The sequence below is a fragment of the Janthinobacterium sp. C22 genome (assembly GCF_057919405.1).
Window position 1 is genome coordinate 3608415 of sequence record NZ_CP193659.1, and the last position, 113560, is coordinate 3721974.

The 113560-nt window shown below is 63.1% G+C and carries 104 protein-coding genes and 6 pseudogenes (2 of these 110 only partly in view); 47 read left to right on the forward strand and 63 right to left on the reverse strand.

Annotation, left to right across the window (positions count from 1 at the left end):
• The 5 genes from ACRHIG_RS16870 to ACRHIG_RS16890 all read left to right on the forward strand — a co-directional run.
• Positions 1–653 carry the 3' portion of an AraC family transcriptional regulator gene (locus ACRHIG_RS16870; RefSeq protein WP_489627183.1) on the forward strand. It extends 373 nt beyond the left edge of the window, so only the last 653 of its 1026 coding nucleotides appear in the window; the start codon falls outside the window, past its left edge; its stop codon occupies positions 651–653.
• Between the two features lie 242 nt (positions 654–895).
• Positions 896–2290 carry a class I SAM-dependent methyltransferase gene (locus tag ACRHIG_RS16875; protein WP_475415033.1) on the forward strand — a complete coding sequence of 465 codons (1395 nt, stop codon included), beginning with the start codon at positions 896–898 and terminating at the stop codon, positions 2288–2290.
• A 2-nt stretch (positions 2291–2292) separates the two neighbouring features.
• Complete coding sequence (locus ACRHIG_RS16880; RefSeq protein ID WP_475415068.1) at positions 2293–3636, forward strand: sensor histidine kinase; 1344 nt, start codon at positions 2293–2295, stop codon at positions 3634–3636.
• A gap of 1 nt (position 3637) precedes the next feature.
• Positions 3638–4735, forward strand: coding sequence for a hybrid sensor histidine kinase/response regulator (locus ACRHIG_RS16885; protein ID WP_489627184.1), 1098 nt, complete (start codon positions 3638–3640; stop codon positions 4733–4735).
• Positions 4728–5741 carry a response regulator gene (locus ACRHIG_RS16890; RefSeq protein ID WP_475415035.1) on the forward strand — a complete coding sequence of 338 codons (1014 nt, stop codon included), beginning with the start codon at positions 4728–4730 and terminating at the stop codon, positions 5739–5741. Before ACRHIG_RS16885 ends, ACRHIG_RS16890 begins: the two co-directional genes overlap by 8 nt.
• Positions 5742–5813: 72 nt before the next feature.
• Here the strand turns inward: ACRHIG_RS16890 and ACRHIG_RS16895 are convergent, their stop codons facing one another.
• On the reverse strand, positions 5814–6377 hold the full coding sequence (locus ACRHIG_RS16895; RefSeq protein ID WP_489630821.1) for an SRPBCC family protein: 564 nt from the start codon (positions 6375–6377) through the stop codon (positions 5814–5816).
• Positions 6378–6567: 190 nt separating this feature from the next.
• Here ACRHIG_RS16895 and ACRHIG_RS16900 point away from each other — a divergent pair, with 190 nt between their 5' ends.
• Entirely contained in the window at positions 6568–7353 is a 786-nt protein-coding gene (locus ACRHIG_RS16900; RefSeq protein WP_475415037.1) for a DNA/RNA non-specific endonuclease, read from the forward strand.
• 24 nt (positions 7354–7377) lie between these two features.
• On the forward strand, positions 7378–7632 hold the full coding sequence (locus ACRHIG_RS16905; protein ID WP_475415038.1) for a hypothetical protein: 255 nt from the start codon (positions 7378–7380) through the stop codon (positions 7630–7632).
• Between the two features lie 15 nt (positions 7633–7647).
• On the opposite strand, the gene ACRHIG_RS16910 is transcribed toward ACRHIG_RS16905, so the two are convergent.
• From ACRHIG_RS16910 to ACRHIG_RS16935, 6 genes are all read right to left on the reverse strand, one after another.
• On the reverse strand, positions 7648–8637 hold the full coding sequence (locus tag ACRHIG_RS16910; protein ID WP_489627185.1) for a M28 family metallopeptidase: 990 nt from the start codon (positions 8635–8637) through the stop codon (positions 7648–7650).
• A complete protein-coding gene (locus ACRHIG_RS16915) occupies positions 8631–9641 on the reverse strand; it encodes a hypothetical protein (protein WP_489627186.1) in 1011 nt (336 codons plus the stop codon). The genes ACRHIG_RS16910 and ACRHIG_RS16915 overlap by 7 nt, the downstream gene beginning before the upstream one ends.
• Positions 9638–10003 (reverse strand): hypothetical protein, encoded by a 366-nt coding sequence (locus ACRHIG_RS16920; RefSeq protein WP_489627187.1) that lies wholly within the window; start codon positions 10001–10003, stop codon positions 9638–9640. Before ACRHIG_RS16920 ends, ACRHIG_RS16915 begins: the two co-directional genes overlap by 4 nt.
• Positions 10004–10172: 169 nt before the next feature.
• Positions 10173–13049: a M16 family metallopeptidase gene (locus ACRHIG_RS16925; RefSeq protein ID WP_489627188.1), complete on the reverse strand. Its 2877-nt coding sequence runs from the start codon at positions 13047–13049 to the stop codon at positions 10173–10175.
• Positions 13050–13190: 141 nt separating this feature from the next.
• On the reverse strand, positions 13191–14177 hold the full coding sequence (locus ACRHIG_RS16930) for a sensor domain-containing diguanylate cyclase (RefSeq protein WP_489627189.1): 987 nt from the start codon (positions 14175–14177) through the stop codon (positions 13191–13193).
• Positions 14178–14268: 91 nt separating this feature from the next.
• Positions 14269–15168, reverse strand: coding sequence for a sensor histidine kinase (locus tag ACRHIG_RS16935; RefSeq protein ID WP_489627190.1), 900 nt, complete (start codon positions 15166–15168; stop codon positions 14269–14271).
• Positions 15169–15459: 291 nt separating this feature from the next.
• Between ACRHIG_RS16935 and queE the strand changes: the two genes are divergently transcribed.
• From queE to ACRHIG_RS16975, 8 genes are all read left to right on the forward strand, one after another.
• Positions 15460–16095, forward strand: a complete 636-nt coding sequence (gene queE / locus ACRHIG_RS16940) for a 7-carboxy-7-deazaguanine synthase (protein ID WP_289897788.1) — start codon at positions 15460–15462, stop codon at positions 16093–16095.
• A gap of 9 nt (positions 16096–16104) precedes the next feature.
• Positions 16105–16551: a 6-carboxytetrahydropterin synthase QueD gene (gene queD, locus ACRHIG_RS16945; RefSeq protein ID WP_475415043.1), complete on the forward strand. Its 447-nt coding sequence runs from the start codon at positions 16105–16107 to the stop codon at positions 16549–16551.
• Positions 16544–17053 carry a tRNA adenosine(34) deaminase TadA gene (gene tadA, locus ACRHIG_RS16950; protein WP_475415044.1) on the forward strand — a complete coding sequence of 170 codons (510 nt, stop codon included), beginning with the start codon at positions 16544–16546 and terminating at the stop codon, positions 17051–17053. The genes queD and tadA overlap by 8 nt, the downstream gene beginning before the upstream one ends.
• Positions 17054–17295: 242 nt before the next feature.
• Positions 17296–19653: a TonB-dependent hemoglobin/transferrin/lactoferrin family receptor gene (locus ACRHIG_RS16955; RefSeq protein ID WP_489627191.1), complete on the forward strand. Its 2358-nt coding sequence runs from the start codon at positions 17296–17298 to the stop codon at positions 19651–19653.
• A gap of 61 nt (positions 19654–19714) precedes the next feature.
• Positions 19715–20872 carry a hemin-degrading factor gene (locus ACRHIG_RS16960; protein WP_475415046.1) on the forward strand — a complete coding sequence of 386 codons (1158 nt, stop codon included), beginning with the start codon at positions 19715–19717 and terminating at the stop codon, positions 20870–20872.
• 152 nt (positions 20873–21024) lie between these two features.
• The gene (locus ACRHIG_RS16965; protein WP_489627192.1) at positions 21025–21942 is read left to right on the forward strand and encodes an alpha/beta fold hydrolase; all 918 of its coding nucleotides are present in this window, start codon (positions 21025–21027) and stop codon (positions 21940–21942) included.
• 32 nt (positions 21943–21974) lie between these two features.
• Positions 21975–22892, forward strand: a complete 918-nt coding sequence (ldcA, locus tag ACRHIG_RS16970; protein ID WP_489627193.1) for a muramoyltetrapeptide carboxypeptidase — start codon at positions 21975–21977, stop codon at positions 22890–22892.
• A gap of 5 nt (positions 22893–22897) precedes the next feature.
• Positions 22898–24076: a DUF418 domain-containing protein gene (locus tag ACRHIG_RS16975; protein WP_489627194.1), complete on the forward strand. Its 1179-nt coding sequence runs from the start codon at positions 22898–22900 to the stop codon at positions 24074–24076.
• On the opposite strand, the gene ACRHIG_RS16980 is transcribed toward ACRHIG_RS16975, so the two are convergent.
• Entirely contained in the window at positions 24073–24528 is a 456-nt protein-coding gene (locus tag ACRHIG_RS16980) for an SOS response-associated peptidase family protein (RefSeq protein ID WP_489627195.1), read from the reverse strand. The two genes, ACRHIG_RS16975 and ACRHIG_RS16980, sit on opposite strands and share 4 nt — an antisense overlap.
• A gap of 116 nt (positions 24529–24644) precedes the next feature.
• Positions 24645–24812, reverse strand: a pseudogene (locus ACRHIG_RS16985) (hypothetical protein); the annotation flags it as partial.
• A 121-nt stretch (positions 24813–24933) separates the two neighbouring features.
• Between ACRHIG_RS16985 and ACRHIG_RS16990 the strand changes: the two are divergent.
• Positions 24934–25155 carry a hypothetical protein gene (locus ACRHIG_RS16990; RefSeq protein ID WP_475415051.1) on the forward strand — a complete coding sequence of 74 codons (222 nt, stop codon included), beginning with the start codon at positions 24934–24936 and terminating at the stop codon, positions 25153–25155.
• Between the two features lie 7 nt (positions 25156–25162).
• On the opposite strand, the gene ACRHIG_RS16995 is transcribed toward ACRHIG_RS16990, so the two are convergent.
• From ACRHIG_RS16995 to ACRHIG_RS17020, 6 genes are all read right to left on the reverse strand, one after another.
• Positions 25163–25399 carry a hypothetical protein gene (locus ACRHIG_RS16995; RefSeq protein ID WP_489627196.1) on the reverse strand — a complete coding sequence of 79 codons (237 nt, stop codon included), beginning with the start codon at positions 25397–25399 and terminating at the stop codon, positions 25163–25165.
• 82 nt (positions 25400–25481) lie between these two features.
• The gene (locus ACRHIG_RS17000; protein ID WP_475415053.1) at positions 25482–25787 is read right to left on the reverse strand and encodes a hypothetical protein; all 306 of its coding nucleotides are present in this window, start codon (positions 25785–25787) and stop codon (positions 25482–25484) included.
• A gap of 232 nt (positions 25788–26019) precedes the next feature.
• Complete coding sequence (locus ACRHIG_RS17005; protein WP_289904861.1) at positions 26020–26226, reverse strand: hypothetical protein; 207 nt, start codon at positions 26224–26226, stop codon at positions 26020–26022.
• Between the two features lie 106 nt (positions 26227–26332).
• Positions 26333–26902 carry a manganese efflux pump MntP gene (mntP, locus tag ACRHIG_RS17010; RefSeq protein WP_099411820.1) on the reverse strand — a complete coding sequence of 190 codons (570 nt, stop codon included), beginning with the start codon at positions 26900–26902 and terminating at the stop codon, positions 26333–26335.
• 58 nt (positions 26903–26960) lie between these two features.
• The gene (locus tag ACRHIG_RS17015; protein ID WP_489627197.1) at positions 26961–27815 is read right to left on the reverse strand and encodes an undecaprenyl-diphosphate phosphatase; all 855 of its coding nucleotides are present in this window, start codon (positions 27813–27815) and stop codon (positions 26961–26963) included.
• Positions 27816–27892: 77 nt separating this feature from the next.
• Positions 27893–28513, reverse strand: coding sequence for a LysE family translocator (locus tag ACRHIG_RS17020; protein WP_489627198.1), 621 nt, complete (start codon positions 28511–28513; stop codon positions 27893–27895).
• Between the two features lie 169 nt (positions 28514–28682).
• Between ACRHIG_RS17020 and ACRHIG_RS17025 the strand changes: the two genes are divergently transcribed.
• Entirely contained in the window at positions 28683–29576 is an 894-nt protein-coding gene (locus ACRHIG_RS17025; RefSeq protein ID WP_489627199.1) for a LysR substrate-binding domain-containing protein, read from the forward strand.
• A 9-nt stretch (positions 29577–29585) separates the two neighbouring features.
• On the opposite strand, the gene ACRHIG_RS17030 is transcribed toward ACRHIG_RS17025, so the two are convergent.
• The 5 genes from ACRHIG_RS17030 to ACRHIG_RS17050 all read right to left on the reverse strand — a co-directional run bounded on the left by ACRHIG_RS17030 (position 29586) and on the right by ACRHIG_RS17050 (position 34092).
• Positions 29586–30455 carry an alpha/beta hydrolase gene (locus ACRHIG_RS17030; RefSeq protein WP_489627200.1) on the reverse strand — a complete coding sequence of 290 codons (870 nt, stop codon included), beginning with the start codon at positions 30453–30455 and terminating at the stop codon, positions 29586–29588.
• 87 nt (positions 30456–30542) lie between these two features.
• The gene (locus ACRHIG_RS17035) at positions 30543–31184 is read right to left on the reverse strand and encodes a hypothetical protein (RefSeq protein ID WP_489627201.1); all 642 of its coding nucleotides are present in this window, start codon (positions 31182–31184) and stop codon (positions 30543–30545) included.
• An 84-nt stretch (positions 31185–31268) separates the two neighbouring features.
• The gene (locus ACRHIG_RS17040) at positions 31269–31595 is read right to left on the reverse strand and encodes a hypothetical protein (protein WP_475415060.1); all 327 of its coding nucleotides are present in this window, start codon (positions 31593–31595) and stop codon (positions 31269–31271) included.
• A 25-nt stretch (positions 31596–31620) separates the two neighbouring features.
• On the reverse strand, positions 31621–32310 hold the full coding sequence (locus ACRHIG_RS17045; protein WP_475415061.1) for a hypothetical protein: 690 nt from the start codon (positions 32308–32310) through the stop codon (positions 31621–31623).
• Positions 32311–32421: 111 nt separating this feature from the next.
• A complete protein-coding gene (locus tag ACRHIG_RS17050) occupies positions 32422–34092 on the reverse strand; it encodes a DUF6138 family protein (RefSeq protein ID WP_489627202.1) in 1671 nt (556 codons plus the stop codon).
• Between the two features lie 390 nt (positions 34093–34482).
• Between ACRHIG_RS17050 and ACRHIG_RS17055 the strand changes: the two genes are divergently transcribed.
• Both ACRHIG_RS17055 and ACRHIG_RS17060 read left to right on the forward strand, forming a co-directional pair.
• Complete coding sequence (locus ACRHIG_RS17055) at positions 34483–34740, forward strand: DUF1488 family protein (RefSeq protein WP_489627203.1); 258 nt, start codon at positions 34483–34485, stop codon at positions 34738–34740.
• Positions 34741–35044: 304 nt separating this feature from the next.
• The gene (locus ACRHIG_RS17060) at positions 35045–35737 is read left to right on the forward strand and encodes a DUF3334 family protein (protein ID WP_092708686.1); all 693 of its coding nucleotides are present in this window, start codon (positions 35045–35047) and stop codon (positions 35735–35737) included.
• A gap of 43 nt (positions 35738–35780) precedes the next feature.
• Here the strand turns inward: ACRHIG_RS17060 and ACRHIG_RS17065 are convergent, their stop codons facing one another.
• The 3 genes from ACRHIG_RS17065 to ACRHIG_RS17075 all read right to left on the reverse strand — a co-directional run bounded on the left by ACRHIG_RS17065 (position 35781) and on the right by ACRHIG_RS17075 (position 37549).
• Positions 35781–36233 (reverse strand): GNAT family N-acetyltransferase, encoded by a 453-nt coding sequence (locus tag ACRHIG_RS17065; protein ID WP_436497190.1) that lies wholly within the window; start codon positions 36231–36233, stop codon positions 35781–35783.
• A gap of 48 nt (positions 36234–36281) precedes the next feature.
• Positions 36282–36953, reverse strand: a complete 672-nt coding sequence (locus ACRHIG_RS17070) for a hypothetical protein (RefSeq protein ID WP_489627204.1) — start codon at positions 36951–36953, stop codon at positions 36282–36284.
• A gap of 74 nt (positions 36954–37027) precedes the next feature.
• Positions 37028–37549: a DUF2939 domain-containing protein gene (locus ACRHIG_RS17075; RefSeq protein ID WP_489627205.1), complete on the reverse strand. Its 522-nt coding sequence runs from the start codon at positions 37547–37549 to the stop codon at positions 37028–37030.
• 233 nt (positions 37550–37782) lie between these two features.
• Here ACRHIG_RS17075 and ACRHIG_RS17080 point away from each other — a divergent pair, with 233 nt between their 5' ends.
• From ACRHIG_RS17080 to ACRHIG_RS17100, 5 genes are all read left to right on the forward strand, one after another.
• Positions 37783–39381 carry an ABC-F family ATPase gene (locus ACRHIG_RS17080; protein WP_034756044.1) on the forward strand — a complete coding sequence of 533 codons (1599 nt, stop codon included), beginning with the start codon at positions 37783–37785 and terminating at the stop codon, positions 39379–39381.
• Between the two features lie 235 nt (positions 39382–39616).
• Positions 39617–40750 (forward strand): quinolinate synthase NadA, encoded by a 1134-nt coding sequence (gene nadA, locus ACRHIG_RS17085; RefSeq protein ID WP_034756048.1) that lies wholly within the window; start codon positions 39617–39619, stop codon positions 40748–40750.
• Positions 40747–41613, forward strand: coding sequence for a carboxylating nicotinate-nucleotide diphosphorylase (gene nadC, locus ACRHIG_RS17090; protein ID WP_475414332.1), 867 nt, complete (start codon positions 40747–40749; stop codon positions 41611–41613). The genes nadA and nadC overlap by 4 nt, the downstream gene beginning before the upstream one ends.
• 56 nt (positions 41614–41669) lie before the next feature.
• The gene (locus ACRHIG_RS17095) at positions 41670–42377 is read left to right on the forward strand and encodes a substrate-binding periplasmic protein (RefSeq protein ID WP_475414333.1); all 708 of its coding nucleotides are present in this window, start codon (positions 41670–41672) and stop codon (positions 42375–42377) included.
• A gap of 106 nt (positions 42378–42483) precedes the next feature.
• A complete protein-coding gene (locus ACRHIG_RS17100) occupies positions 42484–43563 on the forward strand; it encodes a TIGR03118 family protein (RefSeq protein ID WP_489627206.1) in 1080 nt (359 codons plus the stop codon).
• Between the two features lie 48 nt (positions 43564–43611).
• Here the strand turns inward: ACRHIG_RS17100 and ypfJ are convergent, their stop codons facing one another.
• Positions 43612–44508 (reverse strand): KPN_02809 family neutral zinc metallopeptidase, encoded by an 897-nt coding sequence (gene ypfJ / locus ACRHIG_RS17105; protein WP_475414335.1) that lies wholly within the window; start codon positions 44506–44508, stop codon positions 43612–43614.
• Positions 44509–44675: 167 nt separating this feature from the next.
• On the opposite strand from ypfJ, the gene ACRHIG_RS17110 reads away from it, so the two are divergent.
• The gene (locus ACRHIG_RS17110; protein ID WP_489627207.1) at positions 44676–45569 is read left to right on the forward strand and encodes a GNAT family N-acetyltransferase; all 894 of its coding nucleotides are present in this window, start codon (positions 44676–44678) and stop codon (positions 45567–45569) included.
• 6 nt (positions 45570–45575) lie between these two features.
• On the opposite strand, the gene ACRHIG_RS17115 is transcribed toward ACRHIG_RS17110, so the two are convergent.
• On the reverse strand, positions 45576–46280 hold the full coding sequence (locus ACRHIG_RS17115) for a DAPG hydrolase family protein (protein ID WP_489627208.1): 705 nt from the start codon (positions 46278–46280) through the stop codon (positions 45576–45578).
• 107 nt (positions 46281–46387) lie between these two features.
• Between ACRHIG_RS17115 and ACRHIG_RS17120 the strand changes: the two genes are divergently transcribed.
• Entirely contained in the window at positions 46388–47074 is a 687-nt protein-coding gene (locus ACRHIG_RS17120) for a TetR/AcrR family transcriptional regulator (protein WP_489627209.1), read from the forward strand.
• Here ACRHIG_RS17120 and ACRHIG_RS17125 read toward each other — a convergent pair.
• The 7 genes from ACRHIG_RS17125 to ACRHIG_RS17155 form a co-directional block, all read right to left on the reverse strand.
• Positions 47037–47717 carry a DNA alkylation repair protein gene (locus ACRHIG_RS17125; protein ID WP_489627210.1) on the reverse strand — a complete coding sequence of 227 codons (681 nt, stop codon included), beginning with the start codon at positions 47715–47717 and terminating at the stop codon, positions 47037–47039. The genes ACRHIG_RS17120 and ACRHIG_RS17125 overlap by 38 nt on opposite strands.
• A gap of 176 nt (positions 47718–47893) precedes the next feature.
• Positions 47894–48670: a peptidylprolyl isomerase gene (locus ACRHIG_RS17130; RefSeq protein WP_034756072.1), complete on the reverse strand. Its 777-nt coding sequence runs from the start codon at positions 48668–48670 to the stop codon at positions 47894–47896.
• 111 nt (positions 48671–48781) lie between these two features.
• Positions 48782–49561, reverse strand: a complete 780-nt coding sequence (locus ACRHIG_RS17135) for a peptidylprolyl isomerase (RefSeq protein ID WP_475414340.1) — start codon at positions 49559–49561, stop codon at positions 48782–48784.
• Between the two features lie 84 nt (positions 49562–49645).
• Positions 49646–49948, reverse strand: a complete 303-nt coding sequence (locus ACRHIG_RS17140; protein WP_475414341.1) for a BolA family protein — start codon at positions 49946–49948, stop codon at positions 49646–49648.
• Positions 49945–50574, reverse strand: a complete 630-nt coding sequence (locus ACRHIG_RS17145; RefSeq protein ID WP_489627211.1) for a septation protein A — start codon at positions 50572–50574, stop codon at positions 49945–49947. Before ACRHIG_RS17145 ends, ACRHIG_RS17140 begins: the two co-directional genes overlap by 4 nt.
• 83 nt (positions 50575–50657) lie before the next feature.
• The gene (msrB, locus tag ACRHIG_RS17150; RefSeq protein ID WP_034784618.1) at positions 50658–51059 is read right to left on the reverse strand and encodes a peptide-methionine (R)-S-oxide reductase MsrB; all 402 of its coding nucleotides are present in this window, start codon (positions 51057–51059) and stop codon (positions 50658–50660) included.
• 9 nt (positions 51060–51068) lie between these two features.
• On the reverse strand, positions 51069–52625 hold the full coding sequence (locus ACRHIG_RS17155; protein ID WP_489630822.1) for a protein adenylyltransferase SelO: 1557 nt from the start codon (positions 52623–52625) through the stop codon (positions 51069–51071).
• 136 nt (positions 52626–52761) lie between these two features.
• Between ACRHIG_RS17155 and ACRHIG_RS17160 the strand changes: the two genes are divergently transcribed.
• A complete protein-coding gene (locus tag ACRHIG_RS17160) occupies positions 52762–54414 on the forward strand; it encodes a 3-(methylthio)propionyl-CoA ligase (RefSeq protein WP_489627212.1) in 1653 nt (550 codons plus the stop codon).
• A 6-nt stretch (positions 54415–54420) separates the two neighbouring features.
• Here the strand turns inward: ACRHIG_RS17160 and ACRHIG_RS17165 are convergent, their stop codons facing one another.
• The 5 genes from ACRHIG_RS17165 to ACRHIG_RS17185 all read right to left on the reverse strand — a co-directional run bounded on the left by ACRHIG_RS17165 (position 54421) and on the right by ACRHIG_RS17185 (position 59826).
• Positions 54421–55956 carry a chemotaxis protein CheW gene (locus ACRHIG_RS17165; RefSeq protein WP_489627213.1) on the reverse strand — a complete coding sequence of 512 codons (1536 nt, stop codon included), beginning with the start codon at positions 55954–55956 and terminating at the stop codon, positions 54421–54423.
• Positions 55943–56473 carry a chemotaxis protein CheD gene (locus tag ACRHIG_RS17170; RefSeq protein ID WP_489627214.1) on the reverse strand — a complete coding sequence of 177 codons (531 nt, stop codon included), beginning with the start codon at positions 56471–56473 and terminating at the stop codon, positions 55943–55945. Before ACRHIG_RS17170 ends, ACRHIG_RS17165 begins: the two co-directional genes overlap by 14 nt.
• Complete coding sequence (locus ACRHIG_RS17175) at positions 56470–57294, reverse strand: CheR family methyltransferase (RefSeq protein WP_489627215.1); 825 nt, start codon at positions 57292–57294, stop codon at positions 56470–56472. The genes ACRHIG_RS17170 and ACRHIG_RS17175 overlap by 4 nt, the downstream gene beginning before the upstream one ends.
• Positions 57295–57297: 3 nt before the next feature.
• The gene (locus tag ACRHIG_RS17180; RefSeq protein WP_489627216.1) at positions 57298–59298 is read right to left on the reverse strand and encodes a methyl-accepting chemotaxis protein; all 2001 of its coding nucleotides are present in this window, start codon (positions 59296–59298) and stop codon (positions 57298–57300) included.
• Between the two features lie 147 nt (positions 59299–59445).
• Positions 59446–59826 carry a hypothetical protein gene (locus ACRHIG_RS17185; protein WP_489627217.1) on the reverse strand — a complete coding sequence of 127 codons (381 nt, stop codon included), beginning with the start codon at positions 59824–59826 and terminating at the stop codon, positions 59446–59448.
• Positions 59827–59915: 89 nt separating this feature from the next.
• Here ACRHIG_RS17185 and ACRHIG_RS17190 point away from each other — a divergent pair, with 89 nt between their 5' ends.
• Positions 59916–62003 (forward strand): 3-hydroxyacyl-CoA dehydrogenase NAD-binding domain-containing protein, encoded by a 2088-nt coding sequence (locus ACRHIG_RS17190; protein WP_489627218.1) that lies wholly within the window; start codon positions 59916–59918, stop codon positions 62001–62003.
• Between the two features lie 145 nt (positions 62004–62148).
• Here ACRHIG_RS17190 and ACRHIG_RS17195 read toward each other — a convergent pair whose 3' ends face one another.
• The 3 genes and pseudogenes from ACRHIG_RS17195 to ACRHIG_RS17205 all read right to left on the reverse strand — a co-directional run bounded on the left by ACRHIG_RS17195 (position 62149) and on the right by ACRHIG_RS17205 (position 63844).
• Positions 62149–62997 (reverse strand): alpha/beta fold hydrolase, encoded by an 849-nt coding sequence (locus tag ACRHIG_RS17195; protein WP_489627219.1) that lies wholly within the window; start codon positions 62995–62997, stop codon positions 62149–62151.
• Positions 62998–63105: 108 nt separating this feature from the next.
• Positions 63106–63503, reverse strand: a pseudogene (locus ACRHIG_RS17200) (VOC family protein).
• A 101-nt stretch (positions 63504–63604) separates the two neighbouring features.
• Entirely contained in the window at positions 63605–63844 is a 240-nt protein-coding gene (locus ACRHIG_RS17205) for a DUF2798 domain-containing protein (RefSeq protein ID WP_475414351.1), read from the reverse strand.
• A gap of 111 nt (positions 63845–63955) precedes the next feature.
• Between ACRHIG_RS17205 and ACRHIG_RS17210 the strand changes: the two genes are divergently transcribed.
• The gene (locus ACRHIG_RS17210) at positions 63956–64909 is read left to right on the forward strand and encodes a LysR family transcriptional regulator (RefSeq protein WP_489627220.1); all 954 of its coding nucleotides are present in this window, start codon (positions 63956–63958) and stop codon (positions 64907–64909) included.
• Positions 64910–65024: 115 nt separating this feature from the next.
• Positions 65025–65228 (forward strand): hypothetical protein, encoded by a 204-nt coding sequence (locus ACRHIG_RS17215; RefSeq protein WP_475414353.1) that lies wholly within the window; start codon positions 65025–65027, stop codon positions 65226–65228.
• A gap of 108 nt (positions 65229–65336) precedes the next feature.
• Here the strand turns inward: ACRHIG_RS17215 and ACRHIG_RS17220 are convergent, their stop codons facing one another.
• The gene (locus ACRHIG_RS17220) at positions 65337–67037 is read right to left on the reverse strand and encodes an MFS transporter (protein ID WP_489627221.1); all 1701 of its coding nucleotides are present in this window, start codon (positions 67035–67037) and stop codon (positions 65337–65339) included.
• Positions 67038–67269: 232 nt separating this feature from the next.
• On the opposite strand from ACRHIG_RS17220, the gene ACRHIG_RS17225 reads away from it, so the two are divergent.
• The 4 genes from ACRHIG_RS17225 to ACRHIG_RS17240 all read left to right on the forward strand — a co-directional run bounded on the left by ACRHIG_RS17225 (position 67270) and on the right by ACRHIG_RS17240 (position 70524).
• Entirely contained in the window at positions 67270–68448 is a 1179-nt protein-coding gene (locus ACRHIG_RS17225) for an acetyl-CoA C-acyltransferase (RefSeq protein WP_475414355.1), read from the forward strand.
• Between the two features lie 126 nt (positions 68449–68574).
• Positions 68575–68877, forward strand: a complete 303-nt coding sequence (locus ACRHIG_RS17230; RefSeq protein WP_475414356.1) for a Dabb family protein — start codon at positions 68575–68577, stop codon at positions 68875–68877.
• Between the two features lie 165 nt (positions 68878–69042).
• A complete protein-coding gene (locus tag ACRHIG_RS17235) occupies positions 69043–70038 on the forward strand; it encodes an NADP-dependent oxidoreductase (RefSeq protein WP_489627222.1) in 996 nt (331 codons plus the stop codon).
• A gap of 60 nt (positions 70039–70098) precedes the next feature.
• Entirely contained in the window at positions 70099–70524 is a 426-nt protein-coding gene (locus tag ACRHIG_RS17240) for a GNAT family N-acetyltransferase (RefSeq protein WP_475414358.1), read from the forward strand.
• A gap of 119 nt (positions 70525–70643) precedes the next feature.
• Here ACRHIG_RS17240 and ACRHIG_RS17245 read toward each other — a convergent pair whose 3' ends face one another.
• From ACRHIG_RS17245 to ygfZ, 9 genes and pseudogenes are all read right to left on the reverse strand, one after another.
• Positions 70644–71654 (reverse strand): ABC transporter permease subunit, encoded by a 1011-nt coding sequence (locus tag ACRHIG_RS17245; RefSeq protein WP_489627223.1) that lies wholly within the window; start codon positions 71652–71654, stop codon positions 70644–70646.
• A gap of 173 nt (positions 71655–71827) precedes the next feature.
• Positions 71828–73325 (reverse strand): annotated as a pseudogene (locus ACRHIG_RS17250) (sugar ABC transporter ATP-binding protein).
• A 77-nt stretch (positions 73326–73402) separates the two neighbouring features.
• Positions 73403–74338 carry an ABC transporter substrate-binding protein gene (locus ACRHIG_RS17255; protein WP_121669532.1) on the reverse strand — a complete coding sequence of 312 codons (936 nt, stop codon included), beginning with the start codon at positions 74336–74338 and terminating at the stop codon, positions 73403–73405.
• Positions 74339–74403: 65 nt separating this feature from the next.
• Complete coding sequence (gene tal, locus ACRHIG_RS17260) at positions 74404–75354, reverse strand: transaldolase (protein WP_489627224.1); 951 nt, start codon at positions 75352–75354, stop codon at positions 74404–74406.
• 2 nt (positions 75355–75356) lie between these two features.
• Positions 75357–76840: pseudogene (gene xylB, locus ACRHIG_RS17265) on the reverse strand (xylulokinase).
• Positions 76841–76871: 31 nt separating this feature from the next.
• Complete coding sequence (locus ACRHIG_RS17270) at positions 76872–77873, reverse strand: LacI family DNA-binding transcriptional regulator (RefSeq protein WP_489627225.1); 1002 nt, start codon at positions 77871–77873, stop codon at positions 76872–76874.
• Between the two features lie 272 nt (positions 77874–78145).
• A pseudogene (locus ACRHIG_RS17275) lies at positions 78146–78882 on the reverse strand (NRDE family protein).
• On the reverse strand, positions 78873–79163 hold the full coding sequence (locus tag ACRHIG_RS17280) for a DUF4936 family protein (protein ID WP_475414364.1): 291 nt from the start codon (positions 79161–79163) through the stop codon (positions 78873–78875). The pseudogene ACRHIG_RS17275 and the gene ACRHIG_RS17280 overlap by 10 nt, the downstream one beginning before the upstream one ends.
• Before the next feature lie 7 nt (positions 79164–79170).
• Positions 79171–80289, reverse strand: a complete 1119-nt coding sequence (gene ygfZ, locus ACRHIG_RS17285) for a CAF17-like 4Fe-4S cluster assembly/insertion protein YgfZ (protein ID WP_489627226.1) — start codon at positions 80287–80289, stop codon at positions 79171–79173.
• A gap of 176 nt (positions 80290–80465) precedes the next feature.
• Between ygfZ and mltG the strand changes: the two genes are divergently transcribed.
• The 10 genes from mltG to ACRHIG_RS17335 all read left to right on the forward strand — a co-directional run bounded on the left by mltG (position 80466) and on the right by ACRHIG_RS17335 (position 87893).
• Positions 80466–81452: an endolytic transglycosylase MltG gene (mltG, locus tag ACRHIG_RS17290; protein WP_475414366.1), complete on the forward strand. Its 987-nt coding sequence runs from the start codon at positions 80466–80468 to the stop codon at positions 81450–81452.
• Between the two features lie 24 nt (positions 81453–81476).
• A complete protein-coding gene (tmk, locus tag ACRHIG_RS17295; protein ID WP_489627227.1) occupies positions 81477–82118 on the forward strand; it encodes a dTMP kinase in 642 nt (213 codons plus the stop codon).
• Positions 82119–82133: 15 nt separating this feature from the next.
• Positions 82134–83162: a DNA polymerase III subunit delta' gene (locus ACRHIG_RS17300; RefSeq protein ID WP_489627228.1), complete on the forward strand. Its 1029-nt coding sequence runs from the start codon at positions 82134–82136 to the stop codon at positions 83160–83162.
• Between the two features lie 106 nt (positions 83163–83268).
• Positions 83269–83655 carry a VOC family protein gene (locus ACRHIG_RS17305; RefSeq protein WP_489627229.1) on the forward strand — a complete coding sequence of 129 codons (387 nt, stop codon included), beginning with the start codon at positions 83269–83271 and terminating at the stop codon, positions 83653–83655.
• Between the two features lie 70 nt (positions 83656–83725).
• Positions 83726–84358 (forward strand): carbonic anhydrase, encoded by a 633-nt coding sequence (locus ACRHIG_RS17310; RefSeq protein ID WP_489627230.1) that lies wholly within the window; start codon positions 83726–83728, stop codon positions 84356–84358.
• Positions 84359–84450: 92 nt separating this feature from the next.
• Entirely contained in the window at positions 84451–85230 is a 780-nt protein-coding gene (locus ACRHIG_RS17315) for a TatD family hydrolase (protein ID WP_489627231.1), read from the forward strand.
• A 16-nt stretch (positions 85231–85246) separates the two neighbouring features.
• Complete coding sequence (locus ACRHIG_RS17320) at positions 85247–85897, forward strand: ankyrin repeat domain-containing protein (RefSeq protein ID WP_489627232.1); 651 nt, start codon at positions 85247–85249, stop codon at positions 85895–85897.
• A 254-nt stretch (positions 85898–86151) separates the two neighbouring features.
• On the forward strand, positions 86152–87075 hold the full coding sequence (locus ACRHIG_RS17325) for a class I SAM-dependent methyltransferase (protein WP_489627233.1): 924 nt from the start codon (positions 86152–86154) through the stop codon (positions 87073–87075).
• A gap of 216 nt (positions 87076–87291) precedes the next feature.
• Positions 87292–87540: a hypothetical protein gene (locus ACRHIG_RS17330; protein ID WP_070218342.1), complete on the forward strand. Its 249-nt coding sequence runs from the start codon at positions 87292–87294 to the stop codon at positions 87538–87540.
• Positions 87541–87692: 152 nt separating this feature from the next.
• Positions 87693–87893: a hypothetical protein gene (locus ACRHIG_RS17335; protein WP_489627234.1), complete on the forward strand. Its 201-nt coding sequence runs from the start codon at positions 87693–87695 to the stop codon at positions 87891–87893.
• A 67-nt stretch (positions 87894–87960) separates the two neighbouring features.
• On the opposite strand, the gene ACRHIG_RS17340 is transcribed toward ACRHIG_RS17335, so the two are convergent.
• A complete protein-coding gene (locus ACRHIG_RS17340; protein ID WP_475414374.1) occupies positions 87961–89079 on the reverse strand; it encodes a phospholipase A in 1119 nt (372 codons plus the stop codon).
• Between the two features lie 285 nt (positions 89080–89364).
• On the opposite strand from ACRHIG_RS17340, the gene fusA reads away from it, so the two are divergent.
• A complete protein-coding gene (fusA, locus tag ACRHIG_RS17345) occupies positions 89365–91473 on the forward strand; it encodes an elongation factor G (RefSeq protein ID WP_489627235.1) in 2109 nt (702 codons plus the stop codon).
• Positions 91474–91573: 100 nt separating this feature from the next.
• Here the strand turns inward: fusA and ACRHIG_RS17350 are convergent, their stop codons facing one another.
• The 4 genes and pseudogenes from ACRHIG_RS17350 to ACRHIG_RS17365 form a co-directional block, all read right to left on the reverse strand.
• On the reverse strand, positions 91574–92737 hold the full coding sequence (locus ACRHIG_RS17350) for an EmrA/EmrK family multidrug efflux transporter periplasmic adaptor subunit (protein WP_489627236.1): 1164 nt from the start codon (positions 92735–92737) through the stop codon (positions 91574–91576).
• 21 nt (positions 92738–92758) lie between these two features.
• Complete coding sequence (locus tag ACRHIG_RS17355) at positions 92759–94192, reverse strand: efflux transporter outer membrane subunit (RefSeq protein WP_489627237.1); 1434 nt, start codon at positions 94190–94192, stop codon at positions 92759–92761.
• Between the two features lie 149 nt (positions 94193–94341).
• Positions 94342–95714, reverse strand: a pseudogene (locus ACRHIG_RS17360) (DHA2 family efflux MFS transporter permease subunit); the annotation flags it as partial.
• A gap of 41 nt (positions 95715–95755) precedes the next feature.
• Positions 95756–96190 (reverse strand): MarR family winged helix-turn-helix transcriptional regulator, encoded by a 435-nt coding sequence (locus ACRHIG_RS17365; RefSeq protein WP_489627238.1) that lies wholly within the window; start codon positions 96188–96190, stop codon positions 95756–95758.
• A gap of 130 nt (positions 96191–96320) precedes the next feature.
• Between ACRHIG_RS17365 and ACRHIG_RS17370 the strand changes: the two genes are divergently transcribed.
• Positions 96321–96851, forward strand: a complete 531-nt coding sequence (locus ACRHIG_RS17370; protein ID WP_475414380.1) for an SRPBCC family protein — start codon at positions 96321–96323, stop codon at positions 96849–96851.
• Positions 96852–96987: 136 nt separating this feature from the next.
• Here the strand turns inward: ACRHIG_RS17370 and ACRHIG_RS17375 are convergent, their stop codons facing one another.
• The 3 genes from ACRHIG_RS17375 to ACRHIG_RS17385 are packed head-to-tail and all read right to left on the reverse strand — an operon-like array spanning position 96988 to position 102218.
• Positions 96988–101025: an NACHT domain-containing protein gene (locus tag ACRHIG_RS17375; RefSeq protein WP_489627239.1), complete on the reverse strand. Its 4038-nt coding sequence runs from the start codon at positions 101023–101025 to the stop codon at positions 96988–96990.
• Positions 101025–101291: a hypothetical protein gene (locus tag ACRHIG_RS17380; RefSeq protein WP_489627240.1), complete on the reverse strand. Its 267-nt coding sequence runs from the start codon at positions 101289–101291 to the stop codon at positions 101025–101027. Before ACRHIG_RS17380 ends, ACRHIG_RS17375 begins: the two co-directional genes overlap by 1 nt.
• Positions 101292–101303: 12 nt before the next feature.
• Positions 101304–102218: an alpha/beta hydrolase gene (locus tag ACRHIG_RS17385; protein WP_489627241.1), complete on the reverse strand. Its 915-nt coding sequence runs from the start codon at positions 102216–102218 to the stop codon at positions 101304–101306.
• A 100-nt stretch (positions 102219–102318) separates the two neighbouring features.
• Here ACRHIG_RS17385 and ACRHIG_RS17390 point away from each other — a divergent pair, with 100 nt between their 5' ends.
• Positions 102319–105558 (forward strand): PAS domain-containing protein, encoded by a 3240-nt coding sequence (locus ACRHIG_RS17390; RefSeq protein ID WP_489627242.1) that lies wholly within the window; start codon positions 102319–102321, stop codon positions 105556–105558.
• On the opposite strand, the gene ACRHIG_RS17395 is transcribed toward ACRHIG_RS17390, so the two are convergent.
• The 5 genes in view from ACRHIG_RS17395 to ACRHIG_RS17415 are tightly spaced (at most 60 nt apart) and all read right to left on the reverse strand, a layout consistent with a single transcriptional unit that may run on beyond the window.
• The gene (locus tag ACRHIG_RS17395; RefSeq protein WP_489627243.1) at positions 105552–107684 is read right to left on the reverse strand and encodes a response regulator; all 2133 of its coding nucleotides are present in this window, start codon (positions 107682–107684) and stop codon (positions 105552–105554) included. The genes ACRHIG_RS17390 and ACRHIG_RS17395 overlap by 7 nt on opposite strands.
• A gap of 19 nt (positions 107685–107703) precedes the next feature.
• The gene (locus ACRHIG_RS17400; protein ID WP_489627244.1) at positions 107704–108381 is read right to left on the reverse strand and encodes a GAF domain-containing protein; all 678 of its coding nucleotides are present in this window, start codon (positions 108379–108381) and stop codon (positions 107704–107706) included.
• 60 nt (positions 108382–108441) lie between these two features.
• Positions 108442–109632: a hybrid sensor histidine kinase/response regulator gene (locus ACRHIG_RS17405; protein WP_489627245.1), complete on the reverse strand. Its 1191-nt coding sequence runs from the start codon at positions 109630–109632 to the stop codon at positions 108442–108444.
• Positions 109622–110503 carry a CheR family methyltransferase gene (locus ACRHIG_RS17410; RefSeq protein WP_489627246.1) on the reverse strand — a complete coding sequence of 294 codons (882 nt, stop codon included), beginning with the start codon at positions 110501–110503 and terminating at the stop codon, positions 109622–109624. Before ACRHIG_RS17410 ends, ACRHIG_RS17405 begins: the two co-directional genes overlap by 11 nt.
• Before the next feature lie 28 nt (positions 110504–110531).
• Positions 110532–113560, reverse strand: partial view of a response regulator gene (locus ACRHIG_RS17415; protein ID WP_489627247.1) — the 3' portion only. Its footprint extends 454 nt past the window's final position; 3029 of the gene's 3483 nt are visible here — the last part of the coding sequence; its start codon lies beyond the right edge, outside the window; the stop codon is at positions 110532–110534.

Sequence of the window (113560 nt, forward strand, 5' to 3'; positions counted from 1 at the left end):
GCGACATGCACGTGCTGTACTGGGTCGATGCGTTCGGCGCGCCCAGCCAGCTTCCGTTTCTGGTGGAAATGCACATGACGGCGCTGGCGGCCATGTGCCGCTGGCTGGCGGGAGCGTCCTTGCCGTGGCGCTTCTGTTTCAACCGCGCCCGGCCCCGTCACGTGGAGCAGCATGAAGTGCACCTGGGCCAGGCCCTGCGTTTCGATTGCCAGGTGGACGCCATGCTCATCGATTCCAGCTGGCTCGACAAGCCCTGGCCGCGCGGCAATGCCACGGCGGCCGCGCTGGCCTTGCGCGCGGCGGCCCTGGCGCCCGTGCCGGCAGCCAGCCTGCTCGGTGCGCTGTATGACTACCTGCTGGCGAACATCCGCTGCGCGCCGACCCTGGAACGCACGGCACAGGAATTCGGCGTCAGTCCCGCCACCCTGAAACGCCATCTGGCGCGCCATGGCACGCATTTCCAGGCCGAGCTGGACCAGGTGCGCGCGCACAAGGCGATCTACCTGTTCCAGGCGCATGGCTACGACAACGATGCCGTGGCCGCCTACCTCGGCTTTCATGATGCCACCAACTTCCGCCGCTCGTTCAAACGCTGGACGGGGCAAACGCCGCAACTATTGCGTCACGCGCTGGCCCTGTTCGTGGCGGGATGAACGCCGGCGTTGCGCGCCTGCGCCACGGACAGTCGTTCCTGCGGGAACAATTGCCCGTTCTGCTACATCCATAGTACACTCGATCAGAGAGCGAACAGACGCGCTTTGAGGCGCTCCGGCACGGCGCCATCGCGATGGCGGGCCGGCGGCAGACGACCGGTGTGCCGTGCCTTAACCCAGCCTGGAAGCTGGCGTCACCAGTGTGGTGCGCCGGAAACCGGGCAACTTGATAATGCTCAATCGTGTATTCACAATCGCAGATCGATCCAGTCGTCAGTTTCCGCAACACCCAGGGTGAGGCGGTGCGCGGCACGATTTTCAACTTGCAGCGCAATTCGCTGGTCATGGAAATCTACAATCCATACTCGATTGTGCAGGTCAGCGAGGTGCTCAATGACGTGACGGTGCGCATGGGGGCGAAGAACGCCTACGTGGGCAAGGCCGTCGTCATCAGCAGCGTCAACACGGGCCTGACCGCCATCGTTTCCGTGACCCTGATCGACGAGTGGCGCGAGCTGAGCGACGTGGTCGTGGTCAAGGGCGCCGTGTTGAAGGAGTCGAGCGCCTTTGTCGCCGGCTGGGGCGAGCGCTTCCGCATCCGTCGCGATTACCAGATCGTCGTCAACGAAATGCGCGCCTTCCTGTCGGAAGTGGCGCGCTGGGTCGAGCAGGTCGACCTGTCCGATTCGCTGCCGAAGGAAAACGGCCGCCTGCGCCCCGATATCTTCGACGAGCTGGCCTTGCCCCTGATGGAGCAAACCCAGCTGTACCTGCGCCAGCTCGAGACCGAGGCTTCGCTGGTCGAAGAGGAGCGGGCGCCGGCCCACCGCGCGTTCGCCCAGGCGGCGCTGCATCCGCTGATCCTGCGCGCGCCCTTCGTCTTCCGCACGTTTACCAAGCCGCTCGGTTATGCGGGCGACTACCAGATGGTCAACCAGCTGCTGGACGATCCGCGCCAGGGCCCGAGCACGTATTTTCAGATCGTCAACGCCGCCTTCCTGCAGGCGGCCGTGGCGACGGCGCACCGCAACCGCATCGATATCCTGACGGAATTTTTGGCGCAGAAGGCGGCCGCGGCGCGCGCCGCCGGGCGCGTGTATAAAGTGCTCAACGTGGGCTGCGGCCCGGCCATCGAGGTGCAGCGTTTCCTGGAAACGTGTCCCGATGCGCAATGGCTGGCCTTCGAACTGGTCGACTTCAGCAGCGAAACCCTGGACTGGACGCGCGCGCGCCTGACCACCATCATGCAGCGCACGGGGCGCGTGGTGGAGATCGATTATGTGCATGACTCCGTGCACAACCTGCTCAAGCGCCGCCACGGCTCCGGCGCCACGGGCTTGCCCGGCAGTTTCGATGCCGTGTATTGCGCCGGCCTGTTCGATTATTTGTCCGACAAGGTGTGCGCGCGCCTGCTGCTGCACTTCGCGTCGCGCGTGGGGCCGGGCGGGCGCCTGCTGGTGACGAATGTGCACGCGGATAATCCGGGCAAGTTCGGCATGGAGCATTTGCTGGAGTGGCATTTGATCTATCGCGATGAAGCGGGCCTGTCGGCCCTGCTGCCCGAGCATGCGACGGATCCGCTGATCTATGTCGACGCCACGGGCGTGAATGTATTTGCGGAAGTGAGCATTCCTTGATGATGGATACCCCAGGCTTGCATGCCGGCTACACGGCCGTTTTGCGCGACTTCCGCCTGGAATTCAGCCGCGGCGGGGCCTACACGGGCATCGTGCTGATCCTGCTGGGCATGGGCCTCGATTCGGCCCTGTACCCGGACAAGCAGTCGGCGTTTACCAGCGCGCGCATCCTCGTGTCCGTGCTGATCTTTTGCGTCGTGCTGGCCATGCGCACGCGCTGGGCGCAAGACCGCATCCAGGGGCTGACCTTTGTCTGGCTGATCCTGCCGCAAATCATGATTGCCTGGATGATCGCCGTCACGGAAGGCGCCACCTCGATCTATTATGTGGGCATGACCCTGGCCATTTATTCGTCGGGCATCGTGCTGGCCTTCGGCCTGTGGCAAAATATGGTCTTTGGCGCCATTTCCTGCCTGCTGTACGTGGCTGCCTGCGCCTGGCATGCGGGCGGCTTCGACTTGCCAAGCACGTTTGTCGTCAACTGTTTATTCCTTATCATGTCGGCCAGCATCAGCGCCGTGTTTACCTATTTCAATGAACGCGCCCGCTTCATGCTGTTCCAGCTGAAGGCGGAAGTGGCGCAAAAGAACACGCAGCTGGAAGAAACGAATAAAAGCCTGGCCGATATCAAGGGGCAGATGCTGCAGCAAGAGAAGATGGCCGCCATCGGCACCCTGGCCGCCGGGATGTTGCATGAAGTGAATAACCCCGTGAATTTCTGCATGATGGCCATCGAGGTGGCCATCGAAGACCCGGCCGCCAAGCAAAGCGCGCTGGTCAGCGAATGCCTGGCCGACGCCAAGCAGGGCATGCTGCGCGTGCAGCACATCGTCTCGGACTTGAAAACCTTCGCCTACCGCAAGAGCGGCAACCAGCTGGAAACGGGGCACTTCCAGTTCCGCAGCGCGCTCGAGGCCGCCATCCGCCTCGTGGGGCATGAAACGAAGAACGTCAGCATCAGCCACGATTTGCCGGTCGACACCCTGGTGCGCGGCGACGAGGCGGCCATCGTGGGCGTGCTGATCAACTTGCTGGGCAATGCCGTGCTGTCCATGCGCAAGGGCAATGCGCCGCCGTTCGAGATCCGCGTCACGGCCCACTGGGACGACAACCGCCTGCGCATCAGCGTGCGCGACAACGGCCCCGGCATCGCTCCGGAAAACCTGGCGCGCGTGTTCGAGCCGTTCTTTACCACGCGCGAAGTGGGGCAGGGCCTGGGCCTGGGCCTGAGCATCAGCTATGGCGTGATCGAGCGCCACGGCGGCACCCTGAGCGCCGAAAGCGTGCTCGGCGAATGGGCCAGCATGAATTTCGACTTGCAGCGTTCCGACTGGGAGGGCCGCTAGCATGGACAACGATAGCCGCGCCAGCGTGCTGTACGTGGACGACGAAGCGCTCGCCTGCAAGTATTTCGAGCGCGCCGTCGGCCAGCGCTACCGCGTGCTGACGGCGCCCAGCGTCGATGCGGCGCTGGCCTTGCTGGAAGACGAGACCGGCCTCATCGACGTGCTCGTCACCGATTACCGCATGCCGGACCGCCTGGGCAGCGAATTGCTGCAGGAAGTGGCGCAGCGCTATCCGCACATCGTCTGCATGCTCGTCACCGCGTATGCGGACAAGGACGTGCTGCTGGAGCTGATCAACGGCGGCACCTTGTTCCGCCTGCTGGAAAAGCCGCTCGATCTGGCCGCCATGCAAACGGCGCTGCAGCTGGCCGTGCAGACGGGACGCGAGCGGGCCGTGCGCCGTCAGGGCCTGGTGGCGATGGAGGAATCGCTGGCCTTCCTCGCGCATGAATTGAACATGCCGCTGGCGGCCATCGCCAATTTTGCGCGCGGCATCGCCCGGCGCGCACAGGCGGATTCCACGCCGCAAGCGGAGATCGGCGAGGCGGCCGCCTTGATGCACGACAATGCGCGCTATTGCCTGTCGGTGCTGGCCAGCTTTGTCGACACGGTGCGCCTGGCCAGCAGCGGGCTGGGCATGCAGGGTGGACGCCGCGCCGGCAGCGCGCGCCAGCTGCTGGACGCCTTGCTCGACAGCTATCCCTTGAGCACGGCCCAGCGCGCCGCCATCGCGGTCGAGGTGGGCGACGATTTCTCCATTGCCGAGTCGCCCAATTGCGTCGCGCTGATTTTATCTTCCGTGCTGGCGAATGCCTTGCGTTCGGCCGGTGAGCAAGCCCATCCGGCGATCGGCATCCGCATCGATGCGGGCCGCATCACGGTGCGCGACAATGGCGCCGGCATCGCCCCCGAGATCGTCGAACAGCTGTTGATCGACCCCTTGAGCAGCAGCGGCGGCGAAGGCAAGGGCTGGGGCATGGTGTTTTGCCACCGCATGATGCAGTCGTTCGGCGGCAACCTCGATATCGCCACCGAATTTGGCAGTTCCACCACGGTCACCCTGAATTTTCCAGTACATATAAGGAACGAGCATGATTGACGCCAATCTGCGTTTACCGGCTCAGCGTGAGCCGGCGCAAGGCTTGCCGACGATACTCTACGTCGATGACGAGGCCAACGCCCTCAAATACTTCCAGCGCGCCATCGCGCCGCTGGCCGAGGTGCTGACGGCCACCTCGGTCGAGGAAGGCAAGCGCATCCTCGACGAGCAAGCCGACCGCATCGCCGTGCTGGTGTCGGACCAGCGCATGCCTGGTGCCTACGGCAACGAGCTGCTGTCGTATTGCTGGGACCGCCATCCGCACATCGTGCGCATCCTGACCACCGCGTATTCCGAGCTGGAGCACACGGTGGAAGCCGTCAACCAGGGGCAGATCCACCGCTACATCCAGAAGCCGTGGGATATCGCGGCGCTGCGCATGGAGCTCAAGCAGGCGCTGGAACTGGCGCGCTTGCGCAACGAACACGCGCAGTTGCTGCGTGAAAAGCTGATGGTGCGCCAGCGGCAAGCCGTCGCCAACCGCATCGGCACCCTGTATGCGCTGTGCGCCAGCCTGGCTGGTCCGGAACAGCAGCTGCCCGTGGAAGCGTATCTGTCGGCGGCCCTGACGGCCGGCGTCACGCCGCCCGAGCCGGACTGGCTGCTGATGGATTATGCCGATCTGGTCAGTTCGGAAGCCTTCCGCGGCACGGCCTTTGCCGCCGCCGTGCGCCAGCAGCTCGACACGCTCGAGCGCGAGCATCCGGGGCGCGGCGTGGAGCAGGCCATCGACATGCTGCTGCCCGTGTTTGGCGCGGCACTGCAAAACCAGGGCGGCACGGCGCTGTTCCTCGATGGCCGCCTGCTGACGGAATTCCTGGAAACGCCGACCACCATGCCCGTCTCGGCCATCCACTCGTTCTGGCTGGCCAGCTTGCTGTGGCTGGCGCGGCGCGGCTGGTCCTTGCAGCTGAGCAAGACGGAACTGGGCTTGCAGGGCAAGGTGGTGCAGGCCGAGCCGGCGCTCACGCCGGACCACCTGGCGGCCTGGATCGAGCAGTTCTGACGGTACCCGCAAGGGGGCGTGCCAAATACAACAGGGCCGCGCGGGCCCTGTGTCCGCTGGCGGTGGGTGGGCTTAGCGTTCCGCCGCCGCCTTCAGGTTGTTCAAGCCTTTTTCAAAATCCTTGCCGATCATCCTGTCCATGCTGACGAAGACGGTCATGACCTTGCTGACGTAAGGGCTGGGGCCCGTCATGGTCCAGTTCACCTTGGTGCCGTCGCCCTCGGGCGCCATGGTAAACGTGGTGGTGTTGTGGCTCTCAAACGGCTTGAGGAAGTCCAGCTTGATGACGGTGCGCTCGGGCTGGGCCGCTTCCGTGATTTCCATGCGCCCGGCGCCCACCTTGTCATTGCCTTGCCACGCATATTGGGCACCTAGGCCATTGGCCGGCCCCGTAAACGTGCGGCGCATGGCGGGATCGAGCTTTTCCCACGGCGACCAGGCGGCCCAGTAATGGAAGTCCGTGATCAGGGCGGCGATTTTCTCGGGCGGGGCCTTGATGGTGATTTCGCGCTGGACACTGAAGGTGTCGGGCTTGGTGGTGGCATAGCCGAGGATGACGGCGACGACGACAACGATCAGCAGCAGGGTTTTTTGATCATATGCTCTCCAAATCTTGAATGGTCGATGCGAACGAATCAAGGCAATCTTAGCAGATATGAATGGCTGTGCGCGGCCTGTTGGCCTTTATTTGCGCCGGCTTTGCGCAGGGCCGCCTGCACGCCCGCCTGCACGCCAATTTGCCGCCCCGCACAGGCGCGCACGCCAGGTTTGTGGCGGGAGCCCGCGTCCGCTAGAATGCTGGCCTGCAAAGATTTCAAAGGGAAATATGATTCAACGATCGATCGCCAGGCTGACCCTGGCGTGCGGCGTGCTGGCTTCCGCCTTTGCCGCGAACCTGGCGCATGCCGATGCCTGTCCCGCCCACTACGTCGACGGCCGCAAGCCGGAAATCACCAACCCAAAGCTGGACGTGGCGACCAAAGAGCTGTGCTATAACGTGTTTGGCGTGATGCACTCGGGTATCACACGCACGCCGCTGTGGTCGGCCGAGCACTTGACGGCGAACAACCTGGAAGCGGCGCAGGATTTGTCGCGCGAAAACTCCTTTCATGCCGAACGCAAGCTGCCCGCCGCCCAGCGCGCGGAACTGGCCGATTATGCGCGCAGCGGCTTCGACCGTGGCCACATGGCGCCCAACGGCGACATGCCGGACCGCCAGAGCCAGCGCGACAGCTTTACCCTGGCCAATATGGTGCCGCAAGACGCGCGCAACAACCGCTATGTGTGGGCCGGCATCGAGGGCGCCGTGCGCAAGATGGCGAAGAAGGAGGGCGACCTGTACGTGATCACGGGACCGGCGTTCATCGGCGGCAACCTGCGCAAGGTGGGAAGAGTCATCGTGCCCAGCCATCTGTACAAGGCCGTGTACAGCCCGCGCCAGCGTGCCGGCGCCGCCTACTTCATTGAAAACGTCGACACCAAGACGTATGAAGTGCTGAGCATTGCGCAACTGGAAGACAGGATAGGCATCGATCTGTTACCGTCGCTGACGCGCCAGCAGAAGCTGCGCATGCTGAGTTTGCCCAAGGTGAAAAGCAAGTCCAAGAAATAACAAGACCGTCAAAAAGGAAATGCCATGTGCGCAAAGAAATTCGTCCCGTATGCCAATGAAAGCGATGTGCTGGAAATCGGCAGCCTGACCATCGAAAACCGGGTCGACCGCATCAGCCTCAGCGGCGACATCGACCTGACCCTGGACAAGCCGGGCCTGGCGCTGGCCAGGCAGCTGCAAAAACTGCTGACCGACGTGGTGGCCCAGCTGGAAAAGCAGGAGTTGCCGGACCAGTTGCCGCCGCCCGAGGTGACGTCGGTGGCCAATCCCTTCGAGTGACGCGGGCACGGACGTCTATTGTGCCGCTTGGGCGGCGCGATAGTAGCCGTTCCGGCTCAGTTCCTCCGGCGCATTCGCCACCTCGTAGGCGGTCAGGGCGATGGCGATGGCCGAATATTGCTGCGCCGCACCGAAAGGCAGCACGTTCTCATACGTGTCCTGTACCGTGTGATGCACGCGGCCGTAGTCGAAATCGCCGAGCACGCTAAATTTCGGCGTCGGCACGCCATGCAGGCTGAAGACGGCATCATCGCTGCCTGTCCGCGCATTCATCGCCTTGCTGGCGTCGCGCGGCACATCGTTGATGGTCGCGGCGAAGCCGAACACGGGGTGGACGTCTTGCAGGGCCCGTTCCACGCGGCCAAACACGGGTTGCCAGGCCGTGGGAACGGCGATGCCGTCGATGGCGCCGGGGCGGCCGTCGCGGTTGAGCATCATGACGATGTTTTTCATTTCGCCCGCATGCCGTTCGGCGAATGCGAATGAACCCTTGCGGCCGATTTCCTCCGCGCCGAAGGCCACCAGCATGATGGTGCGGCGCGGCTTCGCTTCGGACAGCGCCAGCAGGCGCATCGCTTCCAGCATGGTCGCCACGCCGCCGCCATTGTCTGCCGCACCCGTGCCGCTATCGTAGCTGTCGAGGTGGGCGCCGATCAGCACGATTTCCCCGGATTTTTCCGAGCCAGGAATGCGGGCGACGACGTTGTGATACGTCACCGGACCCGGGTAGAACCAGTTGCGGATATCAAACTCCAGGGTGACGGCCTCGCCGTGCGCCAGGCGCTGGCGGATGTCCGCGTACTGTGGCGCGGCCAGCTTGATGTCGGGCAAGGTCGGCAGCGACGCCCAGGTGGCGGGCGCCGCGCTGGCGGCGTACAGGGGTTCCTCGCCGGACTGGAGGGTGCCCAGGGCGCCGGCCTGCATCAGCACTCTGGTGATGGCCCTGGGCTTGTGGATGGCGCTGCCATCGCGCCCGCCGCCGCTGTTTTCGCCCCCGATCAGCACCCATTTTCCTCGAACTGCGCGGCGCGCTGCTGTGCCTCTTCCAAGGTAGCCGGCCCCACGATTGCCAGGCCCTGCTGCACGCCACGCGTGCCGGCCGAGTAGGCGGGCGTCGCCATGCGTAAGGGCAGCTCCCGGGGCGCCAGCATCCTGCCCGACCAGGGACCGCGGTTGAAGCCTGCTGACATCTGGCCCGCCTCTTCCAGTTCGGCCTGCACGCCCCATTGCCGCAATTGCATGCGTGCCCATTGCGCCGCATGCGTGTAGGCATCGCTGCCGGCCATGCGGCCGCCGAAGCGGTTGCTCAGGATGTCGAGCCAGTCCATCGCGCGCGGCTCGCTGGTGCCCAGCGCCACGATCTTGCGCGCCGTGGCGTCGCCGGAGCGCGCTGGCGCGGCTTCGATGCGCGCATCCCTGCCGGACAACGTGCCCAGGAAGGCGGGCAATGTGCCTTGCCGGCGCGCCGCCAGCGCCGCATCCAGCTTGGCGGCACGGTTCAGCTTATCCTGGCGCAGCAGCGATTCGTAGGCGCGCAGCACGCCCTGCATGCCCGCCAGGTCGCGCTCCCCTTGCTGCCGGGCCTGCTCCGGGTGGCTGATCTGGAAGGCCATCACGCTGGCCAGGTACTGGAAGCGCAGCGCCGCCCGCGTGGCCGGCGCGGGGGCGGTGCTCAGCCAGTCATCGGGCATGCCGGCGTCGAACGCGAGGTCGGGAATGGCATCGACCCATGCGCCCAGCCAGGCGCCGTCGCGCTGTTGCACGGCCAGCGGGGCGCCCTGCGCCTCTTTCGCCATCCGCACCACGCGCATGCGCTCGGCCGGCGTGGATGGGCCGCGAGCGGCGCCGCCTGCCGCCGCTACCGCTGGCGCGGCGGGCAAAGCCGCTGGCACATAGCGTTCCCTGAGCCGCGTGCCGTTTACAGGCTTGGGCTCGTTCTCATCGGTTTCGACCAGGCGTTCGCCGCTCAGCACGTCGCCTTTCGCTTGCAAGGTCCAGCGTATCGTCACCTCGGTGCTGACCTCCTTGCCGTTGCGCCCCGTGCTGACGCGCTTGCCGCCATGCCGGAAAACGGTGCCGGCGGGGCCTTTGTCCCGTGCACCGTGCGTGGGGAGGTGAGCTGGCCCCGTTCATCGAGCCACGCGATCGTCGCACGCATGCCGCCTTGCTCTTCGGTAATGTCGAGTATGCCCGTGTCGATCAGGTCGGCCTCGACGCCATTCGTCGTGGTCGTGCCCGTCGCCGTCCCGAATTGCCACTGTCCGGCGAGGGCCGGCGCCTGGGCGTACAGGGTGGCGGGCAGCGCGGCAGCGGCGAGGAGGCAGTTGGCGTAAAGAGGGGAAAGGCGCAGGTTCATGGTTGTCCTTGTCATGTTTTTCACTCGGGAAGAGTGGAAAACAGTATGCGGATAACCAGATTGCCAAGATGCCACTTTCCGACCAAGGCCGGGATTGGCGGCCTGAAGGCGCGTTTGGCCGCGCCGAATGCCAGGTCAACCTCGTCCGACCTTCTGCATCGGACGAGATTGCTCTGGCACCCACTTACTGGGCGAACGCCTGCGCCGCCGGCGTCACGGTGACGGCCGCCGGCTGGAGGTTCAGCTTCATCGCGCCGATGACCTTGTCTTCATCGAGCAGGGCCTGCGGCTTGGTGCCGTCGTACTTGATGGGAGAAAACGCGTCGCTGACGAGCTTTTCCTTCAGGCCGGCCGCATCCTTGGCGACGATCACCACGGACAGGTTCTTCGCCGACAGATGCTGCTTGATGGCGCGGTTGACGTCTTGTACCGTCAATTTCGACAAGCCATCACGCATCAGCTTGGTGAACTCGGGCGTGCCATACCATTGCGAATCGAGCGCGTAACCGAGTTGCTGGTCCTGCGTCGACGTCATGACGAAGACGTTCTTCATCAGGTAGTCGCGCGTGGTGGCGAAATCGTCCTGCGTCAGGCCGTTGTCGATGAGCTTGCCCAATTCCGTCAGGGCCACGCGCAGGGCGAAGTGGGCGTTGTCCGGCGCCACGGGGCGGATCCAGATCTCGAACAGCTGCGCCTTGCGGCCCAGGTTCGGGTTCGGGAAGAACTGATACATGCCGCGCGGGAAGGCTTCAATGTACGCGTAATCGCCATAGTTCATGCCGCGGATTTCACGGATGCGCTGGTACAGGTAGGAATTCGAGGCGCGGTGCTCGCCCAGCCATGTCTTCGCCAGCCACAGGGCGGGGAAGTCCGGATGCGTGCGCGTCACCTCCAAAGGCAGGCCGAACGAGATGGCCGTGGCGCGCGTGTTCTTCTCGATGATTTCCACTTCCAGGCCCTGCGCCTTGCGGCCCGCCGGTTTCACGGTGGCGGGCAAGCCGGGGCCGGCCGGCAAGCTTGCCAGCGCTTGCGTCAGCGACGCCGTCATGGCGTCGGACACGTCGCCGGAAATGCCCACCTTGACGGCGCCTTGCGCGTACGCGCTTTTCCAGAACTGTTTCACGTCGTCCAGGGTGATGGCGTCGATGCCGGCCACCGTGCCCAGTACGGGATGGCCATATGGCGTGCCCGCATACACATTGGTTTGCAGGCGTTCCTTGGCGAATTCCTCTTCGTTATTGTCCTTCAGGTCCAGCAGCAGTGCATTTTTTTGCGCATCCTTCAAGCGGCGGAAGTCGTCTTCGCGGAAGCCGGGCGAGAGCAGCAGGGGCAGGGCGATGGCGTTGAACTGGGTCCAGTTATCCTTGTGGATGGAGCCCGTAAACGTCGTCATTTCCTTGTCCGTCTGCTGGGAAAAGCTGCCGGCCAGCGGGAACAGGGCCTGGTTGACTTCGTCGATCTTGCGCTCGGACGAGCCGCCCGACGCCACCATGGCGGCCGTCAGCGCGGCCAGGCCTTCCTTGCCCTGCGGGTCTTGCGCGGAACCGGCTGTAAACAGCAGCTTGTAGCGGATTTGCGGCAACGCCGACTTTTGCACCAGCACGTCGAATTTTGCATTTGACGCTGCCGGCAGCAGGCTGGCCAGCTTTGGTGTGGCGGCGATGGCGGCCGCCATCGGCTGGTGCGACAGGGTCGTCACCACCAGGCCGTCGTCCGTCAGGTATTTGCGCGCGGCCGCCTGCAGGTCGGCCGGCGTGAGCGTGTCGATCAGGCGGTAGTACTGGTTGATGGTGGCGTAGGAACGGTCGAAATGCGCGAACGAGGCCAGGGTGCCGGCGATCTGCTCCGTGTTGTCGAGCGAGCGGATCAAGCCGTATTTTTCCGCCGACTTGGCGTCCGCCAGGTCTTTTTCGCTCACCGGCGTGTCGCGCAGCCGCGCCACGGTCGCCAGGATGGCGTCGCGCACGTAGACGGCGTCATCGATGTTTTTCACGCGCGCGCCCAGTACGGCCAGGGTCGGATCGACGCGGTCCGGCGTCATCTCGAACAACTGGTCGACCTTCTGTTCATTCTGCACCAGGCGTTTATACAGGGGCGAGGTGCGGCCGAAGGACAGCGACAGCAGGGTCGCCAGGGCGGCCTGGTCCTTGTCCTTCACGGAAAACGCGGGCGCGTGGAAACCGACGGCTACCCACGGCAGGGTCGGCGTGGGCCAGGCCACGTGCTTGTAGACGGGGCCGCGCGGCGCGGGTTCGACGGGCACGGCCGCCTGCTGCTTGCCGCGCTGCCAGCCGCTCCAGTACTTTTCCACCAGCGCGATGGCTTGCTGTGGTTCCACGTCGCCGGCGATGATGATGGTGGTGCGCTCGGGACGGTACCAGCGGTCGAAGAACAGCTTCGAATACGCGTACTGGTTCGGCATGTCTTCGATGTCCTGGATGAAGCCCATCGTCGTGTGCTTGTAGGTATGCGTCGTGTAGGCGCTGTCGCGCATCACTTCGAACAGTTTCGACACGGGATTGGCGCTGTTCTTGTTGTATTCGCCCAGCACGGCGCGCGATTCCGTCTTGAACGCGTCTTCCGCATAGTCGAGGTGCTGGAAGCGGTCCGCCTCCACCTTCAGCACGGTTTCCAGGTCCTGCTTCGCGAACGTCGTGTGGTAATTGGTCAGGTCGTCGCTCGTGTAGGCGTTCTGGCGCGCGCCGGCGCGGGTGATGACTTCCTGGTATTTCTCGGGCGGATAGGCCTTGGTGCCGCGGAACATCATGTGCTCGAAGAAGTGGGCGAAGCCGGACTTGCCCGGCTCGACTTCATTGCGCGAGCCCGTCTGCACGGGAATCTGCAAGGAGACCAGGTTGGGAAATCCCGTCGGCACGATGATGATCTTCAAGCCATTCGCCAGGGTTTTTTCCGTCGCCTTGAATGGCAGCAGATCGGCCTTGCCGGCGGCGGCGGTGCTGGCGGCGGCCGGTTTGACGGGCGCGGCGCCCAGGTTCGACGCAGCCATGGCCGACAGGGCCAGGGCGAAAGCGGGTAATAAAGCGGGCATGATTCTTGACACGGGGGCTCCTTCTTATTGGATGTTATGAAAGTGCAACGCCGCAGCATAGAATATTCGTGCCGCCGTGCATAGGGGCAAGGCGTTTTGGCATGAAGGGGCGGCCCCGTCAGGGCAGGCAAGGCGTGCCGCAGGGACAGGTGGTCAGGTCAGCGTCGTTTCCGGCAGGCTGATGCGGTTGCGGCCCAGGTGCTTGGCGCGGTACAGGGCGCAGTCGGCCGTGTGGATCAGCTGGCCCAGTTCGGTGCCGGGACCGGGCAGGGCCGTGGCGGCGCCGATACTGACGGTGACGCAGGCGCCGTCGGGACGCTTGCGCGGCAGCTGCAGCCGCTCCACGCGCTGGCGGATGCGCTCGGCCACGATGGCCGCGCCCTTGAGCGACTGGTTCGGCAGGATCACGGCGAACTCTTCGCCGCCGTAGCGGGCCACCAGGTCGTTCGTGCGCATTTCGCTGGCCACGGCGCCGGCCACCTTGCGCAGGCACAGGTCGCCGCCCTGGTGGCCGTGGCTGTCGTTGTATTCCTTGAAATTGTCGACGTCGACCATCAGCAGCGACAGGGGCTGGTCCTGCCGCTGGGCGCGCTGCCACTCGGCCAGGATGGTGTCGTCGAAGCAGCGCCGGTTTGCCAGTCCCGTCAAGCCGTCGCGCGTGGCCAGGCGCTCCAGTTCCACGTGCGCGCGCTTTTCATCGGTCATGTCGCGCAGGGTTTCGACGACGGCGATCAGTTCGCCGTGGTTGTCGTAGATGGGGCTGGCATCGACGGCCAGGTAGCGCCGCCGCCCCGTGCGCGGCATGTCGCACCAGTTTTCCGCGCACAGATTGCTGCCCGTGCTGCTGCGGTATTGCAGCTGGGCATGCAGGGCGCGCGTGTCGCCGCCCCGTCCGGCCAGCAGCAGGTCGGCCAGGGTGGGGCGCTCGTCGTTGTAAAAGCAGCGGCCCGGCTCGCGCGTGCCCAGCACTTCGGCCGCAGGCACGCCCGTCAACTGCTCGCAGGCGCGGTTCCAGATCATCACCTGGCCATGCACGTCGAGTACAAAGGTGGGCACGACCAGCAATTCCATCATCTTGACGGCGAAACCCTGGGCTTCATCGCAGGGCGATGCGCTGGCATGTGCATGGCTATCCGGCATGTAAGCATCCTTCTTGGGGTGAATGAGGGGGCTGGCTCGTTGGCCATGATGCAGCGTGGCGGGCCGAAGGTGTTGATATTGAGCAATATTTTCAGCGATGGGGTGTCGCCGCGTCGTGGCAGACCGGCAGGGGCAGCGAGACGCGCAAGGTGGTGCCGGTGCCGCTGCGGCTGTCGATGTGCAGGCTGCCGCCGGTGGCGGCCACGCGCTCATGCATGCCGGACAGGCCGCAACCGAGGCGCGGCGGCGAACCCGACAGCCCGACGCCGTCGTCGCCGATGCGGCACTCGACGCTGCCGCCCGCTTGCCGCAGGCATAGCTGGACATGCGTGGCGCGCGCGTGGCGGGCGATATTGGCCAGCGCTTCCTGCACCACGTGGTACAGCAGGGCGCCATGCGCGCGGCCGGCGGCGGCATCGAGCCGGTAATCGCAGCGGCAATCGATGCCCGTGGTGCGCTTGAAGTCGGCCAGCAGTTCCTCGCATGCCGCCTGCAGGCCCGCTTCGAGCGCGGGCGGGCGCAGGTCATGGATGACGCAGCGCAGCGCCGCGATGCTGAGGTCGACATTGCGCACGATCACGGCCAGCTGCTGCGCCAGCTGGGGCGCCACGCCATGCGTGCTGGTCTGCAGCATGGACAGGTCGATCTTCAAGGTCAGCAGATGCTGCCCCAGGTCGTCATGGATGTCGCGCCCGATGCGCAGGCGTTCCTGTTCGCGCGCCTGCTGCTGGCCGCTGGCCAGGCGGTCCTGCTCGGTGTCCGCGCGCAGCTGTTCCAGCGCCCGCAGGCGCAGCGCCAGGCGGTGCTGGCGCCACAGCAGCAGCGCCAGCGCACCGCACAGGATGGCGCAAACCAGTATCAGGGGCAAGGGCGTGCTTGTCGGCAGCATCGGACCGGCGGCGTAACCTGCGTGCAGGGAAGCGAGTGTAGTGATCGCCAGGCAAGCCAGAATGCTCAGGCGACACGGCGGGCGCAGCCAGCGTTGCATCATTTTCTCGCTCCCTAAATGTTTTCCAACGGGCAATGTTATTACAGAAAATATATTAACCTTGGGTTATTTATATTGTCTAAACGCAAAAGCTGCGCAGTTTTGCCTGCCGCTGTGGCTTTCTTGCTGCCGGATGCCGCGGCGCCAGGCGGCAGGCACGGCATTTGCACGGGAAGTGTCGTGGCGGCATATAATAGAGGGTTGTCAATCGGCTCTCCGGCCCCGGCCTTGTTGTTTTGCGCCGGGCGCGCCCGCATCCATGCGCGATGCGTCAGCCAGCTCTTAGGAAATACAGTGACTTATAGCATCAAAGAGATTTTTTATACCCTGCAGGGCGAAGGTGCGCACGCGGGCCGTCCGGCCGTGTTTTGCCGCTTTTCCGGCTGCAACCTGTGGACGGGCCGCGAAAGCGACCGCGCCACGGCCGTGTGCCAGTTCTGCGACACGGATTTCGTCGGCACCGATGGCGAACTGGGCGGCAAGTTCAAGACGCCGCAGGAACTGGCCGCGCTGATCGACAGCCTGTGGCCGGCCAGCTATGCACCCAGCAAATACGTGGTGTTTACGGGCGGTGAGCCGCTGCTGCAGCTGGACGCGGCCCTGATCGACGCCATGCATGCGGTGGGCTTTACCATCGCCATCGAAACCAACGGCACCTTGCCCGTGCCCGCCGGCGTGGACTGGATCTGCGTCAGCCCGAAGATGGGTTCGACCCTGGTCGTCCACAAGGGCAATGAGATCAAGGTCGTCATCCCCCAGTTCCAGCAAGACCTGGCCGCCTACGAACAACTGGATTTCGAGAACTTCTTCGTGCAGGCGATGGACGGCCCCCTGGCCGCGCACAACATGAAGCTGGCCATCGAGACGTGCAAAAGCAACCCGAAGTGGAAGCTGAGCCTGCAAACCCATAAACTCCTGCAAATACCTTAATAAGACAATATGCTGACTATCACACGCAAGCTCGAATTCGACGCGGGCCACCGCATTCCCGACCACAAAAGCCAGTGCCGCAACCTGCACGGCCACCGCTACACGGTGGAAATCACCCTGGTCGGCAAGGTCATCGAAGCGGAAGGCAATTCCGACAATGGCATGATCATGGACTTTTCCGACGTGAAAACCCTGGCCAAGCAGCATCTGGTCGACGTGTGGGACCACGCCTTCCTCGTCTACGAGAAGGACACGGCCGTGCGCGATTTCCTGGCCAGCCTGCCCGACCATAAGACCGTCGTCATCGACCGCATCCCGACCGTGGAAAACCTGGCGCGCATCGCCTTCGAGATACTGAAGGCGGCGTTCACCGACCATTTCGGCACGGGCTTGCACCTGCATAAGCTGGTGCTGCACGAAACGCCGAATTGCTGGGCCGAAGTGACCGATGAGTGAAACGCACGCTGGCGCGCAGGACGCGCGCTACATGCAGCTGGCCCTGGAGCAGGCCCAGCACGCGTGGGACCTGGGCGAAGTGCCCGTCGGCGCCGTCGTCGTCAAGGATGGCGAAGTCATCGCCGTGGGCTACAACCAGCCCATCGGCCGCCACGACCCCACGGCGCACGCGGAAGTGATGGCCTTGCGCGCGGCCGCTGAAAAGCTGGGCAACTACCGCTTGCCCGGCTGCGAGCTGTACGTGACCCTGGAACCGTGCGTGATGTGCTCGGGCGCCATGCTGCATGCACGGCTGGCGCGCGTGGTCTACGGCGCGGGCGACCCGAAGACGGGCGCCTGCGGTTCCGTGCTGAACCTGTTCGAACAGCCGGCGCTGAACCACCAGACGGCCATCGTTGGCGGCGTGCTGGCCGACGAGTGCGGCGACTTCCTCCGGCGCTTCTTTGCCGAGCGCCGCCGGGCCCAGGCGGAAGCGCGCAAGCTGGCCAATCCGCCGGCCTGACAGCAGACAGGGCAGGGCCTCCATGGCCTTGCCGGTAGGTGTGCCGTGCCTTGCCAGCCCTCCCGGCTGGCATTTTTATAATTGTTGCGAAATAACATCTGTCTAGACCAATTGCCATTCTCAAATGAGAATGATTCGTGTTACAGTATTGTTTTCGCCAGCAAACTTCCCTTACGCATCGCTAACATTATCGTTGTCGATCCGGGTTCAAGAGCCAGCCTCCACTCTTACACCGGATCATCATGACTACAGTGCTTCTGCAGCGCTCCGCTGCGCCCGTCGTATCTCCCGTTCCTGCCCGCCGTCATAACCTGGTGCTGCGCGCCGCCTTGCTGGGCCTGTTTGCGGCGCCGCTGCTGCCCGTGGCCGCGCAAACGGCCGCCATCAATGCGGGCACGGCCGCCCAGGAGCCGGCCAAGCTGCCCGTCTTCCCGGAAATCGTCGTCAACGCCAAGCAGGACTATGAACGCCGCGCCGGCACCAAGACGGTCGTCACGGCGGACGACCTGGAGCGCCGCAATGTCACCGAGATGGGCGGCATCGTGCGCTATCTACCCTTGATCAGCGCGCCAGCGGCGGCCTCGGGCAGCGGCAGCGTGTGGGATGGCTCCGGCAATACGGGCTACAACATCCGCGGCCTGGAAGGCAACCGGGTCAGCCTGGAGCTCGACGGCATCGCGCTGCCCGACGCGGCGCCCAAGCCGGACGGCAACACCCTCAACGCTTTCGCCACGGGCCGTGATTATTTTGATCCGGAAACCTTCCGCGAAGTGCGCATCGATTCGGGCACGACGGCGGCCGGCGGCGCCAATCCCGGCCTGGGCGGCGGCGTGGCCTTCATCACCAAGTCGCCCGAGGATTACCTGGGCGAGGGGCAAGACCATTACGTGGCCTATAAATACGGCCGCGCCACGGCCGATCGCAGCAATGCGCACACCCTGACGGGCGCCGCCAAAATCGGCGCCAATCTGCAGGGCCTGGCCGTCTACGTGCACCGCGACGGCGAGCAGATGGACAGCCGCGGCACCACGCCCGTCAACCCGGACGACTGGCATTCGAACGCCTTGCTGTCCAAGCTCGTGTGGACATTGCCTGGCGACCAAAAGCTGGACTTGACGGTCGACATGTTCGAACGCAAGAACAAGCGCGATCTGCGCAGCAAGGTCAGCGCGTATTACCCGACGGGCGTGCAGCAGGATTCCACCACCAAGCGTACGCGCGTGAGCCTGGGCCACGACGTAGTGCTCAAGGATTTCGCCCTGTTCGACCGCCTGACGTCGAAAGTGTATCTGCAGAACGCGAAGACCGACGACAAGACGCAAGGCCTCTACACGTTTGGCAGTCCGGCGCAGCGCTCGATCGATACCAGCTTTAAGAATGACAGCATTGGCCTGACGTCGGAAGCGTTCAAGCAGCTCAATGCGGACAATGCGCTGCTGTACGGCGTGCAGCTGGAACAGCTGAAAACGCGCCGTCCGTGGCGCGAAGACCGCGTCATCGTCGCCACGGGCCAGCATCAGGTCACCAACAAGAACCGCATGGCCGACATGGACACGAGCAAGCTGACCCTGTATGTGCGCGACGATCTCAGTTTTAATCTGGCCGGCAAGAAAGCCGTGCTGACGCCGGGCCTGCGTGCCGATTACCGCAAGAACGAACCGAAAAACCTGCAAACCTATGCGATCGCCGTGCCGAACGCGGCCAAGGAAGTGCGCGAAGAGAGCGACACGTATTTCACGCCCAGCCTGAGCCTGTCCGTGGAAGTCTTGCCGCAGATGAACGCCTATGCCACCTTCACGCGCGGCACGCGCCTGCCGACGGCGGCCGAGCGCACGGGCACCTACGACTCCTTCAGCTATACGGGCACGGGGCAGGGCTATGCCGTGCTGGGCAATGCCAACTTGCGCAAGGAAACCAGCACGGCGTATGAACTGGGCCTGAAGGGCGACGTCGCCAGGGGCTTGAGCATGCACGCGTCCGTCTACCAGACGGAATACACGGACATGATCGACTACGTGATGCAAATAGATGATCCGGTGAACTACCCCACCATCACGCGCGGCCTGTTCCGCCCGGAAAACATCGGCAATGCCCGCACCTGGGGCGCCGAGCTGACTCTGCGCGCGGAACTGGGCGCCTGGACGCCGGCCATGCAGGGCTACCACGTTGACCTGGCCACGGGCGTGGCCAAGGGCCGCTCCTTCAATACCCGGACGGGCGAGAGCGGCGGCCTGAACTCGGTGGCGCCCGCCAAGTCGGCGTTGACCTTCGGCTACGACCATGCGAACCAGCTGTTCGGCCTGGCGCTGACGGCCGTGCATGCGGGCGCCAAGCAGGCGCCGGAAAACCTGCTGATCGGCGATGCCGGGTCCCTGTTCACCGTGCCGTCGTACACCATCTTCGACCTGTCGACGTACTGGAACGTGCACAAGAACGCGAAGATCGTCGTCGGCGTGTACAACTTGACGGATCGCAAGTACTGGGACTACGCCGCCTCGCGCAGCCTGGCCGCCGGCACCACGGCCGCCAGCCGCGCCGAGATCGAGCGCTACGCCAAGCCGGGCCGCAACGTCGCCGCCAGCCTCAGCGTGAACTTCTAAATTTTTACCGGGGAGGGGCGCCTGCCCCTCTTTTTTCCATGTTTGATTGAATGGTCTCTCTATGAAGTTATCCAAACTCGTTCTATCCCTGCTAGGCAGCCTGCTGATTGCAAACGCATACGCGGCCCCAGCCACCCTGGCGGAACGCTGGTCCACCCTGCGCACGGAGCAGCCGAAGCTGCAGATCCGCGACGCGGCGCGCGCGCTGGGTGTGTCCGAAGCACAATTGCTGGCAACCAACATCGGCAAGGGCGTGACGCGCCTGCAGGCGGACGGCAATCAGCCGCGCGAAATCATGCGCGCCGCGCTGGACCTGGGCCTGGTGCAAGCGATCACGCGCAATGAAAACGGCGTCATCGAAACGACGGGCGTGGCCAGCAAGTTCAAGCAGGCGGGCGACAAGTCGGAACAGGCCGACGCGAAACAGGATCCGGAGACAGAGGCGCGCCAGCGCAATATCGCGGGCGGCTACCTGGGCGGCCAGATCGACTTGCGTTTCCACTTTGAAAACTGGAAATATGCATTTGCCGTGGAACAGCCTGGCCGCGACGGCAAGCCGACGCGCAGCCTGCAATTCTTTGACGCCAACGGCACGGCCGTGCACAAAATCTACCTGCGCAACGAGCCGGGCGTGGCCGTCTACGATAAATTGGTGGCGACCTTCCGCGCGCCCCAGCAAAGCGCCGAACTGAACGTGCTGGCCGTGGCGCCGAAGGCGGCGGAAAAGCCGGACAGCGAGATCGACGTCAAGGAATTTCAGCTGGCCTGGAAAGACATGACGGACGTGCACCAGTTTGCGCAAATCATGCGCGAATTCCACTTGACGCGCGAGCAGGCCCTGCGCCTGGCGCCGGCCGGCGTGGTCGAGCGCGTGACGCCGCAAGCGCTGCGCACCCTGCTGGAAAACGCGGCCAGGGACAAGGTTGCCATCATGGTCTTCCTGGGCAACGACGGCTTGACGCAGATCTACAGCGGCAAGATCGAGAAAACCATGGCGGCAGGCGGCTTCTTCAACGTGCTGGACCCGGACTTCAACCTGCACATCCGCGACACGGCCCTGCGCAGCGGCTGGGTCGTCAAGCGCGGCGGCGTCACTTCCGTCGAGTTCTTCGACAACGACGGCACGCAAGTGGTCTCCTTCTTCGGCGTGCGCGAGCGGGGCAAACCGCAGCCGCAAAGCTGGGTGGACCTGGCTGATTCCTTGCCTAAGGCTAAGTAGGTAGCAGCAGAGTTGCCGCGCGCCGTACCGGCGCGGCAACACTTCAGTGTGGGTGCCGCGTGCCGGTCTCATGTCTGAAGCACAATAGTGGTATGCTGATTGCAAGGCCGCAGCGATCGTGTCTGCGTGCTGGTTCCTGAAGAGAGGCAATCATGGCAACCATCATGGCGAACGGCCTCAACATAGCTTATGAAAGCCACGGCGACCCCAACGATCCGTGCGTGCTGCTGGTCATGGGTCTGGGCATGCAGCTGATCGCCTGGCCGGCGGACTTCGTCGAAGGCATCGTCGAGCAAGGCTTTCGCGTCCTGCGCTTCGACAACCGCGACAGCGGCCTGTCGAGCAAGATGGCGCAGGCGGGCAAACCGTATCTGCCGCTGGCCTACGTGAAAAACCTGCTGGGCTGGCCCCTGAAAACTTCCTACACCTTGAATGACATGGCGGACGACGCGCTGGGTTTGCTGGCGGCCTTGCGCATTGCCCAGGCGCATGTGATCGGCGTGTCGATGGGCGGCATGATCGCGCAAGTGATGGCGGCGCGCGCGCCGCAGCAAGTGCTCAGTTTGACTTCCATCATGTCGAGCAGCGGCCGGCGCGGCTTGCCCGGCCCCACGCGGGCCGCGCGCAACGCCTTGCTGCAACGTCCGAAACGCAATGCCAGCCGCGCCGAACTGATGGCGCACATGGCGGCCACCGTGCGCGTCATCGGCAGTCCCGCCTATCCTGTGTCGGAAAAACTGCTGTACCAGCGCATCGAGGCGGCGCTGGAGCGGGGCAGCTGCCCGGAAGGCGTGGCGCGGCAGATGGTGGCCATTGCCGCCTCGGGCGAACGCACGGCCTTGTTGCCCAGTATCAGCTGCCCGGCGCTGGTGATCCATGGCGCGGCCGATCCCCTGATCCCCGTCGCCTGCGGCATCGATACGGCGGCGCTGATCCCGGGCGCCACGCTCGAAGTGATCGAAGGCATGGGGCACGACATGCCGCCCCAGCTGATCGAGCGCCTGCTCGCCTTGATCGATGTGCATCTGCAAGGTAAGATGGCGCCCCAGATGCGCTCCCAGCCGGCCTAGGCGCGCCCACCACTTTTGAAGGCACGGGCATTTTGAAGACACCTGAAATTGGCATCGCCATCGTGGCGCCCGGCGGTTGCGCGCCCGATGACGCGGCCGTGGCGCGCGGCATCGCCCGCCTGCAGGCGCAAGGCGCCACCGTCCACAATTATTACGATCCCGAACACAGCTTCCAGCGCTTCGGCGGCACGGATGCGGGCCGCCTGGCGCAGCTCAACGCGGCAGCCGCCGACCCGGACGTGCAAGTGGTGCTCGCCTTGCGCGGCAGCTACGGCATCAGCCGCATCCTGCCCGACATCGACTTTACCGCCATGGCCGCCAGCCGCAAGCTGTTCGTCGGCTACAGCGATTTTACTGCCTTCCACATGGGATTGCTGGCGAAAACGGGCCGCGCCAGCTTTGCCGGTCCCATGGTCTGCGATGATTTTACGCGCGACGAACCCGAGCAATTTACGCTCGACCAGCTGTGGTCGTGCCTGACGGGTCCCACACACGCGGTCACGGGCACGTCCGTTGGCAATCCGCGGCTTGAGGCAGTGGGCACCTTGTGGGGCGGCAACCTGGCCATGCTCGTGCATCTGCTCGGCACGCCGTATTTCCCGCAGGTCGACGGCGGCATTCTGTTCCTGGAAGACGTCAACGAGCACCCGTACCGGGTCGAGCGCATGCTGCTGCAATTGCTGCACGCGGGCGTGCTGCAACGCCAGCATGCGGTCGTGCTCGGCGACTTTTCCGCCTATAAATTGAGCCCCATGGACAGGGGCTACGATTTCGACGCCATGCTGGCTTACGTGCGCCAGCGCCTGCCCGTGCCCGTGCTGACGGGGCTCGAATTCGGCCACATCCGCCGGCGGGTCACCTTGCCGTTCGGCGGCCAGGCGCGGCTGCAATCGGATGCGTCCGGTTTCCGCCTGCAGGTCAGCGATTACCCGACCCTGGCGCGCCCCTGAACTCCGTGAGCGCCAAACCCGGCAGGTTGCTGCAGCTCGACGTGCTGCGCGGCATCGCCGTGTTTGGCATCTTGCTGGTGAATATCTGGGGTTTTGCCTGGGGCACGCTGTCCTTGCGCTATGGCACCTTGCCGGCGCAGCCGCCCGTGCTCGACCAGCTCGTCATTTTCGGCGTGGCGGCGCTGGCGCAGTTCAAGTTCTATCCCATCTTCGCGTTCCTGTTCGGTGCCGGATTTGCCCTGCAGACACGTTCCCTGCAACGCCAGCTGGGCAGCTGGGAAGCGGCGCAAGCGGCCTACCGGCGCCGTTTGCGCTGGCTGCTCGTGTTCGGCCTGCTGCACGGTTTCTGCATCTGGAGCGGCGACGTGCTGACCTCGTATGCGGTGGCCGGCATGCTGGTCCTGCCGCTGGCAGCGGCCAAACTGAGCCGCATACGCAACCGCGCCTGGCTGGTGGCGGCCGGTTTTTTGCTGTTCATGTGTTTGCTCATTCCCGTGGGGCAGCAGGGCGGCGCGCCGGACACGGCGCATGACTTGCAAAACTTCGCCACCCGCTACGCCACCTACACGCAAGGCAGTGTGTGGGCCGTGGCTAGGCTGCGCGCCAACGATTTCCTCGTCTCCTTGCTGTACGCCGCCGTCATGCTGCCGCATATCATCGTGCTGTTCCTGCTGGGCATCTTGTCCGTGCGCCTCGGGTGGCTGACGCAGCCGCGGCGTCACCAGCGCGTGTGGCGGCGCGTGCGTGCCGTGGGCCTGGGCGTGGGCTTGCCGTTCAACCTGCTGGCGGCGGGAGCCGTCGCGTGGCAGGTGGCCGATCCGTATCAGCAAGTGTTCGATACGGCCCTGTTCGAAGTGGGTCTGTTCGCCGGCGGTCCCGTGCTGGCGGCCGGCTATGTGGCGGCGCTGATGCTGGCCGGGCCCTTCCTGCTGCGTTGGCTGGGCGTATGGCTGGCGCCCGTGGGGCGCATGGCGCTGAGCAATTATCTGCTGCAATCCTTGCTCGGCACCTGGCTGCTGCAGGGGCCTGGGCTGGGCTGGGGCGCGACACTGCGTCCCGCCGAGATGCTGGGCCTGGCGTTCATCATCATGATGGGGCAGGTGCTGCTCAGCCGCTACTGGCTCAGATACTTCCGCCAGGGGCCGATGGAGGCGCTGTGGCGCCGGCTGGCGCGCTTGCCTTAATCCGATCCCCAGTCGAAGGCGGCTTGCGGCGACGCCGGCGGCGGTGCCCTGGGTTTGGCCGACGGCACGAGGGGATTATCGACGGCATGCCACTCGAACAAGTCCGCGTCGAGCATGCAGGTGCGCGCCAGGTGCAGCGCCTGCTCGGGCGTCAAGGCAGGGTCCAGCCAGCGGTGCGCGTCTTCCAGGCTGACGGCGACGGGGCGGCGGTCGTGGATATCGACCATGCCGCCCAGGCTGTCGGCCGTCACCAGCACGAAACCGGCTTCTTCCCGGTTGAATTTGTACGGCCCGAACTGGGCCAGCGCCAGCAGGAACAGGGGCGCGCGGTCCTTGCGGTGGATGTGCCATGGCTGCTTGCTGCCTTTTTCCCCCGTCCATTCATACCAGCCATCGACGCAGACGATGCCGCGCCCCGCGCGCAGCAAGGGTTTCCAGTAGGCACTTGCCAATTTTTCCAGCCGGGCATTGATGGCGATGGGGATTTTTTCTTGCCGGGGGCGGGCACGGCTTGCGCGGCCCAGGCGGGGCGGTAGCCCCAGAAGACGTCGTCGACCCGCTGCACGCCATCCTGGATATGCAGCACGGGCCGGTACGTGCCGGGCGAGACGTTCAGGTGCGGCTCGGCCTCGCTGTCGAACACCGCGTCCGTCCAGCCGAAGGATGACGCCAGCACGCGCGCCGTGTCATTTTGATCGAATCGTCCACACATGCTGAAATCATACCCGATCGTCATGTGGCACGAGCGCGCGTGCGTCCTTTTCGTGAGTGTGATCAAACGTACAGACTGGTGGCGGCATGTGGCGCACAGTGGAATCCAGTCAGATCCCTGACGCTATTTTTGCATCGGAGGAATTATGTCTTTTGAAAACCCCACCATCCACAAAGGCTTTACCATCAGCGCCACGGCCAGCCAGCGCCGCGATGGCCGCTGGGTCGGCTCGTACATCAGCCAGAACCAGGCGTGCGGCGCGTATGCGGACACCTGCGATTACGATGATTGCAGCAACGAAAAAGAAGCGCAGCAAGTGGCCTTGTCGATAGGCTGGCGCCTGGCCGACGGGGTGCCTGTGCGTTGAACCGGCCTTAGCGCTTGCCCCGCAGGGCCAGCAGCAAGCCCGCGAGCGGGAACAGCAGCACCGCGCCCAGCCGTACGGAGGTCAGCGACGCGGCTTTCACGCCCAGCACATGGGGCAAGGCCAGCAGCAACAGGGGAGCGGGCACGGCAATCACGAAGAAAAACAGGTACCACGAGTAGCCATTTTTCTTGGCCAGCAAGGCGATCAGCGCGCAGCCGACCAGGAAGACGAGCGGTAAATTCACAAATTCCATGGTGTTGAGTTTCCATCCGGGAAAGCGCGTCATTATACGCGCCACCCTGGATGGCCGGATGCGCTTGCCAGCGTCAGTTGCCGACGAAGTCCGGCGGCTGCGGCGCCTGTTTTCCGGCCAGTGGCCCGTCGGCCGGCAGCAGCGCCTTGATGGCGCCGTTATAGATGAGTTCCTGGGCATACGCCGATGCCTCGATCAAGGCCGCATGCACGGACTTGAAACTGCTCGGCGTTTCAATCAGCACGGGCTTGGCGTACACCTGCAGGGTATCGCCGCGCTTGCTGATCAAGATCATGCCCCGGTAGCGCCCATCCTTCTCCAGCGCCCCCGCCACATGAAACTCATAACCCCTGATCTGATGTTTTTGTTCCTGATCCATGTCTCCCGCCTCCAGACCTGATTGTCATGGGCCAGACCATGCCACGCGTATCGAACAGCAGAGTGTTTGATTTGTATCAATACGTCCCTTGAACGCATTCAACTAGCGTATCGACACTTGCTGCAAGCGTAGCGAGCGGAGGGGATGTGTGGCTGAGAAGCGCAACCGCACTTTGGTGCGGTGAGCATCGCCAGCCGCAAAGCCCCCGCGCAGTAGCTTGCGGCAAGCGTCCTCACCCAGCGCGAATGGCGCGGATCTGTTGGGCTGTTTCCTCGATCTCGCGATACGCTTCCTGGATGTAGCCATCGATCGGGTGCCCGTCCATCCACTCGAAATAGGCGCGCTCGTCGTGTTTGATGGCAAAAGGGACGTGGTGGTCGCGTATCGATTCGGCCGTTTCGCGCACCAGCGAGGCAAAAAGCAGCTCCAGAGTTTCCATGATGGTCACCTTGCGAGACAGGAATGCAGAGTATGGAATGTAGCACAAAGCGCGCCGCCGCCCACGCCGGCGCTGGTGCCGTGCGCGCCTGTTGGTCGCCCCCTCGTCAGGCCGGATGGCCGATATGCTCGTACAGGATCACGCAACCGATGACGATCAGCACCAGACCGCCCACCAGTTCGGCGCGCCGGCCCGCGATGGTGCCCAGCACGCGGCCCAGCATCACGCCCAGGGTCACCATGACGAAGGTGGAAAAGCCGATGGCGGCGGCCGTGACGACGATGTTGGCGCCCAGCAAGGCCAGGCCCGCGCCCACGACCATGGCGTCGATGCTGGTGGCCAGGCCCGTGACGGCCAGCACCCAGAACGAGTGCGACTGGGCTGGGGCTTCTTCCTCGTCGGCGTCGGAGAGGGCATTGCGTATCATCAACAGGCCGATGATGCCCAGCAGGCTGAAGGCGATCCAGTGATCCCACGCTTCCACGTAGGGCGCGGCCACGCTGCCCAGGGCCCAGCCGATGATGGGCGTGATCGCTTCGATGACGCCAAAGATCAGCCCCGTGCGCAGCGCCTCGCGCCATTGCGGCTTGTGCAGGGCGGCACCCTTGCCGACGGCGGCCGCGAAGGCATCGGTGGACATGGCAAGGGAGAGGGCGGCGGTGGCGGCGAAATTCATCGTTGGCTTTCAGTGAAACCTGGCTGGGATGTATGTATAAACTAGAAACCCGGCGATTCTACCCTACGTACAGCACCACCAACGAGGTCAACAGGCAATAGGCGCCAAAGAAATGCCAGCGGCCCTGTTCCAGCCAGCGCGACAGCCAGCGCAAGGCCAGCAAGCCGGCCAGGAACGAAAGCAGCATGCCCAGCAGGCTGGGACCGAGCAGGTGCAGCAGGCTGTTGCCGTGTTCAAGATGGTCCAGGCTGCCATTTGCCACGGCCTGGTAGAAGCGCCAGCCTTCCTTGACCAGCACGGCCGGCGTCAGCACGACGGCCAGGGCAAAGCTGAATTCTTCGGCGCGGCGCTGCGGCACGCCCATGGCGATGCCGGCCGAAATGGTGGCGCCCGAGCGGGAAAAGCCTCGGAAGGGCAGGCACAGGCCTTGCACGGCGCCGATCACCATCGCCTTGCCGATGGACAAGGTGCCATGCTGGCGCGCCTGCAGGCGCGAGGAGACGATGATCAGCACGCCGGCGGCGGCCAGCGCGGCGGCCATCAGTTTCGCGTTACCGAACAGGTGCTCGATTTCAAAGCCGGGCGCATCCTTGCTCATGACGTGCGTAATGCCTTTCAGCAAGCCGAAGCCGACGATGCCCGTCAGGGCCGTGGCGGCCACCAGCAGCAGCACATTGCTGCGCAAGGCGCTGGTCGAACTGAAATACGTGGCGCGCCAGGATTTCCAGAAATATACGATAACGGCGAACATGGTGCCGGTATGCAGCATTACCAGCAGCATGGTCAGCTCGGGCGACGTGGGGTCCAGCCCCATCAGCTTTTCCGCCATGATGACGTGGGCGGAGCTGGACACGGGCAGCAGCTCGGCGAAGCCCTGGACGATGGAAACGATAAATAATTGCAAAAAGCTCATGGCGGACGGCACTCAGGCGGGAAAAGCAGGGCCGCCGATTTTACCCGCCGTAGCGTGTGCCCGAGCCGTGCGCGCCATTACAGTTTGTCCATGTTGGCGCAGGCCAGCAGCACGCCGAGGGCCATCAGCAGCGTGCCGATCAGGCGGTCGATGGTCCGCTGGCGGCTGACCATGCGCAAACGAAAGCTTGCCTGCGAGAAAAAGATGGCCACCAGGGCAAACCACGCGAGGTGGATGGCGGACATGCACAGCCCATAGCCGAACTGCACACTCAATGGCGTGCCGGGCTGCACCACCTGGGTATAGGTGCTGATGACGAACAAGGTGGTTTTCGGATTCAGGGCATTCGTCAGCAAGCCGTTGAGCAAAATCTTATGCTGGGGCACGCGGGCCCCGCCCTGCAGGTCGATGACGAGGCCCGCGCGGTTGGCCCAGGTCTTCCAGCCGATCACGATCAGGTACAGGGCGCCGGCAAACTTGATGACCGTAAACAAGGCCGGTGAACTGGCGATGATCAGTCCTACGCCAAACATCGTATAGAACACGTGCACTTGCACGCCCAGCGCGATGCCGAGCGCCGCCAGCAGGCCCGCACGGCGGCCATGCAGATAGCTGTTGCGCGTGACCATCGCGAAATCGGGGCCGGGCACGATGGCGGCCAGCAGGGTAATCAATGCAACGGCAAGCAATGCAATCATAGGTCTTCCTCGGGGAGTGGCGGCCGCATGGCAATCGGTGAGTATTCATCGCCTGTTTGGGCAAGATCCTGCGCCCATGCCGGTGGCCGGAAGACACATTATCAAGGTACTGGCGGCCGATGAAAAACGATGTTATCTTGCCGATATGTGTGAGAAAAAATAACAGATCATGAGCAGGCAGACAGCACTCGGCAGCTTGCGTTTCTTCGAGGCGGCGGCCAGGCTGGGCAGTTTTGTCCAGGCGGCGGACGAGCTGCACGTGACGCACGGGGCGGTCAGCCGGCAAATTCGCCTGCTGGAAACGTCGCTGGGCACGGCCCTGTTCGAACGCCGCAACCGCGGCGTCTTCCTGACCGCGCCGGGCGCGCAGTTGCGCGACGCCGTCCAGCAGGCGTTCGAACGGCTCGACGCCGCCCTCGATGCGGTGCGCCAGCCGGCGCGTCAGGCGCCGCTGGTGGTGTCATGCGAGCCGACGATCGCGATGAAATGGCTGATCCCGCGCCTCGGCGACTTTTACCGGCGCCATCCGGAAGTGCCGTTGCACCTGTTCGCCTCGGGCGGGCCGGTGGCGTTCCAGCGCGATGCGGTGGACGTGGCGCTGCGCCGCAACGATTTTGCGTGGGATGGGGGATTGCTTGTGGAAAAGGTGTGCGACGAATGGATCGCGCCCGTGTGCGCGCCGGCCCTGCTGCGGCAAGGCAAGCTGGATCTGTCCGCGCAACGCCTGCTGCACACGGCGTCGCGCCCGGCCGCCTGGGCGCACTGGCGCGCCGCCGGCACGGACGACGGCAGTAGTTGCCACGGCCACGGCGACAGCCAGACTTACGAGCATTTCTATCTGAGTCTGCAAGCCGCTTGCGCCGGCCTGGGCGTGGCGATCGGCTCCGTCTTCATGGCGCGCGAAGACCTCGACAGCGGGCGCCTCGTCGCGCCCCTGGGTTTCCGGCGCGACGGCAGCGGCTATTTCCTGCTGTCGCCGCTGCCGTTCGACGGCGATGCGCGTCGCACCACCTTGCTGCACTGGCTGCGCGAGCAGATGGGGCAGGCGCTGCCGGTGGCGTAGCCGTCCTGCTTACTGGGGCGCGGCGGCCGGCTTGAACACGGCGCGGAACGCTTTTAACGCTGCCGGATGGTAGATGGTGCCATGGGTTTCGGCCGGCATCTTTTCTTGGTGCCATTGCAAGCCGGGCGGCGCCTGTTTTGCCAGCACGTCGGCCAGGCGCGCCACTTCCACGGCGATGCCCGCTTCGCTGCTGGACGCCAGGTACAGGCTGTGCTTGCCCGGCTTGCCCTTGGCCAGCAGGGCCGCCGCCTGGCGCGGCAGGGCGCCCTGGTTCCACCACAGGCTGGGGTCGAAGGCCAGGTAGTGGTCGAACAGCTGCGGTTCCAGCAGGTATGTTTCCACCACGAACAGGCCCGCCAGCGATTCGCCGACGATGGCCGTCTCGCCCGTCGTGCGGTAGCGGCGTTTGACTTCCGGCATCAGTTCATCGCGGATGAAGGCCCGGTAGGCTTGCGAGCCGCCCACGACGGGCGCGATCTTGCGGTCTGCCGCGCTGTCCGTCGGCCCCGTCAGGTCGCGCCGGCGCTGCGTGTTCTGCATGCCGACCAGCATGAACGGGCGCATGGTGCCGTTGGCTACCGACACCTGCAGCAAGCCGGCCACGTGCAAGAAGTCTTCGGCCACACCGCCGTCCGGCATGTACAGCACGGGCAGCGGCGCGTCGGGCGGCGTATCCCAGGCGCGTGCCACATACACATTGATGTGGCGCTGTTCCTTCAGCGCCTGCGAGTCGATCGTGAAACTTTCGCCGATGACGAGCGGCGTGGCCGCGCTGGCGGCAGCATTGGCCGTAGCGGCGGGCGCGGCAGTAGCGAGGTGGAAGGAGCTGGACAGCAGCAGGGCGGCGGTGAGGTGCAGTGCAAGGCAAGAGCGGCGCATGTTTTCCCGTGATAAATAAGTTGGATGGATGGCATGTACTCGTATAGACATGCCATCAAGCAATTCTATCTTATCTTTGAGGCAGGCTTACTTGATCGTCAATAGCTTGCGCTCGCGCACGATCCCCGCCTTGTCGATCGTGTAGGCAACCAGCAGGGCGCCATCCTCGGCGCAGGCGTGACAGGTGATCAGGGGCGTGGAAAACAGTGCGCTCTGGCCGCCATCGGCGGTCGCCGTGCTGCCGACGAAGTCGGCGGGAGCGAACGGCACGGCGTCCGGGTGGGCGGCGGCAAACGCGCGCCAGGCCAGTGTGGCGCGGTCTTCCTCGCGCACGGAGTCCTCGTCGACGTCGATGGCGGCGCCATCGCTGCCGATCAGCAAGGTGCCTTCATTCGTGTTGGCGCGGAACGGATAGGTGACGGTGGCCAGGGCCGCCTTGCCCAGCGGACGCCAGGCCGAGATGAAGCCCGCCTTGTCTGCCTTTACCAGCATCCTGGCGGCGGCGATGGCTTGCGGGTGCGCGCCGGAGCGCTGCATGGTGCGCAGCAGGCAGACGTCGGGCGCCGTGGGCGATTGTTCGCTGCGGCAGGCCGACAGCGAGCGCTCCTGCCACACAGCGCGCGCGTCGATGGGGCCCGTTTCCAGGGCATGGGCCGCCTGCATGGCGGCCAGGACGGAGAAAGCAACGATGGCGCAGCCGGCTGTGTGGCGGGAAAAACGTGTGGGCATGGGGAGTCCTTTCAGTGCGGGAAACAAGGTATCGTCACCGATTATAGAAGGCGGGCCGTGCCCGCCCGCGCACCGCAGGCCCGTTCAGCGCTTCTTTGCCGCCGCCTGGCGCAGGGCCCTGGCTTCCTGCTTGTTGGGAATGTGCGGCCGCGTGGCCAGCTCCGCCTTGACGGCGGCGATGGCGGCGCCGAACTGCTGTTCGGCCTGCGCGGGGCTGGCGCCCGCATAATCCTGTTGATTCGATTGCGCGGCCCGCAGCCGGCGCAGCAGCGCCAGCAATTGCCTGGCGTGCAGGGCGGGCAAGTCTTGCGCCAGCGCTTGCGCGACCACCGCGCCTTCCACATGCTCGGGGTCGATCAAGCGCAGCAAGGCCAGGCCCGCGGGCTGTGGTGCCGGTGTCAATTTGTCCATCCAGCCATTCTAAACGAGGCGAGGATTACAGGTATTCCCAGATTTCATCGAAGGTTTCGCGCGCGAAATCGTTGCGCCAGGCTTCCGAGTTCTTTTCGCGGCTGACGGCAAACACGGCGCGCCATGCCTGCTTCGGCGAGCTCGTGTAGGTGGCGGCGATCTTTTGCAGGCCGGCTGTGCATTGTTCAACCTTGCAGCCGCTCTTCGCCAGTTGCTGGGCGGCAGGTGCCCATGCCACCGGCACCTTGACGACCTGGCATTCGAAGCTGACGGCAGCCGTCTGCATGCCGTTTTCCACCGTCACCGGGGCCGCCTTCGTGGCCCGGCATAGGGCGCCATTCTTGGCGGCGATGACATTCGCGGCCAGCTGTTCGGCGGCAGGCGTGACGGCCGCGCGCATGGCGGCGGGGAACAGGTCGGCGATCAGCTTGCCGGTTTCCGTCGGAAACTTGGCATCGGCCGCCTTCAGGTCGCTGTACGACGCGTATTCGGCGCTCTGCTTGCCCGCCAGGCGGGTGGGGCGCAGGTAGGCGTTGAGCTTGGCGACGCTCGCTTCATCCTGGTTGATGATGGTCTTGATGTACAGGTTGGCCACCTCGATGGGTGCCAGTTCCACGGCGGTTTCCGCGGCGATGGCGGGCTGGGCCAGTGCCACGGCGGTAGCCAAGGCTGCCGCCAGCAGGGCAGTGCGCGATGTTTCTTGTGTTTGGTGCATGTATTTTCTCCACGATTCAATGTCAGGCGCCAAAAAATGCTTTATAGCAACTATGGCGCGCGCATTATAGATGGTAAAAGTCATAACGTTGCGCACAGATGGTTGCGCACCTCAGGCGTCCGCCTTGCTGGCCGCTTCCAGCAAGGCCAGCAGCAGTTCCTTGCGCCGTCCGTCCGCCTTGCGCGCCAGGGTGGCCAGTTTTTCCAGCTTGCCCCAGATGGGATACAGCATGTGCTCGACCAGATAACCTTCCAGCCCTTGCAGTTGCTGGCAGAACAGTTCCAGCTTCTCCACTTCTTCCAGTTCCGCCTGGATCTTGACCTTGGCGTTATCCGTACAGGCGCGCAGGCACGCGGCCAGCACGGGAGCGGAATCGCGCGTCACGCCATGCTTTTCGGCAAAGGCCGCCGTGAACTGGTCCTGCACGGACTGGTGTTCCTCATCGACGTTGGCCATGTAGTGCTGCACCAGCGGGAAATAACGGGCGTCGAGCAAGCCCAGTCCGAACGTGGCATAGCTGCCGGGCATGCAATTCTTTTCACCCTCCGTGTCCGCATAGAATTCGAATTGCTCGATGGCGGCGCGCGCATACGCTTCCAGCTGCGGCTGCAGGGCGGGATAGGCGAGGGCGTTGGCAAAGAAGCGGTGCGTATCGGATTTCGCCAGTCCCTTGATCGGCAGGTATGCCTTGACCTTGGACTTGAGCTTGATCTGGCAGCTTTTCGGGAAACCGTTGCTCAGCAAATGCGTGATGAAGGCCAGCGCCTGCGCATACGCGCCTTCCTCTTCCTTAGCAATCGCGATGCTGATGGTGGCAAACACGTCGTTGGCGCGGCATTCCAGCTGCGCGTTTTTCAGGTGGATGGCGTCGGGCGCGAAAGTGCCGCTGCCTTCCTTGAGCATGCGCACGGCCCGTTCGCTGCCCAGCTCGCGCGCGATGTCGAGGAATTTGACGCCCGTCGACTTGGCGTAGCTCGGTTCGTGGCGCAAGATCATCACTGCGCCATACAGCAGCAGGTCGATGGGCGCCAGCGCCTGCGTGTCAAGCGCCGCGTCCGCTTTCAAGGTGTATTCGGTGGCGCGGTAGCTTGATTGCTGCACGTCATAGAACTGCGGCAGAAACTGCTTTTCCGCCCACGCCGACACGGCCTGGATGATATCGCTGCGGTGCTCGGCCAGCGCTTGCGGACGCGACTTGTTCAGCTGCTCGATGCGCTGGAACTGGGCGATCGTCCAGGCGATATCGGGTTGTGGGAACAGGTGGGGGTCGAGCAGGTGGCGCGCCAGGAAGAAGGTTTCCAGCTTTTTCGTCGGCCGCTTGCCGCGCTCGAGTTTTTGCGTGACGTAGTTGTGTATGTGCTCGAGCAAGGTTGTGCGCTTGTCTTCATTGACATACTCGAGCAGGTTCAGGTGCAGCGTACCCTGCGCCGTCCGGAACTTGCCGCGAAAGCTGAATCGGTAATCGACGAAGGGCGTGTCGGCCAGTGTTTCCAGCTTCGCTTGCACCATGGCAGCGAGTTGGGGCGCGATGCTGTCGCGCACGACGGCTTCATCGAGGTGCGATGGCGTCCGCGTTGCGACATCGGCGGCATCGGTCAGATGGAAATCGTCCGCCGTGGTGCGTCCGGGTTTGTAGTCGAGTAATAAATCATTGAAGATACCCATCTGCAAGGTGGTCCGGTTGACGGCGTCTTCCAGGTCGGTGCGCTTCAGGCGCTCGACAAACCACGCCTCCACGGCCGCCATCATTTCCGTCGTTGCCTGTTCTAAAAGTGTGCTCATTGACTTCCTTGCCTTGTGCGCGACAGTGCCGTCGGTTGCCGTCACGATCATGTTTTATATAAAGCACTATTTTAGGTGGCCGGGCCTGGATGGGACAAGGGGCGCACGGTTGTCCGGAGGGCGCGGCGAGGTGGCTGATGCCGATAGCACAGGGAATGGCCAGCACGGCGCCAGGCAGGCGCGCGGTTAAATATGTACGGTAACAGACGGTAGTTGGCTAGCCATCGCGCTACGCTTGCCCGTTATTGAACATTGATATTGCCGGAAACGCCATGATGCATTTATTCCCAGCGAAAAATCGCGCCCAGCTTGAGCGCCGCTGTTCGGCCATTCCGTCAGCCAGGTGGTGCCCGGGGCCAGCGCAGCGTATGCACAGCGGGGTGCCCGGCCATGCCCTATGAAATTTTGCGCGACAGTATCGCGCTTGAGCCGGCGGGCGATGCCATCCGCTTCCATCTGACCGTCTTCGGGGCGGAAAAGACTTGCCGCATTACCGCGACGGCATTGCACAGCCTGGAGCAGGGGCAGGGCGGCGATCTGCTGCGCATCTTCGATGCCCACCGCCTGCGCATCGGCCAGCGCGCCTTCGCTTACCTGAGCCGGGATCTGCTGGTCAGCAGCGTGGTCTTGCGCGCCCTTGATTTTTAGATACTATTTCCAGTGCCGTCGCCCGTGCCCGCGCCAGATATGGCATTTCCGCACAGATCGTCAAGTAAATGCAGGTATGGCTGGACGGAAATGTTACATCTCGGTATTCTGCGCATCTGATACTTATTTCTATACAGAAAAAGGTAAGAGGGCGGTTGGCGTTGGCGGCAACGCGGCGCACTGCCACGCAAGGTCGGGCATGCAAAGGTGAAGTCGTCCGCTTGCTGAGCGAAACGGTCGTGTTTCGGCGCGCGGCGGGCAGGGAACAGTGCTGTCATCTTTAAAATAGTAGGAGAGGTTGCTCATGGATGCAGAAAAGGATGTTGTGTACGGTACAGAAGATTTGTTGATGAGTTTGTGCAACTCGGTGGTTCGGGTGCTCAACGTGGCAACGCAAAGCAAGGTCAATTATTCGGGCATGGTGCAGCGCATCACCAAGACGGGCCTGAAGCCGGACATCGGCTGCTTCGTCATGTTCGATGGCGGTTTCACGGGTCTGGTGGTGCTCAATTTCGCCGCCGATACGGCGATGGAAATCTACGAGCGCTACATGTTGCACATGGGTATGCCGAAGTCGGAGCTGGCCAGCTTCTACACGTCGGACGAAGTGTCGAACATCATGGGCGAGTTGATGAACCAGATCGTGGGCGACTTCACGGGCAAGGTGCGGCGCGAGCTGCAAACGAACATCACCCAGAGCCAGCCGAAGATGCTGGTGCTGAACAAGCAGGTGATGCTCAGCGTCGACACGCCGCTGGACCGCCCGGAAATGCGCCGCGTCACTTTCTATACAGAAAAGAACAATATTTTCTATCTGGAACTGGCGATTGACCGTACCGAGTTCATCAAGCTGCACGATTTCGATTCGCGCGAAGTTGACGCCGATTCGCTGATGGATAGCGAATATGCTAACCGCGAACGCGACGCTGCCCCGGCGCCTGCGGCGGAACCGGAAGACGACGACAACGCCGACCTGCTCAAATCGCTGGGCATGTAAACTGTCTCTGCCGCTGGCGGCACCGTTGCCGCCGCCAGCGCACTCAATCGTGCAGTGTCTTGCTCATGAAGACCCGGCTCGTGCCGTCGGGATGGCAGGCAATCTCGCCGAAGCGGCGCCAGCCGCGACGCTCGTAAAATTCGGGCGCCTGGAAACTGATGGTGTACAGCACCGCCGAGGCGCAGCCGCGCCGGCGTCCTTCTTCCTCGAACTGCGCCAGTACCTGGCTGCCCAGTCCCAGCCCCCGCAAGGCGGCGGGCAGATAAAACAAATCGAGAAACAGCAGGCCCAGCGAGGTCCTGCCCATGGCGCCGCCCAGCACGCGCTGGCTGTCGCGGTCGCGCACGACCACGCTCAATACCTGCCTGTCGCTATAGCCGGTGATGGCATCGTTATAGGCATTCAAGCCATCGAGGATGGTTTGCTCGACTTCTGCGTCGAGCGTGGCGCTGACGGAAATGGTGTACGGCAAGGCGGTATGCGGGTGTGCAGGCATGGCGGACAGGAAAATAGTCGATAACTGTATGAATATACAGTATTCTGATTATTTCTGCCCATTTCGTTGCGGCAACGTCAATGTTTCCATGCGGCGCATGCCCACCATGCCGCTGTGCTGGCTGTCGTCGAGCGACCAGTATTCGAGCGCATACGCATAGTTGCCGTCGACAATGGTCAGCGATTCCTTCTGACGGCCGTTGGGCGCCTTGTAATACAGGCGCCGCGCGGGCCTGCCATCGACCGTGTGCCTGAACGCCTGCGGGCTGAGGGAGGCGCGCTTGCCCGCCTTGCCCGCCATCGACATTGCCGTGATCGTCACGTAAGCGCGGTCCGGGCAGCGCGCCAGCAGGTGGGCGCCGCTCAGGACGGTGGGCTGCGTCCGGTCCAGCGGGAAACCGAACGGCTGCATGCCGACGATATCGCGGCAATCCATCTGCTGCGCCAGGGACGTCAGCACGGCCGGGTCGAGCGCGCTGGCATAGTGTTTTTCGGCGGCCTGCACCTGGCCCAGCGCCAGGCGGCGCTCCAGTTCGGCCAGCGAGATATCGCTGGGCACGGGCAGCGGTGCGGGGGCGTCGGGGTCGGCCGCGCTCGATGCTTCCGCCTGCATGCGCGAAACGACGGAGTGGCTGCTCCCGGCTGTGCCATCGAGGGCGTGGGCGAATGGCGCGGCGCCGGCAAGGACCATCGCCAGCGATAAGGCCGTGTGTTTCAGCATGAAATCTCCTGCAATCCGAGGCAAAACGACACGCATTGTGTCTCAGATCGCCTGCGCATGCGCGTTCCTTTCCTTTAACGTGCAGCCATCGCCGACGCAATCTCGATCGAACTCAGTTTCCAGCCCCACACGCCATGGCGCAGCAGGACCAGCGCGCCTTCCTGCGCATTGCCGTCCTTGGCGCGCACGACGAAGGTGTTCACGCCGGCATAGCCTGCGGAATACTCGGCTTTTTTCGCTGCGCCGTCGGCGGGCGCGTCCGCACGCGTATCCGTATCCGCCTGCGGGCTGACGGCGCTCTTGTTGACCAGCGCCACCACGCCGGCGGGCGAGACCATGGCGTCGACCATCTTGCCCAGCATGGCGCTGGCGATCGACTGGCCCAGGGCGGCCAGCGGATTATCGCTGCCGGCGGTCGCCGCGATGCTGCGCGCCATGCTCGCCTCCAGTTGCGTCTTGACGCTGGCGCGCAGGGCGGGGAAGTCCACGTGTTCGGCCAGGGCGTCGGCGTTGCGCTCGGCCAGGGCGGTCTTGATCTGGTGCAAGGCATAGTAGGGCGACGCAAAGGCGGTCGCTGCGATGGCAATGGCGGCCACGGCGGCGGCGATGGGGATTTTTTCAAGTGATGCCTGTGAGGTAGAAGGTGGAAAACGGATGCCACGCAGCGTATCCGCTAAATTGAAATACGGCAATCGTATTTTCTTGCCATTATTTCTCCGCATGCACTCGAGTCTTCCTTGGCGGGCCGCTATAGAGTGATGAGGGTGGGTGCTGTATAATGGGAGAAAAGTACCTAACTACCTGTTTTCACTGGATAAAGACCTCACTAATGCTTTCAACCGCAAATATTACGATGCAGTTTGGCGCCAAGCCATTGTTTGAGAATATCTCCGTCAAGTTCGGCGACGGCAACCGCTATGGCTTGATCGGCGCCAACGGCTGCGGCAAGTCGACGTTCATGAAGATCCTCGGCGGCGACCTGGATCCGTCGGGCGGCAACGTCATGCTCGACACCAACGAGCGCCTGGGCAAGCTGCGCCAGGACCAGTTCGCGTTTGAAGACATGCGCGTGCTCGACGTCGTCATGATGGGCCACACGGAAATGTGGGCCGCCATCCAGCAACGCGACGCCATCTACGCGAACCCGGAAGCGACGGACGACGACTACATGCAGGCCGCCGAACTGGAAGGCAAAGTGTCCGAATACGACGGCTACACGGCCGAATCGCGCGCCGGCGAACTGCTGCTGGGCGCCGGTGTCGCCATTGACCTGCATCAAGGCCCGATGAGCAATGTCTCGCCAGGCTGGAAGCTGCGCGTGCTGCTGGCGCAGGCGCTGTTCTCGAATCCGGACATCCTGCTGCTCGACGAACCGACGAATAACCTGGACATCAACACGATTCGCTGGCTGGAAGACGTGCTCAACGAGCGCAACTCCACCATGATCATCATTTCCCATGATCGCCACTTCCTGAACCAGGTCTGCACCCACGTGGCCGACATGGATTACGGCACCTTGAAGATTTATCCGGGCAACTACGACGAATACATGTTCGCCTCGACCCAGGCGCGCAACCAGCAGCTGGCCAACAACGCGAAAGCGAAAGACAAGGTTGCCGAACTGCAAGAATTCGTGCGCCGCTTCGCCGCGAATAAATCCAAGGCCCGCCAGGCGACGTCGCGCGCCAAGCAGATCGAAAAGATCAAGGTCGACGACATCAAGCCATCGTCGCGCGCCTATCCGTTCGTGCGTTTCGACGGCGAAAAGAAATTGCACCGTCTGGCCGTGGAAGTCGAGAATATCTCGAAAGGTTTTGATCGCCAGCTGTTCAAGAACTTCAGCATCATGGTCGAAGCGGGCGAGCGCATCGCCATCATCGGCGCCAACGGCGCCGGCAAGACCACCATGCTGCGCTGCATCGCGGGCGACATCGCCGGCCTGCAGCCGGACCAGGGCCGCGTGAAGTGGGCGGAAAACGCCAACGTGGGCTACATGCCGCAAGACCCGACGGAAGATTTCGCCAAGGACACGAACCTGACCGACTGGATCGGCCAGTGGACGAAAGAGGGCGACGACGACCAGGCCGTGCGTTCCATCCTGGGCCGCTTGCTGTTCGGCGGCGACGATGTGAAAAAGGCCGTCAAGGTGCTGTCCGGTGGTGAAAAGGGCCGCATGATGTACGGCAAGCTGATGCTGGGTCGCCACAACGTGCTGATGCTCGATGAACCGACCAACCACATGGACATGGAATCGATCGAATCCTTGAACATCGCGCTGGAAAAATACGCGGGCACCCTGATCTTCGTGTCGCATGACCGCGAATTCGTGTCTTCGCTGGCCAACCGCATCATCGAAATCAAGGAAGATGAAGTGGTCGATTACCGCGGCAATTACGAGGATTACCTCAAGAGCCAGGGTATCGATTAATTGGTACGCTAACGTTGCGTCGGATTACGCGCTGTGCGCTAATCCGACCTACGTCAGGGTGAGTTACCCGGGTTGGTCGCGTAGGTCGGATTTGCGGGGCCGCCGAGGCGCAGCGTAATCCGACATGACAAGGCTGACCACCCAGCACCACACCGACGCGCCGCGGTCCATTCGTTCCGGCGCACCTGCTTCATTGCAATCGTGCCGGTCTATCCCGTTTTTGTTTGACACAGCCATGCAAACTTTAGCCATCAAATCCGTCGAGTACGAACATCCACAAGACGGAGCCAGCTGCACTGCCCACGCCTGGGCACGCACGCCAGCGACGCCGTCCCCGGCTGAAAAAGCCGAACTGATCACGCGCATCAAGCGCCTGCTGATCGAGCGCGAAGCCGTGCTCGTTGCCCACTATTACGTAGATGCCGACCTGCAAGACCTGGCGGAAGCCACGGGCGGCTGCGTCTCCGACTCGCTGGAAATGGCCCGCTTCGGGCGCGACCATCCGGCCAAGACCCTGGTCGTGGCCGGCGTGCGCTTCATGGGCGAAACGGCGAAGATCCTCAGTCCCGAAAAAACCGTCCTGATGCCCGACCTCGACGCGACCTGCTCGCTCGACCTGGGCTGCCCGGTGGATGAATTCACGGCCTTCTGCGACGCCCATCCGGACCGCACGGTCGTGGTCTATGCCAACACCAGCGCGGCAGTCAAGGCGCGCGCGGACTGGATGGTGACCTCGTCGATCGGCCTCGACATCGTTGCCCACCTGCATGCGCAGGGCAAGAAAATCCTGTGGGCGCCCGACAAGCACCTGGGTTCCTACATCCAGAAGCAGACGGGCGCCGACATGCTGCTGTGGCAGGGCAGCTGCCTCGTGCACGACGAATTCAAGGGCATCGAACTCGATTTGCTCAAGGAAGAGTATCCACAAGCCAAGGTGCTCGTGCATCCGGAGTCGCCCGCGAACGTGGTGGCCCTGGCCGACATGGTCGGTTCCACGTCGCAAATGATTGCGGCAGCGCAAACCATGGACACGGACACTTTTATTGTCGCCACCGACAACGGCATCCTGCACAAGATGCGCGCGGCCGCGCCAGGAAAACGTTTCATCGAAGCGCCCACGGCCGGCAACAGCGCCACCTGTAAAAGCTGCGCGCACTGCCCGTGGATGGCCATGAACGGCTTGCTGAACCTGGCGCAGACGCTGGAAAACATGCACAACGAAATCCACGTCGATCCCGCCGTCGGCCAGCTGGCCGTGCGTTCGATCAATCGCATGCTCGACTTCGCCGCCGCCAAGAAGGCGGGCCTCAAGCCGGGCGCGGACCTGGCAAAAGAAACCACATTGTTCCAAGGAATCGGTCCAGCATGAGTACCCTCGTTAATTCTTTCGCTCCCTTCGATCCCGCCCTGGCGCGAGCCTTCGAGGGCAATTTGCTGGCCGCCTTGCTGGAAGACGTGGGCCAGTGCGACCTGACGGGCGAACTGGTGCCGCCCGACCATATCGTCACGGCCCGTGTCATCGTGCGCGAAGCGGCCGTGCTGTGCGGCGCGCCATGGTTCGAAGGCATCATGAAAAGTCTGGACCGCAGCATCGATATCGTCTGGCATTACGCCGAAGGCGACATGATGACGGCCGACAGCGTCGTCTGCACGATCCAGGCGCCGGCGCGCGCCTTGCTCACGGCCGAGCGCAGTGCCCTCAACTTCCTGCAACTGCTGTCGGCCGTGGCCACGGCCACGCGCCGCTATGTCGACGTGGTGGCCGGCACCAACGCGTCCATCCTGGACACGCGCAAGACCTTGCCTGGGCTGCGCCTGGCGCAAAAGTATGCGGTGCGCGTGGGCGGCGGCAAGAATCAGCGCCTGGCCCTGTACGACGGCATCCTGATCAAGGAAAACCATATCGCGGCGGCCGGCGGCGTCAGCCAGGCCCTGGAAAACGCGCGCAACCTCGACGCGGGCGTGCCCGTGCAGATCGAGGTGGAAACCCTGGCGCAATTGCAGGAAGCGCTCGATGCGGGCGCCGTCTCCGTCTTGCTCGATAACTTCAGCAACGACATGCTGCGCGAGGCCGTGGCATTGACGCATGGCCGCGCCTTGCTCGAAGCGTCGGGCGGCATCAATGCCGACACCGTGCGGGCCATTGCCGAAACGGGCGTGGACCGCATCTCGATCGGCAGCCTGACGAAGGACGTGCGGGCCACCGATTACTCCTTGCGCATCGTCGGCTGATGAGGAGAGCAGGGCGGCGCTTGCTGGCCTTGGCGCTGCTATGGCCGGCGCTAGTTGTGCCATCGCAGGCCCCAGCCCGGGAACTGCTGGCCGTGGGCGCGCAGTTCGAGCGCGTGTTCGAATACCAGGACGGCGGCGAGTATGGCGGCCTGGGCGCGGAACTGCTGCGCCTGATGGCGGCGCGCACGGGTAACACCGTGCGTTTCCGCATGGTGCCGTGGGCGCGCGCGCAAGCCATGCTGGTGCAGGGGCAGGCCGATATCCTGATCGGCCCCTACAAGACGCCCGAGCGCATCGCCAGCATGGCGTTTTCCGATAAGCCCTTCTATCAGGACCAGATGGTCTTTTATACGCGCCAGGACGCCAGCTTCGGCTGGGATGGCGACTACGCGGCGCTGAAGAACCGCCGGGTGGTGCTGCTCAATGGCTGGGCCTATGGCGCCGAGTGGGAACGCGTGCGGCCCGGTTTGCAGGTCAGCGTGGCCAACACGGTGGAAAATGGCTTGAAGATGCTGGTGCACAACCACGTCGACGTGTTCATCAGCAACCGCCGCAATACCGATCCCGTCGTCGCCCGTCTCGGCTATGGCCGCCAGGTGAAACCGCTGCCCAAGGTCATCGAAGTGCAGAATGGCTATTTCGCCTATCCCCGCTCGCCCGCGTTCGACAAGCTGCGCCTGCAGTTCGACCAGGAATTGAATAGCCTGATCGAGACGGGCGAACTGAAACGGCTGGGCAAACGCTACGACGTCGGCATACCCTGACACTGGCTATCTTTGCCGCGTTTGACGCGCCTCAAGCATGCTGCATGGCCGGGTTCTACCCTGAAAGCAGGCGGTGCCACACCGCCATCACGCCGAGGGGAATGCCATGGATACGCAGCGCATCAAGCAACTGATCTGCACCGTTTTCGCCATCTCGCTGGCCGCGGCCCTGTTTGCCTGCGGCGGCGGCCATCATCACCACCCACCGGCCGCGAGCGCCTATGCGGTCACCAGCCTGGTGTCGGACACGCCCGCCTTGCCGGCCGCGCACACGGACCCCAACCTCGTCAACGCCTGGGGCGTGGCCTTCAATCCACGCGGATTCGTCTGGGTGGCCGCGAATGGCACGGCGAAGTCCACCTTGTACGATGGCAATGGCGTGCCGCAATCGCTGGTGGTCAGCACGCCAGCAGGCCCGACGGGCATCGTATTCAACGGCACGCAAGACTTCAAACTGAGCCAGAACGGCGTGACGGCGCCCAGCCCGTTCATCTTCGCCAGTGAAAGCGGGACTATTTCCGCCTGGTCGCCCACGGTCAGCCCGACGACGGCCCTGGTCGTGTTCGACGGCAGCGCGGGCGGCAGCGCCTACAAGGGCCTGGCCATCTCGCGCTACGCGGGCGCCAATTACCTGTATGCGGCCGATTTCCACAACGGGCGCGTCGACGTCTTCGATGCCAGCTTTGCCAGGGTCGCCCTGCCTGGCGCATTCAGCGACCCCGGCTTGCCGGCCGGCTATGCGCCGTTCGGCATCCAGGCCATTGGCGAGCGCATCTATGTCGCGTACGCGAAGCGGGAAGCCAGCGGCGACGATGAAGAGGCCGGCGCCGGCCTCGGCATCGTGAATGTATATGATACGGGCGGCAACTTGCTCAAACGGCTGGTGAGCGGTGGCGCCCTGAATGCGCCCTGGGGCATGGCGCTGGCGCCCGCCGATTTCGGCACGGCCAGCAATATGTTGTTGATAGGGAATTTTGGCGATGGCAAGATCAATGCCTATGACCCCGACACGGGCACCGCCGCTGGTGCGCTGCGCAAGACGGATGGCACGCCGCTGGCGATCGATGGCTTGTGGGGCATCGCCTTCGGCAATGGCCTCAACAGCCAGCCCGTCAATACGCTGTTCTATGCGGCCGGGCCAGATGACGAGACGCATGGGCAATACGGGCGCATCGATTTGAAGTAGGTGGAACGTCCCCGTGCGCCCGCAAGGGCGGCACGGGGATGGCCATGCTTACAGCTGGCGCGCCTCAAACGTATTGCACTGGGCAATCTGGCCGCTTTCGATGCCCTTGCTGAACCAGCGCACGCGCTGTTCCGAGGTGCCATGCGTAAACGAGTCGGGCACGACATGGCCTTGCGACTGGCGCTGCAGCGCATCGTCGCCGATGGCCGTGGCCGCTTTCAGGGCCGCTTCCACGTCGCCCTGTTCCAGGATCTTGCGGTCCTGGTTGGCGTGGAATGCCCACACGCCGGCAAAGCAGTCGGCCTGCAATTCCAGGCGCACGGACATGGCGTTGGCCTGGCGCTCCGATTGCGTGCGGCGCGCCTTGTCGACCTTCTCGGACAAGCCCAGCAGGTTCTGCACGTGGTGGCCCACTTCATGGGCGATCACATACGCTTCCGCGAATTCGCCCGAGACCTTGAAGCGCTGCTGCATCAGCTTGAAGAAATCGAGGTCCAGGTAGACTTTCTGGTCGCCGGGGCAATAGAAGGGCCCGCTGGCGCTCTGGCCCGTGCCGCACGCCGTCGGCGTGCTGCCGGAAAACAGCACCAGCGTGGGTTTTACATAGCTGCCGCCTTCGGCCTTGAACAGGGCGCCCCAGGTGTCTTCCGTATCGGCCAGCACGGTTTTCACGAAGCGGGCCATCTCGTCCGATTCGGGCGGCTGGCGCGCGGGTGACTGGCTTTGCTGGGTACTGATCTGGCCGCCGCCACCGCCGCTGAGCAGGTTGAGCAGGGTCAGGGGATTGACGCCCAGCACATACGAGCCGACGAGGGCGATGACGATGGTGCCGATGCCGATCGAGCGCCCGCCAAAACCGAAGCCGCCCCCACCGCCGCCCCCGCCGCCGTCTTCGCCACGGCGGTCTTCCACATTGTCGCTTTCGCGATTGCCTTCCCATTTCATGATATCTACTCCTGCTGTGCTTGTGCGATTGCGCTCTACGGTTGATGGATGACGCCTGAATATGCTTCTTGCGACGAATCTTGTTATTATCGCAGTAAACCACGCCGCGACAGGGGCGACAATGTTACCCTTTGCAACTTTCTATCGACTCCACAACAGGTACACGCATGGCGCTTGCCAACGATACACGCATTTCGCCCACGGCGGTGGTCCAGGCCCAACTGGACGCCTACAATGCCCACGACGTGGCGGCCTTGCTGGCCATCTATGCTGATGACGCACAGCAATTCCAGCACCCCGATACCTTGCTGGCCACGGGCAGCGCGCAGATCGGCCCCCGCTTCACGGCCCGTTTCGCCGCCAGCCAGCCGCAGGCGCAGTTGCTCAACCGTATCGCCTGCGGCAAGCTGGTGATCGACCATGAAATCGTCCATGGCGACACGCCGGACGGTGTTTCCGCGCAGGAATTAGTGGCCACCTACGAGGTGGAGCAGGGACGCATCCGCCGTGCCTGGTTCAGCTTTGGCGCCTCGACCTGCCTGCGTGTGGCGCTGCCGGCCGATGTGCCCGCCATGAATGCGCTGATCGCCCGTTCCGGGGTGGCGCTGAGCGCGGGATTCTATACGCCGGAACAGGCCGAGGCCGTGACGCGCCACGTGTTCGGCGTCGATACGCAGCTCGTTGCCGACCGCACGTATTTCGTCATCGAACGCGATGGCGCCATGCTGGCCTGCGGCGGCTGGAGCCGGCGCGCCACCCTGTATGGCGCCGACCGCGCCAAGAGCGGGCCGGACCCGCTGCTCGACCCGGCCAGCCAGCCGGGCCGCATCCGCGCCTTCTTCGTGGAACCGGCCGCGGCGCGCCAGGGCCTGGGCAGCATGCTGATGCGCCATTGCGAACGGCAGGCGCGGGCCGCCGGTTTTACGGCACTGGAACTGGCCGCCACCTTGCCGGGTGTGCCGCTGTACCTGGCCAGCGGCTTTGCCGTGACGGAAGATTTTCACCTGGACTTGCCGGGCGAAATACAACTGCCGCTGGCGCGCATGCACAAGCGGCTGTAAGGCCGCCTACCAGGGCAGCGGCGCCTTTTCTCCGTTGGCGTGCTCGCCGTAGTACAGCGACGGCAAAAAGCGCGACAGATAGGTAAATTCGCTGTAGCAATGGCGCAGCAAATTCAGGCCCAGCACGTCGGGCACGTCGCGCACGGGATTGAGGCTGTTGCGGCCCAGCAAGAAGCGGCTGCGCAGCACGCAGCCCGTCGGCGTATCGCGCGTCAGGTGCAGCATTTCGCCATCGAGCGGATCGCCGTACGGATCGAGCACGACGTAATCGCCAAAGCCGATGCGGGCGCAGACGGCGGCCGACAGGGCGCCGCTGTCCCTTGCCTGCCGCAGCTGCACCGGGTCAAAGACTTCCTTCGGATCATGGAACTTCAGCTTGGCTTTCACGGGCGGAATATCGCCCAGCGACTCCACCGCCTCGATCGAGGCGCCGTAATAGCTTTCTCCCTTTTTCCATGCATTGTTCCAGCCGTGATGGGCCACGTGGTCGTGCGGATGCCACCACTTGATGTGCTGCGTCGTCTCGAAAAAGGTAAACCACCAGTCCAGCATGCGCCCGCTGCAGCCGTGCAGCTCGGTGCGCGCCGCCACCAGCAGGCAGCCATCGTCGAGGCGCGTGATGCCCGTTTCCAGGTGCAGGGGAAACGGGTCGAGCAAGTCGCCCGTGCTGGTAATGCTCCATGGGAATGCATTGTGCGTGTAGCTCGTCATGTCGTTCTCCTTTGTTGGGGTGAGCCAATTATATATTAAAGAAACATGTATCGTTTCCTAAATGTGTTTCAGTGTAAAATTGTCCATCGATCAAACTTGGAGCCGGCATGCAGGAAGAAGGGAGCAAGGCAGAGAGCAAGGCTGTGCGTGGACGGGGCCGTCCGGCGCGTCCGCCCGAGGAGGCGCGCGATGCGGCCGTGCAGGCGGCCACCTGGCTGCTGTTGAATGAAGGTTATGCCGCCACGACCATGGAAGCGGTGGCGCGCCATGCGGGCATGGCAAAGAAGTCGCTGTATCAGTATGCGGCCAACCGCGAGGAACTCGTGGCGCTGGTGGTGCGCGGCTGGACGGACGCCTTTTTACCGGCGATGGCGCACGATGCGGCCGCGCCCGGTGAAGTGCTGCCATTACTAAAAGAGATATTGCAGGCGATGGCGGCGCGCGTGTTGACGGCGGACGCCGTGGGCCTGTTCCGCCTGCTGTGCACGGAGTTTCCCGCCCGGGCGGACTTGCTGGCCGTGTATCAGCGCAACGGCATCGAGCGGGGCACGGCCTTGCTGACCGAGTGGTTGCAGCGCCAGGCCGCGCGCGGCCACCTGGCGTTGCAGAATGGGCCAGAGTTGGCTGGCTTGCTGCTGGCGATGGTGATCGCCGAGCCGCTGCGGCAGATGGCGCTGGGCTTGCTGGCGCCCGTGCCGGCCTGGGATGCGGCACCGCGCATCGACGCGGCGCTGCGATTGCTGGGCGGCCAGTCGTTCAAGGTGGCTGATGCTTCAGTGCTTCGCGGTAGCTGAGCGGCGATAGTTGCTGGCGGTGCGCGCAGGCAAACGCCGTCACGGCCTCGGGTGCGTGGCGCGCGTAATCGCGCAGGGCCCAGCCGATGGCCTTGCGGATGAAAAACTCGTCTTCGTGCGCCAGCGCCAGCGCCGCGCCGAACAGCCAGCCGGCATCCGTGTCGGCGCGCCAGCCCAGCTGGTGCAGCATGGCGATGCGGCGCAGCCAGAAATCCGCGTGCCGCAAGGCGCCATCCATGTGCGCGTGGCCATCGCCGCCGCGCTGGTGCTCCGCCTGCAGCACGTCGCCCACGATGCCCGCCATGCCGTCGACGCTGTCCCACCACGCGCGCTGGCGCGCCAGGCCGAGCAGGGCGGGGAGGTGTTCGGCGCCCAGTTGCCGCCGGTGCAAGGCCAGCATGTCGAGCGCCACGTGCTGGTACTCGCGCTCGGGCTGCTGCCACAGCAGTTGCGCATGTGCCAGCAGCGTATCGGCACCGATGCCCTTCAGGCCCGCCAGCAAGTCCCTGGCGGCCATCCGCCGCTGCGGCGCGCCCACGCCCAGGAATATGAACTGGTCGCGCATATACGCCTGCATGGGCGCCGCACGGCCCGGTTCGGCGGCCGCCTCCAGTGCGGCTTTCAATTCTGCATGTAGATTCATGGCATCTCCAGGCGTAAAAAAAGCGCTCCAGGGAGCGCTCTTGTCCAGCTAGCCAAACGGCTGATAGAAGCGTAGCGAGCGGCAGCGATTTGTGGCCGAGAAGCGCAACCGTACGAAGGTACGGTGAGCATCGCAGGCCGCAAAGCGCGACGCGCAGTAGCTTATATCAGGCGTTTTTATTGGATTTTGGCTTTCTTCATCAACTCATCGCGGTAGGCGGCGAGTTTTTTCTGTTGCAGCGACTCAGCTACCTGGCCCTTGACTTCTTCCAGTGCCGGCAGCTTCGTCGGACGGGTTTCTTCCAGCTTGATCACGTGGAAGCCGAATTGCGACTGCACGGGCGTTTGCGTGACCTGGCCTGGTTTCAGGGCCACCATGGCGTCGGAGAATGGCTTCACGTAGGAAGCCGGGCTGGCCCAGTCCAGGTCGCCGCCATTGGCTGCGGAACCGTCTTTCGATACTTTCGCCAGTTCTTCGAACTTGGCGCCGCCTTTCAGCTTGGCGATGATGTCTTTCGCTTCCGCTTCGGTGGCCACCAGGATGTGGCGTGCGTGGTATTCCTTGTCGCCGGCCTGGGCCTTGAACTTGTCGTATTCGGCCTTGATTTCAGCGTCCTTGACAGGGTTCTTCTTGACGTAGTCGGCCAGCAGGGCGTTGATGATGATGCTTTGACGGGCATTGTCGATCTGCGACTTGACTTCCGGACGCGTGCCGTAGCCTTGCTTGTCGGCTTCCTGGATCAGCACTTCGCGGCCGATCAGGTCTTTCTTGATGGCTTCGCGCAGTTGCGGCGAATCGGCTTGCTTGCCTTGGGCGACGACTTGCTTGACGACCTGGTCGACGCGCGACGATGGGATGGCCTTGCCATTCACGGTGGCGACGTTTTGCGCGAACGCAGGGATCGCGACGACGGCGACCAGGGCTAAGATCAGGCGGGCTGGCTTCAAAATCATGTTCATTCCTAATAAATATACTAAAAATCGATATGCGCGACTGTCGCGCAGTGCGCATTCAGGCGCAGAATACACGACCGGCGCCGAAAAGGGCGCCGGGGAGGTCAGTTCTTACTGAACTTTCGCTTTTTTGATCATCTCTTCCTGATACGCTTGCAATTTCTTTTGCTGCAGCGCTTCGGCGATCTGTGGCTTGACTTCTTCCAGGGTCGGCAGTTTTGCCGCGCGGGTGTCGTCCAGCTTGATCACGTGGAAACCGTTAGGCGTTTGCACCGGCGTTTCCGTGACCTGGCCTTTTTGCAGTTTCACGAAGGCGTCCGAGAACACTTTCGGGAACGACGATGGGGCTGCCCAGTCCAGGTCGCCGCCGTTGTCGGCCGAGCCCGCATCTTTCGATTGCTTGGCCAGGTCTTCGAACTTGGCGCCGCCTTTCAGCTTGGCGATGATGTCTTTCGCTTCCGCTTCGGTGGCCACCAGGATGTGGCGCACGTGGTATTCCTTGTCGCCCGTCTGCGCCACGAAGCGGTCGTACTCGGCCTTGATTTCAGCGTCGTTGACGGGGTTCTTTTTCAGGTAGTCGCCGACCAGGGCGTTGATGACGATGGCCTGGCGCGCGTTCTCGATTTGCTGCTTGACGGCTGCATCTTTACCGAAACCTTTGTTTTCCGCTTCTTGCATCAGCACTTCACGGCCGATCAAGTCCTTCTTGATCATTTCGCGCAATTGCGGCGAATCCGGTTGCTGGCCTTGGGCGACGACTTGCTTGACGACTGCATCAACGCGCGACGATGGGATAGGCTTGCCATTAACAACGGCAACATTTTGCGCAAAAACAGGTACCGCGACAACGGCGAGTAGTGCGATCAGCAAGCGGGCTGGCTTAAAAGTCATTATTAAATCCTGTTAGGGAAAGTTTCGTAAAAAACGCATGGGAAGAAATCCATCACATGGCTCGGGTACGCCAAAACGCCATCCTTACACTACTTCGGACGGCGCCAGGGCCACAATCGCCAATGCATGTATCTCATTATGCATCATATCGTGCACGGAATCATACACCAGTCGATGGCGCATGACGAGCCTGAGCCCCTCAAATCGGCTAGAAATAATGCGCAGATTGTAATGGCCTCCGCCCGAGGCGGCGCCCGCATGGCCCCGGTGGCGCGCCGAGTCGTCTTCCAGCACGCATTCCAGAGGGGAAAGTGCCGTTTCCAGGCGGGTACGGATGCGCTGCATGCGCGTTTCCGGCGAGGTATTCTCGGTGGTGGTATGCATCATGCGTCTTCCTTGATATGTTTGGCCAGGAACAGGGTTTGCGCCACGATGAAGGCAAAGAAGATGCCCGTCGCGCCAAACGCTTTAAAACTGACCCAGGCGGCCATGTCGCCCTTGTACAGCACGAAGGCGACAAACAGGTTCAGCGCGCCGATGGCGCCGAAGAAGATGATCCAGGCGGCCAGCAGCTGGTTCCATACGGCATCGGGCAATTGCACTTGCGCTTCCATGGTCTTGCGGATCAGGTTTTTCTTGAAACCCACGTGGGCGATCAGCAGGGCCAGGCCGGACAGCCAGTAGATCAGGGTCGGCTTCCATTTCAGGAAGAAATCGTCATGCAGGTAGATGCTGGCGCCGCCGAACACGACAAAGATGAACAACGACAGCCACAGCATGCCGTCCACCTTGCGCTTGCGCAGCAGCAGATAGCTGACCTGGCAGGCGGTGGCGACGATGCCGACGAGGGTGGCGAGTATCCACGGCGCCTGGTCAGCCTTGATCAGGCCGCCTGACACGAAGCCGGACAAATATTGCTGCACGAAATCGTGCGTGGCCGCTTCATACATGCCGCCCAATTTGAAGGCGGCGAAGAAGGCGATCAGGGGGAAGAGGTCGAATAGAAATTTCATGGCGAGACTTTACACTGGTCTTATTAAAATCATCTTAGGAATGGCTTAGGAGCAACCGAGTTGCTCCCAGGCGATCCTGTGTCTCACGGCTGCGGATCGAAGCGCAAGGAGGCCGAATTGATGCAATAGCGCAAGCCGGTCGGCGGCGGGCCGTCCGGGAAGACGTGGCCCAGGTGGGCGTCGCAGACGGCGCAGACGATTTCCGTGCGCAGCATGCCGTGGCTGCGGTCGACGATTTCCGTGACATTCGCCGGGTCGAGTGCCTGGAAATAGCTGGGCCAGCCGCAGCCCGAGTCGAACTTGGTGTCCGACGCGAACAGGGGCGTGTTGCAGCAGACGCAGGTGTAGATGCCGTGTTCATGGTGGTCCCAGAACTTGCCCGTGAAGGCCCGTTCCGTGGCGGCGTGGCGCGTGACTTCGTATTGCATCGAATCGAGCATGGCGCGCCATTCGGCGTCGGTTTTCTTGACTTTATTCGTGGTCATAATGACTCCTTAGGATGAGCAGCTGACTTCAAGGTGGCTGGCCCAGTCGGGCGGCAGGGCCGCATAGTGCTGGTGTTCGGGCTGTTCGTCAAATGGCTTTTGCAAAACGTCCAGCAATGTCGCCACTTCCGTGTAGTCCTGCTGCTGGGCTTTCTCGATGGCCACTTGCGCCAGGTAGTTGCGCAGCACGTATTTCGGGTTGACGCCGTTCATGGCCGCTTGCCGTTCGGCATCGACGCTATTCTCCAGCAACAGGCGCGCCCGGTACGTCGCCGCCCACGCATCGAAGGCGGCGCGGTCGATGAACATGTCGCGCAGCGCCGTGTCGTGTTCGGGCGCCGCCACCTGCAGTGTAGCCAAGGCGCGGAAGAAGTTGGTGAAATCCACGTGATTGGCTTGCATCAGCGCAAACATGTTGTCGAACAGGGCCGTATCGTCGTCCTGGCTCGTTTGCAAGCCCAGCTTGGCGCGCAGCAAGCTATTCATCTTCTCGGCGAAGGCGGGCTGGTAGCTGTCCAGCGCCGCCTGCGCCAGTTCCACTTCGCCGATCAGCGGCAGCAGGGCCTGGCCCAGCGCGTAGCAGTTCCAGTGGCCCACCTGCGGCTGGTTGGCGTAGGAATAGCGGCCTTGCTGGTCCGTATGGTTGCAGATGTGTTCCGCGTCAAACGCTTCCATGAAGCCGAACGGGCCGTAATCGAGCGTCAGGCCCAGGATCGACATATTGTCCGTATTCATGACGCCATGCATGAAGCCGACGGCTTGCCATTGCGCGATCATGTGCGCCGTGCGCACGCACACTTCGGCCAGCAAGGCCTGGTATGGATTTGCTGCGGCGCGCAAATCGGGATAAAAACCGTCGATCACGTAATCGGCGAGGATTTTCAGCTCGTCCGGCTTCTTGCGGTAAAACCAGTGCTCGAACGAGCCGAAGCGCACAAACGTGGGCGCCATGCGTGTGACGACGGCCGCCGTTTCCACCGTTTCGCGCATGATGCCTTGCTGCGAACCCATGATGGACAGCGCGCGCGAGGTGGGAATGCCCAGCGCCGCCATGGCTTCCGAGCACAGGAATTCGCGGATGGACGAGCGCAGCACGGCACGCCCGTCCCCCATGCGCGAATACGGCGTGGCGCCAGCACCTTTCAGCTGCAGTTCCATCGGACCGCTTGCCGTGGCGATATCGCCCAGCAGGATGGCGCGGCCGTCGCCCAGCTGGCCGGCCCAGACGCCGAACTGATGGCCCGAATACACGGCCGACAGGGGCTGCGAGCGCTCGGCCACGGCATTGCCGGCCAGCAGCGCCACGTAGTCGGGCTCGGCAAGGCGCGCCGCATCAAGGCCCACCAGGCTGGCAGCCGGTGCGCTGGCGGCGACAAAGTAGGGCGAGGGCAGGGGCGTAGGCATCAGGCGCGTATAGAACGCGGGCGGCAGGGCCGCAAAGCCGTTATCCAGTGGTAAGGTATGAGCGGTGATGGCAGTTCCATTCAAATAAGATGTGGCGGCGGGAAGCGCCAGCCTGGAATGCGATTTTACCGCACGGCGCCAGGGCGTGCGGCGCTTGCCCATGCGGCTGGAAACGGAATCAAAAATTCCATGCTGCAATGCAATATCGAAATGCGTTGACGATTTCCGCACGACCGTACGAAACTAGGAAAAATCTTTAAATTCCAACAATAACCGAGTATCCACCCCAGGAGACACGATGTCGGCATTTCCCTTGAGTCCAGTGATGGGCCAGATGATGAATCAGCCCCTGCTGATTTCCAGCATTATCGAGTTTGCAGCGCGTCATTATGGCGGCAGTGAAATCATTTCGCGGCGGGTGGAAGGCGATATGCACCGCTACACCTACCGCGATTGCCACCAGCGCGCGCGCCGGCTGGCCAATGCCCTGCATGGCCTCGGCGTCGGCATGGGCGACCGGGTCGCCACCCTGGCCTGGAATGGTTATCGCCACCTGGAAGCCTACTATGCCGTGTCCGGCTCGGGTGCCGTCTTGCACACCATCAATCCGCGCCTGTTTCCCGACCAGATCGCCTATATTTCGAATCACGCGCAAGACCAGGTCTTACTGTTCGACCTGACCTTCCTCCCCGTGGTGGAGAAAATCGCCGCCGACTGCACCTTTGTCCGCCATTTCGTGCTGATGTGCGACCGCGAGCGCATGCCCGCCAGCAGCACCATCCCCGACCTGCTGTGCTATGAAGACCTGATCGCCACGCATTCGGACGACTATGCATGGCCATTGTTCGACGAGAACGCGGCCGCCACCCTGTGCTACACGTCGGGCACCACGGGCAATCCCAAGGGCGCCCTGTATTCGCACCGTTCGACCGTGCTGCACGCGTATGCGTCGGCCATGCCCAGCGCCCTGAACGTGCGCGCCTCGGACACGGTCCTGCCCGTCGTGCCCATGTTCCACGTGAATGCCTGGGGCTTGCCGTATTCCGTGCCCCTGTCCGGCGCGCGCATGGTGTTTCCCGGCGCGGCGCTGGACGGCAAGTCGCTGTACGAGCTGTTCGAGGCGGAAAAAGTGACGTTCTCGGCCGGCGTGCCCACCGTCTGGCTGGGTTTGCTGAACCATGCGCTGCAGAATGACTTGACATTCTCCACCTTCCGCCGCACCGTGATCGGCGGCGCGGCGTGCCCGCCGGCCATGATGGATACCCTGATCGACAAGTTCGACATCGAGGTCATCCACGCCTGGGGCATGACGGAAATGTCGCCGCTGGGCACGGCCGGTGGCTTGCAGACCAAGCACCTGGACTTGCCGAAGACCGAGCAGCGCAAGATCCTGCAAAAGCAGGGCCATGCCATCTACGGCGTGGACATGAAGATCGTCGACGACGATGGCAAGGAATTGCCGTGGGATGGCGTGGCGTACGGTCATTTGCTGGTGAAGGGGCCGTGGATCATTTCCTCGTACTACAAGAACGAGGGCGGCGAGGTGCTGCAGGATGGCTGGTTCCCCACGGGCGACGTGGCCACCATCGACGCGGACGGCTACATGCAGATCACGGACCGCAGCAAGGACGTGATCAAGTCGGGCGGCGAGTGGATCGGCACCATCGACCTGGAAAACCTGGCCATGGCGCACCCGGCCGTGCTGCAGGCGGCCTGCATCGGCGTGTTCCACCCGAAATGGGACGAGCGTCCCGTGCTCGTCGTGGTGCTGCGTCCCGGCATGGAGGTCACGCGCGACGCCTTGCTGCAGTTCTTTGAAGGCAAGATCGCCAAGTGGTGGACGCCCGACGACGTGCTGTTCATCGACGCCTTGCCCATGGGCGCCACGGGCAAGATCCAGAAGAACAAGCTGCGCGAGCAGTTCAAGGGGCACCGGCTGCCGGGGATGTAAGGCAGCCTAGGCCGCTCGCGGCAGCGCCGTTCCCAGCTTTTCCAGCAGATGATCGCACTGGAAGACGGACAGGGTCTGGCGCTGCGCATCCGTGCCGATATCGATCATTTCATCCATTTCGCTGCGCAAGTCGTCGTGCGCGCCCGTGCGGATGATTTGCGGCGCCGCAAAGCGCTGGCTGTCGGAAATGGTCATGATGTTGTCGACGTGGTCGACGAGGAAGCCATAGCGCTCGGCACCCCGTTCCACGATCAAGATCTTGCCGCTGCTTGCGTCCGGCAAGGGCGGCATCGCGTACAGCTGGCGCAAGTCGATGATGCTGATCATTTGCTGGCGCAAGTTGAGCATGCCGCGCATGCAGGGCGGCATGCCCGGCGGCGTCGTGATGGCGCCGCTGAAATCGATGATTTCGCGCACTTGCCCGATTTCCACGGCGAAGCGGGTTTCCACCGTAAACGTGATGTAGACGCGGCGCTGCGCCTTGTGCGTGGCGGCGCCGGCCGTTTCCGTATCGGCCGGGTACAGGCGCGCGTGGCCGTCGCGCATCTCGACGATCTCCGCTTGCGACAGGATTTCCTTGTGGTCGAGGAAAATGATGTCGCCCAGCCCCTCTTTCGTGATGCAGCCTGCAAACATGGCGGCGCGCGCCTTGCTCAGCAGGGGAATCGGCAGCACTTCGTCGCCAAAGAAATGCACGATGCTGTCGACGGAGTCGACGAGGAAGCCCACGGTCGTATCATTCAGGCGCACGACGATGACGCGCTGGTCCGGCGTGGTTTCCTTGGCCGCTGTGCCGGACCCTGCCGCCTGCAGCAGGGCGCCGAAATCGACGACGGCCACCTGGCTGCCGCGAAAATGCATGCGGCCAAGGCACAGCGCGCTATTCAGCAGGGAGCTGTGCAGTTCCGGCACCTTGATGATTTCCTGGATGGCCAGCATTTCGAAGGCGAACGTGGCGCCCGCCGCATGGAAGCTGACGCACTGCCGGCGTTCGCTTTGCGCATGGTAGCGGGCCGTGCTCAGCTTGGCGCCCGTCGCCTGCAGGGCCAGCACATGGGGCACGTTTTCGATGCGCAGCAGGGCGTGCGGGTCGAGGATTTGCAGCAGGCGCGCGCCGCCGTCGAGCAAAATCGTGCCGGCGATGACGGCGTGGCTGTCGCCAGCCGCATATTGCAGGGCGCTGCGCGCGCTGGCGGGCACGCGCAGGATTTCGCCCGTGTCCTGGAAGACGATGCCGATCAGCACTTGCTGGAAATCGAGGATGGCGATCTTGTCGGTGGCGACGGCGCGCGGCGCATCGGCGCGGAACAAGCGGCCCAGGTTGACCACCGGAATGACGCTGCCGCGCAAGGTGAACATGCCTTCCAGATAGGCGGGCGACAGGGGCAGGGCCGTGACTTTCGCGGGATAATTGACCACTTCGCGGATGCAGCTGGCGGGCAGGGCGAATTCATCGCCGCCCAGGTGGAAGGAGCCGAACAGTTCGGTGGCCGTGTCGCTTGCGCCCTGCGCCTGCAAACCCGTCGCTTCATGCATATCCATATGCGCCTTCCTTGCGTGGAATCAATTCGGGTGGCGCCACCACATCGGTGACGGCGTAGCTGTGCCGGGCGCAATCGATCAGCAACTGGCGCCCGTGGCGCCCGCCCAGCGCGCAAAAACTGACGTGCAAGCCGCACTGGGCCAGGTATTTTTGCGCCGCTTCCGCGTTTTGCCGGCCCACCTGCAGGCGGCCATGGACGTGGGCGGGGCCGAACATGCTGGCGCCGCCCGCCAGCACCACCTCGATATCGGCATAATCGGCCTGGCGCACGCCCATCAGGCGCAGCAGCGAGGGTACGGCCTGGCTGACATAGCGCGCGCCAAGGGCATGCTCGGCCCCGGGCGCCTCCGGCAGCAGACAGTGGGCCAGGCCGCAGCAGGGGCCATTCTTCCAGATGAAGCCGATACCGATGCAGGAGCCGAGCAGCGCTTGCAGCTGCTCGCCATGCGTGCCCACGCTAAGTTGCCCCATACCAACATGGTGCGGCGGCAGGCCATGTTCGATGATGATGCTCATGCGCTACCCGCCTTGTAAATCATGGGAAATTCGAATTGATAGCCGGTGCCGAGGCGGGCGATGGTTTCCGACTCGCCCAGGATCAGCCGGCCCTCATCCTTGAGGCTCAGGCGCGCCTGGCGCAGCACGGTTTCCTGATGCTCGGCATCGAAATAAATCAGTACATTGCGCAGGAACACGAGGTCGAACTGCCGCGCCGGGCGCAGTGCTTCGAGCAGGTTATGCTGGGCAAAGCTGACGTGTTGCCGCAGCTCTTCGTTGACCTTGACGCCATACGGCGAGGGTGTGAAATATCTGCGCAGCAAGTCCGGGTGCGACAAGCGGATGCGTTCGACGGAGCGCCCGCTGTACTGGCCGGCCCGCGCCGCACCGAGGATCTGCTGCGAAATGTCGCTGGCCAGGATCTGGTAGCGGAAAGCGGGCGCTTGCAGCCTGAATTGCTCGCACAGCATGGCGATCGAATACAGCTCCTCGCCGCTGGCGGCCGCGGCCGACCAGATGCTCAGGCAGCCATCGGGATGGGCGCGCGCCCAGGCGGGCAGGTAGCGGTCGCGGAAGTAATCCCAGACCTGCGGCGTGCGGAAGAACAGGGTATCGTTGGTGGTCACCAGGTCGATGAAATGGGCCACCTCGTCGCGGTCGCTGGCCACCCGGTCCAGATAAGCCTGGTAGCTGTGCAGGGACAGCGCCCGCAGCCGTGGCTGCAAGCGCCGTTCCAGCAAGACACTCTTGCGCGCGGTCATGGCGATGCCCGTATGCTGGCGCACCAGCGCGATCAGGTTCGTCAGCACTTCGGGCGTCAAGGTGGCCGCGTGGCTCATGGCCTACACCACGAAGCCGGAGACAGTCTGGTTCAGGCTGCCCGCGCGCTCGTTCAAGCCATCCGTCGAACGGGCGATGCTGTCGCAGTTGGCGGCCGACTTTTCCGTTTCCTCGGCGATGTACTGGATCGCCGTCGACACTTCGCGCGCCGTCAGCAGCTGCTCGTTGGCCGCCTTCGAGATATCGGAAATGGCCAGCGTGGTCTTGGCCACGCCCGAGACGATCTTGTCGAAGGCATCGCTGGCCTGGCGCGAAATCTCGCTGCCCGTCGAGACGCGCTTGACGGATTCGTTGATCAGCTTGGAGATTTCCTTGGTGGCTTGCGAGGAACGCTCGGCCAGCTTGCGCACCTCGTCGGCGACGACGGAAAAGCCCAGGCCGTGCTCACCCGCGCGCGCCGCCTCGATGGCCGCGTTGAAGGCCAGCATGTTCGTCTGGTTGGCGATCTCGCTGATGACCTTGACGATTTCGCCGATGTCTTCCGACGAGCGGTTGATCAGGTCCATCGCCTCGATCGACTTGGCGACGGCGCGCGCGCCCGCTTCCGCTTCCTGCTGCGTGGCTTTCGCCAGGGAATCGGCATTCGAGGTGTTTTCCGCGATGGAATTGATGGAGAACGTCAAACCGTCGATGGACGCGTTCATTTCTTCCACCGTGGCGCCCAGCGCCTGCGTGCCCACGGCCACGCCCGTGGCCCGTTCGGCGATCGCGTGCGAGGCGTCGGCAAAGCCGTTCGCGGCCGACACCACGTTGCCGATCACGCCGCGCAAGTCGACGATCATCTTGCTGATGCCGCCGGCCAGCAGGTCGATCGGCTCGTCGCCTTCGGGCACGATATTGCAGGTCAGGTCGCCTTGCGCCGCGCGCGCCACCGAGCCGAGCAGGGCGTCGACCTTGCGGCTGTCGCTGGCGGCCTTGGCCTGGATGCTGTTTTCCAGGTTCACCTGGTCCGTGATGTCGATGGCGAACTTGACCACTTTATACGGCTTGCCGTTCAGGTCCAGGATGGGATTGTAGGTCGCCTGTATCCAGACCACCTTGCCATGGTTGCCCAGGCGCTTGTAGCGGCCCGCGTCGAATTCGCCCCGGTTGAGCTTTTGCCAGAATTTCTTGTACTCGGCGCTGCTGGCATACTCGGGTTCGCAGAACATGCGGTGGTGCTCGCCCTGGATATCGCTCAAGTCGTAGTCCATGACGGCGAGGAAATTGTCGTTCGCGTCCAGTACATTGCCCTGCATGTCGAATTCGATCACGGCCTGCGCCTTGCCGATGGCGCTGACCTTGCCTTCGTATTCGGCATTGCGCTTTTTCAGGGCCGTCACGTCGCTGGCGAACTTGACCACCTTGAAGGGCCGGCCTTCCGCGTCGAAAATGGGGTTGTACGAGGCATTGAGCCAGATTTCGCGGCCGTCCTTGGTGACGCGCTTGTATTCGCCCGCGTCGAACTGGCCTTGTCCCAGCTTCTGCCAGAACTGCGCGTATTCCTCGCTCTTGGCGTACTCGGGCAGGCAAAACATGCGGTGGTGCTTGCCCTTGATCTCGTCGAGCGTATAGCCGACGGACTTGAGGAAATTGTCGTTGGCGTCGAGGATGGTGCCGTCGAGCCGGAACTCGATTACGGCCTGGGCCTTGCTGATGGCGTCGATCTTGCCTTCGTAATCGGCGTTGCGGCGCTTGCTGGCCGTGATGTCGGTGGCAAACTTGATGACTTTATACGGCTTGCCGTCCGCGTCGAGGATGGGGTTGTAGGACGCGTTGATCCACACTTCGCGCCCATCCTTGGCGCGGCGCTTGTATTCGCCATGGTCGAACTCGCCGCGTCCCAGCTTGGCCCAGAAGTCGGCGTATTCGGCCGTTTTCACATACTCGGGGTCGCAGAAGATGGCATGGTGCTTGCCTTGCACTTCGGCCAGGGTATAGCCGACGACGCGCAGGAAATTGTCATTCGCATGCAGGATGGTGCCGTCGAGTTCGAATTCGATGACGGCCTGGACACGGTTCAATGCAGTATTTATCGCTTGTAAGTCCAGATCCTGGGAGTGGCTGACATGGCTGGCTGCGTCCATAGTATTTCCTTCGGGGTGAGAAGAGGAATGGGGGCGATAGGCTGCTGTTATTATTTTTTCTGCTATTTATATCGGACAGGGATGTTATTGCAGCGGCCGGCCTTTGGTGATAATCGGTGAGAATGTGCGCGACGAACGGCCGCCAGTGTTTACCCTGCGGTTTGCCTTATAGTCGATAAATTGTAGAGTATTGATTTGAATCAATAATTTTATTATTCCCCAGCGTCCGGCGAAAAACAAGGGGCGGGAATAAATAATGTAAAAATTGTCGCAATTGGCCCATGCCGGTATATAAAAAACGCCTTCTTTCGCAGAATAAAACGCCGTTATTAATATTGCTGTTTTATTATTTAAATGAATATCCAAGTGATACCTTCTACCGCAGCCTGCTGCTTGCAGCAGAATCTTTCCGCAAACGATGTTGTACCATGGCGTACCATGCTGGCGGCCGCGCGCGCGCGACAAAAATAATACGAGCGTTCTTTTATGCGGTATAGTGAAGCTTCATCCCTTGCAACCACCTCATCGCTGAGCAAAATCAATAAGGAAGAGACATGAGTGCTGAATATCAAGTGAACGGCGCCGTTGCCGTCATTACCCTCGCCAATCCGCCCGTCAATGGCCTGGGCCTGGCGACGCGCACGGCCGCCGTGGCCGGCATCCGCCAGGCGCTGGCGGATGAGGCCGTCAAAGCCATCGTCATCACGGGCGCCGGCAAGGCATTCTCCGGTGGCGCCGATATCAAGGAATTCAATTCGCCCAAGGCGCTCACGGAACCGACCCTGCACACCTTGATCAACGTCGTCGAACAGTCGACCAAGCCCGTCGTGGCGGCCATCCACAGCGTCTGCATGGGTGGCGGCCTGGAGCTGGCGCTGGGCTGCAACTACCGTGTGGCCGCGCCCGGCGCGCAGATGGCCCTGCCTGAAGTCAAGCTGGGCATCTTGCCGGGCGCGGGCGGCACGCAGCGCCTGCCCAGGGTGCTGGGCCTGGAAATGGCCCTCAACATGATCGTCTCGGGCACGCCCGTCGCGTCCGAAAAACTGGCTGGCACGGCCCTGTTCGATGAAGTCATCGCTCCCGGCGCCGACTTGCTGGCCGCCGCCGTGGCCTTCGCGACGAAGATAGCCGACGTGCGCCCGCTGCCGAAAGTACGCGAGCGCAAGGTCGATTACCCGAACCATGAAGCGTTCCTGCAGTTTTCGCGCAATACCGTCAAAGCCATGTCCGGCCCGTTTCCCGCGCCGCTGAAATGCGTCGACGCCGTGGCGGCGGCCGTGACGATGAAATTTGACGACGGCTTGAAGTACGAGCGCGAACTGTTCATGCAGCTGGTGCAGTCGCCGGAATCGAAAGCCCTGCGCCACGCCTTCTTTGCCGAGAGGATCGCCAGCAAGGTGCCCGACGTGCCGTCCGACACGCCCGTGCGCGCGATCGCCAAAGCGGCCATCGTGGGCGCCGGCACCATGGGCGGCGGCATCGCCATGAATTTCGCCAACGCGGGCGTCCCCGTGCTGCTGCTGGAAACGAAGCAGGAAGCGCTGGACAAGGGCCTGGCCACCATCCGCAAGAATTACGAAAATACGGTGAAGAAGGGCAAGCTGACGCAAGAGAAGGCCGAGCAGCGCATCGCGCTGGTCAGCGGCACGTTGGCGTATGCCGACATTGCGCAGGCGGACATCGTCATCGAAGCCGTCTTCGAAGAGCTGGGCGTGAAGGAAACCGTGTTCAAACAGCTCGACGCCGTCATGAAGCCAGGCGCCATCCTCGCCTCGAACACGTCCACTTTAGACCTGGATAAGATCGCCGCGTTCACGCAGCGTCCGCAAGACGTGATCGGCACGCATTTCTTCAGCCCCGCGAACGTCATGAAACTGCTGGAAATCGTTCGCGGCAAGGAAACGGGCAAGGACGTGCTGGCCACGGCGCTGGCGCTGTCGAAAAAGCTGAAGAAGACGGGTGTCGTCTCGGGCGTGTGCGACGGTTTCATCGGCAACCGCATGATCGAGCAGTACAGCCGCCAAGCCGGTTTCCTGCTGGAGGAAGGCTGCTTGCCGGAGCAGGTCGACAAGGCCGTCGAGAAGTTCGGTTTTGCCATGGGGCCGTTCCGTATGGGCGACCTGGCCGGCAACGACATCGGCTGGGCCATCCGCAAGCGCCGCTACGTGGAAAAGCCGGACGTCACGTATTCGAAGACGGCCGACCTGCTGTGCGAACTGGGACGCTACGGCCAGAAGACGGGCGCCGGCTGGTATGACTACAAGGCGGGCGACCGCAAGGCGTATCCGTCGGAACAGGTCAACGCGATGATCGTTCAGCATTCCGCCGATATCGGCGTGGCGCGGCGCAAGATCAGCGACCAGGAAATCGTCGAACGCCTCGTGTATGCGCTGGTCAACGAAGGCGCGCGCATCCTGGAAGAGGGCATCGCCCTGCGCGCCTCGGATATCGACATGGTGTATCTGACGGGCTACGGCTTCCCGCTGTTCCGCGGCGGCCCCATGTTCTACGCGGACACGGTTGGCTTGCCGAACGTGCTCGATACCATCAATGGCTACGCGAAAGGCCGCCACGGCGAAGCGTGGACGCCGGCGCCCCTGCTGGTGAAACTGGCGGGCGAGGGCAAGGGTTTCAATAGCTAAAACGGCGCTACCGTTGACGCCCGCTGTTGTCGGATTACGCGCGGCTTCGCCACGCTAATCCGACCTACTGAGTAAGTCGGCGTAGGTCGGATTAGCGGCGGCACGCCGCGTAATCCGACGCCGCCACGGACGCCAGCAAGCATGTTTACTTCTTCTTCGCCACCATCTTGACCGCCTCGTTGACGATGACGGGGTTGTCTTTCTGGATGTAGTAGCCGGCGCCCGTGATGCGCTCGATGGCCGGCGCGCCGGACAGGCGCTGCCAATCCTTTTCCTGCGCCCGCACGACGTTCTCGAACGAGCCCATTTCCTCGATGCCGAACTTGTCGCGCACCAGCAGCATGGCGGGCACGCGCAGCGGGCTGTTCATGTCGACGTGCTGCAGGCATTGCGTCTGGGCATCGAATTCGGCCGATTCCGTACTGTTGAACATGAGTTTGCGCCGCGTCTTCACGAGCATGGCGTAGGTGGACGCATCCGTCTGCAGGCGGTTCCACTGCTGCGGGTGCGTGGGGTCGAGCAGGACCAGGCCGGCCACATCCTGCGGGTACAGCCTGGCATACACATACTGGTACAGTCCGCCCAAGCCATGGCCCACCAGCACATACGGCGGCTTCAGGCCCGCCTGCGCCAGCAGGGCGCGCTGCTGGGCGGCGATGGTGCAGGGATCGCGCGGCGTGGTGGTCTTCTGGCTGTCGCCGTAGCCGGGACGGTCGTAGACGAGCACGCGGTGCTGCCGGGCCACTTCGGGCACCACCTTGGCCCATACATCCTTGCCGTCGCCCATGGCCGACTGGAACACGACGGGCAAGCCGCCCTGGCCGCTCAGGGTATACGCGATGCTGGCGTCGGGCAGGGCGGCCGTGGCGGGCACGCCTGGCGTGGCCGGGGTCGATGGCAACAGGGAGCAGCCGGAAAAACAGCCTGCCAGCAGCAAGCCGGCGCTGGAGAGGAGCATGGTGCGCGCGGGGCGGCCGACGAATAGATGATGCATGAATCTCCTTCTTGATGCGGGGACCGGGGACCAGTATGGCGTGCCAGCCATTATAGGCAAAACCATATAGAAGTGGAAATGCCGAACAGAAGCGGATTTCCCCGCCTGTCAGCCGGCGTCGGCCTGGTGGCAGACGGCTTCGATGCGGTTGCCGTCCGGATCGAACAGAAAGGCCGCGTAATAGCTGGCGTGGTAGTGGCGCAGGCCGGGCGCGCCCAGGTCGATGCCGCCATGCGCCAGGCCCGCGTGCCAGAACGCTTCCACGGCCGCGCGCGAGGGGCCTTGAAGCAGCAGTGGCGGCGCGGCGCGTCGTCGGGGTGCGGGCCCAGGCGCACGGAAAAATAGCTGCGTTCGGGGTGCTCCGCATCGCTGCGCTGGCCATAGCCTATCCAGGCGTTGGCATGGTCGCTGCCCACCTTGGGCACGTCCAGCGCGGCGAAGATGGCGTCGTAGAAGCGCTCGGCGCGTTCCAGGTCGCTGACGGTGAGGGAGACGTGATCGAGCATGGGCACTCCGCTGTAAAAACAAGGACGGCCATAGCATAGCCCGGATCAGGGCGGCCGTGGGCGGGAGTGACCGAGTGACACCGGCGGCGGCCGACTGCCGGTTAAGGGCGGCTGGCGAGGCGCGCCACGATGCCGCGGCTCATCAGCTGCACGCGGGGCGCGAACAGCATCACGGCGCAGAAGGCCACGGGCCAGGCGGCCAGGAAGGCATGGCGCCAGCGGGGCAGGAAGTCCGCCTGCAGGCCGATATTGAGCCAGGTGACCCAGGCGCTCATCAGCAGGGTCATGACCAGCGACATCAGGAAGGCAAATACGCAGCGCAAACGCAGGGCATCGGACATGGGGCACTTTCGAAAAATGAAGGATATGGCAGCGTAACGACTTGCAGCAATCTATACTAGAGCCATATTTTTAATTTCAAATTCCGAAAATGCAATCATGCTTGACGAATCATGCTCGATGACCTAGCCCTGTTTGTCGCCATCGTGGAGGCGGGCAGCCTGCATGCGGCCGCCGTCAAGGAAGACTTGCCCGCCGCCACCGTCACGCGCCGGCTGCAGAAGCTGGAAAGCCAGCTGGGCTACCGTTTGCTGAACCGCAGCGCGCGCCGCCTGCAGCCGACGGCGGAAGGCTGGCAATACTACGAGCAGTGCCGTCCCCTGGTCCACGCCTTGCGGCAGGCGACGCAGCAGCTCGACGCCAGCCTGTCGGCCGTCTCGGGCAGCATCCGCGTGCTGGCGCCCGTCAACTTCGCCAGCGGCTTGCTGACGCCCGCCTGGGTCAGTTTCATGCAGAAATACCCGGACATCCGCCTGGAGCTGGAACTGTCGAACCTGCTGCAAGACCTGGTGGGCAGCGGCGCCGACCTGGCCATCCGCGTGGGCGCGCTCGACGATTCTTCGCTGATGCAGCGCCGTCTGGGCAGCGCCGCGCTGGTGATGGTGGCCGCGCCCGGCTACCTGGCGCGCGCCGGCGTGCCGCGCGACTTGCAGGAACTGGAAAAGCACGAGCTGATCGTGGCCGAACCGCTGCGCAGCTGGCGCTTGCGGCGGCCCGGCGACGGCGCCGAAATGCTGATCGAACCGCAGGCGCGCCTGCGCGTCAATGAAATGCGCCTGGCCGTGGAAATGGCCGACGCGGGCATCGGCATCCTGCTGTGCCCGCTTTTGCAGTGCCGCGACGAGGTGGCGCGCGGTTCGCTGGTGCGCGTGCTGCCCGACTGGATGCCGCAGCCGCGCCACGTCTATGCCGTGTGGACGCAGCGGCGCTACCTGCCGGCCCGCGTGCGCGTGCTGCTCGAGCACCTGGCGGCGTTTGCGGCGGGCAATCCGCTGTTGAATGAGGGTGCCGGTGCCGATGAGGTGGCTGCACTGGCGCGCGGCGCGCCGGGAATCCTTTCTATTTAGTAATACCGAGCGCTTGTACTTTTCGCCAGGATCGCGTTAAGATAAAGCTGCACGCTTATCCGGCGGGCAATCTGGTGTTTTTTCGCGCAATCCGTCCCTATCCATGAGAGTAGCAATGAAATATCTGATCGTTCCCTTCTTGCTGGCGATGACCGGCTGCGAAGTACTGTATGACGCGAACCGGGACAAGATCGGCGAGTACTGCAATAGCCTGAACAATTTCGACGACCGCAATGCCTGCCGCAAGCGCAACCAGACCAGCTACCAGGAATACGTGCAGCAGCGCGACCAGGTAAAAAAGGGCAAGAGCGACAAATAAGCCTGCCGCCGCCTGCGCCGCATACGCTGCTTAAAAACAAACGCCGCTGACCAGTCAGCGGCGTTTTGCTTTGCGGGCCCCGGCCTTGCGGCCAGGGCTTGCAACGGATCAATCGTCGGCGTAGATATTGTTGTCCTTGGTTTCCTTGACGAACAGGGTGCCGATCACGACAGTCGCCAGAGCGACGACGATCGGATACCACAGGCCGTAATAAATGTCGCCCTTGAAGGCTACCAGCGCGAAGGCCGTGGTCGGCAGCAAGCCGCCGAACCAGCCGTTACCGATGTGGTAGGGCAGGGACATCGAGGTGTAACGGATACGCGTCGGGAACATTTCCACCAGCATGGCGGCGATCGGACCATACACCATGGTGACGTACAGCACCAGGATGAACAGCAGCAAGACGACCATCGGCTTGTTGATCTGGTCCGGATCGGCTTTTGCAGGGTAGCCCGCTTCCTTGATGCCGGCGCCGATTTCCTTCTTCAGCGCTGCTTCATGGGCCTTGCTTTCCGCATCGAAGTTCAGGCCGTCGGCCGTCATGACGGCGTTAAACGACGTGAATTCCTTCGTGCCGATGCGTACCTTGGCGATTGAGCCGGCCGGTGCGTCTTCCTTCGTGTAGTTCACCGAGCTGTTCGACAGGAAGCCCGTGGCGATGTCGCACGACGATGGGAACTTCTTCGTGCCCGTCATGTTGAACTGGAAGTGGCAGGACGCGGGATCGGCGACCACCACCACTGGCGAGTTCTTCAGTGCAGCTTCCAGCTGCGGATTGGCGAAGTGGGTCAGGCCGTTGAAGATCGGGAAGTAGGTGGCCGCGGCGATCAGGCAGCCGCCGAGGATGATGTACTTGCGGCCGATGCGGTCGGACAGGCTGCCGAAGAACAGGAAGAACGGCGTAGCCAGCAGCAGGGCGATGGCGACGAGCACGTTGGCCGTGGCCAGGTCCACTTTCAGGGTCTGGATCATGAAGAACAGGGCATAGAACTGGCCCGTGTACCAGACGACGGCCTGGCCGGCGGTCAGGCCGATCAGGGCCAGGATGACGATCTTCAGGTTTTTCCACTTGCCGAACGCTTCCGTCAGCGGGGCTTTCGAAGTCTTGCCCTCGGCCTTCATCTTGGCAAACGCCGGCGACTCATTCATGGCCAGGCGGATCCACACGGAAATACCCAGCAGGATCACGGAGACCAGGAAGGGAATGCGCCAGCCCCAGGCCTCGAAATCCTTCTCGCCGGTCGCCAGGCGGGTGCCCAGGATGACCATCAGCGACAGGAAGAAGCCCAAGGTTGCCGTCGTTTGTATCCACGCCGTGAACGCGCCGCGCTTGCCTTCAGGGGCGTGCTCTGCCACGTAGGTGGCTGCGCCGCCGTATTCGCCGCCCAGCGCCAGGCCTTGCAGGATGCGCAGGATGACGAGGATGATCGGTGCGGCGATGCCGATGGACGCATGGCCCGGCAGCAAGCCGACGATGAAGGTGGAGCCGCCCATGATCAGAATCGTGATCAGGAAGGTGTACTTGCGGCCGATCATGTCGCCCAGGCGGCCGAAGACCAGCGCGCCGAACGGACGCACGATGAAGCCGGCGGCAAAGGCCAGCAGCGCGAAAATGAAGGTGGTGGTGGGGTCGCCGATGAAGAATTGCTTGGCGATGATGGATGCTAGCGAACCGTACAGGTAAAAATCGTACCATTCAAAAACGGTGCCCAAGGAGGACGCAAAGATGACCTTGCGTTCCTCGGGCGTGATCGGCGTACCCTTGGTGGAAATTTTCCGTACGTCGGCCGGGCCGGATGATGATGCCATGGTTTGTCTCCCTATGTTTTATAGTGAACTGGTGCCGAGGTCTTTTTGACCATTCTTGCAACAGCTTGGGGCGAGTGTGTTCTCCGAACCTTACGTCATGCTTGCTTGAAACTTACGCCAAGCTTACAAATTGCCGGCCATCCGAACTTTGCGAACGACCGTACTTAAATGTGCTATTCTGCTTACAAGCTACCATCATTGACCACATAACATTCCCACAAGGAGACACAGCATGAATGAAGCCGTCATCGTATCGACCGCCCGCACGGGCCTGGCCAAGTCCTGGAAGGGCGCGTTCAACATGACGCATGGCGCCACCCTGGGCGGCCATGTGCTGGCGGCCGCCGTCGAGCGCGCGCGCATCGAGGCGGAGGAAGTGGAAGACGTGCTGGTCGGCTGCGCCTTCCCCGAAGGCGCCACGGGCGGCAATATCGCGCGCCAGGTGGCCTTGCGCGGCGGTTGCCCCGTCACCACGGCGGGCATGACCGTCAACCGCTTCTGTTCCTCGGGCTTGCAGGCCATCGCCCTGGCGGCGCAGCGCATCATCGCTGGCGAAGGCGATATCTATGCGGCGGGCGGGGTGGAGTCGATTTCCTGCGTGCAAAATGAAATGAATACGCATATGTACCGCGAGGTCTGGCTGCAGCAGCACAAGCCGGAAGTGTACTGGCCCATGCTGCAGACGGCGGAAACCGTGGCCAAGCGCTACCAGATCTCGCGCGAACGCCAGGATGTGTATGGCGCGCAAAGCCAGCAGCGCGCCGCCGCGGCCCAGGCCGCCGGCCTGTTCGATGCGGAAATCGTGCCGATGACCACCATCATGGGCGTGGCCGACAAGGCCAGCGGCATGCTGGTGTCGCGCGAAGTGACGATTTCCAGCGACGAAGGCATCCGCGCGGACACGACCTACGACGGCGTGGCGAAGATCCGCCCGGCCATTCCGGGCGGCGTCATCAGCGCCGGCAACGCCAGCCAGTTCTCCGACGGCGCGGCTATGGCCATCGTCATGAACGCGAAGGTGGCCGAAGCGAAAGGCTTGCAGCCGCTGGGCATCTTCCGCGGCTTTGCCGTGGCCGGCTGCGAACCCGATGAAATGGGCATCGGCCCCGTGTTTGCCATTCCGAAACTGCTGAAAAAGGCGGGCTTGACGGTGGCCGACATCGGCCTGTGGGAACTCAATGAAGCGTTCGCCGTGCAAGTGCTGTATTGCGCCGACACCCTGGGCATCCCCATGGACCGCCTGAACGTGAACGGCGGCGCGATTGCCGTCGGCCACCCGTACGGCGTGTCGGGCGCGCGTCTGACGGGCCACGCCTTGATCGAAGGCAAGCGCCGCGGCGTCAAATATGTGGTGGTAACCATGTGCATCGGCGGCGGCCAGGGCGCGGCCGGTCTGTTCGAAGTGCTGTGATGTAGATACAACCCAGTCCGCGGGCGGCTTCCAGGGCCGCCCGTTTTCTTTTGCAGCTCACTTTCTGCAAGGCACGCCGATAGCGGTTACAGTAATGCTTCATTAATAAACAACCAGCCTGCCACCATGATCAAGCACATCGTTTTCTGGAAACTCAAAGACCACGCCGAAGGCGCCGACCGCGCCACGAATGCCCTGAAACTGAAAGCCCTGCTCGATTCCTGTTCGGATCTGGTGCCCGGCATCGTGACATTCGAGGCCGCCGTGGCCCAGCCGGGCCTGGAAGCCACCTACGACATCGTGCTGTACAGCGAGTTTGCCAGCCGCGCAGCGCTCGATGCCTACCAGAACCATCCCGAGCACGTGAAGATCAAGCCGTTTTTTGGGGCAGTGCGGGAAGCCAGACAATGTATGGACTACGAAGTGTAGTGACACCGAACCAAACCTACTGCGCGTCGGTATAGGTGGCCTGCGATGCTCACCGTACTTCAGTACGGTTGCGCTTCTCGGCCACCTCTCCCTTCCGCTCGCTACGGTTTTGTTCGGTGTCGTGAATATCAATGTTAGCCATCAACTTTATTGACAGGAGCCTTCATGACCACCTACCAACGCATCGTCCTCGCCTCGCGCCCCACGGGAGAAGTGCAGCCGGATAACTTCCGCCTGGAAACCAAGGAAATTCCCGCCATCACGGATGGCCAGTTGCTGGTGCGCAACCAGTTCCTGTCGCTCGATCCCTACATGCGCGGGCGCATGAGCACGAATAAAAGCTATGCGGCGCCGCAAGCGCTCGATGAAACCATGATAGGCGGCACGGTGGGCGTGGTGCTGGAATCGAGGCATCCGAAGTTCGCCGCAGGCGACATGGTGGTGGGGACACTGGGCTGGACGGAAGTGGCCGTATCGGACGGCACCATGCTGCGCAAGGTCGATACGACGCACATCCCCGCGTCCGCCTACCTGGGCGCCGTCGGCATGCCGGGCATGACGGCCTGGTATGGCTTGAACGAAATCATGGCGCCGAAAGCGGGCGAAACGGTGGTCGTGTCGGCCGCCAGCGGCGCCGTCGGCAGCGTCGTGGGCCAGCTGGCGAAACTCAAGGGTTGCAGGGTCGTCGGCATCGCGGGCGGGGCGGAGAAATGCGCGTATGTCGTCGATGAGCTGGGTTTCGATGCCTGCGTCGACTACAAGGCGGGCAATCTGGCGGCCGACCTGGCGGCGGCCACGCCGGACGGCATCGATGCCATCTTTGAAAACGTGGGCGGCGCCGTGTTCGACGCGGCCCTGGCCCGCACCAACGCGTTTGGCCGCGTGGCCGTGTGCGGCTGGATCGCCGGTTACAACGGCGAGCCGACGCCGCTCGACAATGCGCGCTTCATCCTCACCAACCGCCTGACCGTGCGCGGCTTCATCGTTTCCGAGCAGCCGGAATTCTGGCCGCAGGGCCTGGCGGAACTGGGTACCCTGGTGGCGACGGGCAAGCTGAAATTCCGCGAATCCGTGGCCGAAGGCCTGGCCAGCGCGCCCGAAGCCTTCATCGGCCTGCTGAAAGGCCGCAACTTCGGCAAGCAGCTGGTCAAGCTCGGCTGATCTCTGTCTGGAAAGGCGGGCCGTGCGACAATAACGGCCTGTCTCTTTCTTCATTACACCATGACCAAGCACACCATCCGCCTCGGCGACTGGGCCACCCTCGGCCCCCATGCCACCGCCATCCGTTTTGAAGTCTTCGTCGATGAACAGAAAGTGCCGGCCGAGATCGAACTCGACGACATGGACGCCGTCTGCCTGCACGCCGTCGCCTATGACGACGCGGGCAACGCCGTCGGCACGGGCCGGCTATTGCCGGACGGCCACATCGGCCGCATGGCCGTGCGCCAGGCGGGCCGCGGCACGGGCGTGGGCGGCGCCATTTTGACCTTGCTGATGGACAAGGCGCGCGAACGCGGCGACCTGGCGGTGGTGCTGAACGCGCAAACCGTGGCCGCGCCATTTTATGCGCGCCACGGTTTCGTGCAGCAGGGGGAGGTATTTGAAGAGGCGGGGATTGCGCATGTGGAGATGCGGCTGGCGTTTTAAACGGTGCTCAGGTGTTGTCGGATTACGGCTCTTCGTTCCTGATCCGACCTACGCCGGCCTGTGGCGGCTATGGCAGGTCGGGTTAGCGCAAAGCGCGTAACCCGACACCACCAGCAGCATCAGTTCTGCGCGTGGCTCTGACGCCATTTGTCCAGGATCACGGCCAGCACGATCACGACACCCTTGGCCACATATTGCCAGAACGACGACAATCCGAGGATCGTCAAGCCGTTGTTCATCACGCCGATGATCAGGGCGCCAATGACGGTGCCCCACACGGAACCGACGCCGCCCATCAGGCTCGTGCCGCCGAGCACGACGGCCGCGATGGCGTCGAGTTCATAACCGGTACCCCAGTTGCCGTTGGCCGCGTACAGGCGGCTGGCCGACATGGCGCCGCCCAGGCCCGCGAACAGGCCGCTGATGGTGTAGACAAACATCAGCACGAGACCGACCTTGATGCCCGTCAAACGTGCCGCCTGGATATTGCCGCCCACGGCGTAGATATGCAGGCCCAGGGTGGTCTTGCGCAGAATAAACCAGGTCAGCAAGACGACGGCGGCGGCCAGCCAGATCAGCCAGGGCACGGCCAGGAAGCTGCCGTTGCCCATCCATTCAAAGCTGGGGATTTCCGTGTTCAGCACGCTGGTGCCGTCGGCCAGCAGATAGGCCGCGCCGCGCAGGGCCGTCATGGTACCCAGGGTCACGACGAACGGGTTCAGGCCGACGAGGGCGACCAGCACGCCGTTCAGCGCGCCCAGCAGCAGGCCGACGATCAGAAACGCGGGAATCGAAAAGCCGGCGAACTGGGCCGACAAGGACATCAGCATGCCTGCCACGGCCGAGACGGCCAGCACGGAGCCGACCGATAAATCGATGCCGCTGGTCAGGATGACGAAGGTCATGCCCGACGCCAGCACGATATTGATCGATACCTGGCGGAAGATGTTCATGGTGTTGTTGCTGGTCATGAAGGTCGACGTGCCGTCGGCCGAGAAATACACGGTCAGGCCGTACATGGCCAGGTACAGCACGACCAGCACGGGCAGCATGCCCAGGCGGCGCATCAGGTTCGAGGCATTGAAGGGTTCGCTGGCGCGCGCCGCGCCGCGGGTGGTACTCGTTGTCATGGTCTATCTCCTGAATGATTATTTAAGGCGTATTCTTAAAACGCCTAACAAAACCGTAGCGAGCGGAAGTGGGTTGTGGTTGAGACGCGGAACTGTGCGAAGCACGGGGACGCCGAGTCAGTGAGCATCGGAAACCGCGACCCGCGACGCGCAGTAGGTTTTGATAGGTGTTTTTATGCCGCTTCCAGCTGCGTAGCGTAAGCGAGGATGTTTTCCTGCGTGATGTCGTCGCCCGTCACTTCGCCCGTCAGGCGTCCTTCGCACATCACCATCACGCGGTCGCAGATGCCGACCAGCTCGGCCAGTTCGCTGGAAATGCACAGCACGGCCGTGCCCGCGTCCGCCAGCTGGTGGATGATCTTGTAGATTTCGCTCTTCGCGCCCACGTCCACGCCCCGCGTCGGTTCGTCGAGGATGAGGACCTTGGGCGCGATGGCCAGCCAGCGCGCCAGCAAGACTTTCTGCTGGTTGCCGCCGGACAACCCCCACGATACCTTCCGGGCCCGAGACCTTGACGTTCAGGTTGGCAATCGACTCGCGCGTGAGCTGGGTCAGGGCGCCACGGTTGACCACGCCCGCCGTCGCATGCTTGGACAGGATATTCATCGACATGTTTTCCATGGCCGATAATTGCATGAACAAGCCCAGGCTCTTGCGGTCTTCCGGCAAATAGCCGATGCCATGGCGGATGGCCGCCAGCGGCCGCTGGATGTGCACTTCCTGGCCGTCGAGCCACACTTGCCCCGATTGCTTCCTGTCGGCGCCAAAGATCAGGCGCGCCAGTTCCGTGCGGCCCGCGCCGACGAGGCCGGCAAGTCCCGTCACTTCGCCCGCATGCAGGGCGAACGAGGCGGGCTTGACCTTTCCACCGCCCACGTTTTCCACGCGCAAACGCTCGGCGCCCCGCGTGCTGCGGCGCTGGTGCGAATAGAAGTCGTCGGCGGGGCGGCCCACCATCATTTGCACGACTTTCTTTTGATCCAGCTCATCCTTGCCCAGCTCGCCCACATAGGCGCCGTCGCGCAGCACCGTGATGCGGCGCGCCAGACGTTCCACCTCGGCCATGCGGTGGCTGATGTAGAGCACGGCCAAGCCCTTGTCGCGCTGTTCTTCGATGATGCGGAACAATTGTTCGGTTTCCCGGTCGGACAGGGCGGCAGTGGGCTCGTCCATGATCAGGATGCGGCTTTCGTGCACGAGGGCGCGGGCGATTTCCACCTGCTGCTGCTCGGCGATCGACAGGCTCGATACCATGGTGTCCGCATCGAAACGGGAACCGAGGTCGGCCAGGATGGCGTTCGTGCGCGCGCGCATCTCGCCGCCCTTGACGGTCCAGAACGGTCCTTGCGGTTCGCTGCCCATGAAGACGTTCTGCGCCACCGTCATGTTCTTGGCCACGCTCAGTTCCTGGTAGATCAGATTGATGCCCAGCGCGCGGGCCTCGCCCGGGTTGCGGATGCGAATTGGCTTGCCGTCGAGAATGATTTCACCGGCGTCCGGCGTGTACACGCCCGACAGGATTTTCATCAGGGTGCTCTTGCCGGCGCCGTTTTCGCCCATCACGGCATGGATTTCGCCGCTACGCACCGTCAGGTGCACGCCGCGCAGCGCGCGCGTGGCGCCGAAGCGCTTCTCGATGCCGCGCATTTCAAAAATAATATCGTCGCTCATGACTGTCCTTCCTTGCTGGTGAAACTGGCGCCGCCCGCGAACTGGCCGGCGGCGCCACGTGGTTCAGGTCAGGCAGATCAGTTCTTTACCCAGCCGGTGTAGGTGGCGACGTTTTCCTTGGTGATGGCCGGGGTCGGCAACAGCACCATGGTCTGTTTCGGCGTACGGCCGTTCATGATGTCGTAGCCCATCTGCACGGCATCGGTGGCCATGCGGTACGGGTTTTGCGCCGAGGTGGCGGCAAACAGGCCGGCCTTGTTTTTCAGGGCGTTCTGGCCATCGGGCGCGCCATCGACGGCCGTGATCAGTTTCACGTCCGTGCGCTTCGATTGCTTGATCGCCAGTTCGGCGCCGATGCCGGTCGGATCGTTGATGGCGAACACGCCGTCGATCTTCGGATGGGCCGTCAGCAGGTTCGACATCACGGTCATGCCGCCGTCGCGGCTGCCGCCCGCGTTCTGGTTGTCGGACAGGATCTTGATATCCTTGAAGGCGGCCAGGGTCTTCTTGCAGCCATTCACGCGGTCGATCACGGAGGTGACGGGCGGCCCGTTGAGGATCACCACATTGCCCTTGCCGCCGATCTGCTTGGCCAGGTAGGCGCACGAGACGTCGCCGGCCATGGTGTTGTCGGACATCACGGTGGCCGAAGCGCCGACGGCGCCTACGTCGACGGCGATCACGACCACGCCCGCATTGCGCGCCTTCTTGATGGCCGGGGCGATGCCCTTCGAGTCGACGGCGTTCAGGATGATGATGTCGGTCTTGTTGGCGATGAAGTTCTCGATCTGGTCGACCTGGGTGTTCAGGTCATACTTGCTGGAAACAGTCGTGACTTTCACGCCGGGGCCGCCCAGCTTTTTCGCGCTTTCTTCCGCGCCGCGGCCAATTGCCACGAAGAATGGGTTGGCCAAGTCGCCCACGCTCACGCCGATCGATTTCAGCGGTTTGTCGGCGGCGAAGGCGCCGCAGGCGGCGGACAGCAGCAGGGTGGCGGTAATGACTTTTTTCATGAGGATCTCCAAGGGTTTTTATTGTAAAAACAAACGGTGCTACGGGTAAAAAACTGGGTGCAAACTTATTGGCTGCGCAATTTCTCGATCATGGCATCGAGCTTGCCCGCATCGACGGCAAAGCCGCGGATGCCTTCGGCCAGCTTCTCGGTGGCCATCGCATCGTCGTTCAGGGCGTAGCGGAAGGCGGCTTCGTCATACGTGACGGCCGGCTGCGCCGCGCCCAGGTCGCCGCCCAGCGCGCGCTCGAACGGGGCGTCAAGCGCTTCCAGTTTCGCCAGCAGATCCGGGCTGATGGTCAGCAAGTCGCAGCCGGACAGGGCCGTGATCTGCCCCACATTGCGGAAGCTGGCGCCCATCACTTGCGTGGCGATGCCATGTTGCTTGTAGTAATTAAAGATGCGCGTGACCGATTGCACGCCCGGATCGTTGGACAGGCTGCGCGCCGCTTCGTCCCATGCCGCGCCCAGCGATTTTTTATGCCAGTCGTAGATGCGGCCCACGAACGGCGAAATCAGGCGCACCTTCGCGTCGGCGCAGGCGACGGCCTGGCAAAATGCGAACAGCAGGGTCAGGTTGCAAAAGATGCCGTCTTTTTCCAGCTCGCGCGCGGCCTGGATGCCTTCCCAGGTGGCGGCGACCTTGATCAGCACGCGCTCGCGGCCAATGCCGGCTTGCTCGTACAGCGCGATCAGGCGGCGTCCGCGGGCCACGGTGGCGTCGCGGTCAAAGCTCAAACGGGCATCGACTTCCGTCGACACGCGGCCCGGCACCACTTTCAGGATTTCCAGGCCAAAACGCACCAGCACCTGGTCGACGATATCGTCCAGCGACGCGGTTTTGTGCGCGGCAACCGTGCTTTCCAGCAAGGGCGCGTAATCGGGCTGCAGCACGGCCTTCAAGATCAGCGACGGGTTGGTGGTGGCGTCTTGCGGCGCGAAACGGGCCAGTTGCAAAAAGTCGCCCGTGTCGGCGACGACGGTGCTGGTTTGCTTCAATTGTTGCAGCTGATTCATTGCTATTCCTTATCACTGAGTTGGTGCAGGGCTTGCACGGCGGGAAACAGGCTACGGTAGCGGCCGTAGCGGATGCTCAAGGCTGCGCTGTGCGCGGCATCGGGCAGGAAAGTATTTTTGATGGGCAAGCCCTGCGTCAGCAGGCTGGTGTCGCCGATGGCGGCAAAGCCCAGCTTGGCCGCGCCGAGGCTGGCCGACAGTTCGCTGTTGTGCAAGGTGCGCATGTCGCGTCCCAGCACATTGGCCAGCAGCTGCGCCCAGTACTGGCTGCGCGCGCCGCCGCCCACCAGCATGCAGTGGGGCACCACGGCGCCCGTCGAGGTGACGGCGGCCATGGCGTCGCGCAAGGCAAACGCCACGCCTTCGAGCACGGCGTAGCCGAGCTGCGCCGGCGTGCTGTCGTGGCCCAGCTGCAGGAAGGCGCCGCGCACTTGCGGGTCGTTGTGCGGCGTGCGCTCGCCCGACAGGTAGGGCAGGAATAGGGGGCGGATGGCGCGATGGGCGCGTCGAGCGGCAGGGCGCTTTCCACCAGGGCCAGCAGGGCTGCCTCGTCGGGCTGGCCCAGCACGCCAGTGGCCCAGCGCAGGCAGCTGGCGCCCGACAGGATCGCGCCCATCGCATACCAGCGGCCGGGCAGGGCGTGGCAAAAGCTGTGCACGCCGCCGGCCGGGTTGCCCATCGGCGCTTCGGTGACGGACACGATGGCGGCGCTGGTGCCCAGCGAAATGAAACTGTCGCCGCCGTTGACGGCGCCGATGCCCACGGCCGAGACGGGGTTGTCGCCGCCGCCGCCCGCCACCACCACGTCCATGGACAAACCCAGCTGGTCGGCGACATCGGCCGGCACGGTACCCGTGGCCGCGTCGCCTTCGGCCAGCGCCGGCATCTGTTCCGCGCGCAAACCGCAGGCGGCCAGCATGGGCGCGAACCAGGCGCGAGCGGCCTCGTCCAGCCACAGGGTGCCGGCCGCGTCGGACATGTCCGTCAGCTTGATCCCCGTCAAGCGCAGGCGCAGATAGTCTTTCGGCGACAGCAGGCAGGCGATGGCGGCAAAGGCGGCCGGCTCATGTTTTTGCAGCCACAGCAGTTTTGGCGCCGTCAGGCCCGCCATGGGCAGGCTGCCCGTCACGTCCGCGTAGGCGGGATAGTCGCGCGCCAGGCTGGCCGCTTCGGCTTCGGCGCGCGCATCGTTCCACAGGATGGCGGGGCGGATCACGTTATCGTGACTATCGAGCAGCACGGCGCCATGCATCTGGCCGGACAGGCCGATGCAGGCGATCTGCGCATAGTCCTGCGGCCAGCCGGCGCGCAGTTGGGCCAGTGCGTTGACGCAGGCGGCCCACCAGTCCTGCGGCGACTGTTCGGACCAGCCCGGATGCGGGCGGCTGGTATCGATGCGCACGGAGGCCTGGCCGCGCACGGCGCCGGTGCCGTCCATCAGCACGGTTTTCAGTTCGGAGGTACCGAGGTCGATACCGAGGGAAATCGCTGGATGCATAGTCGGTTACGGTAAAAGGTCAGGGGCAGCCGCAGGAATTGCGCACGCGTAAGGTCGGCGACAAACGCTGCACGTGCTGGGCGCGGCCCGGGTTGGCGATACGGTCGATCAACAGGTCGACGGCCATGGCGCCCAGCTCTTCGAGCGGCTGCGCCATCACGGTCAGGCGGGGGCTGAAGTAATCGGCCCAGTCGAAATCATCGAAGCCGGCCAGCGCCACGTCTTGCGGCACCGCAATGTGGGCGTCGCGCAAGGCGTGCATGGTGCCGATGGTCATCAGGTTATTCCCGGCCACGATGGCCGTCGGACGCTGCGGCAGCGCCAGCAGTTCCCGCGTGGCCGCGCCGCTGCGTTCCAGGTTGGAGTCGCCCGAGCGCAGCAGGTCCGGGTCGAAGGCGATGTTGGCGCGCTGCAGGGCCAGGCGGTAGCCTTCGATACGCTCGTGCGTCGTCGACAGGCCGGGCGCGCCGCTGATGAAGCCGATGCGGCGGTGGCCGTGGGCCGCGATCAGATGGCTGACCAGTTCTGCCGTCGCCTCGATGTTTTCCACGCCCACCTGGTCGAACGGCTGCGGCGACATGCGGTCGACCAGCACGGAAGCGATCTTGTTGCTGGTCAAGTAGTCGAGCGTGCGGTTGCGCGCGTCGCCCGAAGGCGCCAGCACGATGCCGTCGACCCGGCGCTGGTGCAAGTTCTGCACCACCTTGAGTTCCTGCTCGGGATCGTCATGCGTATCGGAAAACAGCATCATCAAGCCGTGGCGCGTGCAAGCCGCCTCGATGGCGCGCACGGTTTCACTGAAGTAATGATTGGTGAAGGCGGAAATGGCCACGCCGATGGTGCCCGACGAAGAGCCGGCCAGGGCGCGCGCCAGCATGTTCGGCACATAGCCGATCTGCTGCATGGCCGTGTTGACTGCGGCGACGGTTTTCGGGCTGACCTTGCGGGTGCCGTTGAGTACGTGCGAAACGGTCGACAACGATACGTCCGCCGCCCGCGCTACATCTTCCATGGTGGCCATGGTGTCTCCTGATGGTTTTATTCTTATTGTGTGCTGCGATAGTGTGCGGCTGTGTCGCCGCGTTGGAATCTATCGTAAACAAAAGAAAGCGCTTGCGCAAGCGCTTTCTTTTTTGCGGATGGGTGGTGGGTGGGTTTTCGATGAGGATAGGGGAAGCTTGCGTAGGTCGGATTAGCGCGCCGGAGGCGCGCGTAATCCGACATCGGGGACGGTGGTGATGCCGGTTGAGGGCGCTGGTGTTGTCGGCTTACGCGCTTGCGCGCTAAGCCGACCTACTGGATCACCAGCTCATGCAATTCGCCGGGCGAATCGGGGAACAATTTGACGACGGTGGACGTGCGCGTGCCGTAGCCGGGTGTTTCGATGCAGACGGCGGACAGCACGCGTTCGAGGTCGAGCGGCACGCCCGTGTCGGGCAGGCGGAAGTCCGGTGCGCGCGTGGTGTCGGCCAGCATGTCGAAGTAGGCTTCGTCGGGCGCGCCCTGGCACAGCAGGCTGGCGAACTGGGCCTTGGTCTTCAGCACCTTGGGCCACGGCGCGTCGAGCAGGGCGTTCGACAGGCCGTAGATGCCTGGTTCCAATGGCTGGCCATTGCGCGCATCGCCATCGCCCCGGTTGGAAAACCAGATCAGCGTATCCGCGTCGCCCAGCACCAGGTTGAAACCGTTGTAGGCTTTGCATCCGGGGCGGATCTGCGCGATATAGTCCTGCGGCGACATGCTGCCCGCCAGGTAGCCGGCCACCAGGGCGCCGCGCGAGGGAGCGTCCGGATTGCGGTCTTGCGGGCTGCGGATATTCGTGATGGCGGCAAAGCGCGAGCTGCCGCTGCCGGCCTGGGTGATGCCCATCCAGCTGCCGCCCGCCTGCAGGTCGCGGCCCGCGTACACTTGCGGGTGTTCCGGCCAGGCCCCGGCGGGGCGCTGGCGCGTTCATAGAATTCGTCGCGGTTGGCGGCGGCAATCAGCGGGATGTGCGGATTGACTTTCCAGGCAAAAACGATCAGGCACATGGGGGCAAATCCATGAACACTTCCGTATGGCGCGCGCCGGCCGTCAGGGACAGCAAGCCCGCCTCGTCGGCGGCCGCGGCCAGTTGTTCGGCAAAACCTTCGCCGACGACGGGGTAGATTTCCATCCACGTCTGCAAGCCATCCTTGGCCTCGGGGCGGCGCTTGAGTTGCGGCGCCACGCCGGACGCGGCCGCCAGTTTCGCCTGCAAGGCGCGCACCCGGGCTTCCAGCGCCTGGGCGTGCTCTTCCTTGACCTGATAATAAATGTACAAATCTTTCATGGCATTCTCACAAGTCGAGTGCGTCGAGCACGTAAGGCATGGGCAGGAACTGCACGTGACCACCCTGGACCGAGCCGTAGCGCACGGCGCCGGCGGCGCTTGAACCTTCTTCGATTGCCCCCAGCTTCATTTCGACGAGGGCGTCGATGCCGCCCACGCCGTTCGGCGCCGCGTTGACGACCATGCCGCAAGGCTGCTCGGGGTCGCTGACGGCAAACAGTTCGCCGCCGGCCACGACGGATGCATCGGCGATGCTGACGAGGGTGGTGCGGCGCTTGAGCTTGCCCAGGTACTGGCTGCGCGCGACGATTTCCTGGCCCGGGTAGCAGCCTTTCTTGAAATTGACGCCGCCCAGCAGCTCGAAGTTGACCATCTGCGGCACGAATTGCTCTTGCGTGGCGGCCGTGATCTGCGGGATGCCCGCATGGATGTCCGACAATTGCCAGGCGTCATTGCTGCCCTTGGCCAGTTTCTCAGCCAGCTGCGGCCACACGTCGCGCGCCGTGGCGGCCGATGTCAGCCATTGGTAGCGGGCGCTGCCAAAGGCATCGGCCACGCGCAGCAGGGTGCCCAGCGCATGCTCGACCTTGCTGAACGGCGCGGCGGGCAGGGCAGGGAACCAGGCGGACAGGGCCGCGCCGGCTTGCCTGCCGCCGAGGCCCAGGACGACTTGGTTCGCTTCATCCAAGGTCGCATCGTGCAGCTTGGCCTTGGCGCGCAGCACGAACATCTGCAGGCGCTTCTGGATGGCCGGCTGTATGGCGCGCGGCAATTGCAGATAAATGGTGGTGGCGTTGCGCCACATCAGGAAACTGGCCAGCAGGCGGCCTTTCGGCGTGCAGTAGCCGGCCAGGCGTACTTGCTCCTGGTTCAGATGTTCCACGTCATTGGTCAACTGGCCGTGCAGGAAACTGGCCGCATCGTCGCCGTTCAAGCCGATCAAGCCCTGGTCCGTGATGGCCGCGACAAAACCTTCTTGCAGCTGCGGCACGGTCAGGGATGAGCCGAAATCGGCGATGGGGGAGACGCCGGTGGCAAGCGCGGTGCCGTCAGGCGCGCCATCGGTGGCGGCGGGGCGGGCGCCTTGGGCAGTTAAAAATTGATTCCAGTTATTCATAATTTCCATTAGATCAGCGATTAAGCATTATCATTACGGGTTCATTATAGTGATGTCGCGCAGATTGCGTCGGCAGCGGCAAGATTGCCAGTGTTGGCGCCGCTTTGCGCGCACTTGCTTCACAAATGAACGATCATAACAAGCGCGCGTTGCCCGCCAGCGAGCGCATCACAAGAATCGGAACAATGGCTTTCTTTAAAAAACTTGTAGTCAGTTCAGTCATCGCCGCCATCGGCGTGGGCGGTACTTTTGTGTACTGGGCGCAGCAGCCCATCACCACGGACGGCGAAGCGATCCCGTTTACGATCAGCCCGGGCAGCGGCGCGCATGCGGCCGGCCAGCAGATCGCGGACGCGGGCGTGCCCATCGTGCCCATCCTGTTCAACATGCTGGCGCGCATCGAAGGCAAGACCTCGAAGATCAAGGCCGGTTCCTACGAGCTGAAACCGGGCACGACGCCGCAGCGTCTGATCACGCAGCTGGCGCGCGGCGAGTTCGCGCAGGAATCCTTGACCATCATCGAAGGCTGGACTTTCAAGCAGATGCGCGCGGCCATGGCGAATCATCCCGGCCTCAAGCACGATACGGCGGGCCTGTCCGACAAGGAACTGATGGCGAAGATCAGCCCGGAATACGTGTTGCCGGAAGGCCTGTTCTTCCCCGATACCTATCTGTTCGCCAAGGGCGCCAGCGAAATGCAGATTTTCAGGCAGGCGCACACGGCCATGATCGGCCGGCTGTCCGAAGCGTGGGACAAGCGCGATCCGGCCTTGCCATATAAAAACCCGTACGAGGCGCTGATCATGGCGTCCATCGTGGAAAAGGAAACGGGCCAAAAGTCCGAGCGGGCCATGATCGCCGGCGTGTTCGTCAACCGCCTCAAGACGGGCATGCTGCTGCAGACGGACCCGACCGTAATCTATGGCATGGGCGATAACTACCAGGGCAAGATCCGCAAACGCGACCTGGAAGCGGACACCCCGTACAATACCTACACGCGCGGCGGCTTGCCGCCCACGCCGATCGCCCTGGCCGGCGCGCAATCGCTGACGGCGGCCCTGGCGCCGGCCCGCACGCAGGCCCTGTATTTCGTCGCGCGCGGCGACGGCACCAGCCAGTTCTCGGCCAACTTGCCCGACCATAACCGCGCCGTGAACCAGTACCAGCGCTAATATCCTTATCAGATCAAGAGTTTCATGACACAACACTATCAACCCCGCTTCATCACCTTCGAAGGCATCGATGGCGCGGGCAAGTCGACGCATATCGGCTTTGTTACCGATTACCTGCGGCAGCGGGGCGTGACCCTCGTCTCGTCGCGCGAACCGGGCGGCACCAGCCTGGGTGAAAAGCTGCGCGAACTGCTGCTGCATGAAAAGATGCACCTGGAAACGGAAGCCCTGCTGATGTTCGCCAGCCGCCGCGAACACATCGCGCAAGTCATCGCGCCCGCCCTGGAACGGGGCGAGTGGGTCATTTCCGACCGCTTTACCGATGCCAGTTTCGCCTACCAGGGCGGCGGGCGCGGCATGGACTTGCGCAAGATGGAGCAGCTGGAAGCGTGGGTGCATCCGCATCTGCAGCCGGACATCACGTTCCTGTTCGACGTGCCGCTGGCCGTGGCTAGAGCCCGCCTGGACGCCACGCGCGCACTGGATAAATTCGAGCAGGAGCGGGCGGACTTCTTTGCCGCCACGCGCAATGAGTATCTACGCCGTGCGGCCCAGTTCCCGCAGCGTTTCCGCATCATCGATTCCACGCAAAGCATTGCCGACATCCAGGTCCAGCTGGCAAAACTGCTTGATGAATTGCTTGAGCAAAGTGTTGCAATACGTTGATTGACAAAGAATAATATGACCAGTTCTCTCTATCCGTGGCAACAGGACGCCTGGCAGCAGTTGCAAGCCTTGCGCCCGCGCATGCCGCACGCCATTTTGTTCCATGGCGCGCAAGGCATCGGCAAGGCCGACTTCATCGAGCATTTTGCGCAAGCGCTGCTGTGCGAAGACGTGCGCGCCGACGGCCATGCCTGCGGCGCCTGCGCCTCGTGCGGCTGGTTTAGCCAAGGCAACCATCCCGATTACCGCCGCGTGCGTCCGGAAGCGCTGGAAGACGAGGTGGCCGACGATGGCGAAGAGGGCGAAGGCGCGAAGAAAAGCGCCAAGAGCAAGACGCCGTCGAAAGACATCAAGATCGAGCAGATCCGCAACCTGGCCGACTTCATGAACATTTCCACGCACCGGCAAGGCTTGCGCGTGGTGGTACTGTATCCGGCCGAGGCGCTCAACACGCCCGCCTCGAACGCCTTGCTGAAAACGCTGGAAGAGCCGCCGCCGGGCACCCTGTTCCTGCTGGCATCGAACAGTCTGGACCGCTTGCTGCCGACGATTTTGTCGCGCTGTCGCAAGTTTGCCTTGCCCATGCCCAGCCACGAGCAGGCTTTGACCTGGCTCAAGGCCCAGGGCTTGAGCGATGCGGACAGCTGGCTGCGCGAGCAGGGCGGCGCGCCGCTGGCGGCGCTGGCCCAGTCCGAGTCGGGCGGCCGCGAGGAAACGGAACAGTTGCTGCAGGTACTGGCCAATCCCGGCGTGGAAGCGGCCCTGAAGGCGGCCGACAAATTACAGAAGGCGCCACTGGCGCCGCTGGTGGCGTCCCTGCAGCGCTGGCTGTACGACGTGTTTTCCGTCAAGTTGTCCGGCACCATCCGCTACTACCCGCGCCACCGGCGCGAACTGGAGGCGCTGGCCGGGCGCATCAACGTCAGCCGCCTGATGGCCGCCATCAAGTCGGCCAACGAACGCCGGGCGATTGCCGAGCATCCCCTGTCGCCCAAGCTGTTCCTCGAAGACATGTTGCTCGACTACGCATCCAGTTGCCAATAAAATCAAGTACTTGGATTGTAAAGTTAATGTAAATTATCTCTGCGCCGTTTGCCACGCCGGCAAGCCGGTGTTACAGTCAAGGCACTGGACAGCAACGGAGGCGTGCATGCAACGGGTCACTGGCATCGGCGGCATCTTTTTCCACGCGCAAGACCCGGCGGCGCTGCGCGCCTGGTACCAGCGCCACCTGGGCCTGGACGTGCAGCCCTGGGGCGGCGCCGCCTTCACCTGGACGGACGCCGCTGGCCAGCCCACGGCCGGCACCACCATCTGGTCCGTGGCGGCCAAGGACAGCGAGCAATTTGCGCCCGGCAAGGCGTCCTTCATGATCAATTACCGGGTCGACGACCTCGATGCGCTGCTGCAAGCCCTGCGCGACGAAGGCTGTAATGTGCTGGACAAGGCGCCGGACTCGGCATACGGCCAGTTCGGCTGGGTCATCGATCCCGAGGGCAACAAGGTGGAACTGTGGCAGCCGCCAAAGGGGCAGTAGGCGGGTGCAATAGGCAATGCAGGCGCCAGATCAGCGATAATACGGGTTCGGCTAACCATTTCATTTATTTATGCGCGACATTATTGCTGGATTCCTACGTTTCCAAAAAGAGGTTTTTCCTGAGCGCCGCGAGTTGTTCAAGACCCTGGCCACGGGACAAACTCCCAAGGCCCTGTTCATTTCCTGCTCGGACAGCCGCATGGTGCCCGAACTGGTGACGCAGCGCGAACCAGGCGAACTCTTCGTGATTCGTAACGCGGGCAACATCGTGCCCTCGTACGGACCCGAGCCGGGCGGCGTCAGCGCCACGGTGGAGTTTGCCGTGTCGGCCCTGAACGTGACCGACATCGTCATTTGCGGCCATTCCGATTGCGGCGCGATGAAGGCGATCGCCACCTGCGCCTGCCTCGATCACATGCCGGCCGTGCGCAGCTGGCTGCACCACGCGGACGCGGCGCGCATGATCAACGAATCGGTCGAGCATCCGACGGAACAGTCGCGCATTGACGGCATGGTGCGCGCCAACGTGGTGGCGCAGCTGAATAACCTGCGCACCCATCCCTCGGTGGCGCTGGCCATGGCGCAACATCGTCTGACCCTGCACGGCTGGGTGTACGACATCGAGAACGGCTCGCTCGACGCGCTCGACGAATCGACCGGCAACTTCGTTCCGCTGGCGGAACACCCGGCCTCACAGATGTAATCGGCTGCCAGCATCCGAACCGCCCCGGCAGGGGATGCGCGCCGCCGCCGTTGCCCTGCCGGTTTTTGCTCCCTCCGGTACAATCCCGCCTTATGTATATCGATTCCCATTGCCATATCAATTTCCCCGAGCTGGCCGCTCGCATGCCCGAGATCCTCGCCAAGATGGCCGAGAACAAGGTGACGCACGCCCTGTGCGTGTCCGTCGACCTGCCGGACTTTCCGCAGGTGCTGGCTCTGGCCGAGCAGTATCCGCATATCTTTGCCTCCGTCGGCGTGCATCCCGACTACGAAGACACGCCTGAACCGTCGGTGGAAGACCTGGTGCGCCTGGCCGACCACCCGAAGATCATCGCCATCGGCGAGACGGGCCTCGACTATTTCCGCCTGACGGGCGACCTGGAGTGGCAGCGCGAGCGTTTCAGGACCCACATCAAAGCTTCAAGAATCACCCGTAAACCCTTGATTATCCACACAAGAGCGGCCAGCGAAGACACCATCCGCATCATGCGCGAAGAGGGCGCGGGCGTGGCCGACGGCGGCGTGGCCGGCGTCATGCATTGCTTTACGGAATCGCTGGAAGTGGCGCGCGCCGCCATCGATATGGGTTTCTATATTTCGTTTTCCGGCATCGTCACGTTCAAGAGCGCCAAGGATTTGCAGGCGGTGGCGCTGGAAGTGCCGCTCGAGCGCATCTTGATCGAAACGGATTCGCCGTACCTGGCGCCCGTGCCGTTCCGCGGCCGCATGAACGAACCGGGCTATGTGGCCCACGTGGCGGAATACCTGTCGACCCTGAAAGGCATTCCCCTGGACCAGGTGGCGCGCCAGACGACGGAAAATTTCTTCAAGTTATTCAATCAGTTGCCATAACTTCTTAAGGTAAAACATGATGAAAAAACTCGCGCTGGCGATGCTGCTGTGCTGTGCCGCCGCCAGCCAGGCGGCGCCGGAACCCGATGCGTTCTTCCGCGCCGTGTCCGTCAACAACGCCAGCGGCGTGCGCAGCATGCTGATTGAGGGCATGAATCCGAACCAGCCTGACGCGCAGCGCGGCGATATTCCCCTCGTGCTGGCCTTGCGCGACGATGCGGACCGGGTTTTCCAGGTGCTGCTCGACGCGCCGGGCATCGACATCGAGGCCCGTTCGGCCAACGGCAACACGGCGTTGATGATGGCCGCCTACAAGCACAAGCTGGACGCGGTGAACGCCTTGCTGGCCAAGGGCGCCAAGGTCAACCAGAGCGGCTGGACGGCGCTCCATTATGCGGCCTCGGCCGGCGACCTGCCCATCATGAAGATTTTTCTGGAGCGCGACGCCGTGGTCGATGCGCGCGCGCCCGCCAACGTCACGCCGCTGATGTTTGCCGCCCGCGAAGGACAGGAGGGCGCCGTCAAGCTGCTGCTGTCCTGGGGCGCGGACGCCAGCCTGAAGAGCGACCATGGCTGGACGGCCGCGCAGTTCGCCCAGGCCGGCGACAAGCCCGGCGTGGTCGCCATCATCGAAGCGGCACAGAAGGCGCGCGCAGCCCGCAAGTGATCGTTCTAGTAATATTTTCCATGCCAGCGCTGAAACTGGCATGGAATTGCCTCTCACCTCAGCCCTTTGTTCTCCCTGGCGATTAACGATAATGATCGTGTCGCATTAATCAGGAGATTGTTCGCATGGGCCATCCCACCACCGTCAGGCGCCGGCTGTATTGTCGCCGCCCCGCGCGCAGCCCGTGCGATATCACTGCTTTCTGGAATGACAAAACCGATCGGCCATCGGAGCCAGACTCCAAGAGGACAGACATGCTGAATGAACGAGAAATCGAGAGTTGTTACCTGGGGCAATTTATCCCCGTCCATTACCATCACAATATGTTGATGGACCAGAACCGCATGCACGGGTTCAAGTCGGCGATCGATTATGCGGTGAAACCCGGGATGAAGGTGCTGGAGCTGGGCGGCGGCACGGGCGTGCTGTCGTGGTTCGCGGCCGCGCGCGCCGACAAGGTCTGGTGCGTGGAGTTCAATCCGGACATGGTCAAGGAAGCGCGCAAGATGCTGGCGCTCAACCCGAACGGTGAAAAGGTGGAAGTCGTCCACGCGGACGCCTTTGAATATCTGCCGCCCGAGCCTGTCGACGTGGTCATCTGCGAAATGATCCATGTAGGCATGCTGCGCGAAAAGCAGGTGGAAGTGATCGAATCGTTCAAGCGCCGCTACCTGGCCCGCTTCGGCGGCCCGCTGCCGATCTTCCTGCCCGAGGCCGTCATCATGGCCGTGCAGCCGATGCAGCAGGAATACGATTTCGAGGGTTTTTACGCGCCCATCGTGCAATTCCAGGAAACCACGGCCATCCACCCTGGCGTGCAGGAGTTGGCGCCGCCGTCCGTCTACAGCATCATCGACTTCAGCCAGCCGACGGACAGCGTGTTCGGTTTCGACGGCAAGTTCGTCGTCGAGCGCAGCGGCACCCTGAATGCCTTGCGTTTCGTCACCAAGAACATCCTGGCCGTGGTGCCTGAGCGCTCGACCACCATCGACTGGCTGAACCACTACATGTGCCTGCCGCTGGCCGCGCCGCTGGCCGTGAAGGCGGGCGACGTGCTGCAGGTGAGCTTCCAGTACCGCGCGGGCGGTTCGATTCCTTCGCTGGAAACGTCGATCCGCGCGCAGGTGATCTATGACGTCAACCTGCAGCCAGTCACGCAGAACCCCGTCTACGCCTGACCAGCTGACCAACCCTGCTGCGCGTCGCGATTTGCGGCCTGCGATGCTCACCGTACTAAAGTACGGTTGCGCTTCTTAGCCACAACTCACTGCCGCTCGCGACGGTTTTGTCAGCCGTTCGAAACCAAATTTGGGCAACGCCGCAGCGATTTCATCCTGCGGCGTTTGTCCATTCAGGGTATATTCCGTCTTTTACCACTGGACAGCTTTATTATCATGGAACAGATCGATCAGCGTTACCTCGTGCAACAGAACAAAATCAGCGACGGCGAGACCAAGCCGCCCGTGTTTGCCAAGGTAATGCGCAGCAAGGAAGGCGTGTTTGAAGGCGTGTCCTTCATCAAGTCGAAGGACAAGGCCTCCATCCTGACCATCGAAGAGGCCAACCAGGCCATCAAATGGGCCGCCAGCAAGAAGCCGAACGCGCACGAATACATCACGAAAGTGATTTGCGTCGGCCAATAAGCCCCCGTTCATTCCCGTTTTTGCACCGTTCATCCCCGCATTGTGCCGTTCATCGCATGGCCGTTGCCGCCGCGGCGGCGCTTGACTACAGTGCCGTCACGGTAGCGGGGCAAGCACGGCTTGCTCCGCACATTTCATTCGAGGGGAACGCGATGCTGGGATTCGTGCTGTGGCTGCTGCTCTTGCTGGTGTGCTGGCCCCTGGCCTTGCTGGCCCTCGTGCTGTATCCGCTGGCCTGGCTGCTGTTGCTGCCATTCCGCCTGATCGGCATCGGCGTGGAAGGCGTGTTCGAATTGCTGCGCGCCATCGTCATGCTGCCGGCCCGCGTGCTGGGCGGCGGCGGGCGGCACTGAACTGGATTTCCCATAAAAAAATGGCGCCGTCGGCGCCATTTTTTTATGCATGTACCGTTTACACCGCTTACAGGTCGACCATGAAACCGGCGCCGATCGATTTCTGCGAATAGTTGTAGTCGATCAGGCTCTGTCCATAGCCGGAGAATAGCTGCAGATAGCCTTTCAGGTTGGCCTTCAATGGGAAGGCCCAGCTTGCCTGCATGGAGCCATGCTTCTTGCTGAAATTGCGGCGCGCCGTGACGGCGTATTCATGGCCCTTGTTGCGGTAGCTCACGCGCAAGTCGCCATGCCCCATGTAATCGGTGATGTCGATATTGTCATTGTCGGTCTTGCCATTGTCGAGGCGGTGCCAGATGCGCGTCGTGACGGCCAGGTTGTCTTTTTCCATGCCCAGCTCGGCATACACGCGGTTCCAGCTGCGCGACAGGGTCGACGTCTGGCCGTTCGACTGGTGCACCAGGCCCAGGTTCAGGTAGTTGAATTCCACGCCCGCGAAATTCTTGTTGATCGGCAAGATCAGCATCAGCTCCGGCTGGTAATTGGTCTCGCGGAAGGGGCTCGAAGCCTTGCGGTTATATGCCTGCCAGAAACTTTGCTGCGTATAGCCGAACCACATGTCGATGGGCGTGCCGGCGATGTCTTCCAGCAGCTTCATCTTGAAACTCAGCTGGAACGTCAATTCCACGTGCTGGCTCTTGATGCCGCCCGGCGTGAAATCCTGGAACGGTTCGTCGTTCGAGGCGTCGCTGTAGTTGGCCAGCAGCAAATAAGTGTCGCGGTGCGGGCGGAAGTTGAACAGGCCCCGCTTCGAAGCATCGTTGAGTTCCCACGATTGCTGGGTGCGCGAAATCGGTGCTTCCGGCGGCGCCGCGCCAGCCTGCGCGATGGCGGGGATGGCGGCGTTGACGGCATCCGGCGTGGCCACGCCCGGCGGGCTGACGGGCGTGATGGGGGCAACCTCGGCAGCCGCTGCCAGGGTGACGGCAGCCGTGGCAGGGTCGCCGCCGGCGGCGATGGTGGCTTTTTCCGCCGCCTTGGCCAGGGTGTCGAAGCAGCCCAGGCGGGCGCTGGCGTCACCAAGCACGGCGCAACGCTGCATTTGCTGTTCCAGTTCGCCGGCCATGGCCAGCGCCGGCGACGCGAGCAAGGAGGAGAGGATTATTTTTCTTAGTTGGATGGTCATAGGCTGAGTGGGGCATGTCATTCGGTGCGCACCTGGGCTGCATGCCGGCGGCGTCGCCTTGCACGATAATTTACGGTGCGTGTTGATTTTGATTAATCTTTACTGGATTAATAAAGTTGAAAGTATAGCGGAATCTCTTGTTTATTCTATGCAACGCGCGTGCGCGCTAATGTTAGTGTTGTACGCATGGTAAAAGATGGTTACGCGCCGCTCTCCAAATCGATGTCTGCTACACTGGAAAACCGGCGCAAACACAGTCGTGCCGGGCTAGCCATGGAGATTGTGATGACCCGCAAAACACCTATCGAGCGCTACCGCAACATCGGCATCAGCGCCCATATCGACGCCGGCAAGACCACCACCACCGAGCGCATCCTGTTTTATACGGGGGTGAATCACAAGATCGGCGAAGTGCACAATGGCGCCGCCACCATGGACTGGATGGAGCAGGAGCAGGAACGGGGCATCACCATCACCTCGGCCGCCACCACGGCGTTCTGGAAAGGCATGGCCGGCAACTTCCCCGAACACCGCATCAACATCATCGATACGCCCGGCCACGTTGATTTCACGATTGAGGTGGAGCGCTCGATGCGCGTGCTCGACGGCGCCGTGATGGTCTACGACGCCGTCGGCGGCGTGCAGCCGCAATCGGAAACCGTGTGGCGGCAAGCCAATAAATACCACGTGCCGCGCATCGCCTTCATCAACAAGATGGACCGGGTGGGCGCGGATTTCTTGCGCGTGCGCAAGCAGATCGGCGAGCGCCTGAAAGGCGTGGCCGTGCCCATCCAGCTGCCCATCGGCGCGGAAGAGCATTTCACGGGCGTCATCGACCTGCTGAAGATGCGCGCCATCACCTGGGACGACGCCAGCCAGGGCGTGCAGTTCAGCTATGGCGAGATTCCCGCCAGCTTGCAGGCGCAGGCGCGGGAATGGCATGAGCACCTGGTCGAACACGCGGCCGAGGCCACCACGGAGATGACGGAACGCTACCTGAATGGCGACACGTTCACCGAAGCGGAGCTCAAGCAGGCCTTGCGCGCGCGCACCATCCGCAACGAAATCGTGCCCATGCTGTGCGGCAGCGCTTTTAAAAACAAGGGCGTGCAGGCGATGCTCGACGCCGTCATCGAATACCTGCCGTCGCCGCTGGAAGTGCCGCCCATCATGGGCCACGACGAGCACGACAACGAGGTGGAGCGCCATCCGGCCGACGACGAGCATTTCTCGGCCCTGGCCTTCAAGATCATGACGGACCCGTTCGTGGGGCAACTGACCTTCTTCCGCGTGTATTCCGGCGTGGTCAATTCGGGCGACATGGTCTACAACCCCACCAAGAGCGCGCGCGAGCGCTTGGGGCGCATCCTGCAGATGCATGCGAACGAGCGCAAGGAAATCAAGGAAGTGTATGCGGGCGACATCGCCGCCGCCGTGGGCCTGAAAGCCGTGACGACGGGCGACACCCTGTGCGCCATCGACCACGTCATCGTGCTGGAAAAGATGATTTTCCCGGAACCCGTGATTTCCCAGGCGGTCGAACCGAAGACCAAGCCGGACCAGGAAAAGATGGGCATCGCCCTGAACCGCCTGGCGCAGGAAGACCCGTCGTTCAAGGTGCATACGGACGAGGAATCGGGCCAGACCATCATGTCGGGCATGGGAGAATTGCATCTGGAAATCCTGGTCGATCGCATGCGCCGTGAATTCGGCGTGGAAGCGAACGTGGGCAAGCCGCAGGTGGCGTACCGCGAAACCATCACGCGCACGGTGGAAGACGTCGAGGGCAAGTTCGTCAAGCAGTCGGGCGGACGGGGCCAGTACGGCCACGTGGTGCTGAAACTCGAACCGCTGGAGCCGGGCACGGGCTACCAGTTCGTCGACGCCATCAAGGGCGGCGTCGTGCCGCGCGAATTCATCCCCGCCGTCGACAAGGGCATCATCGAAACCCTGAAGGCGGGCGTGCTGGCCGGCTATCCGGTCGTCGACGTGAAGGCCACGCTGACGTTCGGCTCCTACCACGACGTCGATTCCAACGAAAACGCGTTTCGCATGGCCGGCTCCATCGCCTTCAAGGATGGCATGCGCAAGGCATCGCCCGTGCTGCTGGAACCGATGATGCAGGTGGAGGCGGAAACGCCGGAAGAATTCATGGGCAACGTCATGGGCGACTTGACGGCCCGGCGCGGCATGGTGCAGGGCGTCGACGACATTCCCGGCGGCGCGGGGCGCATCGTCAAGGCCCTGGTGCCGCTGGCGGAAATGTTCGGCTATTCCACCACCCTGCGCTCGCTGACCCAGGGCCGCGCCACGTACACGATGGAATTCAAGCATTATGCGGCCGTGCCCAAGCATATCCTGGACCAGGTGGCATCTGCCGGCAAGGCCAGGTAGGTCGGATTAGCGGGGCAACGCCCCGCGTAATCCGACACCACCAACGGCCGTGCCAACAATGTTGTCGGCTTACGCGCGTTGCGCTAAGCCGACCTACGCATCAATTCAGAAGATTCTGCGCAATGATGGCATCGGCCATTTTCTCCGCCTCGCCCACGGGCTGCTCCAACACCTTGGTCGTGTAGACGGTGGACGCCACCATCGGCTGGTCCAGGGTTGCCCCTTCGCCATGGCTGGTATCGACCGTCACCGTGGTCGACAGGCCGATGCGCAGCGGGTGGGCGGCCAGTTCCTTCGGATCGAGCGTGATGCGCACGGGCACGCGCTGCACCACCTTGATCCAGTTGCCCGTGGCATTTTGCGCCGGCAACAGCGAAAACGCGCTGCCCGTGCCGGCCGACATGCCCAGCACCTTGCCGTGGTAGACCACCTTGCTGCCGTACAAGTCCGTTTCGATGGCGGCCGCCTGGCCCACGCGGATATTGCGCAATTCCGATTCCTTGAAGTTCGCGTCGACCCATAACTGGTCCAGCGGCACGATGGACATCAGGGGCGTGCCCGGCGTCACGTGCGACCCCAGCTGCACGCTGCGCTTGGCGACATAGCCCGAAACGGGGGCGACCACGGCGTTGCGGCGTACGGCCAGCCACGCCTGCAGCACGTCGCCCCTGGCCGCCAGCACGGCCGGATGGCTGGCCAGGTTGACGCCGGCCACGCCCGATTTGGCCGACTCGGCCTGGCGCTGCGCCACCGTCAAGGCCGCTTTGGCGTCGTCGACGGCCTGTTTCGCATGAACAAGGTCTTCGCCCGAGATCGTGTGGTCCAGCGCCAAGGGGGCGCGGCGGGCCAGGTTGCCCTGCGCCGTGGCCAGGGCCAGGCGGCGCTGCGCGATGACGGCGTCGTACTGCGCCACGCTGGCATAGCGCTCGCGTTCCTGGCGCACGATGTTGCCCAGGCGCGCCTCGGCCTGGCTCAGGGCCAGGTCCGCATCGATGGCGTCCAGCGTGATCAGCGGCGCGCCCGCTTTCACCATCTGCGTCTCGTCGGCGCGGATGGCGTCGACATTGCCCGTCACTTGTGCGGACAGGGTGACCAGGTTGCCGCCCACATAGGCGTTGTCCGTGACTTCCTCTTTGGCCAGCACCAGCTGGTAATACGCGCCCCAGGCCGCGCCAGCGACGAGAAAGGCGGCCGTGATGGCGATCAGGACGGCCTTGCGCTTGCCCGGCTGTTCGGTGGAGGTGGTTGTGGTTTCGCTGCTCATGATGTGTTCCGTAATCGATCGTTATTGTTTAGTCGTCGCGGCGGCAAAGTCGCTGCTGCCCCGGTAGCCGCCGCCCAGTGCCACGGTCAGGCTGATTTCCGCGTCCTGGCGCTGGTTTTGCAGCTGCATGCCCAGGTCCACCTGGCCGCGCACGGTCATTTCCGCATTCAGCTGGGTGGCGCGGTCGGCCAGTCCCTGTTTCAGGCGGGCATTGGCGTTGCGCAGCTGCGCTTCGCTGGCGCGCAGGTTGTCCTGCTGCAGGCGCAGCTGGTTTTTCACGCCTTGCACCCTGGCGCCCGCCTGCGCCACGTCGCGCACGACATTGAAGACGTGCTGGTTGTAGTCGGCGATCAGTTCGTTGCGTTCGCTGCGCGCGCCGGCAAGCTGCGCCTGCAGGCGGCCGCTGTCGAACAGGGGCAGCGACAGGGCCGGGCCGATGAACAGGGTGCGGCTGCCCGATTGCAGCAGCTTGCCCAGCTTGATGGCGTCGAGGCCGAACGAGGCCCCCAGGTCGATATCGGGGTAGAACGACGCCTGCGCCGCCTCGATCTTGCTCATGGCCGCCTGTACCCGCCAGCGCGCCGCCTGCAAGTCGGGCCGGCGCGCCAGCAATTCCATGCCCAGCTTGCCGGGCAGCGCATGCGGCAGCGCCAGGGCCTGTCTCGGCTGCAGGCTGGCCAGCGCCGAGGCATCCGCACCCAAGAGCGCGCGCAAGGCTTCCCGTTCCGTGACGATCTGCGTTTCCAGCAAGGCGATCTGCTGCTGCAGCAGGCTCAAACGCGTTTGCGCGGACAGATGGTCGTCGCTGACGCCGAGGCCGTTGGCGATGCGTTTTTCCTTGTCGACCACCAGCTGCTGCTGCAGCTTGACCAGCGCATGCAGGTTGTCCATGCGGGCCCAGCCGTTCTGCATGCTGAAGTAGTGGCGGGCGATCTCGGCCGCCAGCATCTGTTCCGCCATCGCGTATTCGGCGCGGCGTGCATTGACTTCACCGAGGCTGGCGGCGATCTGCGCCTTGTGCCTGCCCCACCAGTCCAGGTCGTAATGGGCTTGCACGCCCACCGTGACCTCGTTGTAGTAATTGCCGCCGATGGGGGCGGGCATCAGGCCGTTGCCCGAATAGCGCTGGCGGCTGGCATTCGCGCCCAGGTCGACCCTGGGGCCGCGCTCCGCGTGTTGCGCGTCGAACGCGGCAAGGGCCGAGCCGATGCGGGCATTTGCCACCGCCAGGTTCGGGCTGGCGGACAGCGCCTGGTCGATCAGCTGGTCCAGCTGATCGTCCTGGAACTGGCGCCACCATTGGGCGGCGGGCCACCCTTCGCTGGCCAGGTGGATGTCGGCCGCCAATTGCACGGTGGCCAGGTCTTGCTGCGGCAGCTGTTGCGTGTCGGGCGGGATGCTGGCGCAGCCGGCCAGGGATAAACTGAGCGCCAGGACGCTGAGGGAGAGTTTCATCGGTGTGTGCATGAGGGTTATTCCATGGCCGCGTGGTCGACCACGACAGGCGCATTTTTCTTCGGTGGTTTGATCAGGAGCAAAAGCGGCAGCACGAGGATGGTCAGCCACATCATCAGCCAGAAGTCGTCGAGGTAGGCGATCATCGACGCCTGCCGCGTGATTTCGCCATTCAGCGCCGCCATGCCCGTGCTCGTGCCCAGGTCGAACACCTGGGCGATGCCGGGGTCATGCAGGGCCGGATTGGCGATGGTGATGTGTTCCGTCAGGGACGCATGGGCGATCTGCGTATTGCGCACCAACAAGGTCTGCACGAGGGCGATGCCGATGCTGCTGCCGATATTGCGCACCAGGCTGTAGATGGCCGTGCCTTCCGCCCGCATCTGCGGCGACAGGGTGGCGAACGTGGCCGCGCTCAGGGGCACGAAGACGAGGCCCAGGCCGATGCCCTGGATGATGCCGTTCCATACGACCGTCTTCGGCACCAGGTCCAGGGTGAAATTGGCCATTTGCCACAGCGAAAACGCGGTAATGGAAAAACCCACGCCCAGCAGGATGCGCGTATCGATCTTGCCCGTCAGCCTGCCGACGATCAGCATGGCCAGCATCGTGCCCAGGCCGCTGGGCGCCGTCACCAGGCCGGCAATGGCCGCCGGGTAATTCATCAAGCCTTGCAGCATGGACGGCGTCAGCGCGCGGGTGGCGAACAGCACCATGCCGACGATGAAGATGAACAGCAAGCCGCTCACATAGTTCGAATTCTTCAGCAGGCGGTAGTCGAGGAAGGACTTGCCGGCCGGGCGCAGCGCCGTGTGGGCGATGAAATAACACAGGCTCATGGCCAGCACGATGGCTTCGATCCACGTTTCGGTGGAGGAAAACCAGTCATTCTGCTCGCCCCGGTCCAGCAGCATCTGCAGCGCGCCGATGGACAGGCTCAAGGTGGCAAAGCCGAACATGTCAAAGTTCATGCGGCGGTTGGGTGGGTCCTTGCGGATGTAGCGCCAGATGCCATAGAAGGCCATGGCGCCGATGGGGATGTTGATGAAGAAGACCCAGCGCCAGCTGTAGCTGTCCGTCAGCCAGCCGCCCAGTGTCGGTCCCAGGATGGGGCCGATCATCACGCCCATGCCCCAGATGGCCATGGCCGAGCCGTGCTTTTCGCGCGGATTGATATCGAGCAAGACCGCCTGCGACAGCGGCACCAGGGCCGCGCCGAACACGCCCTGCAGCAAACGGGCGGCGACGATCTCGGACAAGGTGCCGGACAGGCCGCACAGCACGGAGGCGAGCGTGAAGCCGGCAACCGACACGAGAAAGGTGTTTTTTGGCCGAAACGGTCGCACAGCCAGCCCGTCAGGGGCGTGGCGATGGCGGCGGCGACGATGAAGGAGGTCAACACCCAGGTGATCTGGTCTTGCGAGGCGGACAGGCTGCCTTGCATGTGGGGCAGGGCGACGTTGGCGATGGTGCCGTCGAGCGCCTGGATGATGGTGGCGAGCATGATCGATATCGTGATCATGCGCCGGTTCAGGGTGGGGTCTTGTGAAGCGGGAACGGAAGTCACGCAAACTTCTCCGTCGCCGCCTGCAGTGCCTCCAGCAGTTCGGTGGCGGCCCGCAATTGATCGGGATCTATGCCCTGCAGCAGTTCCTTGCGGAAGCCGTCCGCTTCCTTGCGCACGGTCTCATAGACCTGCATGCCTGCCTCGGTCAGCACGACGAGTTTCACGCGGCGGTCCGTTTCCGACGGCTGGCGCTGCACGAAGCCCGATTTCACGAGCCGGTCCAGCATCGACACCATGGTGGGGTTTTCCACGCCCAGCTGATGGGCCAGTTCGCTTTGCGAGGGCGGCTGCGGCGATTTGGCGATCATGGCGATGCACATCCAGCTCGCTTGCCCCAGGTCCAGGTCTTTCAGGCGCCGGTCGATCGCATGGCGCCAGCCGCGCGCCGTCTTGTGGAGCGCGGCGGAAAAGCGCTCTTCGATAGAAATCATAAGGTGAGCCGTCTAATGGTTAGGTGTCTAACTAATATTCTAGCATGCCGGTTTGACCGGCGTACAGGCCTTTCCGTTTGTCTACGCCGCTGTTACATTAACAGTCAGCCCACCACCATCAGGAGACAGCATGACGACGGAAAAACAGAAGCAGGACGGACAGCACCGCGACAGCAGCGACTTTGTCATCACGCAAACCTTCGACGCGCCGCGCGAGCTGGTGTTCCAGTCGTGGGTGGAGCCTGAGCGCCTGGCACAATGGTGGGGCCCCGTCGGCTTCGAATTGAGCGTGCTGGCGCTGGACTTGCGGCCGGGCGGCGTCTTCCACTACGGCATGCGCGCCGACAATGGCTACGAGATGTGGGGCAAGTTTACTTATCAGGCCATCGAAGCGCCGGAAAGGATCGTCTCGATTTTGTCCTTCGCCGACAAGCAGGGCAATGCCGTGCAGCATCCGGTCAGCGCGACTTGGCCATTGGAATCGTTCAATGTCATGACCCTCACGGAAGAAAACGGCAAGACGACGATGACCTTGCGCTCGACGCCGCACAAGGCCACCGATGAGCAGCATGAGACTTTCCTGGAAGGGCATGAGTCGATGACGCAGGGGTTTAAGGCTACCTTCGCCCAGCTGGCGCAGTACCTGGCGCGGGTTCAGTGAGCGTATTGTTTTGAACGGCGGGCCAGAGCCGCGGGCCTGAGAAAACGGCCATGGCTGCGTTGCTTGGGCTCGCCGTATATTCGCGGAAACCCTCTTGCCGAGGTTAGCTGAGTACACTCTCAAAGACTTGTATATACTATGTCCAAGAGAAATCCAAGACCATTCCGTGAAGCCGGTCAAAATACGAAGGCGGGATTAGCTGAGAAAAAGATTGCGCCATCGTCTCCGCGCTTGTCGGACGCGTACGTGTTGGCGTTACCTGTGTTTTGTGCCCAGCAAACATCACCAAGTACACGCCATGGTAGCCAGAGTCGGGATCAGGCGCATACAGATCCATTAACTGTGTATCCCACGCACGCCATACGTTTGGATGGCTATCGAGTTTTACTTCCACTGGAACACTCATGTGGCGCCCTGGCCGAGTCAGCGTAATCGCCATATCTGACCGTTTATCGCGTGCCGTTGGCTGCTCCTTTCCAATGTGAATGCCCATTGGCTTCATTTCGATATTGAGCAAATCCAGGAACCTGTCTCGGCAAACATTCTCAGTTTCGGGTATACGATTTCCTCCTTTATCCTCACGCCAAAAAATTCCCAGCATGTTAGTTCCACCATACCGGATGCGGCGCATTAAGGTGTCTACATGAGCAAGAACGAAGGCCACTAGATCGAGTTCAGTCGCCGGCTCACGATTGCTCAATACTTCGGCAACTTTTAATGGATCTACGATGCCAAACGTCGCTGCTAGAACACGCGCTTTGCTTTGTATCTGATACTCCGAAAGTTTGTAGCGCCAAGGCATCAGCTCAGAGTCTTGCTGCAAATTGAAAAGTTCAAGTGTCGCTGATGCGGAGGTGCGCGATGCGAGTTCAGCCAGCAAAGCTGTAACCCCCGAACGTATGCTATCGTCTTTCCTGACGCTAAAAATCGCATCTACGCGAGGGGAAACCAGTCGCCCTAATTGCCCCACCAGCTGGCCAATCAATGAAATCGGCATCCGGCTCAAAATGATTCTTGGCAGTGGCTGATCAAATACATGACAACATGCGGCCGCGCGCTCCAGGTCCCCTGATACAAGGGCAAGTAGCTCCTCAAATCGCTCGTCAGAGTATGCAAGCGATGTGGCCAACGCGACGGTTTGTTCGATGGGAGTGACTTTAGGCTCAGATAGCGTCGACTGAACCCATAGCTCAAGCTCTGCTTGGTTGGAGTATTTGATCGCAGACTGGAGAACTCCACCTATCGGGCTTTTGGGGAAGTCACTTTCAAACGGAATCGTCATCTGTGCTAATAAGAAATTCAAGACGTCTACTGGTGCGTTTGACTGCAGAGGGAAGTAGTCCAACCACTGTACAGCGCCCAGGCGATCGTCGCAACGGCGCAGCATGTGTGATAAGAACGTCTTCATTACACCAGCGACTTTTTCGGATTGCGAACTCGCAAGTGCCGTGAACCACTTCGGCTTCCGTCCAGTAACCAAGCTGAATGCGAGTAGTGTCAGCGCATATGGATATTTTGAAATTCCCAAAACGCTATCCTCACCGTTCCATTTCTCATCTGCGGCATAGAGGCAGACCGGCTGGATCAAAAAACTCTCTTGGCTTTCATTTAGCTCGATCACTTGGGACCAAGTGGGAAGCTCGCCTCGATCAAGCACCCCGCTTAATGAGTCGATCGCGCGCTGCGCAGTGGACACGTCACTTCCAAGAAAACTTTGCACGCGAAGCACTGGCGAGACGTCGTTGACTCCATATCCTCCACGCTCCATTACAACCAAAATATCATGCATCAGCCCCGGCGAGACCCCGCCAGATAGAATTACTTCGAGCGCAGGCGCTAGTGCCTCACGGCGTTGAGCTTGATCATTGGCAATTTGTTCCGCACGCTCGATTTGATGGGCACGGGCATCACGACGCCAGTCGTCCAAAGACGTAGAAGTTTCGGCCTCGCACCAAGCATCGACAGCCGGCCAACGGCCACCATACTCATGTATCCAGGCGTATATTCGATCCAGACCATTTGGAAAACGGTCAGGTGCATTGGCAGCGGCCCATGCGGCGGCACCAAAACAGAAGCGCACAATCTCTTCCTCAACATGCAGCGCGGCCACTTGTAGCAACCACGCATACCAACCTTCCGGGACTTGCTGGTCTTTCAATAGCACGTGTTGCCAGCTCGAAAACTGAGATGCCTTGGTTTGCGCATGCAATTGCACCAGCCCGAACTCATATACAGCTTTCAAATGATCGGGATGTACAACCAACCATTTGCTTAACTCCTGTGCCTTTGATCCTTCCCATGCACGATAACCGTATTCATTCAGGCCGGAGGCAATCCAATGATATAACTGCTCTCCTTTCAACTCCGCACCGAGACTGCAGGCAGCGTGCAGAATGGCGCCATAATAAAAGTCGTTGAAGGAGTGTTCTTGGTCCCAGCGGGCACCATGCGCAACCAGCTCGCAGATGGAGTCGATCAAAATCACCGCCTCAGTTTCCGGCACTTTGTTCCATAATTCCAAATGCCAAAAATTGCGGTAACTCCCGAAAAAATTATTACGTCGAGGTGGGAGAAGAAATTCCAAAATCAAAGTTCTAGTATTTATTGTTGCAGGATACAGTGCGTTTAGCAACCGTCCAGCCAGTTCATCGTCACTATCCTCGACTGTTCCATCCCGGATAGCGGCAAGCAGTGGTGACATATAAAGACCCTGCGGATCCGACTTCGCTATCAGAACTTCTACTGCTGTCTGGCGGACGATATCCCAATGCCGTGCATCTCCTGCAACCACCGCGACAAACGATAGGAGACGCGGCATTGCTTGGCCATGTTCAATTGCCTCCAACACCGACAGCAATAACACTTCGTCAGCGTCTTCAAAACGATCCCGCATCAAGATGCCTGTTAGATACGATTCCATATTAGAGGTGCCTAATCCGCCAAATGCTTCGGACTGCCAGTCCCGGCGCCCCACACCCGGTAATAGACAGGCGGCACGATGAATGGATTCAAAGACGAGGCGCTTAGTCTCAGTGTTGAAGTTGAGAACGTCGCCATAATAGACAACGGCCAGAACATCGTACTGAATCAGCACCTCTCGATGATGGGAAAAGCTAACCAGCCATGCGTAAAGCCCCCTCAGAGAGTCAACAATTCCCCCAACGGCACCACTCATCAAAGCGAGGATCCGGGTAATGGGTAAACCACTCTCCAGCTGTATCGACAATGCCCGTGCCGCGAGATACTCCGCGATCGAACGATGTCGGTACCAGCGCTCTGCGCCAACCGCCACAAACATGGTGGTGTTCAGCGCAAGCTTGCTCCGTGCCGCGCTGATCCCCAAATGCCTTGTCAACTCTCTTATTGAAATACTGCTGGCATCTTTGCCCGAGGTACGGTAAGTTGAACGATCCGAAAGCAACAGGATTGCGCACAACATGCCTGCATCATCCAAAAGTTCATCGGTATTGACTGGTTCCGTAAGTCGCTCATGGCTTTCGTTGTGTTCTTCTGCCAGCCTTTGACATGCGAGCTGAAAAATCTCTGTTCGACTTGCTGGCCAGGCATCTCCGGAAACCGCACTTACAAGCAAGTCAAGCAGCATTGGATTGCCCAACATTGATTCAAGACCATTCTGCTGTGCTCGTTCAATAAATGCTAACGGATCACTCAACCGATTTGGCGTCCAGTCCTGTAAAAGCCGCTCAATCTCTGCTTCGCTCAAAGGTTGAAGTTGTAACTCAACAATCTGTCCATGCCCGTAAACGCTTTCTAGCTCCTTGGTGTCTAAGTGAAGCCAATCGGCTGCGCGACAAGACAAACGAAAACTTGGCCGCCCAAGCCGTTGGAGCTTCGTGATCAACCGATCCAACGGCTGATTCAACTGTCCGTCAGCCGCGCGCTGCTCATCCATAGCATCGATGAACAATGTGCGACGTCGATCGGCATCATCAAGTTCCGAGCGCAGAAAATCACGTACAGTCGTATAGCGCGCACTATCGCCTAGAGTGGCTGCCTCGCGTTCAAACAACGTGGACTTGCCAGACCCTGGCTCACCTAGCAGCACGTAAGCTATATGCTCCCGAAATGACTCGATAGGTTCAGCAAAATGATGCTGCTCCTTCGCCTGCCGCATAACGTGCCGTGAAATATAAGTAGCAGGGCAGGTAGACATCAGAATACCACTACAGAGTTTGGAGTAAACGATCGCGAAATTGGTAGTTGTGAGGCAAAAATCATGGAGGCGTATTTTGTGTGGGTATTGGCAATAATACACCGCAATATGCCGTAGCCTAGGTCAAACTGGGTTTTTGCAAAGGAGATTTTTTTGTTGAAATTTTTCTTAGTAGACATCAGGCCAGTATTAATGCTGATGGCTCCATGCTCTCCCGCATGGTTTACCTTCATCGCCCGGTTCGAAAATTGCGTATTCGCATGCATTGATCAATTGCCTTATTGGTTCTGATCGCCCGCCATCCCCAGCATCTGCCGAATCACGGGCAAAATCATCTTCCAGGCATTCGACGTCGCCGCAATCTCGTCATAATGGCTGGCCCCAGGCAAGATCAGCACCGCCGCATGGTCGCCAGCTAGCTTGGCCCTGGCCGCGTAGTCGTGCGCGACGCGGGGTGGGGAGATGGTGTCGAGTTCTCCCGTGGCCAGCACGGTGCGGCTGCCGTTGGGGAGCAGGTCGGCGGCGTTGGTGTCGCTGTAGATGTCGGGGCGCTCGGTGCTGGCGCTGCCTGCCAGTTGGGCGATGTCGCGTTCGCAGCTGGTCTTGATCAATTCCTTTTCATGGCGCAGGTCGGCCAGGCCGCCCAGGCTGAGGATGTTTTTTACAGGCAGGTAGGTGTCGCGGAACAGGGGGCTGGCCTTGGGCAGCTTTTCCCGGCCGGCAATCCATTGCACCAGCTGGCCGCCGGCCGAGTGGCCCATGGCGAGGATGCGGCTCGTGTCCAGCTGGTACTGTTCTGCGTGCTGCCGCAGGCTGTCGAGCGCCGCGTGCATGTCTTCGTAGGTGCCTGGATAACCGCCGCCCGGCTCGTCGACGCGGCGGTACTCGACATTCCACACGGCGATGCCTTGCGCCACGAGGGCGCCGGCCACGTTGCGCATCTGTTTGATGCCGCCGAAGGCCACCGTCCAGCAGCCGCCATGGACGAGCACGACGACGGGGAACGGGCCGCTGCCTTCGGGCCGGAACAGCTGCGCGTATTGCGATGGCGCCGGGCCATACGCGATCTGCGCAGTGGGCGCGGGGCCGTTCAGGGCCAGGTAGTCGTCCAGGCTCATGGGGGCGGCGACGGCGCCGTGGGCGGAGGCGAGCAGGGCGGTGGCGATCAGGGAGGACGGCAAGGAGGTAGGCATGCTGGGATTCGCTTGAGAAGAGAGCAACACTTTAGCATAGGGACGCGTGGCCGCGGAGGTCAAGCAACGCGCTGTTTTCCTCCTGCAAGAGCGTTGCCCCATGGTATATTTCGGCATCAGTTTTCCCCTTATCGACACGGTGCACGCAAACAACATTCTTTCCTTGCTGGACGCCGAGCATAGTGCGCTGGGCAGCATCGCGGCAGGCGCCGACCTGGCCCATGCTCTGGAACACTTGTTGCTGGCGCTGCAAGACCTGGCCGAGGGCGGCGCGCATGCCTGCCTCGTGCTCATCGACGAGGCCGACCGCTTTTGCGGCTTGTCCGCGCCCAGCCTGCCGCAAGACCTGTGCCTGGCCCTGCGCCACGGCGGCGACCAGCCGTCCCCGTTCGGCACGGCCGCCTTTTCCGGCGCGCCCGTGTATTGCGGCGACATCACGCGCGACGTGCACTGGAGCGCGGGACGCAAGGAAGCCATGCTGCACGGCTACCGCGCCTGCTGGGTCGCACCCGTGTTTGGCGCCAAGGGGCATATCCTGGGCGTGCTGGGCCTGTTTTTCCAGGCGCCATGCCATCCCACGCAACCCGAAATCGAACTGCTGGCGCTGGCCGCGCGCGTGGCCGCGCATGTCATCGAGCGGGGCCAGCTGGAACAGGCGCTGCACGACAGCCGCGAACACTTTCATTACGCGATAGAACTCAACACGCAAGTGCTGTGGACGGCCGACGTCGACGGCAAGCTCGACTATGTGGCGCAGCGCTGGCGTGAATGGACGGGCGGCAGCGGCCTTGGTACCAGCTGGCTGGACGCCATCCACCCCGAGGACGTGCCCCATTCCCTGGCGGCGTGGAGCGAAGCGGTGGGCAGCTGCCAGCCTTTTGACGCGGAAATGCGCGTGCGCCGGCAGGACGGTCTGTACCGCTGGGTGCATTCGCGCGCGTACTGCCGGCTCGACGAGCAGGGCAATCCCGTGAAATGGTACGGCTCGTGCGAGGATATCGACGAGCACTGGCAGGCGCGCAATGCCTTGCTCGACAGCGAGGCGCAGTTCCGTTCGCTCGCCTCGACCATGCCCAACCAGGCCTGGCTGGCGCATGGCAGCGGCGCCACCTACTGGGTCAACGAACAGGTGTGCGAATACACGGGGCAATCGATGAAGTCGCTCGTATCGAACGGCTTTCGCCACTGCGTGCATCCGGACGACGTGCAGGCCACGCAAGTCAGCTGGGAACGGGCCGTCGCCACGGCCAGCGCCTACGAACACGAGTTCCGCTTGCGCCGCGCCAGCGACGGCGCTTACCGCTGGTTCCTGGCGCGCGCCTTGCCCCTGTTCGACGAGGCGGGCAAGGTGCTGCGCTGGGTGGGCACGAACACGGACGTGCAGGAACAGAAGAACGTGCTGGAAAAGATGGCCTACCTGAATTCCTCGCTGGAACTGGAAATGGCCAACCGCACGGCCGACCGCGACCGCATGTGGCGGCTGTCGACCGACATCATGCTGGTGGCCGACCTGGCCGGCATGATCATCGCCGTCAATCCCGCCTGGAGCAAGATCCTCGAGCGGCCGGAAATCGAATCGCTGGGCATGGATTTCATCAGCCTCGTGCATCCCGACGACCGCATGGCGGCCCTGCAGGACTTGTCGCGCCTGGCCCACGGCGCGCCCACCTTGCGCATGGAAAACCGCTACCGCCGGCGCGATGGCGGCTACCGCTGGATTTCCTGGACGGCCGTGCCGGCGCAAAAGCTGATCCACGCCATCGGCCGCGACGTCACCGATGAGAAAGAGGCGCGTCTGGCGCTCGTGCGCAGCGAGCAGGCCTTGTTGCAGGCGCAAAAGCTGGAATCGATCGGCAAGCTGACGGGCGGCGTGGCCCACGATTTCAACAATGTGCTGCAAATCATTTCCGGCAATCTGCAGTTGCTGAAGCTGACGGTGGCCGACAATCCGCAGGCGGCCAGGCGCCTCGATTCGGCCGCCTCGGCCGTCGAGCGGGGCGCCAAGCTGTCGTCGCAACTGCTGGCCTTTGCGCGGCGTCAACCGTTGAAGCCGCTGGTGACGGACCTGGGACGCTTGCTGCGCCGCATGCACGAGCTGATCCGCCGCGCCCTGGGCGAGGCGATTGCCGAGGAAACCTTCATCAGCGAAGGTTTGTGGCATACCCTGGTCGACCCGAACCAGATGGAAAATGTGCTGCTGAACATGGCCATCAACGCGCGCGACGCGATGGACAAGGGCGGCCGCCTCACGTTTACCTTGAGCAATGTCACGCTCGACGCCGCCTATGCCAGCCTGCATGCCGATGTGCTGGAGGGGCAATATGTGCTGCTGACCATCACGGACACGGGCCACGGCATGGAGCGCGACGTGATCGACCAGATATTCGAACCCTTCTTCACGACGAAAAAGGAAGGCGAGGGCACGGGCCTGGGCCTGTCCATGGCGTACGGCTTCATCCGCCAGAGCGCGGGCCACATCAAGGTGCACAGCGCGCCCGGTGCGGGCACGACGTTTAAGATTTATCTGCCCCGTTCGCTGGAAAAGCTGGCCGAACCGCCGCCAGGCCTGACGGGCCCCGTGCTGGGCGGCGGCGAGACCATCCTCGTGGTGGAAGACGATGCGCCCGTGCAGCACACGGTGGTCGACATGTTGCGCGGCCTCGGCTACGACGTGCTGCATGCGGACGACGGCGCCTCGGCGCTGGCCCTGCTGGGCACGGGCGTGGCCATCGACCTGCTGTTTACGGACGTCGTCATGCCCGGTCCCGTCAGCAGCAAGGAGCTGGCGCAGCAAGCCAGGCTGCTGCTGCCCGAGCTGGCCGTGCTGTTTACCTCGGGCTATACGCATAACGCCATCATGCGGGGCGGGCGCCTGGACCCGGGCGTCGAGTTGTTGAGCAAGCCTTACCAGCGCGAAGACCTGGCGCGGCGCATCCGCCATTTGCTGGCCGACCGTCGCCTGGTGGGCGCGCCCGACCCGTCCGGGCGGCGCATCCTCCTGGTGGAAGACAATGACGATGCGCGCGAAATGACCACGGAAATGCTCAATATGCTGGGGCACACCGTGCACGGCGTGGCCAGCGCGGAGGCGGCCATGCCGCTCCTGGCCATGCCTGGTCTGGACGTGCTGGTGACGGATATCAGCCTGCCCACCATGTCCGGCCTGGAACTGGCGCGCCATGCGCGCGCGCACTGGCCGCGGCTGGACGTGGTGTTTGCTTCAGGACACGACTGGGGCGCCAGCCTGATGCAGGACGCCAGCGCGCGCTTCCTGCGCAAGCCGTTTGGCCTGGAGGAACTGGCCAACGCGCTGAAGGCGCGCCAGCTCGACGTCTACTGACCTGGCGGCAGCAAGGCCCGTTGCAATTGCTCGACGGTAAATGGTTTCACCAGAAAGCGCGCCTGCGGGTCCAGCACGCCGGAATTGGCGGGGGCATGGCCGGTGGAAAACACCACTTCCAGCTGCGGCTGCTCGCGGGCGGCCAGTTCGGCCAGCTCGGCGCCCGACATCTGCGGCAGGCTGATATCGGTCAGCAGCAGTTCCAGTCCCGGCGTGGCCAGCAGCGGCAAGGCTTCCTCTGCCGTGCCCACGGCCAGTACCGTGTGGCCGAGCATGGCCAGCAGTTCGCTCGTCATGGCGCGTGCATCGGCATTGTCTTCCACCAGCAGGATATGCCTTCCCTCCGGCTGCGCCGGTGCGGGCTGCGGCGCCAGCTGCGCGCGGTACTGGTGCAGGGCCGTCACGTGGCGGCCATTGGCCAGCAGGTGGCGGATGCGCCGCGCCAGGTCTTCGCGCCGGTAGGGCTTGCTCAACAGTTCCACGCCCGGTTCCAACCGGCCGCCCTGCATGATGGCGTCCTGCGTGTAGCCCGAGGTAAACAAGACGGCCAGCTGCGGCAGCAGCAAGCGGGCCTGGCGCGCCAGTTCCGTGCTGGCCACCTTGCCCGGCATCACCACGTCCGTAAACAGCAGGTCGATGGGCACGCCGCTGCCGACGATGGCCAGCGCGCTTTCGCCATCGCTGGCGCGCAGCACGACGTAGCCGAGGCCGCGCAGCATGTCCACCACCGTCGTCTGCACCTGCACGTCGTCTTCCACGACGAGGATGGTTTCCTTGCCGCCCAGCACAGGACCGCCCAGTTGCAGCGGCAGTTCCGTTTCCGCTTCCAGCGAGCGCGGCAGGTAGATGCGGAAGGTGCTGCCGTGGCCTGGCAAACTGTCGACCGTCAGGTGGCCGCCGCTCTGGCGCAGGAAGCCGTACGCCATGGACAGGCCCAGTCCCGTGCCTTCGCCCTCGCTTTTCGTCGTGAAGAACGGTTCGAAAATCTTGTCCAGCAGCTCGGCCGGAATACCCGTGCCCGTATCCGAGACGGCCAGCTGCACGTAGTCGCCGGGCGCCACGTCCGCATGGCGGGCCGCGTAGTCGCTGCCCAGCACGCTGTTGCTCAGTTCGATGGTCAGCTGGCCCTGGCCGGCCATCGCGTCGCGCGCGTTGATGGCCAGGTTGAGGATGACGTTTTCCAGCTGGTGCGGGTCGACCAGGGCGCGCCAGCAGTCGTCGGCCAGCAGCCAGCGCGTCTCGATGGTTTCGCCGGTGGCGCGCCGCAGCAGCTCTTCCGTCGAACGCAGCAGTTGCGCCAGGTCCGTCACCAGCGGCTTCAACGGTTGACGCCGCGCAAAGGCCAGCAACTGGGCCGACAGCTTGGCGCCCCGTTCCACGGCGGACGAGGCGCTGGCGATGCGCTTGGCGGCCAGCGGGTCGCCGTCCAGGGTCATCTGCAGCAATTGCAGATTGCCTGAGATAATTTGCAGGACGTTATTGAAATCATGGGCCACGCCGCCCGTCAGCTTGCCCAGCGCTTCGAGCTTTTGCGACTGCAGCAGGGCCATCTCGCTGTGGCGCAGGGATTCCTGCATGCGGCGCAAGGTGCTTTCCGCTTCCTTTTCCAGGGTGACGTGGCGCCCCGTGGCAAACACCAGGTCGCCTTCGGTGGCCGCCACCCACGACAGCCAGCGGTGGCCGCCATCGCGGTGCCGGTAGCGGTTTTCAAAGCTGGGCATGGCTTCCCGCGACACTTGCGCCAGCGCCTGGCGCGTGGCGGCCGCATCCTCGGGCAGCACGAAGTCGAACAGGCTGCGGCCCAGCATTTCCTCGGGCAGCCAGCCCAGGATGGCGCCTGCGGCCGGGTTGACGGCGGTAAAGCAGCCTTCGGCATCGATGGCCACCATCAGGTCTTGCGCGCTGCGCCACAGCCGCTCGCGCTCGCTGTTGCGCGCGGCCAGGTCCGCTTCCAGCTTCTTTTCCACGGTGATGTCGCGCGCGCTGCAATACACCTTCTCGCCCTCGGGCACGGCCACCCACGACAGCCAGTGCCAGCCGCCCAGCTTGTGGCGGTAGCGGTTTTCGAAGCGTAGCGCCGGCTGGCCCTGGTTGGCCGCTTCCCAGGCCGCATAGGTGCGCGGCAAGTCTTCGGGATGGATCAGTTCAAAAATTTCGTCGTGCGGATTTCTTCCGCCGACCAGCCCAGGGTGGCTTGCCAGGCGGGGTTCGAGTGCTCGAAATAGCCGTCGAGGTTGAGCACGCCCAGCAAGTCGGGGCTGACGTTCCGGTGCGGCCGAACTCGCGCGTGCGCTCGGCCACCTGCGTTTCCATGCTGGCACTGAGGGCGCGCAAACGCGATTCCGCCTGCGCCCGCAAGATGGTCGACCAGACCCGTTCCGACACTTGCACGGCCAGTTCGATCTCGTCCGCATGCCACAGGCGCGCCGCGCTGCTGTGCACGACGAACAGGGCCGCCAGCCGGCCTTCCTTGGCAATGGGAATGTTCAGGAAGGCGCGGATGCCCAGGCGCGTGAACGTGGCCAGCGCGGCCGGCATGGCCGTGCGCGGGTCGCTCGCCACATCGCTGACGGCCAGCGCCTGGCCGGCGGCCAGCGCATCGGCCAGGCGGGCGGCATAATCGCCGAGGAAATATTCGCCCGTGGCGCCCGGCGCCAGGCCGTCGCTCCACGCATGCTGCAGGGTGGGGCATTGCAGGGTCTGGTCGATATCGAAACAGGCCACTTGCTGGGCGCCCAGACGCTGTCCCAGCAGCTGCGCCGACAGGGACAGGATCTCGCCCGTGTCTTGCAGCAGCCGCAGCCGGCGTTCCAGTTGCAGCAAGAAGGCGACGCCGCTGGCGCCGGCCTGGCTGCGGGGGCGGGTGTGCTGCTCATGCGGGCCTCAGCTGCCGGCCAGCGGCAGGGTGACGCTGAACAGGGCGCCATTGCCGGGCTGGCTTTGCAGGGTGATGGCGCCGCCATGCGCATCGACCAGCTGCTTGGTGATGAACAGGCCCAGGCCCAGGCCGCCCGTGCGGTCCTGGTGCATGACGCGCTCGAAGGCGTCGAAGATGCGTTCCTGGTCGCGCGCATTGATGCCGATGCCATGGTCGCGCACTTCGATGACGGCGCTGTTCTGCGTGTGCGCCAGGCTGATTTCCACGGGCTGCCCCTGGCCGTAGCGCACGGCGTTGCTGATCAGGTTGACGACGATCTGCTCGACGCGGAAGGCATCCCAGTACCCCTGGATGGGTTCGAAGGCTAGCACTTCCAGCACGCTGCCCGTGGCGGCCGCATACGGGCCCAGGTCGTCGGCCACGCGGCGCACCAGGCTGGTCAGGTCGACGGCTTCGCGGCGGATCGACAGCTTGCCGCTGGTGATGCGCGACACGTCGAGCATGTCGTCGATCAGGCGCACCATGCTGCGGATCTGCCGCCCGTCGCGCGCCACCATCTTGCCCAGCTTTTCAGGCTCGAAGGCGGCCAGGTTGCCCCGCTGAAGGTTGACGGTGCGCATCTGCGTCTCGAGGAACAGCGTGTTTAACGGCGTGCGCAGCTCGTGCGCCACCATGGACATGAATTCGTCGCGCAGGCGCAGCGAGCGCTGCAGTTCCGCCTGGGTGGCGCGCAGTTCTTTCAATAACGCTTCCTGCTGCTGGCGGCTGTGTTCGAGCGCCTGCACCTGGCGCCGCGTCTCGCTGCGCTGCTGGTGCAGGGCGACGAACACGTTGACCTTGCTTTGCACGGCATTGATGTCGAGCGGTTTGTGCAGGAAGTCGACGGCGCCGCTTTCATAGCCCTGGAAGGCGAAATTCATTTCCTTGCCGGCCGCCGTGACGAAGACGATGGGGATGTGGCGCGTCTTTTCCGTACCGCGCATCAATTGCGCCAGCTCGAAGCCATCCATTTCCGGCATTTGCACGTCGAGGATGGCCAGCGCGAAATCGTGTTCCAGCAGCAGGGCCAGCGCTTCTTCGCCCGACGATGCCTGGTAGACGCTGCGGTCGCTCTCGCGGATCAGCGCATTGAGCGCGCGCAAGTTTTCCGGCAAGTCGTCGACGATCAGCAGTTTGGTGCTTGTTTCATTCATCATGTTTCATTCCTGGCATGTGCCGTCCAGCGTAATGGGAAGCGGCGTGCGACGGCGCACGCTTGCGGTAGAGCTTTTCGGGACCCGGCAATGGCTCGAAGTCGGCGGCAAAACGCGTGAAATGCGTGCTTTCCTTGCTGCCCAGGCCCAGGAAACCCCGGTGGCACAGCGAATCGTGGAACAGGCCCAGGGCCCGCTCCTGCAAGGTTTTATTGAAGTAAATCAACACATTACGGCAGCAAATCAATTGCGTTTCAATAAAAACGCTGTCCGTGGACAGGCTGTGGTCGGCAAAGTTGATCCTGTCGAGCAGGCGCTGCTGAAAACGCGCCGTGGCATGCTCGACCGTGTAGTACTCGTCCAGTTGGCCCAGGCCGCCCGCGGCCACGTAATTGGCGCCATACTCCTCGAGCCGGTGCAGCGGATACACGCCGCGCGCGGCCGTGGCCAATGCTTGCGGATTGATGTCCGTGGCGTAGATCGTGCTGCGTTCGAGCAAGCCTTCCTCGTGCAGCACGATGGCCAGCGACAGCGCCTCTTCGCCCGTGCAGCAACCGGCCACCCAGATGGTCGGCGACGGGTAGGTCTTCAGCACGGGCACGACGTGTTCGCGCAAGGCGAGGAAAAACGCCGGGTCGCGGAACATCTGCGTGACGGGCACGGTCAAAATCTGCAGCAGCCTGCCAAAGCTGGCCGCGTCATCGAGCACCAGTTGCTGCAAGGCAGGCAAATCGGCGCAATGGAAGCGCTCCAGCGCCTGGTTCAGGCGCCGGCGCTGCGAGGGCAGGGAATAGTCGCGAAAGTCGTAGCTGTAGCGCTGATAGATCGCTTCCATCAGCGCGTGCAGTTGCGCATCCGTGTAGCGCGGGAACATCAGCAACCTTCCATCGCGTGGCGTGGCATCAGATGCGTTCCATCTTCGGCATCCACACGCGCAGCAGCGAATACAGACGGTCCAGGTCGATAGGCTTGGCCAGGTAATCGGACGCGCCCGCCTGCAGGCATTCCTCCTGATCGTTCTTCATGGCCTTGGCCGTAATCGCAATGATGGGCAGCTTGTTGTAGCGGCCATCGGCGCGGATCAGGCGCGTCGCTTCCAGGCCATCCATGCCCGGCATCATGACATCCATCAACACCAGGTCGATATCGTCCACGCTGTTGAGCTTGCTGATGGCTTCGAAGCCGTTGCGGCCGATTTCCACCACCACGCCTTTCTGTTCCAGCGCATTCGTCAGGGCAAAGATATTGCGCACGTCGTCGTCCACCAGCAAAATCTTGCGCCCTTCAAACACGCGTTCGCGGCTGCGCACCTGTTGCAGCATGCCCTGGCGCTCGCTCGACAGTTCCGACTCCACCTTGTGCAGGAAGAGGGTGACTTCATCGAGCAGGCGCTCGGGCGAACGGGCGCCCTTGATGATGATCGAGCGCGAATACTTCATCAGGTCCGCTTCTTCCTCGCGGCTCAGGTTGCGGCCCGTGTAGACGATGACGGGCGGGAAGGAGCACAGCTCTTCATGCTCCATGCGTTCGAGCAATTCGTTGCCCTGGATGTCGGGCAGCTTCAAGTCGATGATCATGCAGTCGAAAATCTGTGTCTTCAGCAATTCCAGCGCCTGCTCGCCCAAGGCCACGGCCGTGATTTCCACGTCGTCGTCGCTGATCAGGTGCACCACGCTTTCGCGCTGGCGTTCGTCGTCCTCGACCAGCAGGATGCGCTTCATCTGTTGCGTGAATTTCGATTCGAGCTTGCGGAACACTTCCTTCAGCTGCTCGCGCGTGCGCGGCTTGGTGGCGTAGCCGATGGCGCCCAGCTGCATGGCTTCCTGGATCTGGTCGTTGCCGGAGACGATGTGCACGGGGATGTGGCGCGTCAGCGGATTTTCCTTCAATTGCTGCAAGACCAGCAAGCCCGGGCGGTCCGGCAAGCCCATGTCGAGCAGGATGGCGTCGGGCAGGAATTCTTCCGCCAGGCGCAAGCCTTCGTCGGCGCCGTGCGCCACCAGGCAGCGGTATTGCATTTCATGCGCGAGGTCGAACAGGATGCCGGCAAACGACGGCTCGTCCTCGATCACCAGCACGGAACGCTGGCCCGTCTTGGCAGGGGGCACGCTATCGCGGTCATCCTGGAAGGTGGGCAGCGGCACGGGCTTGGCGGCAGGCGCCGCCTTCGGCGCGGCGTCCGCGGTTTTGGCGGGCGCTTGCGGCGCGGCGGCGGGCACTGCCGCCGCTTCCACCGCGCGTTCCGGCATGACGGCCGGCAGCACCAGGGTAAACGTGCTGCCCTGGCCCGGCGTGCTGGCCAGCTCGATGCTGCCGCCCAGCAAGGCGGCCAGGTCGCGCGAGATCGACAGGCCCAGGCCCGTGCCGCCGTAGCGGCGGCTGGTGGTGCCGTCGGCCTGGTGGAAGGCGTCGAAGATCTTGTGCTGCTGGTCGTCGGCGATGCCGATGCCCGAATCCTGCACCTGGAAGCGCACCTGGCCGGCCGCATCGGCGCTCACGTGCAGGGACACCGTGCCCGCATCGGTAAACTTGATGGCGTTCGACAGCAGGTTCTTCAGGATCTGCTCCAGGCGCTGGCGGTCGCTGACGAAGGATGGCGGCGTGTCCGGCGCCACCTTGACGTCAAACACCAGTTTCTTTTGCTGCGCCTGGGCGCCGAACAGCATCCTCATGCTGCTGAGCAGCTCGTCGAAAGGCACGGCGTCCGGCGTCAATTCCAGCTTGCCCGCCTCGACCTTGGAAATGTCGAGGATATCGTTGATAAGGGTCAACAGGTCGTTACCGGCTGAATAGATGGTTTGCGCAAACGTCACTTGCTCGGGCGTCAGATTGCCGCTGCTGTTGTCCGACAGCAGCTTCGACAGGATGAGCGAGCTGTTCAGCGGCGTGCGCAGCTCATGCGACATGTTCGCCAGGAATTCGGATTTATAGCGGCTGGCCCGCTGCAGCTCTTCCGCGCGTGCTTCCAGCTGGGCGTGCGCCTGGCCGATGGCCATGTTCTTCTGGTCCAGCGACAGCGCCTGCACGGCCAGCTGCTCGTTCGACTGCTCCAGCGCCGCCTTTTGCTCTTCCAGGTGGGCTTGCGACTGTTCCAGCACGCGCGACTGCTCGCCCAGCTCTTCGTTGGCCGTGCGCAGCTCTTCCTGCTGCACTTCCAGTTCTTCATTCAATTGCTGCGTTTCTTCGAGTACATTTTGCAGGCGCTGGCGGTACAGGGCCGCTTCCAGCGAGGTGCCGATATTGGCCGCAATCAGGTTCAGCCATTCCTTGGCGCGGGCGCTGACGGGATGCGTAAAGCCCAGTTCGATGACGCCGTTGACGACGCCTTCATTGTTGACGGGCGCCAAAACCAGTTCCAGCGGCGCGCCGCTGCCCAGGCTCGACGTCACGGTCAGGTAATTCGCAGGCACTTGCTGCACATGCTTGAGGCGCTTTTCGCGCGCCGTCTCGCCCACCAGGCCTTCGCCCAGCTTGAACACCTGTTTTTCCTTCACGCCCTGTTCGTTGAAACCGTACACGGCCGTGCGGCGCAGACTGCCATCCTCGTCGACGACGTACAGGGTGGCGACGGCCACTTCCAGCCGGTGGGCGAGGAAATCGAGCACGTGCCGTCCCAGCTGAGGCAGGCCCAGCTGGCCGCTCGTGTGGGCCGCCAGCTCCGTCTGTCCCGTGCGCAGCCATGCTTGCTCCTGCAGCACGTCGTTGTCCTTGCCGCGCTGCTCGAGCGCATCGTTATAGATATCGGACAGGCGCAGCAATTCGCGCCGTCCCAGGTAGGCGAGCAAGCCGGACAATCCCAGGCTGAGGATCAGGAACACCACCACGGCCAGCATGGTGCGTCCTTCTGCCGAGTCGGCCCGCTCCTGGCGCAGGCGCTGCTCCATGGACAGGAAGGTGAGGAATTCGCGGCGGATTTCGTCGAATTCCAGCT

Bases quoted from the DNA above. Each gene is read 5' to 3' on its own strand.
- ACRHIG_RS17325 (WP_489627233.1), top strand. From the start codon at position 86,152: ATGCTGAATGAACGAGAAATCGAGAGTTGTTACCTGGGGCAATTTATC.
- ACRHIG_RS17375 (WP_489627239.1), bottom strand. From the start codon at position 101,025: ATGTCTACCTGCCCTGCTACTTATATTTCACGGCACGTTATGCGGCAG.
- ACRHIG_RS17155 (WP_489630822.1), bottom strand. From the start codon at position 52,625: ATGGGCAAGCGCCGCACGCCCTGGCGCCGTGCGGTAAAATCGCATTCC.
- ACRHIG_RS17405 (WP_489627245.1), bottom strand. From the start codon at position 109,632: ATGATGAATGAAACAAGCACCAAACTGCTGATCGTCGACGACTTGCCG.
- ACRHIG_RS17080 (WP_034756044.1), top strand. From the start codon at position 37,783: ATGCTTTCAACCGCAAATATTACGATGCAGTTTGGCGCCAAGCCATTG.
- ACRHIG_RS16890 (WP_475415035.1), top strand. From the start codon at position 4,728: ATGATTGACGCCAATCTGCGTTTACCGGCTCAGCGTGAGCCGGCGCAA.
- ACRHIG_RS17020 (WP_489627198.1), bottom strand. From the start codon at position 28,513: ATGATTGCATTGCTTGCCGTTGCATTGATTACCCTGCTGGCCGCCATC.
- ACRHIG_RS17245 (WP_489627223.1), bottom strand. From the start codon at position 71,654: ATGACAACGAGTACCACCCGCGGCGCGGCGCGCGCCAGCGAACCCTTC.
- fusA (WP_489627235.1), top strand. From the start codon at position 89,365: ATGACCCGCAAAACACCTATCGAGCGCTACCGCAACATCGGCATCAGC.
- ACRHIG_RS16965 (WP_489627192.1), top strand. From the start codon at position 21,025: ATGGCAACCATCATGGCGAACGGCCTCAACATAGCTTATGAAAGCCAC.
- ACRHIG_RS16960 (WP_475415046.1), top strand. From the start codon at position 19,715: ATGAAGTTATCCAAACTCGTTCTATCCCTGCTAGGCAGCCTGCTGATT.
- ACRHIG_RS17005 (WP_289904861.1), bottom strand. From the start codon at position 26,226: ATGGAAACTCTGGAGCTGCTTTTTGCCTCGCTGGTGCGCGAAACGGCC.
- ACRHIG_RS17340 (WP_475414374.1), bottom strand. From the start codon at position 89,079: ATGACCATCCAACTAAGAAAAATAATCCTCTCCTCCTTGCTCGCGTCG.
- ACRHIG_RS17125 (WP_489627210.1), bottom strand. From the start codon at position 47,717: ATGAATCTACATGCAGAATTGAAAGCCGCACTGGAGGCGGCCGCCGAA.
- ACRHIG_RS16935 (WP_489627190.1), bottom strand. From the start codon at position 15,168: ATGATGCAACGCTGGCTGCGCCCGCCGTGTCGCCTGAGCATTCTGGCT.
- ACRHIG_RS16990 (WP_475415051.1), top strand. From the start codon at position 24,934: ATGTCTTTTGAAAACCCCACCATCCACAAAGGCTTTACCATCAGCGCC.
- ACRHIG_RS17130 (WP_034756072.1), bottom strand. From the start codon at position 48,670: ATGATTTTGAAGCCAGCCCGCCTGATCTTAGCCCTGGTCGCCGTCGTC.
- ACRHIG_RS17000 (WP_475415053.1), bottom strand. From the start codon at position 25,787: ATGGATCAGGAACAAAAACATCAGATCAGGGGTTATGAGTTTCATGTG.
- ACRHIG_RS17310 (WP_489627230.1), top strand. From the start codon at position 83,726: ATGCGCGACATTATTGCTGGATTCCTACGTTTCCAAAAAGAGGTTTTT.
- ACRHIG_RS16900 (WP_475415037.1), top strand. From the start codon at position 6,568: ATGATTCAACGATCGATCGCCAGGCTGACCCTGGCGTGCGGCGTGCTG.
- ACRHIG_RS17370 (WP_475414380.1), top strand. From the start codon at position 96,321: ATGACGACGGAAAAACAGAAGCAGGACGGACAGCACCGCGACAGCAGC.
- ACRHIG_RS17110 (WP_489627207.1), top strand. From the start codon at position 44,676: ATGGCGCTTGCCAACGATACACGCATTTCGCCCACGGCGGTGGTCCAG.
- ACRHIG_RS16885 (WP_489627184.1), top strand. From the start codon at position 3,638: ATGGACAACGATAGCCGCGCCAGCGTGCTGTACGTGGACGACGAAGCG.
- ACRHIG_RS16920 (WP_489627187.1), bottom strand. From the start codon at position 10,003: ATGACAAGGACAACCATGAACCTGCGCCTTTCCCCTCTTTACGCCAAC.
- ACRHIG_RS17280 (WP_475414364.1), bottom strand. From the start codon at position 79,163: ATGAAAGATTTGTACATTTATTATCAGGTCAAGGAAGAGCACGCCCAG.
- ACRHIG_RS17030 (WP_489627200.1), bottom strand. From the start codon at position 30,455: ATGCGCCGCTCTTGCCTTGCACTGCACCTCACCGCCGCCCTGCTGCTG.
- ACRHIG_RS17170 (WP_489627214.1), bottom strand. From the start codon at position 56,473: ATGAGCATCATCATCGAACATGGCCTGCCGCCGCACCATGTTGGTATG.
- ACRHIG_RS17410 (WP_489627246.1), bottom strand. From the start codon at position 110,503: ATGTTCCCGCGCTACACGGATGCGCAACTGCACGCGCTGATGGAAGCG.
- ACRHIG_RS17300 (WP_489627228.1), top strand. From the start codon at position 82,134: ATGACCAGTTCTCTCTATCCGTGGCAACAGGACGCCTGGCAGCAGTTG.
- ACRHIG_RS17225 (WP_475414355.1), top strand. From the start codon at position 67,270: ATGAATGAAGCCGTCATCGTATCGACCGCCCGCACGGGCCTGGCCAAG.
- ACRHIG_RS17350 (WP_489627236.1), bottom strand. From the start codon at position 92,737: ATGAGCAGCGAAACCACAACCACCTCCACCGAACAGCCGGGCAAGCGC.
- ACRHIG_RS17035 (WP_489627201.1), bottom strand. From the start codon at position 31,184: ATGCCCACACGTTTTTCCCGCCACACAGCCGGCTGCGCCATCGTTGCT.
- ACRHIG_RS17305 (WP_489627229.1), top strand. From the start codon at position 83,269: ATGCAACGGGTCACTGGCATCGGCGGCATCTTTTTCCACGCGCAAGAC.
- ACRHIG_RS17165 (WP_489627213.1), bottom strand. From the start codon at position 55,956: ATGGATATGCATGAAGCGACGGGTTTGCAGGCGCAGGGCGCAAGCGAC.
- ACRHIG_RS17140 (WP_475414341.1), bottom strand. From the start codon at position 49,948: ATGATGCATACCACCACCGAGAATACCTCGCCGGAAACGCGCATGCAG.
- ACRHIG_RS17015 (WP_489627197.1), bottom strand. From the start codon at position 27,815: ATGAGCTTTTTGCAATTATTTATCGTTTCCATCGTCCAGGGCTTCGCC.
- ACRHIG_RS17380 (WP_489627240.1), bottom strand. From the start codon at position 101,291: ATGCATGCGAATACGCAATTTTCGAACCGGGCGATGAAGGTAAACCAT.
- ACRHIG_RS17040 (WP_475415060.1), bottom strand. From the start codon at position 31,595: ATGGACAAATTGACACCGGCACCACAGCCCGCGGGCCTGGCCTTGCTG.
- mntP (WP_099411820.1), bottom strand. From the start codon at position 26,902: ATGAATTTCGCCGCCACCGCCGCCCTCTCCCTTGCCATGTCCACCGAT.
- ACRHIG_RS17315 (WP_489627231.1), top strand. From the start codon at position 84,451: ATGTATATCGATTCCCATTGCCATATCAATTTCCCCGAGCTGGCCGCT.
- ACRHIG_RS17115 (WP_489627208.1), bottom strand. From the start codon at position 46,280: ATGACGAGCTACACGCACAATGCATTCCCATGGAGCATTACCAGCACG.
- nadC (WP_475414332.1), top strand. From the start codon at position 40,747: ATGAGTACCCTCGTTAATTCTTTCGCTCCCTTCGATCCCGCCCTGGCG.
- ACRHIG_RS17215 (WP_475414353.1), top strand. From the start codon at position 65,025: ATGAAATATCTGATCGTTCCCTTCTTGCTGGCGATGACCGGCTGCGAA.
- msrB (WP_034784618.1), bottom strand. From the start codon at position 51,059: ATGACCACGAATAAAGTCAAGAAAACCGACGCCGAATGGCGCGCCATG.
- ACRHIG_RS17220 (WP_489627221.1), bottom strand. From the start codon at position 67,037: ATGGCATCATCATCCGGCCCGGCCGACGTACGGAAAATTTCCACCAAG.
- ACRHIG_RS17145 (WP_489627211.1), bottom strand. From the start codon at position 50,574: ATGAAATTTCTATTCGACCTCTTCCCCCTGATCGCCTTCTTCGCCGCC.
- ACRHIG_RS17175 (WP_489627215.1), bottom strand. From the start codon at position 57,294: ATGAGCCACGCGGCCACCTTGACGCCCGAAGTGCTGACGAACCTGATC.
- tmk (WP_489627227.1), top strand. From the start codon at position 81,477: ATGACACAACACTATCAACCCCGCTTCATCACCTTCGAAGGCATCGAT.
- ypfJ (WP_475414335.1), bottom strand. From the start codon at position 44,508: ATGAAATGGGAAGGCAATCGCGAAAGCGACAATGTGGAAGACCGCCGT.
- ACRHIG_RS16955 (WP_489627191.1), top strand. From the start codon at position 17,296: ATGACTACAGTGCTTCTGCAGCGCTCCGCTGCGCCCGTCGTATCTCCC.
- queD (WP_475415043.1), top strand. From the start codon at position 16,105: ATGCTGACTATCACACGCAAGCTCGAATTCGACGCGGGCCACCGCATT.
- ACRHIG_RS17270 (WP_489627225.1), bottom strand. From the start codon at position 77,873: ATGGCCACCATGGAAGATGTAGCGCGGGCGGCGGACGTATCGTTGTCG.
- ACRHIG_RS17065 (WP_436497190.1), bottom strand. From the start codon at position 36,233: ATGCCTGCACACCCGCATACCGCCTTGCCGTACACCATTTCCGTCAGC.
- ACRHIG_RS17385 (WP_489627241.1), bottom strand. From the start codon at position 102,218: ATGCCTACCTCCTTGCCGTCCTCCCTGATCGCCACCGCCCTGCTCGCC.
- ACRHIG_RS17205 (WP_475414351.1), bottom strand. From the start codon at position 63,844: ATGTCCGATGCCCTGCGTTTGCGCTGCGTATTTGCCTTCCTGATGTCG.
- ACRHIG_RS16905 (WP_475415038.1), top strand. From the start codon at position 7,378: ATGTGCGCAAAGAAATTCGTCCCGTATGCCAATGAAAGCGATGTGCTG.
- ACRHIG_RS17195 (WP_489627219.1), bottom strand. From the start codon at position 62,997: ATGCATCATCTATTCGTCGGCCGCCCCGCGCGCACCATGCTCCTCTCC.
- ACRHIG_RS17070 (WP_489627204.1), bottom strand. From the start codon at position 36,953: ATGCTGAAACACACGGCCTTATCGCTGGCGATGGTCCTTGCCGGCGCC.
- tadA (WP_475415044.1), top strand. From the start codon at position 16,544: ATGAGTGAAACGCACGCTGGCGCGCAGGACGCGCGCTACATGCAGCTG.
- ACRHIG_RS17355 (WP_489627237.1), bottom strand. From the start codon at position 94,192: ATGAAACTCTCCCTCAGCGTCCTGGCGCTCAGTTTATCCCTGGCCGGC.
- ACRHIG_RS17390 (WP_489627242.1), top strand. From the start codon at position 102,319: ATGGTATATTTCGGCATCAGTTTTCCCCTTATCGACACGGTGCACGCA.
- nadA (WP_034756048.1), top strand. From the start codon at position 39,617: ATGCAAACTTTAGCCATCAAATCCGTCGAGTACGAACATCCACAAGAC.
- ACRHIG_RS17320 (WP_489627232.1), top strand. From the start codon at position 85,247: ATGATGAAAAAACTCGCGCTGGCGATGCTGCTGTGCTGTGCCGCCGCC.
- ACRHIG_RS17160 (WP_489627212.1), top strand. From the start codon at position 52,762: ATGTCGGCATTTCCCTTGAGTCCAGTGATGGGCCAGATGATGAATCAG.
- ACRHIG_RS17190 (WP_489627218.1), top strand. From the start codon at position 59,916: ATGAGTGCTGAATATCAAGTGAACGGCGCCGTTGCCGTCATTACCCTC.
- ACRHIG_RS17335 (WP_489627234.1), top strand. From the start codon at position 87,693: ATGCTGGGATTCGTGCTGTGGCTGCTGCTCTTGCTGGTGTGCTGGCCC.
- ACRHIG_RS17235 (WP_489627222.1), top strand. From the start codon at position 69,043: ATGACCACCTACCAACGCATCGTCCTCGCCTCGCGCCCCACGGGAGAA.
- ACRHIG_RS17255 (WP_121669532.1), bottom strand. From the start codon at position 74,338: ATGAAAAAAGTCATTACCGCCACCCTGCTGCTGTCCGCCGCCTGCGGC.
- ACRHIG_RS17240 (WP_475414358.1), top strand. From the start codon at position 70,099: ATGACCAAGCACACCATCCGCCTCGGCGACTGGGCCACCCTCGGCCCC.
- tal (WP_489627224.1), bottom strand. From the start codon at position 75,354: ATGAATCAGCTGCAACAATTGAAGCAAACCAGCACCGTCGTCGCCGAC.
- ACRHIG_RS17060 (WP_092708686.1), top strand. From the start codon at position 35,045: ATGGATGCAGAAAAGGATGTTGTGTACGGTACAGAAGATTTGTTGATG.
- ACRHIG_RS17210 (WP_489627220.1), top strand. From the start codon at position 63,956: ATGCTCGATGACCTAGCCCTGTTTGTCGCCATCGTGGAGGCGGGCAGC.
- ACRHIG_RS17025 (WP_489627199.1), top strand. From the start codon at position 28,683: ATGAGCAGGCAGACAGCACTCGGCAGCTTGCGTTTCTTCGAGGCGGCG.
- ACRHIG_RS17230 (WP_475414356.1), top strand. From the start codon at position 68,575: ATGATCAAGCACATCGTTTTCTGGAAACTCAAAGACCACGCCGAAGGC.
- ACRHIG_RS16880 (WP_475415068.1), top strand. From the start codon at position 2,293: ATGGATACCCCAGGCTTGCATGCCGGCTACACGGCCGTTTTGCGCGAC.
- ACRHIG_RS17120 (WP_489627209.1), top strand. From the start codon at position 46,388: ATGCAGGAAGAAGGGAGCAAGGCAGAGAGCAAGGCTGTGCGTGGACGG.
- mltG (WP_475414366.1), top strand. From the start codon at position 80,466: ATGGCTTTCTTTAAAAAACTTGTAGTCAGTTCAGTCATCGCCGCCATC.
- ACRHIG_RS17050 (WP_489627202.1), bottom strand. From the start codon at position 34,092: ATGAGCACACTTTTAGAACAGGCAACGACGGAAATGATGGCGGCCGTG.
- ACRHIG_RS17365 (WP_489627238.1), bottom strand. From the start codon at position 96,190: ATGATTTCTATCGAAGAGCGCTTTTCCGCCGCGCTCCACAAGACGGCG.
- ACRHIG_RS17100 (WP_489627206.1), top strand. From the start codon at position 42,484: ATGGATACGCAGCGCATCAAGCAACTGATCTGCACCGTTTTCGCCATC.
- ACRHIG_RS17135 (WP_475414340.1), bottom strand. From the start codon at position 49,561: ATGACTTTTAAGCCAGCCCGCTTGCTGATCGCACTACTCGCCGTTGTC.
- ygfZ (WP_489627226.1), bottom strand. From the start codon at position 80,289: ATGGAAATTATGAATAACTGGAATCAATTTTTAACTGCCCAAGGCGCC.
- ACRHIG_RS16930 (WP_489627189.1), bottom strand. From the start codon at position 14,177: ATGCCGGATAGCCATGCACATGCCAGCGCATCGCCCTGCGATGAAGCC.
- ACRHIG_RS17055 (WP_489627203.1), top strand. From the start codon at position 34,483: ATGCCCTATGAAATTTTGCGCGACAGTATCGCGCTTGAGCCGGCGGGC.
- ACRHIG_RS17045 (WP_475415061.1), bottom strand. From the start codon at position 32,310: ATGCACCAAACACAAGAAACATCGCGCACTGCCCTGCTGGCGGCAGCC.
- ACRHIG_RS17330 (WP_070218342.1), top strand. From the start codon at position 87,292: ATGGAACAGATCGATCAGCGTTACCTCGTGCAACAGAACAAAATCAGC.